The organism is Micromonospora sp. H33 (genome assembly GCF_052068455.1).
GTDB lineage: Bacteria > Actinomycetota > Actinomycetes > Mycobacteriales > Micromonosporaceae > Micromonospora.
Genome location: NZ_JBQHDE010000016.1, coordinates 1 through 115,343, shown reverse-complemented (window position 1 = coordinate 115,343; position 115,343 = coordinate 1). Strand labels below are relative to the sequence as shown.

Annotated in this window: 90 protein-coding genes and 3 pseudogenes (1 of these 93 running past the window's edge); 39 read left to right on the top strand and 54 right to left on the bottom strand. The window is 72.3% G+C overall.

Going from position 1 to position 115,343, the window contains the following annotated elements:
- A protein-coding gene (locus ACTMS0_RS26160) for a Pr6Pr family membrane protein (protein WP_441157919.1) crosses the window boundary here: on the top strand, positions 1-721 show its 3' portion. Its footprint begins 98 nt before the window's first position; 721 of the gene's 819 nt are visible here — the last part of the coding sequence; its start codon lies off the left edge, out of view; its stop codon occupies positions 719-721.
- Here ACTMS0_RS26160 and ACTMS0_RS26155 read toward each other — a convergent pair.
- Positions 602-2,668: an amylo-alpha-1,6-glucosidase gene (locus ACTMS0_RS26155; protein WP_441157918.1), complete on the bottom strand. Its 2,067-nt coding sequence runs from the start codon at positions 2,666-2,668 to the stop codon at positions 602-604. The two genes, ACTMS0_RS26160 and ACTMS0_RS26155, sit on opposite strands and share 120 nt — an antisense overlap.
- Positions 2,665-3,042 (bottom strand): SCP2 sterol-binding domain-containing protein, encoded by a 378-nt coding sequence (locus tag ACTMS0_RS26150; RefSeq protein WP_441157917.1) that lies wholly within the window; start codon positions 3,040-3,042, stop codon positions 2,665-2,667. The genes ACTMS0_RS26155 and ACTMS0_RS26150 overlap by 4 nt, the downstream gene beginning before the upstream one ends.
- 202 nt (positions 3,043-3,244) lie before the next feature.
- Here ACTMS0_RS26150 and ACTMS0_RS26145 point away from each other — a divergent pair, with 202 nt between their 5' ends.
- From ACTMS0_RS26145 to ACTMS0_RS26125, 5 genes are all read left to right on the top strand, one after another.
- Positions 3,245-3,760 (top strand): 2'-5' RNA ligase family protein, encoded by a 516-nt coding sequence (locus ACTMS0_RS26145; protein ID WP_441157916.1) that lies wholly within the window; start codon positions 3,245-3,247, stop codon positions 3,758-3,760.
- Positions 3,761-3,995: 235 nt separating this feature from the next.
- Positions 3,996-7,421: a family 16 glycoside hydrolase gene (locus ACTMS0_RS26140; protein WP_441157915.1), complete on the top strand. Its 3,426-nt coding sequence runs from the start codon at positions 3,996-3,998 to the stop codon at positions 7,419-7,421.
- 321 nt (positions 7,422-7,742) lie between these two features.
- The gene (locus ACTMS0_RS26135) at positions 7,743-8,465 is read left to right on the top strand and encodes a VOC family protein (RefSeq protein WP_441157914.1); all 723 of its coding nucleotides are present in this window, start codon (positions 7,743-7,745) and stop codon (positions 8,463-8,465) included.
- A 321-nt stretch (positions 8,466-8,786) separates the two neighbouring features.
- Entirely contained in the window at positions 8,787-9,533 is a 747-nt protein-coding gene (locus ACTMS0_RS26130; protein ID WP_441157913.1) for an N-acetyltransferase, read from the top strand.
- A gap of 171 nt (positions 9,534-9,704) precedes the next feature.
- Positions 9,705-10,703, top strand: coding sequence for an alpha/beta fold hydrolase (locus tag ACTMS0_RS26125; RefSeq protein WP_441157912.1), 999 nt, complete (start codon positions 9,705-9,707; stop codon positions 10,701-10,703).
- Positions 10,704-10,785: 82 nt separating this feature from the next.
- On the opposite strand, the gene ACTMS0_RS26120 is transcribed toward ACTMS0_RS26125, so the two are convergent.
- The 9 genes from ACTMS0_RS26120 to ACTMS0_RS26080 all read right to left on the bottom strand — a co-directional run bounded on the left by ACTMS0_RS26120 (position 10,786) and on the right by ACTMS0_RS26080 (position 39,871).
- Complete coding sequence (locus tag ACTMS0_RS26120; protein ID WP_441157911.1) at positions 10,786-11,568, bottom strand: thioesterase II family protein; 783 nt, start codon at positions 11,566-11,568, stop codon at positions 10,786-10,788.
- The gene (locus ACTMS0_RS26115) at positions 11,565-18,818 is read right to left on the bottom strand and encodes a hybrid non-ribosomal peptide synthetase/type I polyketide synthase (protein WP_441157910.1); all 7,254 of its coding nucleotides are present in this window, start codon (positions 18,816-18,818) and stop codon (positions 11,565-11,567) included. Before ACTMS0_RS26115 ends, ACTMS0_RS26120 begins: the two co-directional genes overlap by 4 nt.
- The gene (locus ACTMS0_RS26110) at positions 18,815-24,547 is read right to left on the bottom strand and encodes an amino acid adenylation domain-containing protein (protein WP_441157909.1); all 5,733 of its coding nucleotides are present in this window, start codon (positions 24,545-24,547) and stop codon (positions 18,815-18,817) included. Before ACTMS0_RS26110 ends, ACTMS0_RS26115 begins: the two co-directional genes overlap by 4 nt.
- A complete protein-coding gene (locus ACTMS0_RS26105) occupies positions 24,544-28,236 on the bottom strand; it encodes an ATP-binding cassette domain-containing protein (RefSeq protein WP_441157908.1) in 3,693 nt (1,230 codons plus the stop codon). The genes ACTMS0_RS26110 and ACTMS0_RS26105 overlap by 4 nt, the downstream gene beginning before the upstream one ends.
- Before the next feature lie 2 nt (positions 28,237-28,238).
- The gene (locus ACTMS0_RS26100; RefSeq protein ID WP_441157907.1) at positions 28,239-28,796 is read right to left on the bottom strand and encodes a DUF6817 domain-containing protein; all 558 of its coding nucleotides are present in this window, start codon (positions 28,794-28,796) and stop codon (positions 28,239-28,241) included.
- Positions 28,793-29,764: a TauD/TfdA family dioxygenase gene (locus ACTMS0_RS26095; RefSeq protein WP_441157906.1), complete on the bottom strand. Its 972-nt coding sequence runs from the start codon at positions 29,762-29,764 to the stop codon at positions 28,793-28,795. The genes ACTMS0_RS26100 and ACTMS0_RS26095 overlap by 4 nt, the downstream gene beginning before the upstream one ends.
- 41 nt (positions 29,765-29,805) lie before the next feature.
- Positions 29,806-37,848, bottom strand: coding sequence for an amino acid adenylation domain-containing protein (locus ACTMS0_RS26090; protein WP_441157905.1), 8,043 nt, complete (start codon positions 37,846-37,848; stop codon positions 29,806-29,808).
- Positions 37,845-38,072, bottom strand: a complete 228-nt coding sequence (locus ACTMS0_RS26085) for an MbtH family protein (RefSeq protein WP_441157904.1) — start codon at positions 38,070-38,072, stop codon at positions 37,845-37,847. Before ACTMS0_RS26085 ends, ACTMS0_RS26090 begins: the two co-directional genes overlap by 4 nt.
- 1,394 nt (positions 38,073-39,466) lie before the next feature.
- Entirely contained in the window at positions 39,467-39,871 is a 405-nt protein-coding gene (locus ACTMS0_RS26080; protein ID WP_441157903.1) for a hypothetical protein, read from the bottom strand.
- A gap of 331 nt (positions 39,872-40,202) precedes the next feature.
- Between ACTMS0_RS26080 and ACTMS0_RS26075 the strand changes: the two are divergent.
- A pseudogene (locus tag ACTMS0_RS26075) lies at positions 40,203-41,192 on the top strand (Gfo/Idh/MocA family protein); the annotation flags it as partial.
- Here the strand turns inward: ACTMS0_RS26075 and ACTMS0_RS26070 are convergent.
- Together ACTMS0_RS26070 and ACTMS0_RS26065 are read right to left on the bottom strand one after the other, a co-directional pair.
- Positions 41,129-42,445, bottom strand: coding sequence for an MFS transporter (locus ACTMS0_RS26070; RefSeq protein WP_441157902.1), 1,317 nt, complete (start codon positions 42,443-42,445; stop codon positions 41,129-41,131). The pseudogene ACTMS0_RS26075 and the gene ACTMS0_RS26070 sit on opposite strands and share 64 nt — an antisense overlap.
- Before the next feature lie 79 nt (positions 42,446-42,524).
- Positions 42,525-43,007 (bottom strand): hypothetical protein, encoded by a 483-nt coding sequence (locus ACTMS0_RS26065; RefSeq protein WP_441157901.1) that lies wholly within the window; start codon positions 43,005-43,007, stop codon positions 42,525-42,527.
- A 191-nt stretch (positions 43,008-43,198) separates the two neighbouring features.
- Between ACTMS0_RS26065 and ACTMS0_RS26060 the strand changes: the two genes are divergently transcribed.
- Positions 43,199-45,061, top strand: a complete 1,863-nt coding sequence (locus ACTMS0_RS26060) for an adenylyl cyclase (RefSeq protein ID WP_441157900.1) — start codon at positions 43,199-43,201, stop codon at positions 45,059-45,061.
- 82 nt (positions 45,062-45,143) lie between these two features.
- Here the strand turns inward: ACTMS0_RS26060 and ACTMS0_RS26055 are convergent, their stop codons facing one another.
- Complete coding sequence (locus ACTMS0_RS26055; RefSeq protein ID WP_441157899.1) at positions 45,144-45,770, bottom strand: CG0192-related protein; 627 nt, start codon at positions 45,768-45,770, stop codon at positions 45,144-45,146.
- A 120-nt stretch (positions 45,771-45,890) separates the two neighbouring features.
- On the opposite strand from ACTMS0_RS26055, the gene ACTMS0_RS26050 reads away from it, so the two are divergent.
- Positions 45,891-47,327 carry a nitroreductase family protein gene (locus ACTMS0_RS26050; RefSeq protein WP_441157898.1) on the top strand — a complete coding sequence of 479 codons (1,437 nt, stop codon included), beginning with the start codon at positions 45,891-45,893 and terminating at the stop codon, positions 47,325-47,327.
- Positions 47,328-47,408: 81 nt separating this feature from the next.
- Here the strand turns inward: ACTMS0_RS26050 and ACTMS0_RS26045 are convergent, their stop codons facing one another.
- Positions 47,409-48,572 carry a hypothetical protein gene (locus ACTMS0_RS26045; protein ID WP_441157897.1) on the bottom strand — a complete coding sequence of 388 codons (1,164 nt, stop codon included), beginning with the start codon at positions 48,570-48,572 and terminating at the stop codon, positions 47,409-47,411.
- Positions 48,573-48,734: 162 nt separating this feature from the next.
- On the opposite strand from ACTMS0_RS26045, the gene ACTMS0_RS26040 reads away from it, so the two are divergent.
- Positions 48,735-49,622, top strand: a complete 888-nt coding sequence (locus ACTMS0_RS26040; RefSeq protein WP_441157896.1) for a GNAT family N-acetyltransferase — start codon at positions 48,735-48,737, stop codon at positions 49,620-49,622.
- 18 nt (positions 49,623-49,640) lie between these two features.
- On the opposite strand, the gene ACTMS0_RS26035 is transcribed toward ACTMS0_RS26040, so the two are convergent.
- The 11 genes from ACTMS0_RS26035 to ACTMS0_RS25985 all read right to left on the bottom strand — a co-directional run bounded on the left by ACTMS0_RS26035 (position 49,641) and on the right by ACTMS0_RS25985 (position 61,021).
- Positions 49,641-50,036 carry a hypothetical protein gene (locus ACTMS0_RS26035; protein ID WP_441157895.1) on the bottom strand — a complete coding sequence of 132 codons (396 nt, stop codon included), beginning with the start codon at positions 50,034-50,036 and terminating at the stop codon, positions 49,641-49,643.
- A 198-nt stretch (positions 50,037-50,234) separates the two neighbouring features.
- Entirely contained in the window at positions 50,235-51,248 is a 1,014-nt protein-coding gene (locus ACTMS0_RS26030) for a 1-aminocyclopropane-1-carboxylate deaminase/D-cysteine desulfhydrase (protein WP_441157894.1), read from the bottom strand.
- A gap of 11 nt (positions 51,249-51,259) precedes the next feature.
- Positions 51,260-53,152 (bottom strand): P-loop ATPase, Sll1717 family, encoded by a 1,893-nt coding sequence (locus tag ACTMS0_RS26025; protein WP_441157893.1) that lies wholly within the window; start codon positions 53,150-53,152, stop codon positions 51,260-51,262.
- A gap of 209 nt (positions 53,153-53,361) precedes the next feature.
- Complete coding sequence (locus ACTMS0_RS26020; protein WP_441157892.1) at positions 53,362-53,904, bottom strand: gluconokinase; 543 nt, start codon at positions 53,902-53,904, stop codon at positions 53,362-53,364.
- Positions 53,894-55,123, bottom strand: coding sequence for a D-mannonate dehydratase ManD (gene manD, locus ACTMS0_RS26015; protein WP_441157891.1), 1,230 nt, complete (start codon positions 55,121-55,123; stop codon positions 53,894-53,896). The genes ACTMS0_RS26020 and manD overlap by 11 nt, the downstream gene beginning before the upstream one ends.
- 40 nt (positions 55,124-55,163) lie before the next feature.
- Positions 55,164-56,117, bottom strand: a complete 954-nt coding sequence (locus ACTMS0_RS26010; protein WP_441157890.1) for a sugar kinase — start codon at positions 56,115-56,117, stop codon at positions 55,164-55,166.
- The gene (locus ACTMS0_RS26005; RefSeq protein WP_441157889.1) at positions 56,114-56,752 is read right to left on the bottom strand and encodes a bifunctional 4-hydroxy-2-oxoglutarate aldolase/2-dehydro-3-deoxy-phosphogluconate aldolase; all 639 of its coding nucleotides are present in this window, start codon (positions 56,750-56,752) and stop codon (positions 56,114-56,116) included. The genes ACTMS0_RS26010 and ACTMS0_RS26005 overlap by 4 nt, the downstream gene beginning before the upstream one ends.
- A gap of 4 nt (positions 56,753-56,756) precedes the next feature.
- A complete protein-coding gene (dgoD, locus tag ACTMS0_RS26000; RefSeq protein ID WP_441157888.1) occupies positions 56,757-57,905 on the bottom strand; it encodes a galactonate dehydratase in 1,149 nt (382 codons plus the stop codon).
- 4 nt (positions 57,906-57,909) lie between these two features.
- On the bottom strand, positions 57,910-58,725 hold the full coding sequence (locus ACTMS0_RS25995; RefSeq protein ID WP_441157887.1) for a carbohydrate ABC transporter permease: 816 nt from the start codon (positions 58,723-58,725) through the stop codon (positions 57,910-57,912).
- Positions 58,722-59,552, bottom strand: coding sequence for a carbohydrate ABC transporter permease (locus ACTMS0_RS25990; protein ID WP_441157886.1), 831 nt, complete (start codon positions 59,550-59,552; stop codon positions 58,722-58,724). Before ACTMS0_RS25990 ends, ACTMS0_RS25995 begins: the two co-directional genes overlap by 4 nt.
- A gap of 194 nt (positions 59,553-59,746) precedes the next feature.
- Positions 59,747-61,021 (bottom strand): ABC transporter substrate-binding protein, encoded by a 1,275-nt coding sequence (locus tag ACTMS0_RS25985; protein WP_441157885.1) that lies wholly within the window; start codon positions 61,019-61,021, stop codon positions 59,747-59,749.
- Between the two features lie 148 nt (positions 61,022-61,169).
- Between ACTMS0_RS25985 and ACTMS0_RS25980 the strand changes: the two genes are divergently transcribed.
- Positions 61,170-61,928: a FadR/GntR family transcriptional regulator gene (locus ACTMS0_RS25980; protein ID WP_441157884.1), complete on the top strand. Its 759-nt coding sequence runs from the start codon at positions 61,170-61,172 to the stop codon at positions 61,926-61,928.
- A 20-nt stretch (positions 61,929-61,948) separates the two neighbouring features.
- Here the strand turns inward: ACTMS0_RS25980 and ACTMS0_RS25975 are convergent, their stop codons facing one another.
- Entirely contained in the window at positions 61,949-62,845 is an 897-nt protein-coding gene (locus ACTMS0_RS25975) for a bile acid:sodium symporter family protein (RefSeq protein WP_441157883.1), read from the bottom strand.
- 147 nt (positions 62,846-62,992) lie between these two features.
- On the opposite strand from ACTMS0_RS25975, the gene ACTMS0_RS25970 reads away from it, so the two are divergent.
- The 3 genes from ACTMS0_RS25970 (at position 62,993) to ACTMS0_RS25960 (ending at position 67,379) form a co-directional block, all read left to right on the top strand.
- Positions 62,993-64,333 (top strand): glycoside hydrolase family 18 protein, encoded by a 1,341-nt coding sequence (locus ACTMS0_RS25970; protein ID WP_441157882.1) that lies wholly within the window; start codon positions 62,993-62,995, stop codon positions 64,331-64,333.
- An 89-nt stretch (positions 64,334-64,422) separates the two neighbouring features.
- The gene (locus ACTMS0_RS25965; protein ID WP_441157881.1) at positions 64,423-65,247 is read left to right on the top strand and encodes a M15 family metallopeptidase; all 825 of its coding nucleotides are present in this window, start codon (positions 64,423-64,425) and stop codon (positions 65,245-65,247) included.
- A gap of 272 nt (positions 65,248-65,519) precedes the next feature.
- Positions 65,520-67,379: a gamma-glutamyltransferase family protein gene (locus tag ACTMS0_RS25960; protein ID WP_441157880.1), complete on the top strand. Its 1,860-nt coding sequence runs from the start codon at positions 65,520-65,522 to the stop codon at positions 67,377-67,379.
- 97 nt (positions 67,380-67,476) lie between these two features.
- Here ACTMS0_RS25960 and ACTMS0_RS25955 read toward each other — a convergent pair whose 3' ends face one another.
- From ACTMS0_RS25955 to ACTMS0_RS25935, 5 genes are all read right to left on the bottom strand, one after another.
- Complete coding sequence (locus ACTMS0_RS25955; protein ID WP_441157879.1) at positions 67,477-68,484, bottom strand: NlpC/P60 family protein; 1,008 nt, start codon at positions 68,482-68,484, stop codon at positions 67,477-67,479.
- Between the two features lie 85 nt (positions 68,485-68,569).
- Positions 68,570-69,055: a poly-gamma-glutamate biosynthesis protein PgsC/CapC gene (locus ACTMS0_RS25950; RefSeq protein ID WP_441157878.1), complete on the bottom strand. Its 486-nt coding sequence runs from the start codon at positions 69,053-69,055 to the stop codon at positions 68,570-68,572.
- Positions 69,055-70,293, bottom strand: a complete 1,239-nt coding sequence (pgsB, locus tag ACTMS0_RS25945; protein ID WP_441157877.1) for a poly-gamma-glutamate synthase PgsB — start codon at positions 70,291-70,293, stop codon at positions 69,055-69,057. Before pgsB ends, ACTMS0_RS25950 begins: the two co-directional genes overlap by 1 nt.
- Position 70,294: 1 nt before the next feature.
- Positions 70,295-72,421, bottom strand: coding sequence for a HAMP domain-containing protein (locus tag ACTMS0_RS25940; protein WP_441157876.1), 2,127 nt, complete (start codon positions 72,419-72,421; stop codon positions 70,295-70,297).
- Positions 72,422-72,835: 414 nt separating this feature from the next.
- Positions 72,836-73,489, bottom strand: coding sequence for a C39 family peptidase (locus tag ACTMS0_RS25935; protein WP_441157875.1), 654 nt, complete (start codon positions 73,487-73,489; stop codon positions 72,836-72,838).
- Positions 73,490-73,966: 477 nt separating this feature from the next.
- Here ACTMS0_RS25935 and ACTMS0_RS25930 point away from each other — a divergent pair, with 477 nt between their 5' ends.
- The 3 genes from ACTMS0_RS25930 to ACTMS0_RS25920 all read left to right on the top strand — a co-directional run bounded on the left by ACTMS0_RS25930 (position 73,967) and on the right by ACTMS0_RS25920 (position 76,019).
- The gene (locus ACTMS0_RS25930) at positions 73,967-74,614 is read left to right on the top strand and encodes a DUF6230 family protein (RefSeq protein WP_441157874.1); all 648 of its coding nucleotides are present in this window, start codon (positions 73,967-73,969) and stop codon (positions 74,612-74,614) included.
- A gap of 65 nt (positions 74,615-74,679) precedes the next feature.
- Positions 74,680-75,261, top strand: a complete 582-nt coding sequence (locus ACTMS0_RS25925; RefSeq protein WP_441157873.1) for a DUF6114 domain-containing protein — start codon at positions 74,680-74,682, stop codon at positions 75,259-75,261.
- Positions 75,262-75,290: 29 nt separating this feature from the next.
- Positions 75,291-76,019: a hypothetical protein gene (locus ACTMS0_RS25920; protein ID WP_441157872.1), complete on the top strand. Its 729-nt coding sequence runs from the start codon at positions 75,291-75,293 to the stop codon at positions 76,017-76,019.
- 90 nt (positions 76,020-76,109) lie between these two features.
- Here ACTMS0_RS25920 and ACTMS0_RS25915 read toward each other — a convergent pair whose 3' ends face one another.
- Positions 76,110-76,586: a MarR family winged helix-turn-helix transcriptional regulator gene (locus ACTMS0_RS25915; RefSeq protein WP_441157871.1), complete on the bottom strand. Its 477-nt coding sequence runs from the start codon at positions 76,584-76,586 to the stop codon at positions 76,110-76,112.
- 101 nt (positions 76,587-76,687) lie between these two features.
- Between ACTMS0_RS25915 and ACTMS0_RS25910 the strand changes: the two genes are divergently transcribed.
- The 4 genes from ACTMS0_RS25910 (at position 76,688) to ACTMS0_RS25895 (ending at position 79,897) form a co-directional block, all read left to right on the top strand.
- Positions 76,688-77,248, top strand: a complete 561-nt coding sequence (locus ACTMS0_RS25910) for an NADPH-dependent FMN reductase (protein WP_441157870.1) — start codon at positions 76,688-76,690, stop codon at positions 77,246-77,248.
- Positions 77,249-77,268: 20 nt separating this feature from the next.
- The gene (locus ACTMS0_RS25905; RefSeq protein WP_441157869.1) at positions 77,269-78,039 is read left to right on the top strand and encodes an SDR family NAD(P)-dependent oxidoreductase; all 771 of its coding nucleotides are present in this window, start codon (positions 77,269-77,271) and stop codon (positions 78,037-78,039) included.
- A gap of 140 nt (positions 78,040-78,179) precedes the next feature.
- Positions 78,180-79,286, top strand: a complete 1,107-nt coding sequence (locus tag ACTMS0_RS25900) for a CE1758 family FMN-dependent luciferase-like monooxygenase (protein ID WP_441157868.1) — start codon at positions 78,180-78,182, stop codon at positions 79,284-79,286.
- Positions 79,283-79,897, top strand: a complete 615-nt coding sequence (locus ACTMS0_RS25895; RefSeq protein WP_441157867.1) for an FMN reductase — start codon at positions 79,283-79,285, stop codon at positions 79,895-79,897. Before ACTMS0_RS25900 ends, ACTMS0_RS25895 begins: the two co-directional genes overlap by 4 nt.
- A gap of 96 nt (positions 79,898-79,993) precedes the next feature.
- Here the strand turns inward: ACTMS0_RS25895 and nhaA are convergent, their stop codons facing one another.
- The 3 genes from nhaA to ACTMS0_RS25880 form a co-directional block, all read right to left on the bottom strand.
- Positions 79,994-81,928, bottom strand: coding sequence for a Na+/H+ antiporter NhaA (gene nhaA, locus ACTMS0_RS25890; protein ID WP_441157866.1), 1,935 nt, complete (start codon positions 81,926-81,928; stop codon positions 79,994-79,996).
- Positions 81,929-82,013: 85 nt separating this feature from the next.
- The gene (locus tag ACTMS0_RS25885) at positions 82,014-83,573 is read right to left on the bottom strand and encodes an MFS transporter (RefSeq protein ID WP_441157865.1); all 1,560 of its coding nucleotides are present in this window, start codon (positions 83,571-83,573) and stop codon (positions 82,014-82,016) included.
- Between the two features lie 94 nt (positions 83,574-83,667).
- Positions 83,668-84,366 (bottom strand): SDR family oxidoreductase, encoded by a 699-nt coding sequence (locus tag ACTMS0_RS25880; protein WP_441157864.1) that lies wholly within the window; start codon positions 84,364-84,366, stop codon positions 83,668-83,670.
- A 115-nt stretch (positions 84,367-84,481) separates the two neighbouring features.
- Here ACTMS0_RS25880 and ACTMS0_RS25875 point away from each other — a divergent pair, with 115 nt between their 5' ends.
- The 3 genes from ACTMS0_RS25875 (at position 84,482) to ACTMS0_RS25865 (ending at position 86,529) form a co-directional block, all read left to right on the top strand.
- Positions 84,482-84,973, top strand: coding sequence for a winged helix-turn-helix transcriptional regulator (locus tag ACTMS0_RS25875; protein WP_441157863.1), 492 nt, complete (start codon positions 84,482-84,484; stop codon positions 84,971-84,973).
- Between the two features lie 88 nt (positions 84,974-85,061).
- Positions 85,062-85,478: a hypothetical protein gene (locus tag ACTMS0_RS25870; protein ID WP_441157862.1), complete on the top strand. Its 417-nt coding sequence runs from the start codon at positions 85,062-85,064 to the stop codon at positions 85,476-85,478.
- A gap of 7 nt (positions 85,479-85,485) precedes the next feature.
- A complete protein-coding gene (locus ACTMS0_RS25865) occupies positions 85,486-86,529 on the top strand; it encodes a polyprenyl synthetase family protein (RefSeq protein ID WP_441157861.1) in 1,044 nt (347 codons plus the stop codon).
- Positions 86,530-86,570: 41 nt separating this feature from the next.
- On the opposite strand, the gene ACTMS0_RS25860 is transcribed toward ACTMS0_RS25865, so the two are convergent.
- Positions 86,571-87,296 (bottom strand): YqjF family protein, encoded by a 726-nt coding sequence (locus tag ACTMS0_RS25860; RefSeq protein WP_441157860.1) that lies wholly within the window; start codon positions 87,294-87,296, stop codon positions 86,571-86,573.
- A gap of 283 nt (positions 87,297-87,579) precedes the next feature.
- Here ACTMS0_RS25860 and ACTMS0_RS25855 point away from each other — a divergent pair, with 283 nt between their 5' ends.
- Positions 87,580-88,740: an NAD(P)/FAD-dependent oxidoreductase gene (locus ACTMS0_RS25855; RefSeq protein ID WP_441157859.1), complete on the top strand. Its 1,161-nt coding sequence runs from the start codon at positions 87,580-87,582 to the stop codon at positions 88,738-88,740.
- A complete protein-coding gene (locus ACTMS0_RS25850) occupies positions 88,737-89,654 on the top strand; it encodes an RNA polymerase sigma-70 factor (protein WP_441157858.1) in 918 nt (305 codons plus the stop codon). The genes ACTMS0_RS25855 and ACTMS0_RS25850 overlap by 4 nt, the downstream gene beginning before the upstream one ends.
- A 270-nt stretch (positions 89,655-89,924) precedes the next feature.
- On the opposite strand, the gene ACTMS0_RS25845 is transcribed toward ACTMS0_RS25850, so the two are convergent.
- Together ACTMS0_RS25845 and ACTMS0_RS25840 are read right to left on the bottom strand one after the other, a co-directional pair.
- On the bottom strand, positions 89,925-90,398 hold the full coding sequence (locus ACTMS0_RS25845; RefSeq protein WP_441157857.1) for an ArsI/CadI family heavy metal resistance metalloenzyme: 474 nt from the start codon (positions 90,396-90,398) through the stop codon (positions 89,925-89,927).
- Positions 90,399-90,422: 24 nt separating this feature from the next.
- Positions 90,423-90,575, bottom strand: a complete 153-nt coding sequence (locus ACTMS0_RS25840) for a hypothetical protein (protein WP_441157856.1) — start codon at positions 90,573-90,575, stop codon at positions 90,423-90,425.
- Between the two features lie 78 nt (positions 90,576-90,653).
- Here ACTMS0_RS25840 and ACTMS0_RS25835 point away from each other — a divergent pair, with 78 nt between their 5' ends.
- Genes ACTMS0_RS25835 through ACTMS0_RS25825 form a run of 3 tightly spaced genes read left to right on the top strand, consistent with a single transcriptional unit; the run spans position 90,654 to position 92,151 of the window.
- Complete coding sequence (locus ACTMS0_RS25835) at positions 90,654-91,025, top strand: ArsR/SmtB family transcription factor (RefSeq protein ID WP_441157855.1); 372 nt, start codon at positions 90,654-90,656, stop codon at positions 91,023-91,025.
- Positions 91,022-91,759, top strand: a complete 738-nt coding sequence (locus tag ACTMS0_RS25830; protein ID WP_441157854.1) for an aquaporin — start codon at positions 91,022-91,024, stop codon at positions 91,757-91,759. Before ACTMS0_RS25835 ends, ACTMS0_RS25830 begins: the two co-directional genes overlap by 4 nt.
- Complete coding sequence (locus ACTMS0_RS25825; protein WP_441157853.1) at positions 91,756-92,151, top strand: arsenate reductase ArsC; 396 nt, start codon at positions 91,756-91,758, stop codon at positions 92,149-92,151. Before ACTMS0_RS25830 ends, ACTMS0_RS25825 begins: the two co-directional genes overlap by 4 nt.
- A 185-nt stretch (positions 92,152-92,336) precedes the next feature.
- Here ACTMS0_RS25825 and ACTMS0_RS25820 read toward each other — a convergent pair.
- From ACTMS0_RS25820 to ACTMS0_RS25810, 3 genes and pseudogenes are all read right to left on the bottom strand, one after another.
- Positions 92,337-93,117 (bottom strand): annotated as a pseudogene (locus ACTMS0_RS25820) (low temperature requirement protein A).
- A gap of 16 nt (positions 93,118-93,133) precedes the next feature.
- Positions 93,134-93,265, bottom strand: a pseudogene (locus tag ACTMS0_RS25815) (IS256 family transposase); the annotation flags it as partial.
- Positions 93,266-93,302: 37 nt separating this feature from the next.
- Positions 93,303-94,205 (bottom strand): LysR family transcriptional regulator, encoded by a 903-nt coding sequence (locus ACTMS0_RS25810; RefSeq protein ID WP_441157852.1) that lies wholly within the window; start codon positions 94,203-94,205, stop codon positions 93,303-93,305.
- 122 nt (positions 94,206-94,327) lie between these two features.
- On the opposite strand from ACTMS0_RS25810, the gene ACTMS0_RS25805 reads away from it, so the two are divergent.
- Both ACTMS0_RS25805 and ACTMS0_RS25800 read left to right on the top strand, forming a co-directional pair.
- A complete protein-coding gene (locus ACTMS0_RS25805; protein WP_441157851.1) occupies positions 94,328-94,948 on the top strand; it encodes an isochorismatase family protein in 621 nt (206 codons plus the stop codon).
- Positions 94,949-94,966: 18 nt separating this feature from the next.
- Positions 94,967-95,683, top strand: coding sequence for an alpha/beta fold hydrolase (locus ACTMS0_RS25800; RefSeq protein ID WP_441157850.1), 717 nt, complete (start codon positions 94,967-94,969; stop codon positions 95,681-95,683).
- A gap of 359 nt (positions 95,684-96,042) precedes the next feature.
- Here the strand turns inward: ACTMS0_RS25800 and ACTMS0_RS25795 are convergent, their stop codons facing one another.
- Positions 96,043-96,711: a TetR/AcrR family transcriptional regulator gene (locus ACTMS0_RS25795; RefSeq protein WP_441157849.1), complete on the bottom strand. Its 669-nt coding sequence runs from the start codon at positions 96,709-96,711 to the stop codon at positions 96,043-96,045.
- Positions 96,712-96,803: 92 nt separating this feature from the next.
- Here ACTMS0_RS25795 and ACTMS0_RS25790 point away from each other — a divergent pair, with 92 nt between their 5' ends.
- Positions 96,804-98,003: an FAD-dependent oxidoreductase gene (locus ACTMS0_RS25790; RefSeq protein ID WP_441157848.1), complete on the top strand. Its 1,200-nt coding sequence runs from the start codon at positions 96,804-96,806 to the stop codon at positions 98,001-98,003.
- Between the two features lie 36 nt (positions 98,004-98,039).
- Here the strand turns inward: ACTMS0_RS25790 and ACTMS0_RS25785 are convergent, their stop codons facing one another.
- The 10 genes from ACTMS0_RS25785 to coxB form a co-directional block, all read right to left on the bottom strand.
- The gene (locus ACTMS0_RS25785; RefSeq protein ID WP_441157929.1) at positions 98,040-98,450 is read right to left on the bottom strand and encodes a DUF2071 domain-containing protein; all 411 of its coding nucleotides are present in this window, start codon (positions 98,448-98,450) and stop codon (positions 98,040-98,042) included.
- Positions 98,451-98,554: 104 nt separating this feature from the next.
- Complete coding sequence (gene qcrB / locus ACTMS0_RS25780; protein WP_441157847.1) at positions 98,555-100,312, bottom strand: cytochrome bc1 complex cytochrome b subunit; 1,758 nt, start codon at positions 100,310-100,312, stop codon at positions 98,555-98,557.
- A complete protein-coding gene (locus tag ACTMS0_RS25775) occupies positions 100,309-101,172 on the bottom strand; it encodes a ubiquinol-cytochrome c reductase iron-sulfur subunit (protein WP_441157846.1) in 864 nt (287 codons plus the stop codon). The genes qcrB and ACTMS0_RS25775 overlap by 4 nt, the downstream gene beginning before the upstream one ends.
- A complete protein-coding gene (gene qcrC / locus ACTMS0_RS25770; protein WP_441157845.1) occupies positions 101,169-101,969 on the bottom strand; it encodes a cytochrome bc1 complex diheme cytochrome c subunit in 801 nt (266 codons plus the stop codon). Before qcrC ends, ACTMS0_RS25775 begins: the two co-directional genes overlap by 4 nt.
- Before the next feature lie 4 nt (positions 101,970-101,973).
- Positions 101,974-102,366, bottom strand: coding sequence for a c-type cytochrome (locus ACTMS0_RS25765; protein WP_441157844.1), 393 nt, complete (start codon positions 102,364-102,366; stop codon positions 101,974-101,976).
- Positions 102,363-103,226, bottom strand: a complete 864-nt coding sequence (locus ACTMS0_RS25760) for a cytochrome c oxidase assembly protein (protein WP_441157843.1) — start codon at positions 103,224-103,226, stop codon at positions 102,363-102,365. The genes ACTMS0_RS25765 and ACTMS0_RS25760 overlap by 4 nt, the downstream gene beginning before the upstream one ends.
- Before the next feature lie 41 nt (positions 103,227-103,267).
- Positions 103,268-103,666, bottom strand: a complete 399-nt coding sequence (locus ACTMS0_RS25755) for a hypothetical protein (RefSeq protein WP_441157842.1) — start codon at positions 103,664-103,666, stop codon at positions 103,268-103,270.
- Positions 103,663-104,292, bottom strand: coding sequence for a cytochrome c oxidase subunit 3 (locus tag ACTMS0_RS25750; RefSeq protein ID WP_441157841.1), 630 nt, complete (start codon positions 104,290-104,292; stop codon positions 103,663-103,665). Before ACTMS0_RS25750 ends, ACTMS0_RS25755 begins: the two co-directional genes overlap by 4 nt.
- On the bottom strand, positions 104,289-106,217 hold the full coding sequence (ctaD, locus tag ACTMS0_RS25745; RefSeq protein WP_441157840.1) for a cytochrome c oxidase subunit I: 1,929 nt from the start codon (positions 106,215-106,217) through the stop codon (positions 104,289-104,291). The genes ACTMS0_RS25750 and ctaD overlap by 4 nt, the downstream gene beginning before the upstream one ends.
- 9 nt (positions 106,218-106,226) lie before the next feature.
- Positions 106,227-107,270 (bottom strand): cytochrome c oxidase subunit II, encoded by a 1,044-nt coding sequence (gene coxB / locus ACTMS0_RS25740; protein ID WP_441157839.1) that lies wholly within the window; start codon positions 107,268-107,270, stop codon positions 106,227-106,229.
- Positions 107,271-107,407: 137 nt separating this feature from the next.
- Here coxB and ccsA point away from each other — a divergent pair, with 137 nt between their 5' ends.
- From ccsA to ACTMS0_RS25705, 7 genes are all read left to right on the top strand, one after another.
- Complete coding sequence (gene ccsA / locus ACTMS0_RS25735) at positions 107,408-108,166, top strand: cytochrome c biogenesis protein CcsA (RefSeq protein ID WP_441157838.1); 759 nt, start codon at positions 107,408-107,410, stop codon at positions 108,164-108,166.
- On the top strand, positions 108,163-108,573 hold the full coding sequence (locus ACTMS0_RS25730; protein ID WP_441157837.1) for a cytochrome c maturation protein CcmE: 411 nt from the start codon (positions 108,163-108,165) through the stop codon (positions 108,571-108,573). Before ccsA ends, ACTMS0_RS25730 begins: the two co-directional genes overlap by 4 nt.
- On the top strand, positions 108,563-110,494 hold the full coding sequence (locus ACTMS0_RS25725) for a heme lyase CcmF/NrfE family subunit (protein WP_441157836.1): 1,932 nt from the start codon (positions 108,563-108,565) through the stop codon (positions 110,492-110,494). Before ACTMS0_RS25730 ends, ACTMS0_RS25725 begins: the two co-directional genes overlap by 11 nt.
- On the top strand, positions 110,494-111,045 hold the full coding sequence (locus ACTMS0_RS25720; RefSeq protein WP_441157835.1) for a TlpA family protein disulfide reductase: 552 nt from the start codon (positions 110,494-110,496) through the stop codon (positions 111,043-111,045). Before ACTMS0_RS25725 ends, ACTMS0_RS25720 begins: the two co-directional genes overlap by 1 nt.
- Positions 111,042-111,938: a cytochrome c-type biogenesis protein CcmH gene (locus ACTMS0_RS25715; protein WP_441157834.1), complete on the top strand. Its 897-nt coding sequence runs from the start codon at positions 111,042-111,044 to the stop codon at positions 111,936-111,938. The genes ACTMS0_RS25720 and ACTMS0_RS25715 overlap by 4 nt, the downstream gene beginning before the upstream one ends.
- Positions 111,939-112,235: 297 nt before the next feature.
- A complete protein-coding gene (locus ACTMS0_RS25710; RefSeq protein ID WP_441157833.1) occupies positions 112,236-112,874 on the top strand; it encodes an SRPBCC family protein in 639 nt (212 codons plus the stop codon).
- A 313-nt stretch (positions 112,875-113,187) separates the two neighbouring features.
- The gene (locus tag ACTMS0_RS25705) at positions 113,188-113,952 is read left to right on the top strand and encodes a DUF427 domain-containing protein (protein WP_441157832.1); all 765 of its coding nucleotides are present in this window, start codon (positions 113,188-113,190) and stop codon (positions 113,950-113,952) included.
- An 825-nt stretch (positions 113,953-114,777) separates the two neighbouring features.
- Here the strand turns inward: ACTMS0_RS25705 and ACTMS0_RS25700 are convergent.
- Positions 114,778-115,242 carry a hypothetical protein gene (locus ACTMS0_RS25700; protein WP_441157831.1) on the bottom strand — a complete coding sequence of 155 codons (465 nt, stop codon included), beginning with the start codon at positions 115,240-115,242 and terminating at the stop codon, positions 114,778-114,780.
- Positions 115,243-115,343: the final 101 nt, after the last annotated feature.

Below are 115,343 nucleotides of genomic sequence, written 5' to 3'. Positions count from 1 at the left end.
GGTCACCGGCCTGCTGCCGTACTTCACCATCCAGAGCAACGTCGCCGTCGGGCTCTTCGCCGGGTACGCGGCCTGGCGGGCCCACCAGGACCGGCCGGAGCCGCGGCCGGCGCTCAAGGGCGCGGTGACGCTCTACATCACCATCACCGGCGTGGTCTACCACCTGGTGCTGGCCAACCCGGCCAGCCCGTTCGCGATGTCCCAGCCGGACCGGGCGTTCGGCGAGGCGCTGGGCAACCAGTTCCTGCACACGGTCGTGCCGCTGCTCGCCCTGGCGGACTGGGCGCTGTTCGACCGGCGGGGCCGCCTGCGCCCGCGGTACGCGGTGTGGTGGCTGGCGTTCCCGCTCGGCTACCTGGGATTCGCGCTGGTCCGCGGTCTGCTCGTCGAGCGGTACCCGTACCCGTTCATCGACGCCCGGGAGCTGGGCTACGACGGTGTCGGAGTCAGCGCGACCTTCTTCGCCTTCGCGTTCTGGCTGCTCGGGCTCGTGTTCGTCGGTGTGGACCGGGGGCTGGCCCGGTGGCGGCCGCCGGCCGCGGCGGTCTGGCCGACAGCTCCCGGGCCGCCGCCGGCCGGGACGGCGGGCCCGATGTCCGGGTCAACGCAGGCGGGGCCTGTACCCGGGCAGCGCGGCGGTGCGGTCCCGGCCGTAGGCGTCGGCGTGACCCCACCGGCCGGGGACGTCCAACAGCTCGATCCGCCCGAAGCCCTCCGGTAGCGCCGGGTTCACCAACAGGTTCTCGCCGCACGGGACCAGGCCGAGGACGGTGGCGAGCAGCATCAGCAACCCGCCGGAGGACCACGCCTGTGGGCGGCCGGCGGTCGGCAGCTGGACGGGGTACTTCGTCAGGGTGTGCGGGTAGCCGGCGATGACCTCGGGCACCGCCCCGCCGACGGTCTCGGCCATGTCGAACATCCCCTGCGCGATCCGCGCCGCCGCCCGGTCGCACCCGTACCGGCGCAGACCGGCGGCGATCAGGGCGTTGTCCCACGGCCACACCGCGCCCAGGTGCGAACCGACCGGGTTGTAGACGGGCTGGCCGGCCGCGAGGGTGCGCACGCCCCAGCCGGAGAAGAGGTCCGGGCCGACCAGGTGGTCGGCGAGCGTACCGGCTCGGTCCTCGGGGACGATCCCGCTCCACAGCAGGTGACCGACGTTGGAGGTGAGCGCGTCGGCCGGCTCGCCGTCGGGGCCGAGAGCCAGCGCGTAGTAGCCCCGCTCGGGCAGCCAGAAGTCCTCGTTGAACCGCCGCTTCAGCTGCGCCGCCTCCCGCTCCAGGCGGTCCGCGTACGCCGGCTCGCCCCAGAACTCGCGGGCGAGGCGGGCGCCGCGCACCTTCGCGTCGTACGCGTAGCCCTGCACCTCGCAGGTCGCGCGCGGATAGCCGGGTTGCCGCCCGTTCCGGTCGGTGATCGCCTCCGGCGAGTCCTTCCAGCACTGGTTGAGCGAACCCTGACGGTCGTTGCGGCGCTGGTAGCGGACGTACCCGTCGCCGGTCGACGCGCCGTACTCGTCGATCCAGTCCAGCGCCATCCGCGCCGGGTGGCGCAGCTCCCGCACCAGCGCGACGTCGCCGGACCAGCGCTCGTACTCGTCGAGCAGCACCACGAACAGCGGCGTGGTGTCGGCGGCGCCGTAGTAGAGGGTGGTCGGCTGGTCGCCGAACGCGGCGGCCTCCCCGTAGCGCAGCTGGGCGAGGATCTTGCCGGGTTCCTCCTCGTGGACGTCGTCCAGCCGGCCACCCTGGAGCAGGGCCAGCAGGCGCAGCGCCACCGGCGTCAACTCCGGCGCGAACGGCAGCGTCTGCAGGCAGGTCACCAGGACGTCGCGCCCGTACAGCGACATCGCCCACGGCAGCCCGCCGACCGTGACCAGCCGGGTGGACGACAGCGGCTCGTAGCGGAGGGCGGCGAGGTCGGTCAGGCACCGCTCGTACGCCGCCGCCAGCGCGTCGTTCTCGGCCACGAGCGTGGGTGCCCGGGCGAGCCAGGCACGCAGGTCGTCGCGCATGTCCCGGCGGACGTGGAGGTGGTGGGTCTGCAGGTCGGCGCGCATGTCGTGGCCACCTTCGCCGCGCACGGTCATGCAGACGTGCAGGTCGGTCTCCCACTGCCCGCGCGGCGCCACCCGGATCCGGAAGGTCATCCCCCGCTCGTCGACCTCGACGGGCGCGGTGCTGGTCACGATCACCTCGCGGTCGAACCGTTCCCGGCGGTACCGGAGCCGCAACTGCCGGTGCGCCGGTTCCGGGGTGACCTCGACCCGCCGCTCGCGCGGCCGGCGGACCTCGGCGACGTCGGAGAAGTCGCTGCCCATCTCCATCCGGACCGTCAGGTCAGCCGGGTCGGCGGAGTGGTTGAGCACGATGATCTTCTCGTTGAAGCTGTCGTCGAGGGACCGGTGCCGGATCACCGAGATGTCGGCGTCGACGTAGTGGCTGGCGGTGCCGGGGACGAGGAAGAACCGGGTCTCGAAGTACGTCATGTCGTCCCGGGACAGGGCGTGCAACCGCTCCCCGTCGACGCGGAGCACCCAGTGCGCGAGGAACCGGGTGTCGAAGGAGAACAGGCCGACCGGCGCGCGGGGATCGACCTCCATGTCCCCCTGCGCGTCGCTGATCGCGAAGGCGTTGCCCGCCATCACGTGCACCCGCTCCTGCCTCACGGGCGCCTCCGCGTACCGGCCGCCATCGCACGGGGGTGGCGGGCGCCGGGCGGGCCGGGGAAGAGCCGGCGGAGCATCATGAACAGCCGGATGTCGCCCCGCACGGTCAGGTCGTTTCGACCGAGCGCGGCGGCGGGGTGCAGCGTCCCGGCGGCGATCCGGTCGAACACCGCGCGGTCGGCGCGCACGACCAGGTCGGCCTCGTCGGCGCTGCGGGTCACCGCGACCCGCTGGTCGGCGATGGTCAGGTACCAGTGTTCCGTCCGCCTGTCCCCGCGGACGTCGAGGCGTACCGTGCCGGCGGTGGTCTCGGGCAGGTCGGGGTGGAGGTCCTCCCCCAGCCGCCGCAGCAGGTCCGCCGCGGACGTCGTCATCTCCTCCCCCTTCCTTCCCTGGCAGGCTGACACCACCCGGGGTGAGGCCGGTTCACCCGAAGCGGGTGAACCGGGGGCGTTCGCGGTCACCGCGTACCGGACGATGGCCGACGGCACGCTCGAGGGCCGTGCCGCCGTCGCGCCCGCAGCGGGTCGTCGCACGCGGCCCGGGATCGCGCGGAGCGGGCCCTACGATGATCACGTGGTCGCCGCGCTGGAGCTCTACCTGGACACCGACGCCACCCGGCGGATCCGGGTGCTCTGGGACGCGCTCGAGGCCGAGGGCGTGCAGAGCATGCGCTCGCTGCTGGAGCAGCGGCACCGCCCCCACGTCTCGCTCGCGGTGGCGCCGCGCCTGGACCCGGAGCAGGTGGCCGAGGCCCTCACCGGGTGCGTGGTGGCGGAGCCGCTGCGACTGGAGTTCCAGTACGCCGGGCAGTTCGTGGGCCGGGTGCTCTGGCTGGGCGTCACACCGACCGCCGAACTGCTGGCGCACCACCGGCGGGTGCACGACCGGCTGGCCGACGCCGGGGTCGCGCTGGCCGAGCACTACCGCCCGGGTCGCTGGGTGCCGCACTGCACCCTGTCCATGCGGGTGCCGAACATCCTGATGGCCGCCGCCGTCCGCCGTTGTCTGGAGATGCTCCCGCTCACCGCGACGGTCGTGGCCGCGGGCGTGGCCGACCACGCGCGCGGCATCACCCACCCGCTGCCCTGACCGTTTCGTCCATAAAGGACGACATCACCTTTCGCCCAGTCAGCTAGAACTTTCGCTGGTTCCATCGAAAGATATCGAAGTCCGGTCTAATGTCTCAGCTCATCACCCCGGTTTCCAGGGCCACATCGTCGGCGTCGATCACCCCCCTGGCTCCGGGTCGGCGGTCGCCGTCTCCCCCACCACCTTTCCGCGCGGTCGGCCGCCGCCTCACCCCTACTGCGTCTCAGGAGGAACGATGGGCACCTGGCTGCTGCGCCGATTCCGCAGCCCCGTCCTGGCGTCGGCCGCGCTCGTCCTCGCCGCCACCGGCCTGTCGGCCGCGCCGGCGGCGGGGGCACCACCCGCCCAGGAGCCGGGCGTCACCCTGCGCGTGTACGACGTGCAGGTACCGCTCGACGAACTCTGCACCCTCAAGCCCGGTCAGACTCCGAACATCGACAAGCTGATGCCGACGATCAACTGGACGTCCAGCGCCGACTTCGGCTTCGAGGACCGCTTCGTGACGCAGGTGCTCGGCAACCTGACGGTCACCCAGGCCGGCTCCTACGCGTTCCGGCTCAGCAGCGACGACGGCTCGAAGCTGACCATCGGCAGCACGGTCGTCGTCGACCACGACGGCCTGCACGGCCCGACGCCGAAGGAGGGGACGGTCACCCTCGCGGCCGGGCTGCATCCGTTGCGCCTCGACCACTTCGAGCGCGACGGCGGCCAGCAGATCACGCTCGAGTGGCGGACCCCCGGATCGTCGAGCTTCACACTCGTGCCCAACTCGGCGCTGAGCACCGACGCCGACGTCGTCCGGGTGACGTCGCCGGGCCGCAAGGAGTGCGAGGGAATCTTCGACTCCCCCGGCGACGGTCTGCCGCTGACCGGTGTCCATCCCGGCTACAGCCTCACCAACCTGCGGCCGAGCGGCTTCCAACCCAAGGTCACCGGCATGGACTGGCTCGCCGACGGCCGACTGGTCATCGCCACCTGGGGCGGCAACGACCAGTCCGGCACCTCCCAGGACGGCGAGGTGTACATCCTGGACAACACCGGTGGATCCACCGGACCCGGAAGCGTCACCACCAAGAAGATCGCCGACAACCTCAAGGAGCCGATGGGCCTGAAGGTGGTCGACGGTGTCGTCCACGTGTCGGAGAAGCAGCGGCTGACCCGGCTGGTGGACACCAACGGCGACGAGGTCGCCGACCAGTACCAGACCGTGGCCACCTGGCCGTACGGCGGGAACTTCCACGAGTTCGCGTTCGGCCTGCTCTACCAGGCGCCGTACTTCTACCTGAACCTCTCCGTGTCGATCAACTACGGCGGCGCCACCACCGACCCCCAGCCGGCCCCCAACCGGGGCACCACCGTCAAGGTGCACAAGGACACCGGCGCCGTCTCGTACGTCGCCGGCGGCCTGCGGACGCCGCACGGCATCGGCTGGGGGCCGGAGAACGGCATCTTCGTCACCGACAACCAGGGCGGCTGGCTGCCCTCGTCGAAACTGCTGCACGTCAAGCAGGACCGGTTCTTCAACCACTACCTGAACCCGGCCGGCCCGTTCGACACCAGGCCGGTCACCCCACCGGTGCTGTGGATGCCGCAGAACGAGATCGCCAACTCCCCCAGCGCCCCGGTGCTGCTGCCCAGCGGCACCTTCGCCGGCCAACTGCTGATCGGTGACGTCACGTACGGCGGGCTCCAGCGCGCGTACCTGGAGAAGGTCAACGGCGAGTACCAGGGCGCGCTGTTCCGGATGACCCAGGGTCTGGAGGCCGGCGTGTCGGAGGTGCACCTCGGGCCGGACGGCGCCATCTACGTCGGCGGGCTCGGCGCCGGTGGCAACTGGGGTCAGACCGGCAAGCTGACGTACGGTCTGCAGAAACTCACCCCGAACGGCACCAGCACCTTCGACATCCTCGCCATGCGCGCCACGACGGGCGGCTTCGAGCTGGAGTACACGCAGCCGCTGTCCACCGAGACCGCGACCGACCTCGCGGCGCGTTACCGGGTCAAGCAGTGGCGGTACCAGCCCACCGCCGCCTACGGCGGCCCGAAGATCGGCGAGGAGACGTTGACGGTCTCGTCGGCCACCCTGTCGGCCGACCGCCGGAAGGTCACGCTGACCATCCCGGGCCGCAAGGCCGGACACGTCGTGTACGTCCGCTCACCCCGCCCGTTCACCTCGTCCACCGGCCAGTCGCTGTGGAGCACCGAGGCGTGGTACACCCTGAACGCCATCCCCGGCAGCACCCCGCCGCCCACCGGCGGCACCAACCTGGCGCTCAACCGGCCGGCCACGGCGGACAGTTCCTGCGCGGCGACCGAGGGCCCGGAGAAGGCGGTCAACGGCAGCGTCTCCGGCGGCAACGGTGACAAGTGGTGCTCGAAGGGCGGCACCCGGTTCCTCCAGGTCGACCTCGGCGCCGGCCGTGACGTGAGCCGGTTCGTCGTGAAGCACGCCGGCGCGGGTGGCGAGAACACCGCCTGGAACACGAGGGACTTCACGATCGCCACCAGCACCGACGGGACGACCTGGACCACCCGGGCGACCGTCACGGGCAACACCGCGAGCACCACGACACACGACGTGGCGGCGGTGTCGGCCCGCTACGTCCGGCTGAACGTCACCGCGCCGACCAGCACCACGGACCCCGCCGCGCGCGTCTACGAGTTCGAGGCGTACGGCCCGGCCGGCGGCGGCTCCGGAACGATCACCGGCGTCGGCGGCAAGTGTCTGGACGTCAGCAACTCCGGCACCGCCGACGGCACCAAGATCCAGCTCTGGACGTGCAACGGCACCAACGCCCAGAAGTGGACCCGCGTCGGGGACACCTTCCAGGCACTCGGCAAGTGCCTGGCCGTCGACAACGGCGCCACCGCCGACGGCACCAAGGTGCAGTTGTGGACCTGCAACGGCACCGGCTCCCAGAAGTGGCAGCCGCAGGCGAACGGCTCGATCCTCAACCCGCCGTCCGGCAAGGTGCTCGACGCCGCGGGCGGCGCCACCGCCGACGGCACCCAGATCCTGATCTGGACGTACGTGGGCGGCGCCAACCAGCACTGGGTCGTCAACGGCGGAGGCGGACGGATCCAACTCTTCGACGGTGATGACCTGGACGCCTGGCAGGCCACCGGCGGCGGCGCCGCCACCTGGCCGCTCGCCAACGGCTCGGCGGAGGTGCTGGGCGGCGACATCCGGACCAGGCAGACCTTCGGCGACTTCACGCTGCACGTGGAGTGGTGGCAGCCCACGTACCCGTCGACGGTCACCGGGCAGGCGCGCGGCAACAGCGGCGTCTACCTCCAGGACCGGTACGAAATCCAGGTGCTCGACTCGTACGGCGACACGTCGCTGGACGACACCGAGGCCGGCTCGATCTACGACCGGAAGGCGCCCGACAGCAACGCGGCCACCGCACCGGAGACCTGGCAGACGTACGACATCACCTTCCGGGCGGCGCGCTTCGACGGGTCTGGGAACAAGACCGCCAACGCCCGCGTGACGGTCCGCTGGAACGGTGTCCTGGTCCACGACGACGTGGAGATCACCGGCCCGACCGGCGGCGGCGCCGCGGAGACCGCGGCCGGCGGCCCGATCCGGCTCCAGGACCACGGCGACCCCGGGGCCAACGTCCGCTACCGCAACATCTGGCTCGAACCGTTACCCTGACCCACCCCGTTACCTTTTTGATCGTCCCCAGCCGGGGACTCCTCGGTCGCCCGGCCCGGTATGACTTACTGCCCCTGTCGTACGGATGATCCGGGGGGTGTTGTCGCCGGGCTGGGTGGCGTCCACGGCCCGCTGATAGGGACACGGCCACCCGCGGTGTTGGGGTTGGTCTCTTCGTAACGTGGCTGCCGGCAGTCGACGCCAGATCGGCGACCGGGCCGGCCGACGACGGCGCGGGGAGGCGATGCGGTGCACGGCGATTACCAGGTGTGTCGTACCGGTGGGCAATCATGTGTTGACGCCCACGGAGGGGGAGAAACGATGATCGGCACCTTGCGGACGGTCGTCCTGGACGCCCGTGACATCGCCGGCCTGGCCAGGTTCTACCAGGAGCTGGCCGGGTGGACGCAGAGCTATGCCGACGACGAGTGGATCACGATGACCACCGACGACGGCTGGCGGGTGGCGGCCCAGCTCGCACCGGACCACGTGGCACCCCGGTGGCCGGATCCCGCCCATCCCCAGCAGGCCCATCTCGACCTGCGGGTGCCCGACCTGGCGGCGGCCACCGCCCGGGCGCAGGAGCTGGGCGCGACGCTGTTGCGTCGCACCGAGCGGTGGCACACCCTGGCCGACCCGGCCGGGCACCCGTTCGACCTGTGCCTCAACGCCGACGACCCGCGCACCACGCTGATGGGCGTGATGCTGGACTGCCCCGACGCCAAGGCGCTGAGCGTGTTCTACGCGGAGCTGCTCGGCAAGCCGGTGACCTATGAGGGCGACGGCATGGCGATGATCGGCGAGGACGGCGCCCAGCCGCTCATGTTCCAGCAGGTGGCCGAGTATTCGCCGCCGCGCTGGCCCGATCCGGCCCACCCGCAGCAGTTCCACCTCGACGTGCGGGTCGACGACGTGGCGGCGGCCGAGCCGGCGGCGCTCGCGCTCGGCGCCACCCGTCTGCCCGGCGAGGGGGACAACTGGCGGGTGTACGCCGATCCCGCCGGCAAGCCCTTCTGCCTGGTGTGGGACCTCGATCAGGGGTGACGGGTGCCCTTCAGGTCCTGACGTTCAACGTGTGCGGCCTGCCGTCGCGGCTGCGGCCGCTCGGCAGCGGCACGGCCGCGGGACACGGGGCGGGGGCGGGATCGGACACGCGTTCCTCCTTCAGGGGAGGGGTGACCACGGTGGCCGACCTCATCGTTCTCGCCATTGCGCAGCGTGAGCAGTCCGATCACGGACACGCTCGCTGTCGGGTGCAAGGAAGGGCCCCTTCTTAACGCCTGCGGTGGTAAAAGGGTCCCTTCCAATCACCAGGGCCCGGAAACCCGGATGCGCGGCCGGCGGGATGCCGCTACCGTGCGCTACGTGGATCTTGAAATTGTCACCCTCGCCGAGCGACCGGACCTCGCCCCGCTGCTGGACGACTTCGACGGCGCGTGGCCGGAGTTCATGAGCTGGGACCCGATGGCGGCGCTGTACTACGCGGTCGCCGACGAGCTGTACCCGGAGTACGTCCTGCTCGCCCTCGACCCGGCCGAGCCCGCGCGGGCCGTCGCCCGGGCGTACAGCGTGCCGCTGTCCTGGACCGCCGACGAGTTGCCGCCCGGCGGGTGGGACCGGATCGTGCAACGGGCCTCGATCAACCGCCTGGTCGGCACCACGCCGAACCTGGTGTCGGCGCTGGAGATCTGCGTCCGGCCGGAGGCGCGGGGAACGGGCCTCTCGGCGCGGATGGTCGCCGCGATGCGCGACAACGCCGCCCGCCTCGGCTTCGCCGAGCTGGTCGCACCGGTACGCCCCAGCGGCAAGCACACCGTCCCGGACGAACCGATGAGCGAGTACGCGTACCGCGTCCGCGACGACGGCCTGCCGGTCGACCCGTGGCTGCGGGTGCACGTCCGGGCCGGCGGCCGGATCGACTCGGTGGCACCCCGCTCGATGACGATCCCGGGCACCCTCGCCGAGTGGCGCGCCTGGACCGGCCTGCCGTTCGACCGCACCGGCCCGGTGCACGTGCCGCACGCCCTGGTGCCGGTGTGGTGCGACGTGGCGCAGGACCACGCCGTCTACGTCGAGCCGAACGTCTGGGTCCGCCACCGCCTGGCCAGCTAGCGCGGCGAGGCAGAACCCCCGAACCATCGGCTGATTCCCACCGCAGCCGGCCCTCGGCTACCCGGTCACGGAGCCGGCGGAAAGTGGACGGGCGTGGGCGCCGAACGGCTGCGCGGGTGCGTGCGGCGCGATTAGCGTGGACGGCACCAGGTGGCCGGTGGGCGGAGTGACATGAGTGGACGGGCGGCGGTGGGCGCGCTGGCGGTGAGCGCGGCCGGGCTGGTCGGCGCGGTGGGCGCGGCGGCGACCTGGGTGGCCCGGACTCCGGAGCTGGACGGCACCCCCACCGTGGACCTGACCCGGCACGGCTTCGCCCGGCGGGACGTGGACACCCCCGCCGGCCGCGTCGCGGTGTACGAGGCCGGCACCGGCGACCCCGTACTGCTGCTGCACGGGGTGGGCGGCGGCGCGTCGTCGTACTACTGGCACCGGATCGGGCCCGAGTTGGCTCGCACGCACCGGCTGCTGGCGCCCGACTGGGTCGGCTTCGGCTGCTCGGCGCACCCGGACCGGCCGCTGCTCTTCGACGACTACGTCGCCCAGGTGCGCGCTCTCACCGCCCTCGCCGACACGGCGCCGGCGGTGGTGGCGCAGTCGCTCGCGGCCGGGTTCACCATCGCCGCGATTCACGCGGGCGCGCCGGTACGCCGGCTCGCGATGCTCGCCCCGAGCGGCGGGCGCGACTTCGGCGAGGACGGGTTCGGCCTGGTCGCCCGCCGGACGCTGACCCCGTTGGCCCGGTCGCCCCGGCTCGGCCCGGCCGCGTACCGGGTGCTGTTCCACCGGCGCTCGGCGATCGAGGCGTGGTTCCGCCGGCAGGGCTTCCGCGACCCGGCGGCGGTACCGGCCGACGTCATCGACGCGGGTGTGTTCTCGGCCCGTCAGCCGAACGCCGCGTACGCCGCGTTGCCCTTCCTCTCCGGCGACCTCCGCTACGACCTCGCGCCCCTGCTGGCGGAGCTGCCGGTGCCCGGCCTGATGCTGTGGGGCAGCGACGAGACGCAGATCCGCCCGGCGGTGCGGGAACGGCTGGAACGGGTCAACCTCGCGGTGCCGGTGGTCCGGATCCCGGACGCCCGCTCGAACCTGGAACTCGAACAGCCGTGGGCCACCCTCGCCGCGCTGGAGCCGTTCCTCACCGTCGGGGCGTCGACGCCACCCGGCGGATAGCACCTTCGCGCCGGGGCGGCCCCGGCACTCCCGGCCGCCAGGACTGCCCGCTCGCCGAACCGGGTGGACCAGGCACCGGTGCTCACCGCGGGGTCACGGCCGTCAGGGTCGCCGCGACCGTGTCCAGCAGCGCCGCCCGGGCGGTGCGGGGGAAGAAGTGGCCGCCGGGCAGGACGTGCAGGCTGAACGCCGCCGACGTGTGCTCGCGCCACGGCGCGACCCGCTCCGGCGGCACCTCGTCGTCCTCGTCGCCGGCGAAGGCCACGACCGGGCAGGGCAGCGGTGGCTCCGGGCGGTACTCGTAGGTCTCGCAGATCGAGAAGTCGGCCCGGATGGTCGGGAGCAGGAGTTCGAGGAGCTCGGGCTCGGCCACGATCTCCTCGTCGAGGCCGCCGAGCCGGCGCAGCCGCTCGACCACGAGCCGGTCCGGCTGGTCGTGGATGTCCGGCGCCTCGCGCCGCAACTGCGGGGCGAGGCCACCGGCGACGAAGAGCGCACGCGGCAGACCGGCACCGCGCCGGCGCAGCTCGCGGGCCAGCTCGAACGCGACGAGCGCGCCCATGCTGTGCCCGAACAGGGCGTACGGCACGGCCAGCTCGCCGGCCAGCGCCGACGCGAGCGCCTCGACCAGCGGCCGCACCCGCGTGTACGCGGAATCGCGCCACCGGGTCTGCCGGCCGGGCAGCTCGACGGGGCAGACGTCGACGCCGGGGCCGAGGACGTCCTGCCAGCCGGCGTACGCCGAGGAGCCGCCCCCGGCGTACGGCAGGCAGAGCAGCCGGATCGGGGACGTGCCGCCGCGGCGCGACGCGCCCACGACCCAGTCGTGGGCGCGCCGGGCGCGGGGTGTGGCGGTGGGGTTCACGGGTGGTTCTCCAGCGCGGGCTCGGTGGACAGGAGGGAACGGGCCTCCTCGTCGGACATCTCCTCCAGCTCGGCGAGGAGCTGGTCCTCGATGGCCAGCGCGGCGGCCTCCAGCGTGGGGCTGTCGAAGAGCACCCGGATGGGCACCTGCACGTCGAGCGCCTTGCGCAGGTGCACGACCGCCCGCATGGCCAGCAGCGAGTCCCCGCCGAGGGCGAAGAAGTTGTCGTGTACGCCCACCCGGTCGACCCCGAGGATGCCCGCCCAGACCTCGGCGACCGTCTCCTCGAGGGCGGTACGCGGTGCCACGTACGGCACCTCGTCCGCGTCGACCGCCTCGGCCGGCACCACCAGCGCCTTCCGGTCGACCTTGCCGTTGGCGGTCAGCGGCAGCTCGTCGATCTCGTAGAACGCGCCGGGCACCATGTAGCCGGGCAGCTTGCCGGCGAGGAACTCCCGCACGTCCGCCGGCAGCCCGCCGGCCTCCTGCGGCACGACGAAGGCGACCAGGCGCCGGGCGCCGCGCGGCTCGCCCTGCACGACGACGACCGACGCCCGCACGGCCGGGTGCTGGGCGAGCGCGGCCTCGATCTCGCCCAGCTCGATGCGGTACCCCTGGACCTTGACCTGGAAGTCCTCCCGGCCGAGGAACTCGATCTCCCCGCTCGGCAGGAAGCGGCCGAGGTCGCCGGTGCGGTACAGCCGCTCCCCCGTCTCGGGGTGCACGATGAAGCTCGCCGCCGTCTTCGCCTCGTCGCGCAGGTAACCGCGGGCGAGGCCGACGCCGCCGATGTAGAGCTGCCCGGGCACGCCGGTCGGCCGGGGCCGCAGCGCGTCGTCGAGGACGTGGAACGTCTGGTTCCGCATGGGCTGCCCGTACGGGATGCTCGTCCAGTCCTCCGGCACCTCGCCGATCGGGTGGAGGATCGACCAGATGGACGCCTCGGTCGCGCCGCCGAGGCTGACCACCTCCGGTCCGCCGAGCACCCGGCGGATCCGGTCGGGCAGGGTGACCGGGATCCAGTCACCGCTCAGCATCACCAGCCGCAGCCGGTCGGTGGCCTCCCGGACGGTGAGGTGCTCGACGAACAGCTCCATGAGCGCCGGCACGGAGTTCCAGATCGTCACGTCCGCCTTGGCCACCAGGTCGAGCCAGGCCGCCGGATCGCGGTGCGCCGACGCCTCCGGCAGCACCACCGCGCCACCGACCGCGAGGGGCCCGAAGATGTCGTAGACGGACAGGTCGAAGCTGAGCGACGACAGCGCCAGGACGCGGTCGTCCTCGCCGACCCGGAACCGCTCGTTGACGTCGACGACGGTGTTCAGGGCGCCGCGGTGGTCGATCATCACACCCTTGGGCAGGCCGGTCGACCCGGACGTGAAGATGACGTATGCCAGGTCGTCGGGGGTCGTGGCGATCGCGGGCGGCGCGGCGTCGGGGTCGGCCGGCAGCTCGTCCACCCGCAGCACGTCGGCCACGTCGGCGAACCGCTCCGCCCCGGCGTCGGCGAGGTGCCCCTCGGTGAGCACCGCGCGGACCTGGCCGTGCGCCAGCAGGAGACGCACCCGCTCGTCGGGCAGCTCCGGGTCGACCGGCAGGTACGCCGGCCCGGCGGCGAGGACGCCGAGCACGGCGGCCACCTGCTCCCAGCCCTTCTCCATCACCACCGCGACAAGGTCGTCGGGGCGTACGTCCAGGCCGGCGAGGCGGGCGGCGATCGTCCGCGCGCGGGCCGCCAGCTCGCCGTACGTGAGCGTGCGGGTCGGCGTGATCACGGCCGGGCGCTCGGGCACCCGGGCAGCGGTGGCGAAGAACGGCTCGTGCAGCAGGCCCGCCGGCAGGTGCCCGTCGGTGCGGTTGTACGCCGCCCGGGCGGCCACCTCCGCGCGGGGCACCAGCGACGGCACCGCGTCGGCCCAGTGCGCCTCGTCGGCCGCGAGCCAGCGCAGCACGTCCAGGGTGGCCGCGTGCATGTCGGCGACCAGCCCGTCGGGGAACAGGTCCTCGACCGCGTCGATGTCCAGCACCAGCGCGCCGTCCCGCTCGTACACCTGGGCGTCGATCCAGATCTGCGGCGTCTGGGAGATGCTGTAGACGACCTCGCCGATCTGCGGGTGCCCGCCGATGCCCTGGAAGAGGCTGGTGAACACCACCGGCAGCACCGCGGCGGCGTCACCGCGTACCCGCTTCAGCTCCCGCGCCACCCGCACGCCGCTGAACAGCCCGTGGTCGAGGTCGGAGAGGAGCTGGTCGCGGACGGCGCGCGCCCGGTCCTCGAACGCCGCCGCGCCGGCCGCGTCGATCTCCAGCAGCGTCACCGACGTGAAGTCGCCGAGGATCGCGTCGACCTGCGGGTGCAGCGGCAGCCGGTTGGCCATCGGCAGGTTGAGGGTGAACCGCCGGGTCTTCGACCAGGTGGCGACCACCTCACCGTACGCGGCCAGCAGCAGCGCGGTCGGGGTGACGCCGCGCCGGGACGCGGCCGCCTTCACCCGGGTCCACGCGTCGGCCGGCAGGTCCCCGGTCAGCCGGGCGAAGCGCGGCGCGGAGATGGTGTGCGGGTCACGCGCCAGCGGCAGCTCGGGCGCCAGCGCCAGCGCCGGGACGCGCTCCTGCCAGTACGCCTCGGCTCGCCGGTACCGGTCGGTCGACTCGACGGCCGTCGCGGCGAGCACGTAGTCGCGGAAGGTCAGCTCCAGCTCGGGCAGCGTCACGTCCGGCTCGTAGTAGAGCCGGGTCAGCTCGCGCATCACGATGTTCGACGCCCACGCGTCGGTGATCAGGCCGTCGATGCTGTAGTGCACCCGGCCCCGGCCGCCGTCGAGGAGGGTAGCCCGCAGTTCGAACAGCGGCCACCGGTCCGGGGCGAAGACCTGGTGCGACATGGCGGCCCGGGTGCGCTCCAGGACGGCGGCGACCTCGCCCTCCGGCCGACCGCGGACGTCCTCGGTGACTATCACGTAGTCCGGCACCTCGTCGAGGATCTGCTGCTCGCCGTGGGGCAGGACGATCGCGCGGAGCATTCCGTGCCGCCGGATCAGCCGGCGCAGCGCCCGCTCCAGCCGGGGCACGTCGAGGTCGGGGACGTCGAACTCCTCGTACCCGTGCATGCCGACGTTGCCCAGCTCGAACACGCCGGTGCGGCCGATCCAGTACGCCTGCTGCACGTCGGTCAGCGGGAACGGCCGGTGCGCCGCCGCCGGGTCCGGAACGACGGCCGGCAGTGCCTCCGGCGTGGCGTCGCCGGCGGCCGCCCGGGCGGCGCGGACGGCGGCGGCGAGGCCACGGACCGTCGGCTCGGCGACGAAGACGCGCAGCGGGATCTCCACCCCGCAGGTCCGGCGCACCTGGGCGACGAGCTGCGCCGCGAGCAGGGAGTGCCCGCCCAGCTCGAAGAAGCCGGCGGTGGGCGCGACGTCCGGCTCGCCGAGCAGGTCGGCGAAGATGCCGGCGACCTCCCGCTCGGTCGGGTCCGCGTACCGGGGGGCGTCGCCGACCGGCTCCGCCGTGCCCTCCACGGGCTCGTCGAGGGCGGTGACCAGGACGTGGCCGGCGCCGGGGGCGGCGGTCACCACCCGGGTGACGCTCGCCTCGACCGCCGGCCCGGCACCCGCCGGCCACACGTAGGTCGTCCACGGCACGTCGGACTCCCGCCGGATCGCCGCGACGTGCCCGGCCACCCGGTCCGCCAGCGGCGCGTCCGGCGTACCGCCGAGGACGTGCACCTCGGCGGCGGCCACCACGTCGGGGCCGGCGGCCCGCGAGCTCGCGAGGGCGCCGGCCAGCGCGGCGAGGGCCGCGTCGGTGGGCGCGCCGGCGTCGATCACGACCAGCGCGGTCCCGGCCGGTCCGGTCCCGCCTGCGGCGTCGACGGTCACGGCGGTGGCGCCGACGGCCGCACCGCCGCCGGCGGAGACGGTCGCGGAGTCGAGGTCGGCGACGGTGGCGCCCGCGGTGGTGAGGGCGCGGCGGAACGCGGCGGCGGCTTCCGGGTCCCCGGCGAGCAGGTAGCGCGCGCCGGTGTGCCGGGCTGCCGCGGCGGCCGGCACCGGCTCGACGTCCGGCACGAACCGGTGCGGCCCGCGCAGGGCCACCATCGGCTCGGGACGGCTGGTCCGGACCTCGGCGGCCACGGCGGCGGCCAGCCGGCGGGCGGCGTCCGGCGTCGCCGGCGGGGCCACGTCGAGCAGCGTCCGGGTGCCCGGCACGCCGCCGGTCGCCCAGCCGGCGAGGACGCTCCGCACCGGCACCAGGGTCTCCGCGCCGGTGACGTCGAGGACTCCGTCGGCGACGACGACGATCCGGGGGTACGCGTCGCCGCGCGCCGCGAGGGCGCGGTCCAGCGCGGCGAGGGTGGGCAGCGGGTCGTCCGCCCCGGCCGCGAGCAGCACACCCGCCACCCGCTCGTCCGGCGCGAGCGGCGCGGCGAGCCGGCCGGCGGCGTGGTCGAGGTCGGCGGCGACCACCCGCGTGCCCGCCGCGCGCAGGTGCCCCGCGACCTGGTCGAGGGCACCCGACCCGACGACGAGCCAGGTGCCGGCCGCCGTGGCCGCGGGCACGACCGGTCCGGTCCGGCGGAAGCTGCGCACCGCCAGCCCGTCGACGCCGCCCGTCCGGGCCGCGCCCGCGCCGCGCGGCGGGTCGACCCAGCAGCGCTCGCGCTCGAACGGGTACGTGGGAAGGACGGTGCGGCGCGGCGTCGCCTCGCCGTGCAGCGCCTCCCAGGCGACCGGCGCGCCCTGCCGCCACAGCTCCCCGGCGGCGGTGAGCAGCTCGGTCTCCGCGTCGGCGTCCCGGCCGGCCGAGGGCAGCGAGGCGACCGCCCGGGGACCACCGGCAAGGCGGGTCAGCACCCGGCCCGGGCCGACCTCCAGCAGCGCCGCGTCCGGGCGGCGCAGCGTCGCGAGGCCGTCGGCGAAGCGGACCGTGGAGCGCAGCTGCCGGGCCCAGTACGCGGGGTCGGTCGCCTCCTCCGCCGTGATCCAGGTGCCCGTCACGTTGGACACGAACGGGACATCCGGTGCGGCCCGGGGCACCCGCGCGACCTCCGCCTCGAACGCCGCGGCGGCGTCGTCCATGGACCGGGAGTGGAACGCGTGCGAGGTGACGAGGCGCCTCGAGGCCGTTCCCCGCTCGGTGAGCCGCGCGGCGAACGTGTCGATGTCGTCGGGCGCCCCGGAGACCGTGCACTGCCGTGGCCCGTTGACGGCGGCGAGGTCCAGCCCGTCGCCGAGCAGCGGCAGCAGCTCGGCCTCGGGCAGCGGCACCGCGAGCATCGCCCCGGGCGGCGCGGCCTGCATGAGCCGGCCGCGCGCCGCGACGAGGCGCAGCGCGTCGGGCAGCGTGAACACCCCGGCGAGGCACGCGGCCACCAGTTCGCCGACGCTGTGCCCGAGCATTGCCGCCGGCCGGACGCCCCACGCTTCCCAGAGCTTCGCGAGGGCGTGCTCGACGACGAACAGGGCCGGCTGGGCGTACCGGGTCTGGTTGACGCTCTCCTCGGCGGCGGTCCGCTCGTCGTCGTCCGGGTACAGCAGGCGGCGAATGTCCTCGCCGAGCAGCGGCGCCAGCAGCTCCGCCGCGCGGTCCACCTCGGCGCGGAAGACCGGCTCCTGCGCGTAAAGGGCGTGCGCCATGCCGCTGCGCTGGGCGCCTTGACCGGGGAAGGTGAACAGCACCGCGCGGTCGGTGGCGGTCTCCTCCGCCAGTCCCGGGCCCGGCCGGTCCAGGGCCTCGGCGACCTCGTCGAGGCGTCCGCCGACGACGGTCCGGCGGTACGGCAGGGTCCAGCGGCCCCGTTGCAGCGTGTACGCCACGTCGGCCAGGTGCGCGTCCGGGTTCGCGCGCAGGTACGCGGCGAGCCGGGCGGCGGCCGCGTCGAGCGCGGTGGGCGTGGCGGCCGACAGCGGCAGCACGTGCCGGCGCCGGCCCTCGACCGACGGGACCGGCGGAGGCGCCTCCTCCAGGACGACGTGCGCGTTGGTCCCGCCGATGCCGAACGAGCTGACGCCGGCGCGGCGCACGCCGTCGGGCCACGGGGTGCGGGCCGCGACGACCCGGAACGGGCTCCCGTCCAGCCCCAGCTCGGGGTTGGCGGTGCGGAAGTGCAGCGACGGCGGGATCTCCCGCTCCTTCAGCGCGAGCACCGCCTTGATGAGGCCGACCACGCCGGCGGCGGTGTCGAGGTGCCCGACGTTCGTCTTGACGGACCCGAGGGCGACCCGACCGGCCGGCACGTCGTGGAACGCACTCCTCAGGGCGGTCACCTCGATCGGGTCACCGAGCGGGGTGCCGGTGCCGTGCGCCTCGACGTAGCCGATGGTGTCGGGGTCGACGTCGGCGACGCCGAGCGCCTCGGCGATGACGTCCGCCTGCCCGTCCACGCTCGGCGCGGTGAAGCCGACCTTGCGGGCGCCGTCGTTGTTCACCGCCGATCCGCGGATCACGGCGTGGATCACGTCCCGGTCGGCCACGGCGTCGGCGATCCGCTTGAGGACCACGACCGCCGCGCCACTGCCCGGGACCGCGCCGGTGGCGTCGGCGTCGAAGGCCCGGCAGTGGCCGTCGGCGGAGAGGATGCCGCCCGGTTCATGCCGGTGGCCGCACCGCCGGGGAATGATGGTGGCGCCGCCGGCCAGCGCGACGTCGCACTCCCCGGCGAGCAGGGCCTGGGCGGCCATGTGCACCGCCACCAGCGACGTGGAGCAGCCGGTCTGCACGCTGACGCTGGGACCGTGCAGGTCGAGCTTGTACGACACGCGCGTCGGCACGAAGTCCTTGTCGTTGCCGATCGACGTCTGGAACGCGCCGACCCGGGCCACCAGGTCGGCGTTGGGCAGCAGGTTGTGCAGCAGGTATGCGCTCTCTCCCACTCCCGCCCAGACGCCGGTGACCGCGTCGGTCGCGTCCGACGGGTGCCCGGCGTGCTCCAGCGCCTCCCAGGCGCATTCGAGGAGGAGCCGGTGCTGCGGGTCGAGCAGCTGCGCCTCGCGGGCCGAGAAGCCGAAGAAGCGCGCGTCGAAGCCCGCCGGGTCGTCGAGGACGCCGAGCGCACGAACGTAGTCGGGGTGGGTGAACTCCTCCGGCGGCACACCGTCGGCGAGCAGGTCGGCGTCGCTCAGGGTGGTGATGGACTCCACCCCGTCCCGCAGGTTGCGCCAGAAGCCGTCCGGCGTGTCGGCTCCGGGAACCCGGAGCGCCATCCCGACGATGGCGACGGCGGTGTCGGGCAGCGAACGGCCCTCGGTCATGTTTCGTCTCCCGCGTTCCGGGGGCCGGTCGGCCGGCGTCGCGGCGTCCGTCCCCTCTGGATGGTTTTGCGTGTTTCGGCCCGACGGTGCCCGGCGGTCGGTGCCGGCGGGCTCCCGCCGGACGCCAGGTGCCGGGCGAGGGCGCGCACGGTGGGGTGGCGGAACAGGTCCACCACCGGCACCGTGCGGCCGAGCCGCTCGGCCAGGCGCGCCTGCACCCGCACCATGAGCAGCGAGTGCCCGCCGATGTCGAAGAAGTTGTCGTCGGCGCCGACGACCTGGACCGCCAGCACCTCCCGCCAGATCGCCGCCACCGCCTCCTCCAGTTCGCCGGTGGGCGCGCCGCGCCCGGCCGGGGCGGGGAGCCGCGGTGGCGGCAGGGCGGCGCGGTCGACCTTGCCGCTCTCGCCGCGCGGCAACCGGTCCAGCGGCACGATCGCCGCGGGCACCATGTAGCCGGGAAGGCGGTCGGCGAGGTGCGCGCGGAGGCCCGCGACGTCCAGGCCGGCCGGCGTCACGTAGCCGACCAGCGCGGCCCGGCCCGGGGTGTCCTCGCGCAGCAGCGCTGCCGCCTCGGCGACCGGGGGGTACGCGGTGAGCGCCGCCTCCACCTCGCCCAGCTCGATCCGGAATCCGCGCAGCTTGACCTGGTCGTCGTCGCGGCCGAGGAACTCGAGCACGCCGCCGGCGCCGAGGCGTACCCGGTCCCGGGTGCCGTACATCCGCGCGCCGGGCGGCCCCCACGGGTCGGGCAGGAAGCTGGTGGCGGTGCGGGCCGGGTCGCCGAGGTAGCCCGGGGCGACACCGGGACCGCCGAGCCAGAGGTCACCGGGGACGCCGCGCGGGACCGGGCGCAGCCCGTCGTCGAGCACGTACGCCCGCACGCCGGGCAGCGGCCGCCCGACGGGGACGGTGCCGGTGGCCGGGTCCCGGTCGGCCGGCTCGTGCACGGTGGCGGTGATGGTGGCCTCCGTCGGGCCGTACGCGTTGAGCCACCGCACGTCCGGCGCGGCGGCCCGCCACCGGGCGAGCCGGCCCGCGTCGACCCGCTCGCTGCCGACGACGACGAGCCGCAGCGCCGGGCAGGACGACGGCGGGTGCCGGTCCAGCGTGGCGACCCATTCGTGCCAGTACGACGCCGGCAGGTTGAGCACGGTGAGCCGTTCCCGCCGGGCGAGGGCGGTCAGCTCGTCGATGCCGGGGACCGGGCCGGCGGGGGGCAGGACGACGGCGCCGCCCCGGATCAGGGTGGCGAACAGCTCCTCCGCCGCCACGTCGAAGGTGAGCGCGGCGAACTGCAGCACCCGGTCGGCGGGGCCGAGCGCGTAGTGCGCGGCGACCGCGGTCAGGGTGTGCACGAGGTTGGCGTGGCTCACGCACACGCCCTTCGGCCGCCCGGTGGTGCCGGAGGTGTACAGCACGTACGCCGGTGCCGACGGGTGACCCGGGTCGGCCGTGTCCCCGGTGGGCGGGTTGCCTGCGGCGGCCTCTTCCACGGCGACGAACGGCACCTCGGCGGCCGGCGGCCCGGCGGTCCGCGACCCGAGCACCACCACGGCCGACGAGTCGGCGAGGACGTACGCGAGCCGCTCCGGCGGCGTGGCCGGGTCCAGCGGTACGTACGCGGCGCCGCAGCGCAGGACGCCGAGCAGCGCGGCCGGCCAGTCCGGCGTCCGGTCCAGCATGACCGCGACGGTGTCGCCGGGGCGGACGCCCCGGGCAGCCAGGGCGGCGGCGACGTCGGCGGCGCGGGTGGCCAGCTCGGCGTGGGTGACCGTCCGGTCGCCCTGGACGAGGGCGGGCCGGTCGGGCCAGCGGGCCGCGGCGGCGGCCACCACGCCGTGCAGCGTCGCGGCGGCCGGCCCGGCGCCGTCGGGCGGGACCGGCGGCCCGCCGGCCGGGGCGATCTCCTCGGGCCCGGCCAGCAGGTCCAGGGTGGCCAGCGGGACGTCCGGGGCGGCGCAGGCCGACTCCAGCAGGGTCCGGTAGCTCTCCGCCATCCGTTCGGCCGTGTCGCGGTCGAACAGCTCCACGTCGTACTCGACGGTGCCGCGCAGCTCGCCCGAGGCGAGCGGGGTCTCGTCCCAGGCCACGGTCAGGTCGAACTTCGCGACCCGGCCGGGCTGCTCGGCCACCGTGACCGACAGCCCGGGCAGCGCGGTCGTCCGCTCCGGCACGGTCTGCGCCGACAGCATGACCTGGAACAGCGGGGAGCGGCTGGGGTCGCGGGGCGGGCGCACCGCCTCGACGACCTGCTCGAACGGCACGTCCTGGTGCTCGTACGCGCCGAGCACCGCCTCGCGGGCACGGGCCAGCAGGTCGGCGAACGTGTCGGTGTCCCGCCAGCGGGTCCGCAGGACGACCGTGTTGACGAAGAAGCCGACCAGGTCGTCGAACTCCGGCCGGGTGCGGCCCGAGACCGGGCTGCCGACGCTGACGTCGCGCACGCCCGCGTACCGGCCGAGCAGCAGTTGGAACGCCGCGAGCAGCACCATGAACCGGGTGGCGCCGTGCCGCCGGCCCACCTCGTCGAGCCGCCGGACGAGCGCCGCGGGCAGCCGTACGCCGAACGTCTCGCCGGCGTGCGAGGGCGCGGCCGGGCGGGGCCGGTCCGTCGGCAGGTCCAGCGTGGCGGGCGCGCCGGCGAGCCGGTCCGTCCAGTACGCGAGCTGCGCCGCCCGGCTCTCCCCGGCGAGCAGCCGGCGCTGCCAGACGGTGTGGTCGGCGTACTGCACGGTCAGCGGCGCCGGGGCGGGTGTGCCGGTGGTCCGGGCCGCGTAGAGCGCCCCGAGGTCGCGGATCAGCACGCCGACCGACCAGCCGTCGCAGATCGCGTGGTGCAGGGTGACCAGCAGCAGACAGCGGTCGTCGGCCAGCCGCATCAGCCGCCACCGCGCGAGCGGCCCGGCGGCGAGGTCGAAGGGCTCATCCGCGGCGCGGCGCACGAACACGTCGGCCCGTTCGTCCCGGTCCGGCAGCCCGCGCAGGTCGTCGACGGCGAGGATGACGACCGGCTCCTCGTCGACCACCTGCTGCGGCTCGCCGTCGACGGTGACCAGCCGGGTCCGCAGCGCCGCGTGCCGCGCCACCAGGGCGCGGAGGCTCCCGTCGAGGGCGGCGACGTCGAGCGGCCCGTCGATGGTGAACAGCAGCGGCACCGAGTACACGGACTGCCCGGGGGTGAGCCGGTCGAGGAACCACAGGCGCTGCTGCGCATACGACAGCGGGTGCGGGCCGTCCCCGGCGGCCGGGACCGGCGGGCGGGCGGTGCCGCGCCGGGCCACGGCGACCCGGGCGGCCAGCGCGGCGACCGTCGGCGCCTCGAAGGCGGCGCGGACCCCGAGGTCCACGCCGGCGCGGGCGGCGACCCGCGCCACCATCTGCGCGGCGAGCAGCGAGTGGCCGCCGAGGGCGAAGAAGTCGTCGGCGGCGGACACGACCGGTACGCCCAGCAGGTCCCGCCAGACGTCGGCGACGAGTTCCTCGACCGGTCCGCGGGGCGGCACGTGGGTGGTCGCCCGTACGCGGTGCTGCGCGGCCGGTTCGGGCAGCGCCCGCCGGTCCACCTTGCCGTTCGGGGTGACCGGCAGCGCCGGGAGCGGCACGTACCAGGCGGGCACCATCGCCTCGGGCAGCCGCGCGGCCAGGTGGGCGCGCAGGTCACCGGCCGGGACCGGATCGGCGTCGGGCACCACGTACGCGACCAGCCGGCGCGCGTCGCCGTCTCCGCGTACGTCGACGGCGGCGGCCCGGACACCCGGACAGGTGGTGAGGACGCTGGCGATCTCGTCCGGCTCGATCCGGACACCCCGGATCTTCAGCTGGTCGTCGGCGCGGCCCAGGTACTCCAGGTGGCCGTCCTCCCGCCAGCGCACCACGTCTCCGGTGCGGTAGAGGCGCTCGCCGACGCCGAACGGGCTCGGCACGAAGCGCTCGGCGGTCAGGTCGGGCCGCCCCAGATAGCCGCGCGCCAGGCCGGCGCCGCCGAGGTGCAGCTCGCCGGGGACGCTGACGCCGGTCTCCCGACCGTGGTCGTCGAGCACGTGCAGCCGGGTGCCGCCGATCGGGCGGCCGACCGGGGTCCGGGCCGCGTCGCCGGGCAGCTCCGCCACGTCCCAGGTGCTGGCGATCGTGGTGCCCTCGGTCGGGCCGTACGCGTTGACCAGCCGCAACCCGGGCAGGGCCGCGCGCAGCGCCGCGACCCGACGGGCGTCGGCGGCCTCCCCGCCGAAGAAGAGGGTCCGCAGCGGCGCGAACATGGTCGGGTCCTCGTCCACGCACCGGTGGAACAGGGCGGTGGTGAGCAGCATGCTGGTGACGCCGTGGGACGCCAGGCGTTCGCGCAGCCGGGCGGGGGTGAGCGCGTCGTCCTTGGCGACACCGACCAACCGGGCGCCGTTGAGCAGCGCCCCCCAGATCTCCCAGGTGGCCGCGTCGAACGACACGTTCGCCACCTGGGCCATCACGTCGGCCGGGCCGACGCGGAGGTACCCGGCGTCGCGGACCAGCCGGACGATCCCGCCGTGGGTGATCTCGACGCCCTTCGGCCGCCCGGTCGAGCCCGAGGTGTAGAGGACGCAGGCCCGCTGCGCGGGATGGACCGGCGGCCAGGCGAGCGTTCGTCCCCCGCCGGTCGGCAGCGGCCGGTCGAGCCGCAGCACCGGCAGGCCCCCCGCGAAGGCCACCGCACCGTCGGCGAGCAGCAGCCGGGCGCCGCTGTCGCGCAGCATGTACTGCCGTCGCGCGTCCGGGTGGGCCGGGTCCAGCGGCAGGTACGCCGCACCGGCGGCGAGGACGGCGAGCATCGCGACGACGAGTTGCGCGGAACGCTCCAGCGCCAGGCCGACGACGCTCTCCGGCGGGACGCCGTGCCCGGCCAGCGCCGCCGCCAGGGCGCCGGCCCGCTCGCGCAGCTCGGCGTACGTGAGGGTCGCTCCGTCGTACTCCAGCGCCACCGCGTCCGGTGTCGCGTCGGCCTGCGCGAGGAACGCCGCCAGCACGGTCGACGGCTCGGCGGCATCGTCCCCGATGCCCCACCCGGCGAGCAGTTCCGCCTCCTCGGCGGTGGTGTGCGCGAGCGCGGAGACCGGGGCGTCCGGTGTGGCCAGGGCGTTGGCGAGCAGCGTCCGGTAGTGGTCGACCAGCCGCCGCACGGACGCCCGGTCGAACAGGTCCGGGTCGTACGCGACGTCGCCCCGCAATCCGTCCGGAGTCGGCTCGTCCCACCGAACGACCAGGTCGGGCGGCACGTCACCGGCCTCCGGGGCGGCACCGACGGCGAGCACCACCGGGCAGAGCGCGGCGCGGCTCGGGTCGCGGGGCAGGCCCAGCGCCTCCGCCAGCCGGTCGAGGGAGAGGTCGGCGTGCCGCGACGCCTCCCGCACCGCCTCCCCCACCCGGGTCAGCAACCCGCCGACGGTCGGGTCGTCCGTCCAGGCGCTGCGCACCGCCACCAGGGTGCCGGCGGCGGGCGTGCCGACGGTGACGTCCCGCGTGCCGGCGTGCCGGCCCAGCACCACCTGCCCGACCGCGAGGAGCGTGACGAGCGGCGGGACGCCGTACGCCCCGCTCACCTCGACCAGCCGGCGTGCGGTGACCGGGTCGACCGTGAGGGCGACCCGCTCGGTGCGGTGGCGCCGGACCGCCGGGCGGACCCGGTCGGTGAACAGGTCCAGAGTGGACATGCCGGTCAGCCGCCCCCGCCAGTACGCGAGACCCTCCCCGGTCACGGCACCGGCTCCCCGAGGTCGGCCCGGCCGGACCGCGGGCCCACCGGCTCCGCCACCGCACCCAGCAGCGCCTCCGGCCGGTCGGGTCCGGTCACCCGGACCACCCGGCCGCCATCCAGCGTCACCACGAGATCGGCGCCCACGAGGGTCTCCCGCCGGTGGGCGATGGTGAGCACGGTGGCCCCGGCCAGGTCCACCGAGAGCAGCCGCTGGATCCGGGCGTCGCTCTCGGCGTCCAGGTTGGACGTCGCCTCGTCGATGAGCACGACCTTCGCGTCGCGTAGCAGCGCCCGGGCCAGGCAGAGCAGTTGGCGCTCGCCGGCGCTGAGCTGGCCGCCGCCGGCCGACACCGTCCGGTCGAGGCCGCCGTCCGGGCCGAGCAGCCGGTCGGCCAGACCCACCTTGGTGAGTACGGCGTTGATCGCCGCGTCCGGGTACGCCCCGGCCGGGTCCAGGTTGTCCCGCAGCGTGCCGGGCAGCAGAACCGGGTCCTGCGGGACCACCTCGACCGCGGTCCGCAGGTCCGCGAGCCGCAACGTCGCGGTGTCGACGCCGTCGACGACGACGCGGCCGCGCTCCGGTTCGACGAACCGCAGCAGCGCGGTGAACAGGCTCGACTTCCCGCTGCCGGTCCGCCCGACGATGCCGACCTTGCTTCCGGCCGTCGCGTGGAACGACACACCGTCCAGGGCGGGCGGGGCGCCGTCGGAGTAGCGCAGGGTCACGTCCGCGAACCGGATGTCGCCGGCGGTCGGCCAGCCGGCCGGTGCCGGCCGCCCGTCGGTGCGCTCGACCGGCAGTTTCGTGTAGTCGTCGACCCGCTCGAAACTGGCCAGGGCGAGGTCCATCATCTGCACGGTCATCAGGCTCATCGCCAGCGCCTCCATCAGCGCGTACACGAAGCTGATCCCGACACCGGCCAGGCCGGCGCCGATGCCGCCCTGCACGACGATCAGCACGCCGTACGCGAGCAGGACGGTCGCGCCGAGCAGGTCGAGCCGCAGGTTGAAGTGCCGGGACAGCGAGTTGACCGTGTAGTCCGCGTGGTGCGCGGTGCGGACCCGGCCGCGGAACGCGGCCTGGTAGCCGCGCACCCGCGCGTCCCGCCCCTCGATCGAGGTGACACCCTCGACCGCCTCGGTGAGCAGGGCGAGCAGCGGTTCGTTCGCCTGCTTCGACAACCGCGACGCCTGCACCGTGCTGGCCCGGGTGAGCCGCTGCCAGCGCAGGAACAGCACCAGCAGGAGCGGGGCGGCCAGCAGGATCAGCGGGCTGGTGAGGGCGAGCGCGGCCAGCGGGACCACCAGGCCGACGGCCACCCGGAGGGTGTCCATCGTGGTCTCGGGCAGCTCCAGGTCGATGGTCTCCATGTCGCTGGAGAACCGGGCCAGGACCCGGCCCGAGGGGTTCCGGTCGAAGAACGACAGGGGGGCCCGGAAGACCCGGTGCAGCATCGAGTTGTGCAGGGACTGGCCGGCCGTCACGCCGCGGGCGAAGGCGAAGCTGAACAGCCCCCGGTCGAGCACCAGCGCCAGCAGGCCGATGGCGGCGAACACGCCCGCGTAGAACAGGGTGTCCTCCCCCGCGCTCTCGGTCCACCAACCGAGCCAGAACGACGACCCGCCGAGCACGGCCTGCCCACCGACCGCCAGCCCCAGCAGGACGACGACCAGCGCGCCCGGCGTCAGCACCCGCAGGTACCGGCGGTACGTCCGGGTGCCGACCCGCCCGGTGCGCACCGCCTCGGCCGGTTCCTCGGCGACCTCCTCGGCCACCTCGTCGAGCGGGGCGCCGTCGACCTCGGGCTGCGGCGCGGCCTCGGCGGCGACGGCCGGCAGCAGCTCCGGCATCCGGGCGGCGACCTCGTCGAACGGGCCGGCGGCGACCACCCGACCGCCGTCGAGGACGACCACCCGGTCGGCCCGCCGGGCCACGTCGAGGCGGTGGGTCGCCACGATCCGGGTACGGCCGGCCAGCACGTCCTCCAGCAGGGACTCCAGGATCGTGCCGGCGACCGCGTCGTCGACGGCGCTGGTCGGGTCGTCGAAGAGGTAGACGTCGGCGTCCTCGTACGCGGCCCGGGCCAGCGCGACGCGCTGCCGTTGCCCGCCGGAGAGGTTCGCGCCCCGCTCCCCGATCACCGTCGCGTCCCGGGCGGGCATGGCGGCCAGGTCCGCGCCCAGGGCGGTGGCGCGGACCACCGCCGCGTACCGGTCGGGATCCTCGGGTGCGAAGCAGCGGATGTTCTCCGCGACGCTGCCCTGCATGATCCAGGGCTTCTGCGGCAGGTGGACCACGCTGCCACCGACCCGCGCGGTGCCGTCGACCGTGCGCATCGTCCCGGCGAGCGCGGCGAGCAGCGCCGACTTGCCGCTGCCCACCCGTCCCAGCACGCAGACCAGCTCACCGGACGTGATCCGCAGGTCGACGCCGGACAGGACCGGCGCCGTCCCCGGCTCCGCGCCCGGCCAGGCGAACGACGCGCCGTCGAGGTCGACGGTGCCGGCCGGAGCGGTGTCACCGCCCGACGGCGCCGTGACGTCCGGCGCCTCCAGGAACGCGGTCACCTTGCCGAACGCGACCCGCCACTCGTTGCGCATGTCCAGGTAGCGCACGAGTTCCGGGAGCTGCGACCGGAGCACGGTCAGCACGGCGATCGCGGCGAACACGTCCGCCGCCCGCAGCTCGTTGCCGAGCGCCGCGTACGTGACCAGCGTGGCCATCACCATGAGCACCGGCGCGGCGGCGTTGACCAGGTACAGCGTGGCGAGACGCTGCTGCCGGCGTACCAGCAGCTCGTTGAGCACGGCACGCTCGCGACCCACCGCCCGCTCCGCCACGTCCTCCCAGCCGTGCGAGCGCAGCGTCCGCATGGCCGCGAGGTACTCGTTGACGAGTCCGATGCGGACGCCGTTCGCGTCCCGGATCGGCGGCACCAGCGCGAAGACCCGCTCGTTGGCCACGTGCGACAGCCAGAGGCCGGCGATCAGGATCGCGATGCCGACGAGCGCGGCCCAGCCCAGCAGCACCCACAGGATCAGGCAGGAACCCGCGATGCCGAGCGGCACCGCCCACGCCATGTGGGTGAACGCGACCCGCCCGACGCGCCGCGCGTCCGACGAGGCGAGGGTGATCACCTCGCCGGTGGGGTGGGCCAGCCGGGCGCCCCGGTCCATCCGCAGGTACTTGTGCAGGATCTCGGTCCGCAGCAATGCCGTGATCGAGTGTGCGGTCTTCCACACCTCGGACCACTGGTGCTTGTGCGTCAGCGAGTCGAGGACGTAGAACCCGGCCAGGCCGGCGGCGATGAGCAGGCCCTCGACCACCGGCCCCCGGCCGTCACCCTCGAACCAGGCGATCAGCTCCCGCACCAGCAGCGGCCCGAGCGTCGCGCAGGCCTGGTAGGCCAGGAAGATCAGCGCCGCGAGCCAGAACCGCCGCCGGTACGTCTGGTACAGGGCGCGGCGCAGCCCGTCCGGCCGGCCGCGCCGGGCCGCCCAGGCGCGGGCGAAGACCGGTGTGACCCGCTCCAGGTGGTCGTAGCGCGGTGGCGTCAGGCTGTCGGAGAGGTCCAGGGGCCGCCGCAGCGCGGTCCGCACGAGGACCGACGGCCAGTGGATGAAGACCCGGGAGACGATCCCCGCGTCCCCCTCGGCGCTCGGGCGTACCGGCGTGTCGATGTTCGCCACGTCTACTCGTTTCCGGCGGTGACGAGTTGAGCGAAGCCGTAGGCCTGCTCCAGGGCGTGCCGCACCGGGTCGGACAGGTAGGGACGCATGGCGTCGAACTCGCGGGCCCGGTTGAACCGGCTCGCCTCCGGGAACCGGGGCCGCTGCTCCAGCCAATTGGCGACGGTCAGCGCGGCGAGATCGGCGTACTGGCCGGGCGTCACGGCGACGCACCCGCCGGAGCGGTCCTCCAGCAGGAACGGTGGACCGTCGAACGCGGCGTCGAACAGGGCGGAGCGGGTGACGGTCCCGAACAGGTACGCGAGCGTCTCCGCCTCCGCGCCGATCAGGTCGCGGACGGCCGGCCGCAGCTCGTGCGGGATCGCGCCGGTCGGGAAGATCTCCGTGCCGTACACCGAGTGGAACAGCCCGGCGTCGCACAGGGCCGGTCGCGATCCCCACTCGGCGAGCAGGTCGTGGACGCCGCGAAGGTGCGCCAGCAGATTGGCCTCGGAATGCGCCAGCTCGGCGACCCCGTGCGACTCCAGGAAGGCGAGCTTCTCCGCGTACCCGGTGGTCATGCCGCCTCCCGACTGCCGTACGAGCCGGTCATCGCGACGAGGGTCTTGCGCGGCCCGGTGAAGCTGGACCGGCCGTGGGCCATGGCCATGTTGTCCACCATCAGCAGGTCGCCCTCCTGCCACGGGAAGGCGAGGGCCTCGGCGTCGAACGCGGCGCGGATGGCGGCCAGGTCGGCGTCGGTGATCCGGCTGCCGTCCCCGAGGTACGCGTTGCGCGGCAGGTCCTCCTCGGCCATGAGTTCCAGCAGCGCCTCGCGGGTCGCCTCCGGCAGGTTCGAGACGTGGAACAGGTGGGCCTGGTTCATCCACCCGGTCCGCCCGGTCACCGGGTGCACGGCGACCGCCTGGCAGGTCTCGATGGTCCGCAGGTCACCGCCGTCGAGCCACTCGTAGGTGATGCCGCGTTCCCGGCAGAACTCCTCCACGCCCGCCCGGTCCATGCCGGGGAACGTCTCCTGCCAGGAGACGCCGAGGCCGGTCCGGTAGTTGCGGACGTAGCGCACGCCGTGCCGCTCGAACCGTTCCCGGACCTCGGCCGGGATGCGTCGCCAGACGGCGTGGCTGTCGGCGAGCGGCGTCTCCCCGCCCGTCTGCGCCGCGACGTGCGAATAGAAGAAGAGCCGCCGGGGCCAGACGCTGGTGTAGGCCATCTCGTTGTGCAGCGGGATGACCTCGCTGGCCGGGTACTCGGTGGAGGTGTAGACGTCGCCGACCTTGCTGCGCGGCGTGGAGCGGTAGGTGTACTCGGCCATCTCCTCGCCGAAGACGCGGACGAAGGCCGAGAAGACCGACGCGTCCGGGGCGTCGAAGCCGCGCAGCAGGACCGCCCCGTGGGCGTCCAGCCGCTCGTTCAGCAGGGCCAGGTGGTCCGTCGCCCAGGCGACGGGGGAGATCCCGGGTGAGGTGGCCTCGAAGCAGGCCACCCGGTCACGCTCGGGGAAGAGACACGATTCCTTCACGTCGTCCATGTCGCAAGGTCCGTTCTGCGGTCGTCGGGTCGGGGTGGGGGTCAGTCGCCGTCCGGCCGGACGAACGACCGGAGGGCGTCCTGCACCAGGGCCGCGAGACGCGCGATGCTCTCGCGGTCGTTGAGGTTGCGGCTGTACTTGAAGTGGAGTTGCAACTCGCCGTCGGCGAACCGGCCGAAGACCTGGAGCTGGTGCATCCGCTGCAGTCGCGGCGCCGGCCAGACGTCCTCGATGGGCGGCCCGAGCAGCGGCGACTCCTCCGGCTCGTGGGTGAACTCGCCCCAGTTGTTGAGCAGGATGTGCGGCTTGCCGAGCGGAGCCAGCGCCTCCGCCACGCCCGGGTGCGCGCCGATGTGGCGCAGCAGGCCGAAGCCGAGCCCACGCCGGGGCACCAGGCTGATCTGCTCGCGGACCGACTCCAGCAGCGCGCGCGGCCCGGGCTTCTCCGGCCGGTGCACCAGGCGGGGCGAGGTCATCGAGAACCGGCCGATGGCGCGGGACAGGTCCAGGTCGTCCCCGCCCATCTCGCGGCCGCGGGCGACCAGGTCCACCAGCATGGACGACTGGCCGGACCAGTCGGTGAAGCCCTGGAGCGTGGCGGCGAGCAGGCCGTCGTTGAGGCTCAACCCGTACTCGCGCGGCAGCAGCCGACGCAGCGCGGCCGTCTCCTCGACGTCCAGGCCGGCGACCACGACCTCCTCCGACGACATGCAGTCGTCGCCGCCCTCGTGGTCCAGCGGCCAGGAGGGGACCGGCTCCTTGGCGAGCGCCGTCCAGTACGCGATGTCCTCCGCCAGCTCCGGCGACCGGGCGAGCCGGTCGAGGTTGCGCGCCCACGCGGCGAACGACGCGGTCGGCGGTGGCAGCGCCGGCTCGCGGCCGGCTTCCAGAGCCGCGTACGCGGTCCGCACGTCCTCCATCAGCACGTCCCACGAGCTGTTGTCCATGAGCTGGTGGTGGACGATCACGACGAGCGTGTCCGGCCGGTGGGGCCCGAACCGCACCAGTGCCACGTGCAGCAGCGGCCCGCGCGCCAGGTCGAGCTTGCGGTGCAGCGAACGGTCGAGCCGCCGGAAGGCGACCTCCTGGTCCGCCGGGTCGAGGGCGGACAGGTCCACGCTGGTGAACGGCGTCGGCTGGTACGCCTCGTTGACCCGGACCACCGGCCGGCCGCCCTCGGTCGGGAAGGTGATCCGCAGCGGGTCGTGGTGCGCCACCACGCTGGCCAGGGCCCGCTCGACGAGGGCCGGGTCCAGCGGCCGGGCCGCCTCGAACATGAAGATGTGCGTGTAGAGGTGCGGGTCGGCGAAGTTGCGCTCGTGGAACGCGAGGTGCGAGGGCACGAGCGGCACCACGCCCGGGTCGTCGCGGCGGTCCCCGCCGGTGGCCGCCTCGGTGGCGACCGAGGCCAGGCCGGTGATGGTCGGGTGCGCGATGAACTGCGCGGGCGTCACGACCACACCCGCCTTGCGCGCCCGGTCCACCACCCGGATCACGTGCAGCGAATCCCCACCCAGGGCGAAGAAGTCGTCGTCGACACCCACCGACGGCAGCCGCAGCACCTCCCGCCAGATCCCGGCCAGGATCTCCTCGACCCGGCTGCGCGGCGTCTCCAGGTCGGTGGCGACCGACGCCAGGCCGGCGATGGTCGGATGGGCGATGAACTGCGCGGGCGTCACGACCACACCCGCCTTGCGCGCCCGGTCCACCACCCGGATCACGTGCAGCGAATCCCCACCCAGGGCGAAGAAGTCGTCGTCGACACCCACCGACGGCAGCCGCAGCACCTCCTGCCAGATCCCGGTGAGCACCTCCGCCACCCGGCCCAGTGGGCCGTCGCCCCCGGTCCCGGCACCGGTCGTGACGGTCGTGCCGGCCACCAGCGCGGCCCGGTCGACCTTGCCGTTGGGCAGCCGCGGCAGCGCGTCGACCACCGTCACGGTCGGCACCATGTAGTCCGGCAGCTTCTCCCGCAGGGCGGCGCGCAGGCCGTCCGCCGAGAGACCCGCGCCGGCCCGCGGCGCCGCGTACGCGAGGAGGCGCCGGTCGTCCGCGCCGTCGTCGTCGCACAGCACCACGCACTCCCCGACGCCGATCACGCCGGACAGCACCGACGCGACCTCGTCCGGCTCGACGCGGTGACCGCGGATCTTGACCTGGTCGCCGATGCGACCGAGGAACTCGACCGTGCCGCCGGGCAGGAAGCGTCCCCGGTCGCCGGTGCGGTAGAGCCGGCCGCCGGGCGGCCCGAACGGGTCGGCCACGAACCGTTCGGCGGTCAGGGCCGGGTCGCCGAGGTAGCCCCGGGCGAGGCCGGTGCCGCCGACGACGATCTCGCCGGGCAGACCGGTCGGGACCGGGCGCAGCTCCTCGTCCACGACGTACAACCGCGCTCCTGGGATCGGCCGGCCGAGCGGCACGACCGCCCGGCGCCCCTCCCGGCCGGCGGCGACCTCGGCGGCGGCGACGATGCCGGTGGTCTCGGTCTGGCCGTACATGTTGACCAGCCGGGGCGTCTCCCCGGGCGCGCTGCGGATCGCCTCCGGCAGGTCGTAGCGCAGCGGCTCGCTGGCGGTGAGCACGACCCGCGGCCGCCAACCGTCCTGTCGGGCCAGGGCCGGCTGCACCACCCGCAGGTACGACGGGACGAGGTCCAGCACCTGGACGCCGTGCGCGGCGGCGTACCCGAGCAGCGCGGCCGGGTCGGCGAGGTGCTCCGGGCCGGCGACGACCACGTGACCGCCGAGGGCGAGCGGCACGGCGTACTGCCGCACCGACGAGGAGAACGCGAACGACGCGGTGTGCAGCACGACCGGTTCTGCGGGCAGGGCCAGCGCCGCCGGCAGCGCGTCCAGGTACGCGGCCAGCGCGCCGTGGGTGACGACGACGCCCTTCGGCAGCCCCTTGGTGCCGGAGGTGAAGACGACGTACGCGGGGTGGTCGGGACGCACCGCCGGCGTCGGCCGGTCCCCGGGGAGCGTGGGCACGTCCTCGAGCGCCAGCAGTTCCCCCGCGCCCTCCGGGGTGGAGCCGGCCAGGGGCCGCGTGGTGAGGGTGAGCGCGGGCCGCGCGTCGGCCACGATGGCGGCCAGCCGCTCCGCCGGGTACGCCGGGTCGAGCGGAACGTACGCCCCACCCGCCTCCAGCACGGCGAGCGCGGCGACGACCACGTCGACGCCCCGGTCCAGGTGCAGGGCGACCATGGTCTCCGGGCCGACGCCCCGGGCGGCCAGCACCCGGGCGAGGTCGCCGGCGCGCTCGTGCAGTTCCCCGTACGTCAGGGTGGCCCCGCCGCCGGTGACAGCCGGTGCGTCGGGCCGCCGCGCCGCCTGCTCCGCGACGCGCCGGGTCAGCGTCCGCTCGACCGCGCCGGCGGGCAGCGCCGGGCCGTGGGCGAGGGCGTCCAGGCGCTCCCGCTCGCCGGGCAGGAGGACGTCGACGTCGAAGACGCGCTGGTCCGGGTCCCGGACCAGGCGCTCCAGGAGCGCCTCCAGGCGGCTCATCATCGCCTCGACCGTGCCGGCGTCGAACAGGTCGGTGCTGTACTCGGCGTGCCCCTCGATGCCGCCGCCGGTCTCCCACAGGTCGACTAGCAGGTCGAAGCGGGCGGTGCACTGCTCGTTGTCGATCGACGTGAGAGTCAGGCCGGGGCCCGGGTCGGGCAGGCCGCCGGGCGCGTTCTGCAGCGCGAAGCGCACCTGGAACAGCGGCGAGTGGCTCAGGCTGCGGGTGGGCGCCACCGCGTCGACCACCATCTCGAAGGGGACGTCCTGGTGCGCGTACGCGCCGTGCGCGGCCTCCCGGACCCGCCGCAGCACCTCGGTGAAGGTGGGGTCGCCGGACAGGTCGACGCGCAGCGCCAGGGTGTTGGCGAAGAAGCCGACCAGGTTCTCCAGCTCGGTGCTGGTGCGGTTGGCGATCGGCGTGCCGACGGTGACGTCCCGGTGGCCACTGAGCCGCGCCATGAGCACGTCGAACCCGGCGAGCAGCGCCATGAACAGGGAGACGCCCTCGCGGCGGGCCAGCTCGCCCACCGCCCGGGACAGGTCGGCGGACCAGCGGACGTCGTGCCGCGCGCCCCGGAAGCTCTGCACCGGCGGCCGGGGCCGGTCCGTCGGCAGGTCCAGCGTCGGCACGTCGGCGAGCTGCCGCTTCCAGTAGTCGAGCTGCGCGTCCAGCTCGGCCCCGGTCAACCAGGAGCGCTGCCAGAGCGTGTAGTCCACGTAGGTGTACGGCAGCTCCGGCAGCGGCGACGACTGTCCCTGCGCGCACGCCCGGTAGAGCGTCACCAGGTCGTCCAGCACGATGCCCAGCGACCAGCCGTCGGAGACGGTGTGGTGCAGCGTCATCAGCAGGACGTGCGAGTCGGGGCGCAGCCGCACCAGCGTGCCGCGCAGCAGCGGCCCGCGGGCCAGGTCGAACGGGGTCCGTGCCTCGGCCGCGAACAGCGCGTCGAGCCGCCGCTCCGGGTCCGGGTCGCCGGAGACGTCCGCCTCGGCGTACGCCACGGCCTCGACGGACAGGATCTCCTGCACCGGCTCCCCGTCGACCGAGGGGAAGACGGTCCGCAGCCCCTCGTGCCGGGCCCACAGGCCGGCGAAGGCGTCGCGGAGTGCGTCCGCCCGCAGCTCGCCGTCGAAGCGCAGCGCGAGCGGCACGTTGTAGAAGGCGCTGTCCTCGGCGAGCCGGTTGAGGAAGTACAGTCGCCCCTGCGCGTACGACAGCGGCACCGGCCCGGTGCGCGGGACGGAGACCAGGCCCCGCCGGGGCGCCCGGCCGCCGAGCGCCTCGATCCGGGCGGCCAGGTCGGCCAGCGACGTGGCCTCCAGGAACACCGGCAGTGGCAGTTCGATGTCGAGCGTCTTGCGCAGCCGCGCCATGGCCTGCACGGCGAGCAGGGAGTGGCCGCCGAGGTCGAGGAAGTTCGAGTCGCGGCCGATCGACTCGACCGGCACGCCGAGCACGTCGGCCCAGACCTGCGCGATGACCGTCTCCAGCGGAGTCGCCGGCGCGGCCCGGGTCGGCGACGCCTCCTGCGGGGTCGGCGCGGGCAGGGCGCGCCGGTCCACCTTGCCGTTGGCGGCCAGCGGCAGCGCGTCCAGCGGGACGACGACGTCCGGCACCATGTACTCGGGCAGTTCCCCGCGGAGGGCGTCGCGCATCGCGTCCGCCCCGGCCGGTCCCTCCCCGGTGACGTACGCGACGAGCCGGTCCTCGCCGGGCCGGTCGGTCCGCAGCAGCACGACCGCCTCCCGGACCTGCGGGAGCCGGGTCAGCGCGGCCTCGATCTCCTCCAGCTCGACCCGGTACCCCCGGATCTTGACCTGGGAGTCGACCCGGCCGAGGCAGTTCAGCTCGCCGTCCGGGCGCAGCCGGACCAGGTCGCCGGTGCGGTACATGCGCGCGCCCGGCATCGCCGCGAACGGGTCGGGCAGGAAGCGCTCGGCGGTCAGGTCGGGGCGGCCGTGGTAGCCCCGGGCGACGCCGGCGCCGGCCACGTACAGCTCCCCGACGGTGCCGGGCGGCACCGGCGCCAGGTTTGCGTCGAGCACGTAGAGGCGGGTGTTGGCGATCGGCCGGCCGATCGGCACCACACCGGACAGGTCGGTGCGGTCGTCGACCTCGTGCACGCAGCAGCCGACGACCGTCTCGGTCGGGCCGTACTCGTTGACCACCCGCAGCCCGGGCGCGCGGCGACGCCAGGCGGCGACGGTGGCACCGTGCAGCGACTCGCCGCCGACGACGAGGTAGCCGTCCGCCGCGACCGTGGCCGGCGGGATCGCCCGGTCCAGCGCCTCCAGGTGCGCCGGGGTGAGCTTCACCAGCCCGAGGTCGAGGTCGGCACCGAGGAGCGTCGTCAGCGTCTCCAGCTCCGCGCCGTCGGCGACGAGCACCACCGGCCGGCCGGCCAGCAGCGGACAGAACAGCGTCGTCACCGACAGGTCGAACCGCAGCGGCGACACCAGGGGCGCGCCCCCGCCGTCGGCGACCCGGTACGCGCGCAGGCTCCAGGCCAGGTAGTTGGTCAGCCCGCGGTGGGTGACCACGACGCCCTTGGGCCGCCCGGTCGAGCCCGAGGTGTAGATGATGTAGCAGGCGCTCTCCGGATGGGGGCGCACCGCCGGCGGCAGGTCGCCGGGGTCGACGTCGGCGTCGGCGTCGGCGTCAGCGTCGTCGGCGGCCAGCACCCGGGCGTCGGTCGCCGGCAGTGCGCCGGCCCGCGCTCCGCTGGTCACGACCACGCGCACGTCCGCGTCGGCCAGCATGAAGCCCACCCGCTGCGCGGGCTCGGCCACGTCCAGCGGCACGTACGCGCCGCCCGCCTTCAGCGTGGCGAGCACGGCGGTGACGAGGTCGACGCCCCGGTCCAGGAAGAGGCCGACCCGGGTTTCCGGGCCCACGCCGTGCCGGCGCAGCCGCGCGGCGAGGGCGTCGGACCGCCGGTCCAGCTCGGCGAAGGTCACCGTCCGCTCGCCGGCCACCAGCGCCGGCGCGTCCGGCGTACGGGAGGCCTGGCGGGTGAACAGCTCGTGCGCCCGGACGTCGCCGAGAAGCGGATCGTCGGTGCGGTTCCACTCGACGACGGCGGCGTGCAGCTCGTCGTCGGAGAGCAGGCGGGCGAGGGCCGCCGGCGCGTCCGGCGCGGCGGTCAGGCTGGTGAGCAGCGTGCCCAGGTGGGTGGCGGTCCGCGCCACGGTGGACCCGTCGAGGATGTCGGTGGCGTACTCCACCACGCCCTGCAACCGGCCGTCGGCGTCCGGCCACACCTCGACGGTCAGGTCGTACTTGCTGATCGGCAGGTGGTGGTCGAGGGCGGTGACCCGCACGCCCGCCACGTCGGTCTCCAGCGTCGGGTCGTCCACGAGCGCGAACATCACCTGTGCCAGCGGCGTGTGGGCGAGGCTGCGCTCCGGGTCGACCGCCTCCACCACGCTGTCGAAGGGCGCCTCACCGTGCGCCATGCCCTCCTGCGCGAGGTCCCGGACCCGCCCGACCAGCTCCCGGAAGGTGGGGGCGCCGGACGTGTCGACCCGCAGGACGATCGAGTTGACGAAGAAGCCGACCATCGTCTCCAGCTCGACCCGGGGCCGGTTCGCCACGGGCGTGACCACGGAGACCTCATCCTGGGCCGCGTACCGCGACATCAGCGCCGCGAAGCCGGCGAGCAGCACCATGAACGGGGTGGCCCGCTCCTCCCGCGCGATACGCGTCACGGCGGGCCAGACGCCGTCGGGCAGGGCGAACCGGTGTCGCGCGCCGCGGAAGGTCTGCACGGCCGGGCGCGGGCGGTCCAGCGGCAGGTCGATGACCGGGACGGCCCCGCCGAGGGTGCGCTTCCAGTAGTCGAGGCTCGCGGCGAGGTCGGCCGCGCGCTCGGGCCGGGCCTCCCAGGCGGCGTAGTCGGCGTACTGGAGGGTGAGCGGCGCGAGGTCGGGCGCCCGACCCTCGACGCCGGCGCGGTAGAACTCCAGCAGCTCGTCCAGGAGGATGCTGACCGACCAGCCGTCGCACACGCTGTGGTGCAGGGTCAGCAGGAGCACGTGCTCCTCGGGCGCCCGGCGGAACAGGGCCGCGCGCGCGAGCGGGCCCTCGGCGAGCGAGAACGGGCGGGTCGCCTCGGCGTGCAGGGCGGCGGTCAGGGCGGTGTCGTCGCCGGCGTCCAGCGCTCGGGGCGTGAGGTCGACCTCGGTGTCGGACCGGATCCGCTGCACCGGCGTGCCCTCGTGCGAGGCGAGGAACGTGCGGAGTGCCTCGTGCCGGCCGAACAGGGACCGTACGGCGTCGGTGAGCACGTCGAGCCGTACCGGCCCGGAGAGGCGGAGCGCGGTGGGCACGTTGAACATCACCGTGCCGGGGGTGAGCTGGTCCATGAACCACAGGCGTCGCTGCGCCGGGGAGACGGCCAGGTCGCCCCCGCGCGGAACCGGGACGATCCCGTCGACGGACCGGGCCCGCAGGCCGCCGAGCCGCTTCTCGAACAGGGCCCGCTTCGCGGGTGACATCGACTCCAGGCGGGACCGGGCGGCCGGCACGTTCGCCGCGCCCGGCGCCGCCGGCCGGTCGGCACCCACCCCGGAGGTCATCGGCCCGTCTCCCGGCCGGCGCTCTCCAGGTACGCGACGAGGCTCGCCGGCCGCATGTCGGTCCAGTTGGCGGTGACGTGGTCCAGACAGGACGCACGGTCGGCGGGGCCGTGGGTGACCGTCCAGCCGGCGGGAACGGTCAGTGACTCCGGCCACAACGAGTGCTGGCCCTCGTCGTTCACCACCACGAAGAAGCGGCCGTCGGGGTTATCGAGAATGTTCACGTCTTCCTCACTCTTCGCCTCGTCCCAGCGCCGACCGAGGACCGCTCAACGGCACGGCAACCGGGCAGGTGCCACCGAATCGGCGGACCTGCCGGAACCGGAAACCGGGACGCGCGTCCCCCAGGTCGGGCGTCGTGAACTGTCGTTCGCGGAAACTTTCCAAACGTTTGACGGGGGGGCCGGGCGCGGTTGCGGTCGCCGCCTTCCCCCTCGTGGCCATCGTAGGATGCGCACGCGGCGCGGACAGTCGAGGATCGGCTATCCGACGCAGCGCCGCAACGCTTTACCAGCGCACACTGGTCGATGTCCAGGTCGTTTCCATCCGCCTGGCGCAGCGCGCACTGCGACCCATGTCATACCCCCCGAAAAACTGGCGACCTCGCCATCGCCCGAGAATGTGAACGCGAGCGAGGCACAGAAAATCACCCGACACGGAACGTGTCAAGGCCCGTCCGCGCCGTCACGACGGGCCGACTCACACCGGGAGCTCCCCGCACGACGGGCGGGGGCATTCCATTCGTTTTCGCAGCTAAAAGGCCGGTCGCCACCGCTCCGCCCGCGACCCCGGTGCCAGCCGCGCAGGTCGGCGACCTGCCCCTTCCCGCCCGGCAACGGGCAGCTCAGCACCCCCGACTGCCGGGATCGGCCAGGACGGGTGTCGATCAGTTAATGCGCCCGGCGCGGATGCCGACCCGCCGGGAGGCCACCAGTCGTGAATTGGACCGATCTTGCAGGTGAGACGCTGTACAGAAGCTGAACATTTGCGTGCGCAACATTAACCGGATGTGTCGCCGCTCCGACAACGCGCCCGATTCGGCACGACTTGCCAGTCAATGACGGGATATCACGATCAATCACCCGCTGTGACAGTCATGCCAGAAAGGCGAATGGGAACGAGCGGCACCCGGAAGCAATTCAACGCGAACTGGACCGCATTTCGTCGACAGTTCCGTCAACCATTCTCCGGGCCAATACCGGAGGCGCCCGGCACACGATTGTCAATCAGCCCTCCAGTCGCGCCCGGAAAACGCACCGAAGAACGAGTTGGCCACCGGCCGGCCCGACCGGACGCGGGAAGGCCAACAGGCCGTCGACCGCCCCCGTGGGTCGTGCCCGCGCCCCCGAGGACGACCGGGGACGCGCCCCGGCACGGCCGTGACCGGCCACCGCGGGCCGACCGGCAACCCGGCATCTCCGACCGGGTAGATCGGATTCCCGTCCGAGGACATGCGGTGATCCACTATTGGTGAACCAGGAGTCCATCGTGGCCCCCGCCGGTTCGGGACCAAATACCGGGACGCCCACATCTGATCTCCGTAAGGGTCCTGGAAACGACGGTCGTGCCTTTGTCGACCCCGCCACCGGCCACCCCGGTCCAGCGGCTGCCGGGCCGGTCACTCGATGGTGCCCGGCCCAGTGAGCCGGATCTCCTCGATGTCCAGGGCGGCCTGGAGGTCGCGCAGGACGATGTCGTCGATCTCGTTGCGGTCCCGCAGGCGGGTGACCTCGCGCCGCTTGTGCTCCAGGACGGCCAGCCGCAGCCGGCGTTCCAGGTCCCGCATCGGATGCCGGCCCTCCTCCGCACCGCGGACATCCTCGAGATGGGACTCGTACTCGGCCCGGATTCGCTCGATCAGGTCCTCGTCGGCGCCCAACCGCTCGGCGATGTCCGGAAGCGCCGCCAGGCCGACCTCCGTCGCACGGAGCCGGGCCCGCCGCACCTCGTCCTCCCGCTCCCGGTCGCCGGTGAGACCGGCCCAACGGACGACCAGCGGCAGAGTGCTGCCCTGGACGAGCATGACGAGCAGAATCGTCAGCGCCGTGCAGATCGAGCATCACGTGCGAGAAGGGTGGGAGGAGCGCGAGCAGCGCACCCATGCAGATCAGCAGGACGGGCGGCGCCACCCGGTAACGGCCGCCGAGCGTGGTGCCGACGAGCACGGTGACAGCCAGCACCACGGGCAGCACCAGGACGTCCATGCCACTCCGTTCCGTCGTCCGGTGTCCGGTCGCACCCATGGTCGTACGCACCGCCGCCGTCGGACCGGCGAACGCCGGAGCCCGCGGATGGGCACCGGTGCCGCCGCGTAGATTCGGTACGGCCGGGGCGAACGGAAAGCGGGGGACGGCGTGGTGGACAGGACACCCTTGCGGGTCGGGCTGCTGGGGTACGGGGTGGCCGGCCAGGTGTTCCACGCACCGCTGATCGCCGCGACCCCCGGGCTGCGCCTGCACGCGGTGGTGACCCGCGATCCGCAGCGGCGCGAGCAGGTCCGCCACGACCACCCGGACGCGCGCCTCGTCGACGACTCCGAGCTGCTGTGGCGGCAGGCGGACGCGCTGGACCTGGTGGTGGTGGCGACGCCGAACCGCCAGCACGTTCCGATGGCCCGGGCGGCGGTTGCCGCCGGTCTGCCGGTGGTGGTCGACAAGCCGCTCGCCGGGACCGCCACCGAGGGCCGCGAGCTGGTGGCGGAGGCGCAGCGGCGGGGCGTGCCGCTGACGGTGTTCCAGAACCGCCGGTGGGACGGCGACTTCCTGACCGCCCGGCGACTGGTGACCGGGGGCGCGCTCGGCGCGGTCACCCGGTTCGAGTCCCGCTTCGAACGCTGGCGGCCGGCGATCAAGCCGGGATGGCGGGAACGCGGCACCGCCGACGAGGCCGGGGGTGTCCTCTACGACCTCGGCGCCCACCTGATCGACCAGGCCGTGCAGTTGTTCGGGCCGGTCCGCAGCGTGTACGCGGAGGTGGACCGCCGCCGGCCGGGCGCCCAGGTCGACGACGACGCGTTCGTGGCGCTCACCCACACCGGGGGCGTGCGTTCGCACCTCTGGATGACCGCGCTCGCCGCGCAGCTCGGCCCGCGCCTGCGGATCCTCGGCGACCGTGCCGCGTACACCACGTGGGGCCTCGACGTGCAGGAGGCCGCGCTGCGCGACGGCGCCCGGCCCGGTACGGCCGGGTGGGGCACGGTGCCACCGGAACGGTACGGGCGGCTCGGCGTCGACGGCGACCTGCGTCCGGTGCCGACCGAGCCCGGCCGCTACCAGAGCTTCTACGCCGAGGTGGCGGCGTCGCTGCGCGACGGCACGCCGATGCCGGTCGACCCGCTCGACGCGGTCGGGACCGTCGAGCTGATCGAGCTGGCCCACCGGTCGGCCGCGGAGGGCGCGGTGCTGACCGTTCCGTCCTGATCCACCGCCGGCCCCGATGCGGCGGGGTGCCGACGGGACGGCCGGTGGGTGCCGACCGCGGCGGCCGCGAGGCACAGCGCGGCGGCGAGGACGAACGGCGGACGGGCTCCGAGCACCACGGCGGCCGAGCCGAGCGGGGTGGCCAGCGCGACCGGGCCGAACATGGCGGTGGTGGCCGTGGCGGCGACCCGGCCGAGCTGTGGCGGCGGAGCGTGGAGCTGGACCGCGGTGACGGCCGCGACCAGGGCCCAGGGCAGGGCGAGCCCGGCGAGGACGGACGCCGCGACGGCCGCCGGCCACCACGGCAGGCACCGGGCCAGGCACACGACGGCGAAGAGGACCGTCCCGACGGCGGCGACGGTGACCGGCCCGAGCCGGTCGACGAGGCGGCCGGCGACCAGGCCGGCCACGATCGATCCGGCGCCCTGGGCGCTGAGCAGCACACCGAGGAACGTCGACGGCATCCCCAGATCGGTGGTGACGACCTGGTAGAACGCCGCGGTGGTGAACCCCGACATCCCGATGGCGACGCCGGCGAGGCCGACGCTGCGGTGGATCACCGGCTGCTGGCGGATCACGGCGAGCCCCGCCCGGAGGCCGGGGCGGCGGTCCGGGGCGGGCGGCCGGGCGCGGGTCAGGCGTACGGCGGTGTAGAGGACGGCGGCCAGGACCGGCATGACGGCGCTGACCGCCGCGACGGCGTGACCGCCCTGCCACGCGTAGAGCGCGGCGCCGGCGAGCGGAGCGACCAGCTTGACGCCCTCCTGGGCGCTGGTCCGCCAGCCGTTGACGTGGCCGAGGTGCTCGGCGGAGAGCGCCTCGGGGAGGAGCGCCGACTCGCCGGCGTCGATCAGCACGTAGCTGACCCCGTACGCGAGGGAGACGGTGAGGATCAGCCAGGTGTCGCCCGCGTCCCGCACGGCGAGCATGGTGAGCAGCGTGGCCGCGAGCAGCAGGTGCACGGCGATGAGGGTCGGGCGCCGGGGCAGCCGGTCGACCACGCCACCCAGCCACGGCCCCGCGAGCACCGGGGCGAAGACGCAGACGCCGGCCAGTGCCGCAAGGCCGCCCGACCCGGTGAGGTCGAGGATCCAGATGCCGGCGACCAGCGACATCGTGGTGCTCCCGAAGCCGGACAGCAGGGAGATGGCCACGAAGAGCACGGCGTTGCGACGCATTGACACCCCCGACGTGTGAGCCGCGACAGCTCAGATCCTCCGAGCTTGAGTCGCATCGCCGCAAGAGCTGAAAGAAGTGTCAATGATCTGTTGACAGAGCCGCCTCGATCGCCACGGCCACCGCCCGCGCCCGGGCCGGCAACCGGCCCTGGCCGGCGTCGGCCAGGTCGGCGACGACGTGCCGGGCCAGTGAGTGCAGCGGGCCGGGCGGCGCGTCCAGGGCGGTCGCGACGGTTCGCCGCACCAGCGGGGCGCGGGGGAACCGCTCGTCCCACCGGCGGTCCGCCGCGATCCACCGGTCCAGCTCCGCCATCGCGGCGCGGAGGGCGGCCACTTGCGGCCCGAAGGGACGGTCGGCGGCGACCCGGCGGGCCCGGGCGGCCGTCGCGAGGCGCTGGCGCCGCTGCTCCGCCGCCTGCCGGCTGGCCAGCCCCAGCACTGCGGCGATCTGCGCCCAGGTCGCGCCCGCCTGGCGGGCCCGGTCGATGAGGGTCAGCTCCTGCTCGCCCAGTCGCGCGCGGGCGGCGGTCACCTCGGCGAGCCGATCCAGCTCGGACGTCATGTGTCAACGATACGTTGACACTCCGATCGGGCATTCCCGGGCCTGTCCACCGGGGACGTTCCGGGCGGCCTCTTCCACCGGGCCGGTTCACGGGGTAGAAACATTTCCATCCCTTCCGCCACGCCGCCGACCACCCACGACCCGTCGGGAGAGCGCTCTCTCCCATCGACGCCTCCCGAGAGGACCACCGCATGACCACCCACGGCACACGACGGCGCGGGCGCCGAGCCCTGGTGCTCGGCCTCGTGCTGGCGACCGCCGTCACCGCCACCGGCCCGTCCGCCATCGCCGGTCCCCCGCGACCGCCGGATCTCGGGCCCAACGTGACGATCTTCGGGCCGGACACGCCGCTCAGCGAGATCCAGGCCACCATGGACGCCCGGCACACCGCGCAGGTCGACGCCGAGATGGGCACCGCGCGGCACGCGTACCTCTTCCTGCCCGGCAGCTACGGCACCGCGGAGCAGCCGTTGCAGGTGAAGGTCGGCTACTACACCGAGGTCTCCGGCCTCGGTGCCTCCCCCACCGACGTCCGGATCAACGGCAAGGTCGAGGTCTACAACCGCTGCCTCGCCGACGGCGGCGCCGGCAACTGCATCGCCCTGGTCAACTTCTGGCGTACGCTGTCCAACCTCTCGCTCGCCATGGACGCCGCCGGCCAGGACGGCTGCCGCTCCTCGGCGAACTTCTGGGCCGTCTCCCAGGCCGTGTCGATGCGCCGCCTCGACGTCAGCGGCGGCACGCTGTCGCTGATGGACTACTGCACCGCCGGGCCGCAGTACGCCAGCGGCGGCTTCATCGCCGACTCGCGGCTGCCCAACGTCGTCAACGGCTCCCAGCAGCAGTGGCTCACCCGCAACAGCGAGGTCGGCGGCTGGTCCAACGCCGTGTGGAACCAGGTCTTCTCCGGCGTCGTCGGCGCCCCGGACGACGCCGGCTTCCCCAGCCCGCCGTACACGACGCTCGACACCACGCCGCTCAGCCGCGAGAAGCCGTACCTGTTCGTCGACGACCGGGGCCGCTACCAGGTCCGGGTCCCGGCCGCGCGGCGGGACACCCGCGGCATCTCCTGGGGCACCGGCCTGACCCCGGGCCGCACCATCCCCATCCGCGACTTCTTCATCGCCCGGCCGGGCGACCCGGTGCACGTCATCAACCGGGAACTGGCCCGCGGCCGGCACCTGCTGCTCACCCCCGGCGTGTACGACATCGCCCGCAGCATCGAGGTCCGGCGGCCCGACACGGTCGTCCTCGGCCTGGGCCACGCCACGCTCACCGCCGTCAACGGCGCCGTCCCGCTCGACGTCGCCGGCGTCCCCGGCGTGGTGGTGGCCGGAGTGACGGTCGACGCCGGGCTCCGCGAGTCGCCCGTGCTGCTCCGGGTGGGCAGCCGGCACGGGCGCAACCACAGCACCCCGGACAACCCGATCACCCTGTCCGACGTGTACTTCCGCGTCGGCGGCCCACACATCGGCCGGACGCACACCGCACTCGAGGTCAACAGCGACCACGTCCTCGTCGACCACACCTGGGTGTGGCGCGGTGACCACGGCGTCGAGGGCTTCACCGAGGGCGTCAACGGCGACACCGACCGCTGGCGCACCAACACCGGCCGCTACGGGGCCGTCGTCAACGGCGACCACGTGACGGCGACCGGCCTGTTCGTCGAGCACTTCCAGCGGTACAACACCGTGTGGAACGGCGAGCACGGCACGACGATCCTCTACCAGAACGAGCTGCCGTACGACCCGCCGACACAGGCCGACTGGATGAACGGTGACGTCGAGGGCTGGGCCGGCTACAAGGTCGGTGACCGGGTACGGCACCACACACTGCACGGCGGCGGGGTGTACGTGTTCAACCAGAACAACCCGTCGATCCACACCGAGAACGGCTTCGAGGTGCCGGAGCGGCCCGGCGTGCGGCTGCACCACGTCATGACCGTGAACCTCAGCGCCGGCACGATCGACCACGTGGTCAACGGCGTCGGCGAGGCGGCCGACACCACCCGCATCGGCGCGCCGGTCTACGTCACCGAGTACCCGCTGCCATGACTCGTCCGGCGCGGGCCGGAGCAGGTGCTCCGGCCCGCGTCCGGCCGACGGTCCTCCCCTGCGTCGCCCCGCCGTAGAGCCGTCAGCGGGGTACGGCGTACGCGAGCGCGACGTGGCCCGGTCCCCCGGGCCACGCCCCGGTGAGGGTGCCGGCGCCGCCGCCGGTGCCGGTGCCGACCGTGCGCAGGACGGCCAACTCGACGGTGTCGGTGACGATGACCGTCGGATCGGCGTCCTCGACACGGCGGATCGCGCCGGCGGCCGGGATGTCACGGTCCGGTTCCGCGGTGACGGTCATGAGCGGCTCGCGGACCTCGCGGACGCCGTCGACCTCGAAGTACTCCTCGGCCTGGCCGGCGTCGCCACGCAGGACGCTCGCCAGCACGGCGGCGTGGACGGGGTCGCCGCACCCGTCGTACACCCAGCGCCGGCCGAGCACCGAGTGCTCGGTCGTGCCGACCAGCCACTCGTCGCCGCCGTCGAGCGGCGCCGCGCGGTAGGTCAGCGGCACGTGGAGGACCGGCCCGGCGCCGGCCCGCACGAGCAGGGTCTCGACGCCCACCTCGCCGGCCGGGTCGTCGAAGCGGCAGGCGGCGACGCGGGTGACCTCCGCGCCCGCCTCCCCGACGAACCAGGGACGGCCGGGCAGCCATGCCGCGAGCAGTTCGAGCTTGCCGGGTTTCAGGTCCGCACGGTGCAGCAACGCCATGATCGGCATCGTAGCGGCGGCTCCCGCCGGTGCGACCGTCGACCATGACGATCTCGCGTCGTCGACGAGCTGCGTGACGGGTGAGGCCCGCGCCGCGCGGCGTGCTGGCAGGATGGCCGCGTGGATCTCGACTCGGGCGCCGGCCTGCTGCACCGGCTCACCTCGTACGTGCCGACCCGCGAGTGGGACGCGCCCGCCGACGACCCGCGCGTCCGGCACGACCTCGTCCCGAACGACCCGGCGACGCTGCCGTCGCCGATGAAGGCGTACCCCGAGGACCTGCCCGTCGTGGACCTGCCGCGTGACCTGCCCGATCCCGGCGTGGCGGCGACGGACGTCCTCGCCGGTGTCGCGGCCCCGGCTCGTCCGCTCGACGCGGCGCAGCTCGGCCGCGTGCTGTTCCTCGGCGCCGGCGTCGTGCGCACCGCCGAGCGCAACGGGCGCCCGGGCCTCTTCCGCGCCTCCGGTTCCGCGGGTGCCCGCTTCCCCCTGGAGGTGTACGCGAGCACGCGCGGCGTCGCCGGGGTGCCCGACGGCGTGCACTGGTACGACGGGCGCCGGCACGCCCTCGTCCAGGTCGCGCCCGCCGCCACCGGGGCGGCCACCACGCTCGTCGTGACCGGAGTGCCGTGGCGGACCGGCTGGCGGTACGCGGAACGCGGCTGGCGGCACCTCTACTGGGACGCCGGCACGCTCCTGTCCCAGCTGACGGCCGCGGCCGCGAGCGCCGGTCTCGGGCCGCGCCTGCGCTCGCTCTTCCCCGACGCCCAGGTACGTGAACTCGTCGGCGCGGACGGCGTCCACGAGTACCCGCTCGCCCTGCTCTCCCTCGGCGACGGCGACCCGGCCGTCGGCCCCACCGGGCCCGCGACGCCGGGCGACCTGCCGCCCGTCGAGCTGCCGCTGGCCACGGCCGCGCAGCGGGCCGGCGAGCGGGACGTGCTCGGCGACCCCTGGCCCGCCGGCGACGCCCTGCCCGACGCCCCACCGTCGACCACCCTGGACGAGGTCGTCCGGCGGCGCGGCTCGCAGCGCCGCATGGACCGTTCCGGGACACTGCCCCGAACCGCCCTGGAATGGTCGATGAGCGCGGCCCTGCGCGGCGTGGCCGTACCGCACTGGGTCGCCGTGCACGGCGTCGACGGGGTGACGCCCGGCCTCTACCGGTGGCCGGACCTGTCGACGCCGCTGCGGACCGGCGACCTCCGCGACGAACTGCTCCGCGTCTGCCTCGACCAGTCGCTCGCGGCCGACGCCGCGTACGTGGTCGTCGCCGCCACCCGGGCGTCCGACCTGGACGACCGCTCCTACCGGGACGCGCAGCTCGCCGCCGGGCTCGTCGAGGGCCGGCTCCACCTCGCCGCGTACGCCCTGGGCGCCGGCGCCTCCGGCATGACCTTCAACGACTCGGAGGTGCCGGGCCTGCTCGGCGAACCCGCCGACCTTGCCGCCCTGCTCTTCACCTGCGTGGGCGTTCCCGAGTACGTGTCCCGCCCGGGCGGCCAACCGGGCGCACCGGTGACGGTCCGCCCGGTCATGCCCCGCATGGGCGCCTGACGGCGCTCCTCCCCACTGGTGGCGCGGTCCGGGCCTGTCCCGGGGACGGCCCGCATCCGCTGACCGGCGAGAGGTCGTTTCTCAGCCGGTCGGCTGTCGGGCGCTGTACCACGCGGCGAGGGCTTCCTCCGTGTACGGCAGGTTGCACTCGCCGACCGCCCGGGGCATCGGCCCGCCCTGCGCGAGGATGCGGCGGTCGAGGATCAGGCGCACGACCTCCCGCTGGGCGGTCGTGAGGTCGGCGACGGTGGCGCCCTCCGGCAGCGGCCCGTCGGGGAAGGTCAGGCCGAGCAGCAGGTGCAGTGGAAGATATTCGTGCCGGTCCGGGCGTGCCGCACGCAGCCGCTCGACCAGGAGCGCGGCCAGGTCCGGCGGTTGAGGACCCATCCGTCCACCGAGGACGGCGGCTGCCGTGTTGTCCAGCGCACCGTCGTGGACCGGCCACTCCGGTGCCGGCGGCTCGAAGAGACAGTCGCAGCATTCCGACAGGGTTGCGTGGTCCGGCGCGACGCGGAGCCGTGCCAGCCCCATCGCCGCGGCCCGGCGGACGATGGGATCGTTGCTCTCCCGCCACCGCGCGACCGCCTCCACCACCGGGCCGTCGGTGGGCTGGCCGGCGAGGCCCGCGACAAGACACAGCGCCGCCGCCACGGTCAGGTCGGTCTCCACACGGAGCTGCTCGGCGAGCACCGGCGCGATCGCCTCCCAGGCGGCCGGGAAGCGGGCGAGCAGCTGCGCCATCCCGAGACGCAGGTCACGGTCGGCGTCCCGCAGCGTCGCCAGATACACGGGTACGCCGGCCTGCACCGCCTGGTAGGCGGCCAGGTGCCAGGGATCGGTGGTGGGCCGCTGGTATCCGCCGTGCCTGCGCCACTCCGGCGACCGCGCCAACCACCAGTCCGAGCGCAGCTGCCCCAGGTCGTCCAGGCTCGGGACTTCCGTCGGGCACGGCGACTCGTACAGCTCCACGCAGTCGACGATCGTCGTGAGGAGCCGCCAGGCCGCCAGCCGGTCCGGCGCGTCCACGTCGGCGAGCAGGTCGATGAGGAACGGCGCCGCAGACGCGGCCGCCTCGTACACCAGGCCCTGGTGCTGGAGGTGGTCGTCCTCCAGTTCCTCCTCAGCGCCGGCCCGCACGGCCGCGTCCGGTGACCGGAGCGCTCGTAGCAGGTCCGGCACCTCGGTGGCCGGCCCGTACGGTCCCTCGACCGAGTCCCAGTCGACGTGGCGCAGATGATCGACCATGGCCCGGCACGGTAGCACCACCGACCGTCGCCGTGAGCGTGCCGTGGACGCGCATCGGCACCGGCGGTGGTGGACGAAACCCGGGTGTTCGCTGCGCGCGGCGAGTCTGGGCGGCACCCCCGCCCTGGCGAACGTCGGGGATACCTGACTAAAGTCAGGCTTATGGACGCGGAACTCGTTGCCGCCGTGCGGCGGTTCAACCGGACGGTCACCCAGCGGGTGGGCGCGCTCGATGAGGAGTACATGGCCCGGGGCCGGCCCCTCGCGCAGGCCCGGCTGCTGTGGGAGATCGGCCCCGGCGGCGCCGAGGTCGCGGCGCTACGGGCACGGCTCGGCCTGGATTCGGGACACCTCAGCCGGCTCCTGCGCACACTGGAGAGCGATGGGCTCGTGACGGTCGGCCCGGCCGACGGCGACGGACGGGTCCGGATCGCCACCCTCACCGAGGCCGGCCGGGCGGAGTGGACCGAGCTGGACAAGCGCTCCGACGACCTGGCCTGGTCGATCCTCGAACCGCTCAGTGAGCGCCGGCGCGGGCGGCTCGTCGCGGCGATGGCCGAGGTGGAGCGACTGCTCGTCGGGTCGATGGTGGTCATCGAGCCGTGCCCGCCCGGCGACCCCCGGGCCCGTGCCTGCGTGCGGGCGTACGCCCGTGACGTCGCGCGCCGGTTCGACGAGGGTTTCGACCCGGCGCTGAGCAGCCCCGTCCGCGACGAGGAGCTCGTTCCGCCCGGCGGTGTGTTCCTCCTCGCCACCCTCAACGCCGAACCCGTCGGCTGCGGCGCCGTCAAGCTGCATCGCGACGCACCCGCCGAGATCAAGCGGGTGTGGGTGGCGGACAGCGTACGGGGCCTCGGGATCGGGCGGCGGCTGCTGGACGAGCTGGAACGGTACGCCGCCGACCGGGGCTGGACGGCCGTACGGCTGGACACCAACCGGAACCTGACCGAGGCGATCGCGATGTACCGCGCCGCCGGGTACCGGGAGATCGAGCCGTACAACAGCGAGCGCTACGCCCACCACTGGTTCGAGAAGCGCCTATCGCCGTGACGGACCGTACGGCCCCGGTCAGCTGGCGCGGTTCAGGCCCCGCCGGCCGGTACGGACACGCTGGTTGTCCGCGCGATGGCCGCTCGTCTCCAGCATTCGGCCGGCCGCCTCCAGCCCGGTCAGCGCGGCGCCGTAGGCGGTGACCTCCCGCTGGAAGTGCTCCACCTTGGAGTACCAGAACTTCAGTTCCGGGTTCATCGCCTTCGCGTTGATGTAGTTGACGATGTCGGCCTCGGGCGTGATGCCCTGGCGCGCGTAGCAGCGGTCGAACCGGGCCTTGGTCCGCTCGTACCTCTCGCTCATCGCGGTCAGGCCGGCCTCGGCCTCCAGCAGCCGGTTCCGTAGATACCGCACGTACGTGCTGGGGACCGGCGGCGCGGCGGGCGCCGGGCGGGACGCGGGGATCGGCGACATGGCAGTCACCCGTCCCTACGCACGACGACCGACCCGGGGGTGACCATCCATCGGCGACCTTGTCTACTGTGGAACGACATGATCGGCCTCCTTCTCCGGCTGTCCGGTCCCCGATCCCTCCGGCAGCGGCGCGGGGTCGCATCACTGACGCCGGTCGGGGCGACGCTGCCCCGTCGATCGGGGTGCAGTGATGTTCTTCTACCCAGGAGCAGCGCGGCCATACCCACCGGCACCGCCCACTTCTGCGGGAGCGGTGTGCCAGTAGAGCACCGGCCCGGGCCCGGAGGCGGCGATGTCCCGCAGCGCCGCGACCGCCTTCGCCGTGTACACGGGCTCCGCGACCAATGCCGTCCGCTCGGCCAGCCAGGCCGCCGCGTCGGTGGCCTGGGCCGTCGGCACGCCGTAGCCCGGGCCCAGCCAGTCCCGGCGTACCACCAGCGGGGCCAGGGGAACGCGGGGCGTGAGGGGCGCGCCGCGACGGCGCAGCAGGCGCGCGGACGCGGCGGCCTGCCGGCGGACCTGGCGCTCCCCCGCCGGTGTCCGGTCGTTGACGCAGACGCCGATCACCTCGCTGCGCAGACCGGCCAGGGCGAGACCCAGCGCCAGGCCGGCGGCCGTGCCGCCGGAGCCCACCGCCACGACGATCCGCCGGGGGGCCGGCAGCACACCGGCGTCGACCTGCTCGGCGAGTTCGAGGGCGGCCTCGACGTATCCCAGGCAACCGTGCGGGCTGGAGCCGCCGATCGGCAACAGCGCCGGCCGTCGGCCGGTCAGCAGCGCCCCGGCCAGCAGCCCCGCGGCGGCGAGGTACGCGCCGGGCACGCCGCCCACCGGGCGCACCCGCGCCCCCGCCGCGCGGACCGCCGCCGCCTGGGCCGCCACGTGCGCGTCGTACGGCTGCGGCACCGTCACCACGGCGACCCGCAGGCCGGCGGCGGCACCGTAGCGGGCCACGGCCACGGCGTGGTGGCTGCCGGTGCCGCCGGCCGTCACCACCGTGCGCCGGCCGCGCCGGAGCAGCTCGGGAAGGCTCCACTCCAGCTTGCGGACCTTGTTGCCGCCGTACCCGGCGCCGTAGCCGCTGTCGTCCTTGACCCATACCGCGCCGTCGCCGGTCAGCCGCCGCACCGGTGTCGGCCCGTCGCCGAGGCGCAGGTACGGCAGCCGCGGCGCGGTAGCCGGGAACCGGGTGTGCAACCGCGGTCGGGCCACCGCCGGCTCCGTCACTGGCCGCCGGAGCGGGAGACCGTCCGGCGCACCCGGGTCGCCTCGTCCCGCAGCGTCCGCACGAGGGCGGCGCCGGTCGCGCTGTCGGCCAGACCGTTGGCGGACAGCGTACGGGCGATCTGCTCGAAGAAGTCGGTGACCTCGTTGGCCGTCCCGAGCGCCTGGCCGACGTTGCTGGGCGCCGGCGCGAACTCGACGGCGGCCAGCCGCTCCGAGACCTCCCGGCGGGCGCTCTCCGGCAACTCCGCCTCGCCGAGCGCCTCCCGGACCCGCTCGCAGGCGCGGCGGATCTCGCCGACGACGGCGAACTCCCGACTCGGCCGGGCCCCCACCACGGTGCCGATGACCCCGACGTTGTAGCTCACGTTCCCGTCGACCGCCCGGCTGCGCTGCGCCGGCACGGCGAACGGGTCGATGTTGACCGCCGCCCGGGCGTTGAGACCGGCCCGGAAACAGGGGTGGACGTGGAACTCGTTCTCGTGCGGTTCCAGCACCTCGCGGCGCGCGCCGCCGTAGACGATGTCGCCACCTCGCCGTACGCCGAGAAAGCCGAGCCCGAACAGAACATCGATCACCACGTCGGGTTCCAGCACGTGCGCGTACTCGGGGAACTGTTCCACCAGGCTGTCACGCACCTCGGCGAACCGCGCGTGCAGCGCCTTGCGGGTGACCAGGTAGCCGGTGTTCTGGAACAGCGCGTAGAGCCGGGTCAGGAAGGGGTAGCTGACGAGGTACTCGTTGCCGAGATCCTGCAGCTTCCACCGGGAGAAGTCCCGGGCGGCCGCCCGTACGTCGGACGAGTGGATGGTCGGGTGACCGTGTCGCAGCGCGGTGTCCCGGCACAGGGTCACGAACTGGATGACGTCGCGGGGCCGCAGCAGCGTCCGTGAGGTCAGGTAGTCCCGGATCGGTTCCCCGTCGACCGATTCCGGAAGCACCCGTCCCCAGAGTTCGTCAGCCGGCACCGGCCGGCCCAGCGAGGCGGAGGCGCGGCGCAACAGCACCTCCCCGAGCAGCTCGGGTGTCCAGTCGATGCGTTCCTCTTCGCCGCGGAACTTGTCGCTCTCCGCGAACTGCAACGAGTCGTAGATGTCGCTGCGCAGGAAGAGCGCGCACCGGACCGCACCGCCGAACAGGCTCCGGACGTGCTTGCTGGCCAGCAGCAGCCCGACCACCATGGCGTCGGAGGACGGGTCGTTCGACCAGATCTGCTCCACCTGGTCGACCGCCAGCAGGAACGTCGGGTGGTCGGCGGGGCAGTCCAGTTCCACGACGGCCCGCCCGATCACCTCCTCCAGCACGTCGAGCTGCCGCGCCGCCCGGGCGCCCTCGGACGCCTGCTGCACCTCCACGTTGCCGTTGAAGCCCAGCGCGCCGACGCCGATCGACGACGCCCGCAGCCGCCCCATGCCGGACAGGACCCGGTCGTACAGCTTCTGGTCTCCGCTCTCGTGGTGGCTCTTGAGGAAGCGCCGTAGCCGGCGGATGTTCGCCGGTGCGCGGCGCAGCCGGCGCCGGTGCCGCTGCCGCTGGTGCGCGACGAGGTGTCGGCTGATCTGCACGGCGAAGACGTACCGCCACACCAGGGACTTGGCCGTCTCCGGGTTCAGCCCCTGCAACTCGAAGCGGCGCAGTTCCTCACCCGTCGCGTCGTCCGGGGTGATCAGGCTGGTTACGACGCCGCCGTCGGGGCCACCGTCGAGCAGCCGGCAGATGGCGCTCTTGCCGGCGCCCTTGCGACCGATGACCAGGCTCTTGCGTCCGCTCACCGCGGCCTCGTACGCGGCGGTCGGGACGAAACCCTGCCGGAGCAGGCCGCCGGCGAGGTCCGACTCGGCATCGTCGCGGCCGAACGTCAGCCGCGCCAGGTCGATCGCCGGGTGGTCCACGTCGGTCCCTCCCTCGCCACGACCACGATGCGTGCGGTACCGCACACGGTAGGCAGGCGGTGCCCGGAGCGCCAGACGGTCGACCGGGTGACATGTGACGGGAGCCCGACACCGCCCGGACCGGATCACCTCAGCCCCGGCACAGGGGCACGTCCGGCTCGACGACGGTCCGGTTCACGATGCGACGGGGTGCTCCGACCCGCCTTCGCTCAGCGCGGCGACGTGTCCACGGCAGGCAGGCCCAGGCGGTCGGCCGCCATGGCGGCGAGCACGTCCGCGGGCAGCCGGAGGTCGAGCACCACACCGTGCTCCTCGGGCGACAGCGGCTCCAGGATCGCCGCCTGGGAGTCGAGCAGGCTCGCCGGCATGTAGGGGTGGGTTCGGGTCGCCATCCGCTCGCGGATCACCTCGGTCGGCCCGTCCAGGTGCACGAACTCCACGTTCGGCGGTCCCTGCCGGAGGACGTCGCGGTAGGCGCGCTTGAGTGCGGAGCACGTCAGCACCGTCGACACCCCCTCCCGATGGCGGGCGGTCATCCAGCCGGCGAGGTCGCGCAGCCAGGGCCAGCGGGCGGCGTCGTCCAGCGGTACGCCGGAGCGCATCCTCGCCACGTTGGCCTCGGAGTGGAACTCGTCGGCCTCCGCGAACGTCAGTCCCGTCAGCTCGCTGAGCCGCTTCGCCACCGTCGTCTTGCCGCAGCCGGACACACCCATCACCACGATGTGCCGGGTCGGCCGGCGGTCACCAGTCATGGACGGTGCCGTCCTTGAGGCGGTTGAACGGCAGGTACGCCGGCTGGTACGGGAACCGCGCCGCGGCCTCCTCGTCGAGCTCGACCCCGATGCCGGGCAGCTCGCCGGGGTGCAGGTAACCGTCGACGAAGGTGAACGACTGCCGGAACACCTCGTTGGTGAGCGACCCGTGCTGCATGTACTCCTGGATGCCGAAGTTGTGGATGGCCAGGTCCAGGTGGAGTGCGGCGGCCATGCCGACCGGTGAGATGTCGGTCGGCCCGTGGATGCCGGACTTGATCTGGTACTGGGCGGCGAAGTCGAGCAGCTTGCGCATGGCGGTGATGCCGCCGGTGTGGGTGACGGCGGACCGGACGTAGTCGATCAGCTGTTCCCGGATGAGCGTCTGGTAGTCCCACACGGTGTTGAAGACCTCGCCGATGGCCAGCGGCGTGGTGGTGTGCTGGCGGACCAGCCGCAGCGCCTCCTGGTTCTCCGCCGGCGTGCAGTCCTCCAGCCAGAACAGGTCGTACGGTTCCAGGTCCTTGCCGAGCCGGGCGGCCTGGATGGGGGTCATCCGGTGGTGGCCGTCGTGCAGCAGCGGCAGCTCCGGGCCGAACTCGTTGCGGACCGCCTCGAACACCCCGGGCAGGTGCCGCATGTACGAGCGGGTGTCCCAGTCCTCCTCGGCCGGCAGCGGGGTGCGCTGGGCCGGTTCGTAGTCGTACCGCTTGCCGTCGGCGCTGGGCTGCGCGGCGACCCCGTAGACGGCGTTGATGCCGGGCACCGAGGTCTGCACGCGGATCGACCGGAAGCCGAGGTCGAGGTGCCGGCGGATCGAGTCGAACAGCTCCGGCAGGTCACGGCCGGACGCGTGCCCGTACGCCATGATGCCGGTGCGCGACGCACCGCCGAGCAGCTGGTACAGGGGCATGCCGGCCGCCTTGGCCTTGATGTCCCACAGGGCGACGTCGACCGCGGCGATCGCGGCCATGGTCACCGGCCCGCGCCGCCAGTACGCCGAGCGGTACAGGAACTGCCAGGTGTCCTCGATGCGGTGCGGGTCCCGCCCGATCAGCAACGGCACGACGTGGTCGCGCAGGTACGACGCGACGGAGAGTTCCCGCCCGTTGAGGGTGCCGTCACCCAGGCCGATGATGCCCTCGTCGGTGGTGATCTTCAGGGTGACGAAGTTGCGGTCCGGACTGGTGACGATGACGTCGGCAGCGGTGATCTTCACGGGTGGTGCCTTTCCCTTTCTTCACGGATGTGACGGCGGGCTAACGGAGGACGCTTCCGGTCTCGTGGCCCTCGAGAAGGGACAGTTCGGCACGGCGGGGCAGCCCTTCGCAGTCGCCCCGGCTGGAGACCGCGAAGGCACCGAGGGTCGCCGCACGACGCAGGCGACCGGCCAGGTCGAGCCCGTCGAACCAGCCGGACAGGTATCCCGCCGTGAACGCGTCCCCGGCGCCGACGGTGTCGACGGCGGTCACGGCCAGCGCCGCGGCGTGCTGGGTCCCGTCCGGGGTGTGCGCCCGGGCGCCGTCCGAGCCCAACTTGACCAGGACCGTCCGCACGCCCCGCCCGAACAGGTCCGCCACCACGGTGGACTCGTCGGCCCCTGGGTCGCCGACGAGGTCCAGCTCGTCGGCGGAGGCGATGACGATGGAGGCGTACCCCGCCAGTGGGGTGAGCACCGCGCGGGCGCTGTCCCGGGACCAGAGCCGGGCACGGTAGTTGACGTCGAGGCACACCGGGATGCCCGCCGCCACGGCGGCCTCGGCCGCCCACCGGGTGGCCTCCCGGGCGGTGCCGGACAGCGCCGGGGTGATCCCGGTCAGGTGCAGCATCCGCGCGCCGGCGGCCATCGGCGCCCGCAGGTCGTCGACGCGCAGCGCCGACCCGGCCGACCCGGACCGGTGGTACTGCACCCGGGTCAGATCGGCGGTGCGCTGCTCCAGGAACATCAGACCGGTCGGCCGCTCGGGGTCCCGGGTCACGCCGTCGACGCCGATGCCCTCCGCGCGCAGCTGCCGCAGCGTGTACTCGCCGAACTCGTCGGTGCTCACCCGGCCGACCCAGGCGGCCCGGTGGCCCAGCCGGGCCACCCCCACGGCCACGTTGGACTCGGCGCCGGCCAGGTGCATGGTCAGCGGCCCCCCGGCGGCGAGCGGGCCGGCCGAGCGCAGCGACACCATGGTCTCGCCGAAGGTGAGCAGGTCCGGTGCGGTCATCGGCGCGCCGACTCCCCGACCGCGGCGAGGTAGGTGCGGGCCCGGGCCCGCAGGGCGGCGAGGTCGCCGCCGGAGGCGGCGTCACCGACCAACGGCCCGCCGACGCCGACCGCGATCGCACCGGCCCTGAGGTAGCCCGGCACGTCGTCCAGACCCACGCCGCCGACCGCGACGAACGGGATGTCCGGGAAGGGGTCGCGCACCGCCTTCAGGTACGCCGGACCCCCGACCGACACCGGGAACAACTTGATCGCCGACGCCCCCATCCGCATCGCGGTGTACGCCTCGGTCGGGGTGAAGGCCCCGGCGGCGACCGGGATGCCCCGGCGCGCCGCTTCGGGGATCGACTCGACCACCGCCGGCGTCACCACGAACTGCGCGCCCGCGGCGACCACGTCGGCCACGTCGGCGGTGGTGAGCACCGTGCCGGCGCCGACGAGGGACCCGGCGGGTGCCACCGCACGCAGCGCCTCGACGGCCCGCAGGGCGTCCGGCGTGGTGAGGGCCACCTCGACGATGCGTACGCCCTCTTCCAGCAGGGCGGTGCCGGCGGCGATCGCGCCGGCGGTGTCGGTGCCGCGGATGACCGCCAGGATGCGGGCGTCGGCGAGTTCGGCGGTGAGGTTGACAGTCATGAGATCACCATTCCGCGTAGGAGCCGTCGCGGTGTCGCCAGGTGGGGCTGCGCCAGGCGTGGCCGCGCTTGTCCGCCGTCCGCACCGCGTGTTCGTCGATCTCGATGCCCAGGCCGGGTGCGGTGAGCCGCTCGACGTACCCGTCGACGAAGGTCAGCGGGGTCTTGTCGAGGCAGTAGTCGAGCACCTCGGCGCCGAGGTTGTAGTGGATGCCGATGCTCTGTTCCTGGATCAGGTAGTTCGGCGTGGCGAAGCCGACCTGCAGGCAGGCCGCGAGAGCGATCGGCCCGAGCGGGCAGTGCGGGGCGAGTTGCACGTCGTACACCTCGGCCAGCGCGGCGATCTTGCGCACCTCGGTGATGCCGCCGGCGTGGGAGAGGTCCGGCTGGGCGACCGCGATGCCGGCCTGGAGGACGGGCAGGAACTCCTGCCGGTTGTAGAGCCGCTCCCCGGTCGACACCGGTGTGGTGGTCGAGCGGACGAACTCGCCGATCAGGTGCGAGTTCTCCGGGACCACCGGCTCCTCCAGGAAGAACGGCCGGAACGGTTCGAGCAGCGGGGCGACCCGACGGGCGGTGGCGAGGGTGAACCGCCCGTGGAAGTCGACCGCCACGTCCCGCTCGTCGCCGAGCACCTCACGGGCGGCGGCCACCCGCTCGACCACACCGTCGAGTTCGCGGACCGAGGCGACCGGGCTCATCCGCCCGGAGGCGTTCATCTTCACCGCGGTCAGGCCCGACGCGACGGCGGCGCTGATCTGGTCGCGTACCTCGGCCGGCTCGTCGCCGCCGACCCAGCCGTAGACCCGGATCCGATCCCGGACCGGGCCGCCGAGCAGCTGGTGCACCGGCGCACCGAAGTGCTTGCCGGCGATGTCCCACAGCGCCTGGTCGAGCCCGGCGACGGCGCTGGCCAGGATCGGCCCGCCCCGGTAGAACGAGCCCTTCGTCATCACCTGCCAGTGGTCCTCGATGCGCAGCGCGTCCCGGCCGATCAGCAGCTCGCTGAGCTGCTCGACGGCGGTGCGGACCGTCTCCGAGCGGCCCTCGCAGGTCGCCTCGCCCCAGCCGACGATCCCGGAGGTGGTCTCGACCCGGACGAACAGCCAGCGTGGTGCGACGAGGAAGGTCTCCACCCGCGCGATCGTCGTCATGTCCTCAGCCCTTCGTGGCGCCGGCGGTGAGACCGGAGACGATGTACTTCTGCACGAACAGGGCGATGAGCATGATCGGGAGGGTGACCACGGTGGCCGCCGCCATCAGGCCGCCCCAGTCGATGCTGGCGTAGCCGACGAAGTCGAAGATCGCCACGGGCAGCGTCTTGGTGTCGGCACCGGAGAGCACCAGGGCGAACATGAAGTTGTTCCAGGAGAAGATGAAGGACAGGATGCCGGCCGTGGCCACGCCGGGCACCGACAGCGGCAGGGTGATCCGCCGGAACGCGCCGATGTGGGTCAGGCCGTCGACCAGTGCCGCCTCTTCGAGTTCGGTGGGCAGGCCGTCGAAGTAGCCCATCATGATGTAGACGATCAGCGGCAGCGACACGAACATGTGGCTGAGGATCAGGACGGTGTACCCGCCGACCATCTGCAGGTTCGAGAAGACGTAGTACCAGGGCACCAGCAGCGAGACGCCGGGGATCACCCGGGCCATGAGCACGACGAGCGCGGACTTCTTCATGTTGAAGCGGCTCATCGAGTACGCGGCGGGCACCCCGAGGATCAGCGAGAGCACGGTGGCCGCGAGCGCCACCCAGAGGCTGTTGCCGATGAACTGGACGTAGTTCGCCCGCTGGAGGACGGTGTCGTAGTTGTCCAGGGTGGGCGAGAAGACGAACGCCTTCGCCGTGTCGTAGATGTCGACGTTGGTCTTGAACGACGCGGCGACCATCCAGAGCAGCGGCGCGATCAGCGAGAACACCACGACGACGAGGGCCACCGCCCGGAACACCTTGAACGGCCTGCTCGGCTTCATCGCTCCAGCCCCTTCTTGCGGTAGGTCAGGGCCCACATCACCCCGATGATGATCAGGAAGAAGATGATGAGGACGGTCGACGAGACGCCGTAGTCGTTGTAGTCGAAGCTGAGGCCGTAGGCGTAGACGTTGAGGGTTTCCACCTCGTGGAAGGACCCGCCGCCGCGACCCTTGGTGGCGTAGAGGATGTCGAACGTCTTCAGGGCGTCGATGCCGCGCAGCAGGATCGCGACGATCACGGTGGGCATCAGCAGCGGCAGGGTGACGTGCCGGAACCGCTGCCAGGTGCTGGCGCCGTCGATCAGCGCCGCCTCCTGGGGCTCGTCGGACAGCGAGGTCAGGCCGGCGAGCAGGATCAGCACGACCATCGGAGTCCACTGCCAGACGTCGATGAACATCGTCGTCGGCAGGGCCGAACTCTGCCCGGACAGCCAGGGCTGCGGGCCGATGCCGACCCAGCTGAGCACCTGGTTCGCCATGCCGATGTTGGGGTCGAAGATCAGCCGCCACATCATGCCGACCGCCACCGGAGTGGCCACCAGCGGCAGCAGGATGGCGACCCGGACCCACTTCTCGCCACGGAAGGGTCGCCACAGCAGCAGGGCGATCGCCATGCCGAGCACGACCTCGACGAGGAGCACGACTCCGGTGAAGAGGGCCGTACGCCACACCGCCGGCCAGAACCGCTCGGTGTCGGAGAGCACGTCCAGGTAGTTCTGGAACCCGATGAACTCGCTCTCGGCGCGTACCGAACCCTCGGCGTCGGTCAGGCTGAGGTACCCGGTCCAGGCCACCGGAAAGATGATCAGCACGGCGACGAATGCCATGGCGGGTGCCGCGAAGAGCCATTTGCGGTGCGTGTTGGCCCAGCGCGACCAGGCCGATTCCGCTGGAGCCGTACGGGCCTCGGGCGATCTGGTGACTGGTGTGGTGACGGCTGACATGGGGTCTCCGGGTTCGGGGGGCCAGGGGTCCCGGCGCGGGGTGGCGGAGCCGGTCGGTCCGCCACCCCGCGGTCGGGCTACTTCGCCTCGTCGTCGAGGAACTTCTGGAACGCCTCGTTCGCCGCGTCCGCCGAGGCGGCCGCGTCCTTGCCGGTGATCGCGTCGACGATCGGCTGGCCGACGATCTCCCGGGCCTGGGCGACCTTCTCGACCAGCGGGCGGTCGTGGCCGATGCCGTTGGCGGTGCTGACCTTGGTGGCCTCGGCGAGGTCCTTCGGGTAGGTCGCGGTGCCCTCCGGGTTCGCCCAGACGGAGGCGCGGGCGCCGGGGACGCCGGCCTTCTGCTGCGCCAGCGACTGCTCCTTGCCGGCCGCCCACTGGATGAACTTCCAGGCGTTGTCCTTGTTCTCGGACGCGTCGTTCACGCCGAGGGCCCAGGACGGGATGTTGTACGGCTTCGAGCCGGCCGGGCCGGCCGGGAAGGTGGCGAAGCCGACGGTGTCGGAGACCTTCGACTTGGCCGGGTCGGTGGCGTTCTTGTAGAGCGAGTTGGCCTCGGTGTAGAAGGCCGCCTTGCCCTGGGTGAAGATCGCCATCGCCTCGGACCAGCTCATGTCGGTGCTGATGTTCTCCGGGCCGTGGTCGCGCAGCAGGCCGCCGTAGTAGGCGTACGCCTGCTTGGCCTGCTCGGTGTTGACGGAGGCCTTGCCGCTGGCGTCGACGAAGTCACCGCCGAAGCTGTACAGGAAGCTGGAGAACTGGGTGACGGCGGCGGCCTTGCCGGTACGGGCCACGAAGCCGGCGACACCCGCGTTGTCCGCCTCGACCTTCGCCGCCTGCGCCTTGAGCTCGTCGAGGGTCTTCGGCGGAGCGGTGAAGCCGGACTTCTCCAGCAGGTCCTTGCGGTAGTAGAGGACCTCCTGCTCGGTGATGATCGGCACGCCGACCAGCTTGTCCTCGTACGTGGTCGCCTGCACCGGTCCGGCCTGGAAGTCACCGAACTCAAACGCGCTGTCCGACTTGGCCTTGTCGGTCAGGTCGGCGAGGTACTTGTTCTTGGCGAACAGCTTCCCCTCCTGCAGCGGCCGGTACATCATCACGTCCAGGTCGCTGGACCCGGCGTTCAGCTTGACGTTGTACTGGTCCGACAGCTGGTCCTCACCGAGCTGCGTGACCTCGACCTTGAGCCCGCTCTGCTTCTCGAACTCCGGCAGGGCCTTCTTGATGTTCTCCGTCCAGACGTGGTTGACCAGCGTCACGCGGAGGGTGTTCGACCCGCTGCCGCCGTCGTCACCCCCGCCGCATGCGGACAGGCCCATGGCGGCGACCACGGCCAGAGAAGTGCCGATCATTGCTCGACGTCGCACGCTTGTCTCTCCTTCTGTCCTGGTCGCTGCCCGGTAGGGCGCTACCTCGGTGTTTACATCCGCTTAACGTCCGGATGCTAGGCCGAAAAAGCAGACTTATTCAAGGGGTTGATCTAACTGATACGATCCAGGCGTGGAACGGTACTCCTCCAGGGGCGCAGCCGCCCAGAACGCCCCTGCTGAGGCCGGGCTGCACGCACGCGTCCTCGAAGACCTCGGCACGGCCATCTGCGGTGGCGACCTGCCGCCCGGCTCGATCCTCAACATCGACGACCTGGTCGACCGGTACGCGGTGTCCCGCTCCGTCGTCCGCGAGGTGCTGCGGGTGCTCGCCTCGATGGGGTTCATCGAGACCCGCCGCCGGGTCGGGGTCATGATCCGCACGCCGGACGCCTGGAACGTCTTCGACCCGCAGGTGATCCGCTGGCGGCTCGCCTCGGCCGGCCGCATCGCCCAGATCCGCTCGATCACCGAGCTACGGACGGCGGTGGAGCCGCACGCCGCCTGGCTCGCCGCCGCCCGCGTCGGTCACGACGAGGCGAGTGAGCTCGTCGGCCTGGCCGCGAAGATGTGGGCCGCCGGCAAGGCCGGCGACGAGGAGCGGTTCCTCCGCCTCGACATCGAGTTCCACCGGCGGGTGCTGGCCGCCTCCGGCAACGAGATGTTCATCAAGCTCCAGGACCTGGTGGCCGAGGTGCTGAGCGGCCGGCACCACTACCACCTCATGCCGCACCATCCCCACGAGCAGGCGCTCCAACTGCACGCCGACGTGGCCCAGGCGATCCAGCGCCGCGACGGCGACCGGGCCCGCAGCGCCATGGTGCAGATCATGGAGCAGGCCTTCGACGAGATGACGGCGATCTGGGAGCAGGCCGCCACCCCCGCCCCCTGACGGTGGCCTCGTGCCGGGCCTCAGGTCGTGGCGGACCGGCCTCGGGCCGTGGCGGGCCGGGTGCCGACGCGGGTCACCAGGTAGCCGAAGGCCGCCGCCGTGAAGAACATGACGATGCCGTAGACGGCCGCCGGGACCGCCATCCGGGTGTTGTCGAGCAGCGCCGGGCTGAGCGCGACCGTGATGGCCAGGGTGCTGTTGTGGATGCCGATCTCGAACCCGGCCGCCGTCGCGGCTCTCCGGTCGACCCCGGCCAGCCGGGGCACCCCGTAACCGACCGCGAGACTCAGCAGGTTGAACGCGAGCACGGCCAGGCCGACCGAGACGAAGTAGTCGGCGATGTTGTCGCGCTCGTTGAGCACGGCACCGGCGATCACCGCGACGAGCACGACGACGGACAGGGCCCGGACCGGGCGGTCCAGGCGTTCGGCGACGCGGGGCACCCGGGCCCGGATCAGCATGCCGATCGCGACCGGGACGAGCACGATGGCGAACACCTGCAGCACCTTGTCGAACTGCAGGCCGATGCTCCTTCCCTCGGCCAGGAAGTACGCCGCCGACAGGTTGACCACGATCGGCAGCGTGAACACGGCGAGCACCGAGTTGATGGCGGTCAGGGTGACGTTCAGGGCGACGTGCCCGCCGAACAGGTGGCTGTAGAGGTTGGCCGTGGTGCCGCCGGGGGACGCGGCCAGCAGCATCATCCCGACGGCCAGTTCCGGCGGCAGGTCGAAGGCGAGAACCAGGCCGAAGCAGAGCGCGGGCAGCGCCAGCACCTGGCACACCAGGGCGATGACGGCGGCTTTCGGGTGCCGGGCCACCCGGCGGAAGTCCTCGGTGGTCAGTCCGAGACCGAGGCCGAGCATGATGATGCCGAGGGCGACCGGGAGTCCGACCAGGGTCAGGGCTGAGTCCATGGCACGACATCGTCATCACCTGGCAACGCCCCCGCAATCCCCCATGCGGACGGGTACGCCTCTTGACCGGCGGATGCGGTCGGCTTAGCTTCATCAATCAGAAAGGTCTCTTTACTATTATCGCTCCATCCCTCGATGGGAGTGCCGATGCGACCATTCCGTCACCGCCTCACCGCCCTCGTCGCCCTAGCGACCGTGCTGGTCACCGCCGCCCCGCCGACCGCCGCGAGCGCGGGCGACAGCCCGACCCGCGGTGCCGGCTACCACCGGGTCGGCTACTTCGCCCAGTGGGGCATCTACGGCCGGGCCTTCCCGGTCAGGAAGCTCGACACCTCCGGAGCGGCGAGCCGCCTCACCCACGTCAACTACGCCTTCGGCAACGTGAGCGAGGACGGGCGCTGCTATGTGGACGGTGGCCCGGGCGAGGGTGACGCCTGGGCCGACTACCAGCGCCCGGTCCCGGCCGAGGAGAGCATCGACGGCGTCGCCGACGCTTGGGGCGAGCCGCTCAACGGCAACTTCGGCCAACTGGCCAAGCTCAAGGCCAAGCACCCCGACCTCAAGGTGATGATCTCGCTGGGCGGCTGGAGCTGGTCGACGTACTTCTCGAACGCCGCCCGCACCGACGCCTCCCGCAAGGCCTTCGTCGCCTCCTGCATCGACCTCTACCTCAAGGGCAACCTCCCGATTCTCGACGGCGGCAGCGGCGGCCCGGGTGCCGCCGCCGGCGTCTTCGACGGCATCGACCTGGACTGGGAGTGGCCGAACTGGCCGGGTGAGCCGGGCAACGTGATCCGGCCGGAGGACCGGCAGAACTTCACCGAACTGCTCGCCGAGTTCCGCCGGCAACTCGACGCGTACGGTCGGCAGACCCGCCGGCACTACGCGCTGACCGCCTTCCTGCCGGCCAACCCGGCGGCCATGGACGCCGGGTACGAGGGTCGCAAGATCTTCAAGTACCTGGACTTCGCCACGGTGCAGGGGTACGACTTCCACGGCAGCTGGGAATCGGTGACCAACCAGCAGTCGGCGCTGCGCGTACCGGCGGGAGCCCCGGACAGCCCCGACTTCTCCGTCGAGGTCGCGATCGACGGCTGGATCGCCCGGGGCGCGCCGCGCCACAAGCTCGTCCTCGGCATCCCGTACTACGGTCAGGGCTGGACCGGTGTCACCGGGGGTGAGGACGGCCTGTTCCAGCCGGCGGCCGGACCCGCGCCGGGCACCTTCGCCGCCGGGTCCGAGGACTACCGGCAGCTCAAGACCCTGCCGGGCAAGGGCTTCGCCGTCCACCGCGATCTCCGCGCCGGGCACGCCTGGCTGTTCGACGGCACGACCTTCTGGACGTACGACGACCCGGCGGTGGTGCTCCAGAAGACGCTCTACATCCGACGGGCGGGCCTGGGCGGCGCGATGGTCTGGTCGTTGGACGGCGATGACGACAACGCCACGTTGACCAGGACGATCAGCCTCGGGCTGGCGACGCGGTAACCGGGCCGGCAGCCGGGTGGCACCGGGGCCACCCGGTGCCCGGCCGCGAACGCCGTCCGGAAGGTCCCGGTAAGTGATAGACAGGGTCGGTGTGGGGACGACGGGCGGCGCGTACCTGTGGCGTACTGCTCGCGGTCGCGGTGCTGACCGCCGCCTGCCGCACGCCCTCGCCCCCGTCTCCCGCGCCGCCTCCCGCGCCGTCTCCCGCCGCCGCGCCGCCCCTGCCGGGGTTCGTGGTCCTCACCGACGTCGACGCCCGCATCCGCACCGACATCCGGTACGCCACCGCACACAACTTCGTCGGCCGCCCGCTGGCCGGCTACCCCAAGCCGCTCTGCCTGCTCACCCGGCCGGCGGCTGAGGCGCTGCGCCGGGTGCAGGACGCCGCGCTGGCCAGGGGCCGCACCCTCAAGGTGTACGACTGCTACCGCCCGCAACCCGCCGTCGACGACATCGTGGCGTGGGCCCGCCAGCCCGGGCAGGAGCAGACGAAGGCCGAGTTCTACCCCCGGGTGGCGAAGTCGGACCTGTTCGACAAGGGATACGTGGGCGCACCGACCGCGCACAGCCGGGGCAGCACCGTCGACCTGACGCTGGCGGAGGTGGACGCACCGAGCCAGGCGCCCTACACGCCGGGGCAGCGACTGGTCCCCTGCACCGCCCCGGCGGGCCAGCGGTTCGCCGACGACAGCGTGGACATGGGGACGGGTTTCGACTGTTTCGACGCGCTCGCCCACACCGACAGCACCCGGCTCGGCCGGGAGGCGCGAGCCAACCGGATGCTGCTGCGCGAGCTGATGACGCGGGAAGGGTTCGTGGGCTACGACCACGAGTGGTGGCACTACCGCTACCGCGGCGAGCCGTACCCGGACACGTACTTCAGCGCGCCGGTGGCTCGCTCCTCGGTCGGCTGAGAACGGGCGCTCCGTCACCTCATCGGCCTTGTGCACGTCCAGCCCCTCGGTGCGAAGAACAAGCTGCTGTGCCGCCGCAAGGACGAATTGCGGGGCGTCACGACCAGCGCTTTTCTTCACACCGGCCACGACTTCCTCCGATGCCCTGCGCGGCCGCTCGATCGGCGACCATGATGCCGATGTCGACGCCGTCCGCCGTCAGGGGAGACGGCCACTACCGCACGGGCGATTCGAATACTCCGTTTGCAGGGCATCCGGAAAGGTCTGGTCGCATGTCCGCACGCAAGCTGCGCTACGTGTTTGCCGCACTGGTGCTGACACTCACCACGGCAGCCGTGGCGCCCGCAGAAGACGACGACGTCTGCATCAATCCCCGAAGCGGCCGGGAGGACGATGCGCACGGGACGAGCTTCATGGTCGCGTCCGCCCACCCACTCGCCACGGAGGCCGGCTGCAAGCTCCTCGCCAGGGGTGGCCGGGCGGCGGATGCGGCGGTAGCGGTGCAAGCCGTGCTCGCCGTCGTGGAACCACACGCCTCCGGTCTCGCCGGCGGCACGCTCATCAACTATTGGAACGCCGACAAGCACGACGTCCGCTTCTTCGACGGCATGGCCAGGGCTCCGCAGAACGTCACCGAGAACCTCCGGACGCCCACCGAGCAGGAGAAGAAGGATCTCAACACGGAGCGCTTCCCGAATGCCGCATCCGCTACCGGGCGGTCCTTCGGCGTACCGGGGACGCTGCGAGTGCTCGCGAGTGTGCACGGTGAGTTCGGCAAGCTTCCCTGGAATGAACTCTTCGAGGACGCCATCCGGCTCGCCGCCGACGGTTTTCCGATGTCCGCGAATCTGCACGATGGTTTCGAGGAGCGCTTCAACGGACGGAAACGCTGCAACTATCCGGATCTGCGCCCCCGATACTGCAACGGTGACGACCCGAAACCGGTAGGCACGACGATTCGTAACCCGGAGATCGCGGAGGTGCTGCGGGAGGTCCGGGACAAGGGCGCGCAGGCGTTCTACGACCCGAACGGGAACATCGCGCCGGCCATCGTGCAGCATGCGGCGAAGGGCCCGATCAAGCTGAAGGGCAACACCGCCGGCCCGGTGGTGATCCCGAGCCTGATGACGCCGCAGGATTTCGCCGACTACACCGCCATCGAGCGCACCGAGGTGTGCCGGAAGATGTTCAGCGTCAACATCTGCACCTCGCCGCCGCCGGCCTTCGGAGGGGTGGCGGTCCTGGAGATGCTCGGGTTGCTCGAGCGTGGCGAGGTGGGGAGGACCAGACCGGACTCGACGGACCGCACCCACCTCTCGATCGAGGCCAGCCGCCTGGTGAACTTCGACCGCCGGGCCTACATCGGCGACCCGGATTTCCACGGTGTGCCGGTCGAGGGGTTGCTCCAGGGCCCCTACCTCGACAAGCGCTTCTCGCTCTACTCACCCGACCGGGCCGTCCAGCCGATCGAACCAGGGGACCCGCAAGGCGTTCCTCCGCCGGCGCCGTCGATCACCGACGAGCCCGCCACCGTCGACGTCGGCGACCCGACCAGCAACGTGAGCATCGTCGACGCCGAGAAGAACGCGGTGTCCATGACCACGACGAACAACGGCCACTTCGGGTCACATCTGGAAGCGCGGGGGATCATCCTGAACAACGCGATGAACAACTTCACCGACACGGAATCGGTCTCGCCGGGCAAGCCGGTGAACGTCATGCAGCCGAAGAAGCGGCCGACCGCGTCGATGGCGCCGACTCTCGTGCTCGACACCGAAGGGCGGGAACTACGGCTCGTGATCGGCGCTGCCGGCGGCTCCCACATCCCTGACTACGTGGTCCAAGCGCTGGTAGGGATCGTCGTGGACGGCATGAGCCCGGCTCAGTCGCTCGACCAGGGCCACTACAGCGGCCAGGACATCACCCGCCGGTGCGACGGGGAACGCGGCGCACCGTCCGAGGTCGAAGCGGGCAGGCGGATCGCCACCCAGGTGGCCGCCCTGGTAGCCCGCGAACATCCGTGCCCGCGGGTCATCGCGCTGGACAGCGGCCTCACCGCGATCGAGGTCCGGGGGGACCGGATGCGCGGCGCGGCGGACACCCGCCGGGACGGCGCCGCTGTGGGGCGATGAGCCTCGGCCGTCGCCACGGCAGACGGAACCCCGGCTGGGCATCAACCCAGCCGGGGCTCGTCGTGCCCGTCCTTCCCGGAAGGCTCCGCCGTCGGCCTCAGATGCGGCGGGCGGTACGCCAGCGCTCCGCCCAGTAGCCGGCGCCGTCCAGGATGGATTCGCCGCCGAAGTCGCCCATGGTCGGGCCGTCCGCCACCGCTCGACTGGAGATGAAGCGGTGGTGGCCGCTGTCGTCGATGCCGAGGTAGATGCCCGAGTGTTCGATGTGGCCGTCGACGATCGGCCCCGCGTTGAAGAACAGCAGATCGCCCGGGAGCAGGCGGTCGAGGCCGCGGGCCCGGTGGCCGGAGTTGGGCATCAACTGGACCCCGGGGCCGACCTCGGCCATCGCGTAGGCTCGCCGTGGAAGTCCCTCACCCGGTGTGTTCGTGCCGCGCAGCGGATAGCCGAGCCGATGACCGTAGACCATCCGCAGGTATCCCGAGCAGTCCAGTGCCAGCAGGCGCGCCGGCTCCGGCAGCACGCTCTTTCCGTCCAGGAAGGTCCAGCTCATCCCCAGGTAGTCGTAGAAGTCAGATTTCTCCGCTCGGCCGTCCGGGTCCAGCGGGTCCAGCGGCCCGAACGAGGCGTCACCCGAGTACTGCTGTCCCTGGTTGTCCTTCTTGACCGGGGCGCCCTCGATGTACTCCATGGCGATCGCCAACACGTCTGGAGAGCGGTCGTGGCGGGCGGCCGAGAGCCAGTCGGTGAACCACTTCTCCTTCTCCGCGCCGGCATAGTAGGGCCGCGGCGCCAACCGCACCCAGAACTCCGACTCGATCTTGGAGGCGGTGTTCTCGGACTCCTCGAAGGTCCGCGACGGCCCATACATCTGCACCGTCCGCGCACCGTCGGTCATGATCGCGACCGGCTGTCCGGAGGAGTCGATGATCTCCGTACGATCCGGTGAGCTCGCGCGCTGGTAGGTGTAGCCCGAGGCGCCGAGTGCCGTGTTGTCGGCCGCCTTCGCTCCGCCCAGGGTCAGCACCGGTTGGTCCCCCGGAGACGGTCGGAGCACGACGTACGCGACCGTGCTCGCCACGATCAGCAGCACGAACCCCACCATGGTCATAAGGACGGTCGGTCGGCGAAGGTACGTCCGGTTGATCATGCCCGCAATCTCCTTTCGCGACTCGGTTCGGGCGGGTCGGTCAGGTGACCGGCACGAAACCGGCGACGACGCCGCTGTACGCGACCCCGAAGGTGATTCCGGTGACGACGATGGTCGCCAGGATCGTGGCCTTCGGCGGCTGACGCACCAGCTGGTACGCGATCAGACCGGGGATGACGAACCCCAGGGTCTGGTGGGCGAACAGCAGCGGAAGGTCCCGCTGGACGATCACGAAAAGGGTCAACTGGAGCAGCACGCTGAGCAGCACGATCGCCGCGAACAGCCGTTTGCCGTAGAGGATGACCACCCGTTGCATCAGCCGGGTGAGCACGTACGTCAGTAGCGTCATCCCCGCGATGATCAGCGCCTGGAGCTGGTCCTCGATCAGCGTCAGGGCGATCCAGCCGGGCGTGATCATTCCGCCGGGTGAGAGGTTCGTGGTCAGGTAGCACAGCAGCGCGAACACCAGCCCGATGCCGAGGCTCGCCGTCGCCAGCTGTGCGCTGAGTTCCCCGCCGAATGTCATCATCGGATCCTTTCTCCGGTCGGCGTACGAAGCATCGAGCCGCCCTCGGACCCGTCCTCGCAGGTCCAACTCGGCAGTGTCGCCAGCTCGTGGAGCAGCACCTCGCCCTGCCCGTGGATGTTCCCGACCGCGACGATCGACGAGTCGTCGGGCGCCGCCGCCGTCACGCCTTCCAGCAGTTGTTCCGAGGGAAGCTTGCCGCCCAGGTCGACGACCCGGTCCTGAAGGTCCGCCGGCACGGTCGACCGGGCGCTCTTGGTCGGCTCGCCGATCAGGACGAGACTCTCCGGTTGCACCCGTGCGGTCAGCTCGCCCATCTGGCCGTTGCGCTCGATCCGGTCCGGCCGACAGTTGATCACCATTGTCAGCGGACGGGTGATCAGGCGCTGGTCCTCCAACTGCTTGATGTTCATCAAGGTGGACTCCGGGTCGTTGGCGGCGAAGATGTTGGCGAACCGGAGCCGCTTGTCGCCCTGCACCACCCGCGCCACCGACAGCGCACCAGGGTCCGGGGGCGCCTCCCACATGCCCTTGAGCGCGCTGTGCCGGTCGACGCCCAGCTGCTCGGCGACCGCCAGGGCGATGGCCACGTTCTCCTTGAAGGTGATCCAGCCGAAGCCGTCCATCTCCTTGTCGGTGACCGACTCCGGATCCACCGGGATGAGCCGGCAGTTTCGCCGGTCCGCCTCTTCCTGCAGGATCGCCAGCCGGTCCCGTTCGGCGGTGATGCAGACGCCACCCTCCGGCATCGACCGGCTCAGGGATCGGGCCACGTCGTCCAGGGTGGGACCCATCTCGGCGAGATGGTCCTCACGTACGTTGCAGAGCACCCCGATGTTCGACTGGATCAGCTTGCTCTGGTTGCACTCCTGCAGTGCCGGCATCACTGCCATGCACTCCATGACCAGGGCGTCCGGATGGTACGCAGCACCTCGCCGCACGATGCCGATCTGCTCCACCACGTTCGGGATGCCGAACTTGCGGTAGACCGGCTCCTCGCTGGCGTCCGGGAAGATGAACCGGGCGGCGGTGCCGGTGGTCTTGGCCACCACCACCCGGCCACCTCCGCGCAGCGCGCCGGCGCAGAGCCGGGTGATCGAGCTCTTCCCCCGGATGCCGTTGACGAGCACCCGGTCCGGGATCTTGCGCAGGTTGCGGAAGTGGTTGCGCTGTTCTCGCACGCCGGCGACCAGCAGAGCGGCGCAGCAGAGGACGTAGACGATGTAGAGGTATCCCACGTCAACCCCTTTCATCTCGGTCGGCGCCGGAGTGGTAGATCCGGCCGCCGCGCTTCGCCGCGGCCTGATCGGCGGCGACTCCGCCCGCTGCCGTGGGCAGCACGACGGTCGGGTTCTCCTCGCTGCCGCGCAGTCGACTCGCACCACCCAGTCGGCTGGACCCCGCATGCTTGGCCTGACGGCAGACCTCCAGGCACATGGCAAGGGCTCCGACGTCGTCGTGCCGCTGGGGCGGAATCGGCACGTCGACCGCGCCACTGCTGATCTTGTCGGCCTCCCCGGCCAGCCGCCGCAGCGGTCGCGCGAAGACGTAGTACTGCCACACCGCAGTGAGCAGCACCGCGCCCGCCGTCAGGCTGGCGACCAGCAGCGTCCACCGTCGACCGTCGCTCGCCGGCAGGCGGAGACCGTTGAGGTCCTGTTCCACCACCAGGGACCACTTCAGGGGGGTGACGGTGTGGGGCTTGCTCAGACCGGCAGCCGCGATCAGGGTCGGAGTGCCGTCGCGCGCCGTCGCGCGTCCGACCGTGCCGCCCTGGAGAGCCTCGGCCGCGGCTCCACGTGCGCTCCCCTGCAGTTCCTCGAAGGCGCGGAAGCCCTCCGAGTCGAACACCGTCCGCAGGTTCTCGTCGACGATCCGGGCCTGCCCGTCCACCGCGCGGAGCATCTCCAGCAGGTAGTCGATGCTGTACTCGCCGACGGCGGCGACGCCGTTGGCGCCCACCCGGAAGGCGTACACCACCGGGATGCGGGAGGTGTCGTCGTCCAGGTCGATGCCCGATTCACCCCGCAGCGGCTCGTTCCGGAGCGGCTCGCGTCCGGCCGAGCTCACCACCGAGCCGTTGGGGTCGACCAGGTACAGGCTGCGGAACCGCTGCTTGTCGGCCAGTTCCTGCTTGAGCAGAGGAGTCATCTGGGCGGGGTCGCCCGCCTCGGCCGCCTGGGAGATGCGCAGCACCGTCTGCAGGCCGTTGTTCAGCGCCTTGCCCATCAGGTTGCTCGCCGCCTCGGCCCGGCTCTCCTCGTCCCGGACGAGCTGATCCGGGATCGACGCCTCGGGAGCGCGGAGCGTGGCGGCCACGGCCGCCGCGGGCCAGAGCAGCGCCAGCACGGTCGCGACGGCCAGGCCCTGGGTCACTGTCGGGCGCCACCGCCACCGCCACCACCTCCGGTCGGCGATGGGAGTCGAGGGGTCGGCGGAGGTCGAGGCCAGCGCCCGCGCGATCCGGTGCGCCTCCGCCACGCGCAGCGGTCGACGCTTGGTGCAGGCCTCCCCGCAGGCGTTGGCCTTGGCCTGCTTGAGCAGCGATCGGACGGGGCGGACCAGAGAGGTCCGCATCAACAGGAAGCTGGGCACGGCCGCCGCCAGCAGCGTCAGGCCGATGAGGATGCCACGGGGGACGGACGTGCCGCCCGTCTCATCTGCGACGATCAGGGTTGCCAGGGTCACCCCGGTGTTGCCCACCGGAGCCGAGGAGACGACCAACTGCCGGCCCGTCCATTCGGTCACCCGGATCGGATGGCCTTCGCTTGAGTCCGTACCGGCGAGCCCCTGGAAGACCGTCGGGAAGTGCCGGGCGTCAACCGCGCTGACCCCCTGTACGAGGGTGCTCTTTCCGTCCGGCGTGATGGCGAAGACCCCCTGTCGGGCCTCCGGATTGAGTCGCAGCTCGTCCACGGTCAGCTGTTGGATCGCCAGCAGTGTCCGGGCGCTGTCCAGCGCGATGGCGCGGACCAGCACGGGACCGTCCGGCGTGCTGATCGGGAAGACGTTCGCGGGCATCGTCGGCGGCAGCAGCTCCATGGGCAGTTCCGGGCCCTGCTTCGCCAGTGGACGGCGGGTGGCGTTCTCCATGATCACCGCACCGTTCCAGGTCGCCCCGTCGCCTACGACCTGTTTGAGCAGCTCGGCGTCGGGCGTCCCCGGGGCCCGCCCGGCGACCCGCTGGTCCAGGTCCTCCACGGAGTGCTGAATGGTCATGCGTGTGCTGGTGGCGACCTTCGACACGTTGTCCCGCTGTGAGTCGACGATTGCCGGTGGCACGCCGCGCTCGTGGTTGATCGCGAATCCGAGGACGATGGCGGCCGCCAGGAACATGGTCGCCCACAGGTACACGAGCGACGGCACACCGGACCCCGCCGGAAATCCGGCGGACGGCAGCTGTTGGGTCAGCGCCCGTCGCCGCCATTCGACGACATGGTCCTGCCGCGTCGCGCCCGCGTCCCGCGCCGCTACCGGAGCGCGTCCCTGAAACCCCTTCCGATCGGTGGGACGGTTGGGCCCAGCGTCGTCCCCCCGGCCTGCTCGCTTCATGGCCACCCAATCCCTTCCGAGCGCATGGGAATGTGCACGGTTATCTCGATCTTGGAACGCGGCCGGGTGATCCGACGTCACCCCGCCCGGATGAATCCGGCGCAGCGCGCCTCGCCTTCCGGACCGCTCACCCACCGGCTTCGGCACCGGCACGCTCGCCTCGGGCCCGAGAGACCGCTGGCTGGCGCCCGTCCCCGGAACCAGCCAGCGGCCTCTGGTGGGTCAGCGTCAGCTGGAGTAACCGCGCTGGGCGATCCAGTCGGCCACCTTCTCGCTGCGCATCCAGTAGTGCTTCTCGGGGTCGTACGGGTCTGCGATCTTCAGGGTCTGTCCACCGTCGCGATACCCGACGATGCTCACGTAGTGCCCACCCGGGAAAACATGTCGTTCACCCTCGGTGTCCACCGCCGTGCCCAGCGTGTTGGCTACCACGCCGCGCTGGGTATCGATCGCCTGGACGACGTCGGTACGAAACTTGTCAGTCTGCTGGGGATTGGCGGTCGTGGTGCTGATCTCGGTGGTCTCGTAGCCGCCACCGGTCAGCTCGTTGAGGACCCGGGTCGTATCATCGGCCGAGTCGGTGCCGGCCCTGGTGGTGCCTAGTTTCTGGGCCACTTCCTTCTGCGTGACGTCCTTGTCCTGCGTGGACAGGGCGATGCGGGTCGCGGCCGGGGCACAGTAGTAGGAGGTTCGTTGGGTCTGGTAGTCGTACTCCAGGACCCGCTCGCCCTCGGGCGGCGCCGGGGGTGCCGGCTGCACCGCGGACACCTGCCCGCTGTCTGCCGGTTCTGCCTGGGCAGCGGTCGCCGGACCAGCGATGGCGCCACCGGCGATGACGAGACCAGCAAGGGACAGAAACCTCGTACGGCGCATTGAGTTCATCGTGAAGCTCCCATCGGTTGGCACCTCCTCGAAGGACCGGAGGCGCAAGCACGGCGGGGAAGAGATCGCCCAGTTCACGCGGATGAACCGGCGTCTCCGAGCTCCGGCTTCCCGGGCTCTCAATCGCCTTCGCGGCTGTCGCGTCGCGGTTACCCGCGGGCCGACCCCGAAAACCGGGGAACCTACTCCGCGAGCGGCAGAATCGGGGCCGCTTTCACGGAATCCACCCCCAGGTGACACACGATGTGTCCGAACCGCCGACCAGGTGTCACCGCGCGGTAGGGCCCGCTTTCAAGCGAAGACCGGCGCTGGCCAGCCTCCCGCACTCTCCGTGACGGGAAGCTCACGCAGAGTTTGCCCCCGTGTTAGCGTGGGGCAGCCAGGGTTTCATGACCTGCGCCCGACCGGTGCGCCGTCACCGAGCGCACATCATTCGCCGTAACACGCGACGAGGCCGGGTGCGGGCTATCGCATCCATTGGTCGCCCGCGCGACCGGGGGCGGAGGGGGAACCGTGCAGGAAGAATCCCAAGGCCGAGGTCATATCCGCTGGTCGCGCTTCGCCGCCCTGCTGCTGCCCGCGGCCGCCCTCGCCGGCGCGATCCTCGTCGGTATGGCCAACGGCGCTCTCGCTGCCTCCTTCGCGGTCTCCGGCCAGACGTTCAAGGTCTCCGCCTCGGAGTTGCGGGGCGAGGGATTCGTCCAGTACCCCGGCGTCGCCGAGGAAATCGACGGTACGAGGCATCCGGTCGCCGTCACTGGTATCCGCAGGGCTGAGCTGTTCGACCTCTGCCAGTCGGTCAAGACGCCGGGCGCGCCTGTCGTCCTGACCATCACCGCCGGTCGCGGCGGCCGGCCCGCCACCGCGACCGATCTGTTGATCGACGTGGAGTCGCTGGAGGGCGATGCCCGGTTCACGAACATCAACATCGGACAGGATGCGTCGACCCTCGACCGCGGGCCGGAGGGCGCCCGGGGCGCTCCGGGGGCGTTCGGCCAGCAGGCGGACGCCGTGACGATCACGAACCTCCGCCAGGTGGCCCGCTCCACCCAGGCCGGGAGATTCAACCTGACCGGGCTCAGGCTGAAGGTCAACGTCGGCGCCGCCGCCAAGGAATGCTTCTGAGCTGACCATCGCCGGGGAAGCAGCCGTACGCCCATCCCTTCGGACCGCACCGGCAGGAGCCACGTATGAGAAGGGCAGAACCGCAACACGACGTCCGCCCGAATCGACTCCCCGAGGCGTGGCACGGTTTCCGCCGGTGGCGGGGGACACGCCCGTTCTGGGGCGGCCTGCTCACCGCGCTCGCCGGGCTGGCGATCTTCGGCACCACCCAGATGTCACTGTCCGGCCTGACCTTCCAGATGGGGCCGACCGGCTTCCTCTCCTGGTTGATACCCGCCATCCTGGTGACAGCTGGCCTGCTGATGTGGTTCAGCCCCCAGCACCGCATCTTCTACGCCGTGGTCGCCGCCGTCACCGCGCTCTTCGCGCTGATCGGGGTCAATCTGGGTGGCTTCCTGGTCGGCACCGTCATCGGCGTCGTCGGCAGCTCCCTTGCCGTCGGGTGGGTCCCGGGGCGATCCCGCACCCCCCAGGGCGAGGCGGCCGACGAGGCGTCGGCGGAGGACGAGGGTGCCGCGGAGCCCGACGACTCCGCCGCCGACCGGACGGTGCAAACCTCGCCGTCCCCGAGCAACCCTGATCAGCCCGCCACCGACATCTCCCACGAGGCGCCCTCGGCGAGCAGGCAGCCCTGGTCGACGAACTGATGTGGGGCGGGGACGAGGCCCGACCTCCCGTGACCAGGTCTGGCACTCTCCCGGGAGACGCGCGGCGGGAGGCGACGCGACTGCCTGGGCTGCATCGACCGCGGCTCTTCGCGGCCCTGCTCGGGCTGCTCGGCTCCGCCGGTCTGCTGGCCGCGCCCCACCCCACGGCCGCCTGCGCCCCGGCCACCCCGACGCTGACCGAGCAGACCGCGGTCGGCCCCAGCCCTCTGCCCGCGGCTCCCGACTCCGCCTGCACCAGCGCGCCGCCCGGCAGGCCGGGTACACGTCCGGGCGACGCGCAGCTGCCGTCAGTTGCCGCCGACCCCGACCAGCCAGCAGTGGCAGCGACAGCCTCGACACTCACCGGGTCGACGGTGACCATGACCGGCCTGCGGATCGAGGGCACCGTCCAGCTTCCGACGGCCGCCGGCCCCCTCACGGCGCTGAAGTTCAGCATGGACGAAGCCGTCGCGGACGACGTACTGCTGCGCTCCCCCGGCCCGCGGGGCCGCACCATGCGCCTCACCGCCGACCGCATGGCGTTGGAGGGCCACGTCGCTCTGTACGCCACCCGCTTCGTCGGCCGGCTGTCCGGCGCCACGATCACGCTCGGTCCGGGCCTGCCCTTCCCGGACGGAATCCCCACCTCCGCGCCCGGCCCGGTCACGTTCACCGAACCGGCCGTCGAGCTGGTCTACCTTCGCACCGACACACTGACCGCCCACCCGAGGCTCAAGCTCAGCCTGGCCCGATCCTGAGGATGTGAGCGTCGCGAACGACCGGACCGCCTGTTGCCGGTTCGCGTAGTCACGCGACAGCGGCAGAGGCCGCACGGGCGCACGGCCCTCTCACCTCGCGATGTTCTGCATGGCCGCCGCGAGTTTCTTGAGGTCGATGCCCGTGAGGTGGTCGAGGAAGTGCCGCCGCACGGCGGCCAGGTTGGCCGGCCAGGCCTCCTCGAGGCGGGTGAGGCCGGCGTCGGTGAGGACGGCGTTCCAACCGCGCGCATCCTCTTCACACCTGACCCGCTCGACGAACCCCTGCCGCTCCAGCTTCTGCACGACGCGGCTCATGCCGCTGAGGGACATCTCGCAGGCGGTGGCGAGCTCGCTCATTCGCAGTCGCCGCTCGGGAGCCTCGGAGAGATTCATCAGGGTGAGGTACTCGACGAGGGGAAGCCCCTGCTCGCGGACCAGGTCGGCGTCGATTGCGCGGGGCAGGGCGTAGATGACGCGATTGAGGGACCGGACCAGGGCCTCTTCGTCTGGACTGAGCGGTTTCGGCCCTCCGGGGCCCGGTGTCGCCTGCGGTGTGACGGTGGACATGACCACAGCTTACTTGCTTGACGAAGGAACTGTTCGACATATAGTTGCTCCGCGAAGCAAGGACATCCGTCCGGGTGTCCGCCACCAGGGAGGAACCACAGATGACCAGGATCGGAATCATCATCGGCAGCACCCGGCCGGGACGGAACGGCGCGGCCGTGGCGCAGTGGGTCCACGACGTCGCCCGGGAGCGCTCGGAGGCCGAGTTCGAACTCGTAGACCTCATCGACTACAAGCTGCCGCACCTGGACGAGATCTACCCGCCGTCGATGGGCCAGTACCAGCAGCCGCACACGCTGGAGTGGGCCAACAAGATCGCGTCGTTCGACGGGTTCGTGATGGTGACGCCGGAGTACAACCACTCGACCTCGGGCGCGCTAAAGAACGCGATCGACTTCCTCTACAACGAGTGGAACAACAAGGCCGTCGGGTTCGTCAGCTACGGCTCGGTGGGCGGCGCCCGCGCGGTGGAGCACCTGCGGCTGATCGCCGGCGAGCTGCAGATGGCCGACGTGCGGTCCCAGGTGGCGCTCTCGCTCTTCACCGACTTCGAGAACTTCAGCGTCTTCAAGCCCAACGACTTCCAGCGGGACGCCCTCAACGCGACCCTCGACCAGGTCGTGGCCTGGAGCCGGGCCCTCGCACCGCTGCGCGGCAAGTGAGCACCTGAAGGGAGAGGACAATGCGCGGACTCAACGGCAAGGTCGCCGTCGTCGCCGGTGCGGCGCCGGGCAACATCGGCGGTGCGACAGCTGTCCGCCTGGCCGAGGAGGGCATGCTGGTCGTCGCGGCGGATCTGAGGGAGGCGACCGCTCAGGCCGTGGCCGACGAGATCACCGCCTCCGGCGGGACGGCCGTGGGCCGGGGCTTCGACATCAGCGACGAGCAGTCCTACCAGGCACTCATCGAGTTCACCGTCGAGCGGTTCGGCGGCCTGCACGGCCTGTTCAACGTGGCCGCGGATCTCTCACCGCAGACCATCGGGCGGGACACCGACGTCATCTCGGAGCCGGTGGAGGTCTGGCAGCGCACCATCGACGTCACCCTCACCGGCTACATGTATGGGATCCGGCACGCCCTGCCGATCATGATCAAGCAGGGTTCCGGCTCCATCGTCAACACCATGTCGAGTTCGGTGTGGATGGGCGAGCCCGAGCACGTCGCCTACCAGGCCGCCAAGAGCGGTCTGGTCGGGCTCACCCGGCACACCGCGACGCTCGGCGGTAAGCACGGGGTCCGTACCAACCTCCTGTCGCCCGGCGTGATCCTCACCGAGACCGCGATCAGGTCCACCACCGAGGAGTTCCGGGAGCAGATCATGGCGTCGGTACGCGCGCCACGGCTGGGCAGGCCGGAGGACATCGCCGCCATGGTGGCGTTCCTCTTCTCCGACGACGGCGCCTACGTCAACGGCCAGTCGCTGCTGGTCGACGGTGGTGCCAACTTCACCTGATCCGCCAAGGGCGCGTGTTCGGTTCGGGCACGCGCCCCGGCGTACCCGGCGCCCAGCACGGTCGCCGGCAGAGCGTTCAGATCCCACCACCAGCTGCTTGCGGAGACGAGCAACGGCTACTACAGGCAGGCGGAACAGCGATGCAATTCGGGATCTTCGGCGTAGGGGACGTGGCCCGCGACCCGGCGACCGGGCGAACGCCGTCGGAGCACGACCGGATCAGGGCGGTGGTGGAGTACGCGAAGCTCGCCGAGGACGTGGGTCTGGACGTCTTCGCGATCGGCGAACACCACAACCCGCCCTTCATCCCGTCCTCACCCACCACGTTGCTCGGGTACGTCGCGGCACGGACCAGCCGGATCCTGCTGTCGACGTCGACCACACTGATCACCACGAACGACCCGGTGAAGATCGCCGAGGACTACGCCATGCTGCAACACCTCGCGGACGGCCGGGTCGACCTGATGATGGGACGGGGCAACACCGGCCCGGTCTACCCCTGGTTCGGGCAGGACATCCGCAACGGGATCCCGCTGGCGGTCGAGAACTACGCACTGCTGCGCCGCCTGTGGCGCGAGGACGTCGTCGACTGGGAGGGCAAGTTCCGTACCCCGTTGCAGTCGTTCACCTCGACCCCCCGCCCGCTGGACGGCGTCCCGCCCTTCGTCTGGCACGCCTCGATCCGCAGCCCGGAGATCGCCGAACAGACCGCGTACTACGGCGACGGCTTCTTCCACAACAACCTCTTCTGGCCCAAGGAGCACGTGCAGCGCCTGGTCGGGCTCTACCGGCGCCGCTTCGAGCACTACGGGCACGGCTCGGCCGAGCAGGCGATCGTGGGGCTGGCCGCGCACCTGTTCACGCGAAAGAACTCGCAGGAGGCGATCCGCGAGTTCCAGCCCTACTTCGACAACTCGCCGGCGTACGGGCACGGGCCGTCGCTGGAGGAGACGATGGCGCAGACCGCGGTTCTGGTCGGGAGCCCGCAACAGGTGATCGACCGGTTGCTGACGTACCGCGAATACGCCGTGGGCGACTACCAGCGCCAACTGTTCAACGTGGACGGCATCGGCGTGCCGCGCCGGACCGTGCTCCAGCAGATCGAGATGCTGGGCGAGATCGTGCCGGTGCTGCGCAAGGAGTTCGCCAACAGTCGCCCCGCCCACGTTCCGGACGCCCCGACCCACGCCACGCTGAAAGCGGCGGCGAGGGCGGGGAATGCGCGCCCGGAGGAGGCCGCACGATGAAGCGCACCCTCGCGGTCGTCTCCGCCGGCCTGCGGCTGCCGTCGTCCACCCGGCTGCTGACCGACCGGCTTGCCGAGGCGGCCGGTCACGAGTTGAAGCAGCTCGGCGCGGAGGCCGACGTCAGCTTCGTCGAGGTACGGGACCACGGGCACGACCTGGTCAACCACCTGCTGGCCGGCTACCCGTCGCCGGAGCTCCGGGCGGTGCTCGACACCGTCGCACACGCAGACGGCCTGATCGCGGTGACACCGACGTTCACCGCCTCGTACAACGGGCTGTTCAAGATGTTCTTCGACAGCCTCGACGACACGGCGCTGGTGGACAAGCCGGTGCTGATCGCCGCCACCGGTGGCACCGGCCGGCACTCGCTGATCCTGGAACAAGCACTGCGACCGATGTTCACCTACCTGCACGCCGCGGTCGTGACCACCGCCGTGTTCGCCGCGCCCGAGGACTGGGGCGCCGGTGAGACGGCCCAGGGGTCGCTGGCGGCCCGGATCGGGCGAGCGGCCCGCGAACTGGCCCGCGAGGTGGACCGGTGGAACGGGCCGAGCATCGAGGACCCGTACGACAACCCGACGCCGTTCGATCGGCTGCTCGCCGGCGAGTGAAACCGGCCCCCGTAACGGCAGGCCCGGGGTCGTGCGGACCGCAGCGCGGCTACCAGATCGGCACAGCGTGCCGGGCGTCGTGGCGAAGGCGGGTCTTCAGCCCTGCGGTCCGTCCTCGTGGCGGTGGCCGGGCTCCCGGCGGTACTCGGGGCGAAGCTTCGCGCTCGCGAAGGCCGCCTTCACCGCCGCGGAGAGCGCTTCGATGTCGTACGCGCCGTGGTGGCGGCGGCCGTTGATGAAGAAGGTCGGCGTTCCGGAGACATCGCTCAGGTCGGCGGAGTCGACGTCCTCGGCGATCCGATCCCTGCCCTTGCGCGTGGCGAGGTGTTCCCGGAACCGGTCGAGGTCCAGGCCGAGCTGGCCGGCGTAGCCGAGTACATCGGCGGGATCGAGCGAGTCCTGGTGATCGAGGAGCAGGTCGTGCATCTCCCAGAACGCGTGCTGCTCCCCCGCTGCCTCGGCAGCCTCGGCGGCGAGCTGGGCGTGCGGGTGGACGTCGGTGAGCGGCAGGTGCCGCCAGACGTACCGGATGTTGGCGAAGTCGGTCAGCAGTTCCCGGACCACCGGCTCCGCCTGCCCGCAGTACGGGCACTCGAAGTCGCCGTACTCGACGACCGTCACCGGCGCTTCGTGGGGCCCGCGTACGTGGTCGCGCTCCGGGTCGACCGGGACCATCAGGTCGACGATCCCCTCGGCGGCGCCGAGCAGCGCCCGGGCACGCCGTGCCGGTGGGAGCAGGGCGGCGACGCGGAACACCAGCCAGGTGACGACGGACGCACCGATCGTCGCGACGATGATGCCGAGCTTCGCCTGGTCCAGGGCGGGGCCGTCCAGCGCATGGGTCGCGATCAGGAGGGCGATGGTGAACCCGATGCCGGAGATCGTGCCCACCCCGATGACGGCGGCCCAGCCCACCGGCGGCCGGAACCGGTCTCGGCTGAGCCGGGTCAGCAGGTACGAGGCGACGGCGATCCCGGCCGGCTTGCCGACGACGTACGCCATCACGACGCCGAGCGTGACCGGGGACGTGGCCGCCCTGGCCAGGAGTTCGCCGTCGATCACGATCCCGACGTTCGCCAGCGCGAAGAGCGGCACGACCAGATAGCTCGCCCACGGGTGGTAGATGTGCTGCAACCGCTCGTTCGGCGACAGCGCCGAGGCGAGCCCGCTCCGGGCCGACCGGGCGAGCTGCGGGGTGGGCTGTTCCCGGAAGAGGCGGAACATCTCACTGGCTCGCTGCAGTTCGCTACGGCCCGGGGCGTAGGCGTAGGTGAGCAGCCCCATCACCAGGCCCACCACGACCGGGTCGACACCGGATTCCGAGACCGCGAGCCAGGCCGCCACTCCCAGCAGCGCGTACACGGGTCCCCATCGCACGCCCGACGCCCGAACGAGCAGGACGACGCCGAAGATTCCCGCCGCGACGAGCAACGCCGTCGGCGACGGATGCTCCGGGTAGGCGATCGCCAGCACCGCGATCACGATCAGGTCGTCGACGACGGAGACCGTCAGCAGGAAGCCCCGCAACCGGTCCGAGAAGCGCGGCCCGAGGACAGCGAGCATGCCCAGCGCGAGCGCCGTGTCCGTGGCCATCACGACGCCCCAACCCGCGGCGGTGGGTTCCCCGGCGTTGAACCCGAGGTAGATCGCGATCGGCAGGAGAATGCCACCGATCCCGGCCAGCAGCGGCAAGGTCACCCGGCGCCGCTCCCGCAGCTCCCCGAGGTCGAAGTCGCGGCGCAGCTCCAACCCGATCACCAGGAAGAAGAACGTCATCAGACCGCTGTTGACCCAGGTACGCAGATCGTGTGACACGCGCCAGTCGCCGAGCTGGACCGAGAACGGGGTACCCCACATCGACTCGTACGACGAGACGTGGAGGTTGGCCCAGGCAAGCGCGGCCACCGCCGCGACCAGCACCACCCGCGCGCTGCCAGTCTCGGTCTGCACGAACGTGCGCAGCGGTGTGTTGAGCCGGCCGACCCAGTCGGTCCGGCCGTACCACCTGCCACGCGGAGTCTCGCCGGTCACGCAGAGATCCTCCCCCACCGACACGCCACCGGGATCGGATTCCGGCAGCCACCACGCCAGCCGGCCAGGGACTCTGACACCGGTCCTAGTGCTGGTGCGGCCGGTTTCGGACGAGGAGGAGGGCGATCAGGGCGGTAGCGAAGAAGACGACGGCGTTGATCTGCAACCCCGCCTGCACGCCCGCGGTCAGCGCCTCGGCGAGCGCCGCCCGGACCGGATCGGGCAGCGCCTCCGTGCCGCTGCTGCCGGCGGCCACCGACGACTGCACCGCGGTGCGGGCCGGCTCCGCGACCTGGTGCGCGGCGAGCCGCTCCGGCAGCTCGGCGAGCAGCCGGGTGGTGAGCAGGGTGCCCAGCAGGGACGCGCCGAGTACCGAACCCACCTGGCGGGCCGCGTTGACCGCCCCGGAGGCCATGCCGGCCTGAGCGGGCGCGACGCTGGCGAGCGCGGCGGCGGTCGCGGGGGCGACCACCAGACCGCTGGCGGCACCGAAGAGCGCCAGCAGCGGCCAGCGGTGACCGAACGTGGTGGCCGGGCCCTGCGCGGCCAGGCCGAGGCTGGCCAGACCGCCGAGGAGGAGACCGGCGGTGAGCGGCGCCTTGAAGCCGGTGCGGCGGATGGCCCGTCCGGCGCCGAACGCGGCGAGCGCGTAGACACCGAAGAGCACCAGCATCCGCCAGCCGGTGTCCAGCGGGTTGAGGCCCTGCGCGCGTTCGTGGAACAGGACGAGGAGGATCGCCACGCCGGTGAAGCCGAACAGCGACACCGCGGCGACGACCATGACGGCGCTGAACGACGCCGACCGGAACAGTCGTACGTCGAGCATCGGCGCGGCGGCGCGCAGCTCGACCAGGACGAACCCGACCAGCGCGGCGGCGGAGCCGAGCCACGCGGTGACCACCGGTGGGCTGGTCCAGCCGTCGCGTCCGGCCTGGATCACGGCGTAGACGAACGCGGCGATGGTGACGGTGCCCAGCAGCAGTCCCGGCAGGTCCAGCCGGCCGCTGCCCTGCCGGGACTCGGCCACCCCGACCGCGGCGACGACGAGGGTGACCACGCCCAGCACGATGGTCGAGAGGAAGACGGTGTGCCAGTGATACTGCCTCAGCAGCGCTCCGGCGATGAGCGGGCCCACTGCCAGGCCGATGCCGGAGGCGGCCGACCAGGCGGTGATGACCTCGGTGCGGCGGTGCGGATCGGTGAAGGTCACACCGAGGATGGCCAGGCTGTTCGGCAGGATCAGCGCGCCGCCGACGCCGGCCAGGAGCTGCCCGGCGATCACCCAGGCGGGGGTTCCGGCCTGCGCCGTCACGGCGCCGCCGAGGATCATCGCGATGACGCCGGCGGCGAAGAGCCGCTTGCGTCCGTAGCGGTTGCCCAGCGTCGCGGCGGACAGGACCAGGCTCGCCACCGCCAGGGTGTAGGCGCTCGGGATCCAGATCAGGGTGGTCGGCTCGACGCGCAGGTCCCGCTGGATGGTGGTCAGGGCGGAGACGGTCGCGGTGATCTGCAGAAAGGTGATCGCCGCGCCCAGGCACATGGCGACGAGGGTCGCCACCTGGGAACTGCGGGCCGGTGACTGCGGCGCCCGCCCGGGCGGCGTGGCAGCCGACCCGGTCGGGTCCAGGGTTCGCTGGTCGGTCACAGGGGCTCCGGGAGAGGTGGGTTCGCGGTGGCGCCGGCGGCGAAGGTGCTGCTCGCCGCGCCGGCGACGGGCGGCGAGGGGTGGGTGGCGGGGGTCACGGCAGCTGCGGGTAGAGCGCGGCCACGCCGCCGGAGAGCTTGCTGCGCACGTCACGGCTCAGGTCGTCGGCGACGATCTCGTACGCGTCGGCCGCGAGCTGGTCGACCGCGTACCGGGCGACGTCAGCGGGGGCGTGCTTGGCGGCGGTGACCGCCCGAACCATGTCGGTGTCCATGAAGCCGACGTGCAGACCCGCGACCCGGATTCGCGCCGGGGCGAGCCTGACCCGCAGGCTGTTGGTCAGCCCCCACTGGGCGGTCTTCGCGCCGCTGTACGCGCCGAGGCTGGGCAGGGCCAGCCAGGAGAGCACGGACAGCACGTTGAGGATCATGCCGCCCCCGTTTCCCTCGATAACCGGGGCGAATGCCCGGACCGTGGAGAGGGTGCCGAAGTAGTGGGTCTCCATGTCCAGCCGGATCTGCTCCACGTCGCCGGTGAGCAGGTCCGCTCCGGTGGCCGAGCCAGCGTTGTTGATCAGCAGGGTGACGTCGCCGGCTTCCGCTGCGGCGGCCGCCACGGACGCGGGGTCGGTGATGTCCAGTTGCAGCGGGCGAGCACCGGGAAGGTCGATCTGCCCACGGTCACGGGCGGCGGCCCAGACGGTGGCACCGCGAGCGAGGAGTTCGCTGGCGATGGCGCGCCCGAAGCCACGGTTGGCCCCGGTGACGAGGGCGGTTGCGGCCGAGATGTCCATGTCGTCCCTGTCTGTGGGTGGAAACCCGCCTCTGGCTTATGCGAGGGCAAGTCAGGCGCAGCCCAGTGAACCACCTGACTAGCGTCACCGCAAGCCAGCCCGTACCCTTGTCCGCATGACGGATCTGCGGGAGGACCGGGACGCCTGGTCGTCGGCCAACTGCTCGATCGCCCGGGCGATGGACATCGTCGGCAGCAGGTCGGCGATGCTCGTCATGCGCGAGGCCCTGCTCGGCACACGCCGCTTCGACGAGTTCGTCCGCCGGGTCGGCATCGGCGAGCCCGCCATGGCGGCCCGACTCAAGGAGATGGTCGCCGCCGGTCTGCTCGAACGGATCCCCTACCGGGAGCCGGGGCAGCGCACCCGCCACGAGTACCAGCTCACCCGAAAGGGCCGCGAACTCCTCCCCGTCATCACCGCCCTGCGCGACTGGGGCGACACCTGGGCCGCCGACGACGCCGGCCCGCCCGTGCGCGCCACCCACCGCGGCTGCGGCCACCCCATTCGGGCGGCGCTCCGCTGCGCGCAGGGCCACGACGTCGAGGAGGGAAACATCGAGATCCTCGCCGGCCCCGGCCTGGTCAGGAAGAGTGACGAGGGACGGTGAGCCACCGGGCGGCGGTGGGTCGCGGCCACGAGTCACCATCTCGACACACCTCTATCCCATCGCCTGCCGTGCCACGAACACTTCTCCCATGGAGAACAGCGAGCGTGAGCGCAGGGACGAGCGTTTCGAGAAGGTAGCCGAGGAGACCTCCGAGACCGTGACACATGCGGCCACGGTGCTGGAAGAGGAACTCGCGGCGGGCATGGCCAGTGCCCGGCGGCTCGAGGAGAGGCTCAGCGCCGACCGTAGAGTGGATCCGGAGGCGTTCGACGAACTGGTGGCGCGGGTCCGCACCGACGGGCACGCACTGATCGACACCGTGGTCGCGCAGTTGAAGACAACAGACGACCAGCGCGGTGAGGTCGTCCGCCGGTACACCTCGGACGCGCACGACGCGCTGGACACCGTCCTCAACCTCGCGCGGCTGGTACCGGACGTGGCCAACGGGCTTGCCGACCGGCTCACGCCGCCGGCCCCACAGAACCCGGCGCCGTCGGACAGGTAGGCCGGCGATGGCGGCAACCACCGGCGTGGCCGGTGGCCACGTCGAGCACATGCTGGAGCGCTACCGCACGCTCGCGATCGGCGCGCTACTCGACGACGTGCCCTCGGGCGGGCCGCGTTACCTCTACCACCTGGTGGCCGAGTACCCACAGCGCTGGGGCAAGGGGCTGCGCGCCGCACTGTGCCTCGCGACCTGCCGGACGTTCGGCGGCGCGACGTCCGTGGGGCTCAACGCCGCGGTGACCGTGGAGCTGTTCCACAACGCGTTCCTCATCCACGACGACATTCAAGACGAGAGCGAGCAGCGGCGCGGGGCACAGACCCTGCACGCCGAGTACGGGGTCGGCGTCGCCCTCAACGTCGGCAACATGACCAACCTGCTCGCGTTGCAGCGGCTTGCCGCCAACCGCACGGCGCTCGGCTCGGGGATCGCGTGGCGGCTGTTCGAGGAGACCGAGCTCATGCTGCGCCAATCGTTGGAGGGGCAGGCAATCGAGATCGGCTGGATCCGCGACAACGTGTGCGACCTGGACGCCGACGCCTACTACCGCATGTGCCTGAAGAAGACCTCCTGGTACACCTGCATCTACCCGTGCCGCACCGGAATCCTCGTCGCCACCGGCCGGCACGACGCGGTGGACGTCCTGGACCGTTACGGCTGGTACCTCGGCGCCGCGTTCCAGATCCAGGACGACGCGCTCAACCTGACCGGCGACTATGCCCGGTACGGCAAGGAGATCGCGGGCGACCTCTGGGAGGGCAAGCGAACGCTGATTCTCATCGACTTCATGCAGAGGTGCACCGGGGACGAACGCGAGCGGCTGGTCGAGTTCCTGAGCCGTACGCGGGCGGAGCGCACGGCGGCGGAGGTGCGCTGGCTGCACGGGCGCCTCCTCGCCTACGACTGCGTCGAGGCCGCGCGCCGCAGCGCGCGGGAACTGGCCGCGGCCGCACTGCGCGAAGGACAGCGAGCGCTGGGCCCGGCCGCCGAGACCGAGGACGGCCGGTTCCTGCTGGACCTGACCGAGTACGTCGTGGAGCGCAGCCGGTAGGGGCCCGCCACGCCGTCAGCCACCCCGAGGAACGGCTGCGTTCACGGCCCGTCCAGCCAGTGCCACATACCCACCCGCACGGGCACACCGGCAGACGCGTGGAGCAGGGGATCACCGGAGGGCGCCGGCAGTCCCGCCCCCGTCAGCAGATCCTGGTCCAGCCGGAGCAACTCGGCCCGGCGCAGCGGCCACTCGGGGTGTTCCACCTCCGCTGTGGCGAGCCGGCCGGCGACGACCGTGAACAGGCGGTACCTGGCGGTGAGGAAGTGGGCCAGTTCGTCGCGTTCACTCTCGTCCAGAGAGGGGCCGAACCTCACCTCGGCGTCACATCGCCGCCGAGGACCGGGCCAGCGGCGCCCACAGCGATAGGTGACCCGCTCGCCGGTGACCCGTACCGCCATGTCCGACCAGAAGTAGGGCAACCGGTAGCCGGCTCGGGCAGCCAGAACCGCGGGCAGGCGCGCCGCGTCCAGCGACAGGAACCAGATCCCGCCACGACCTCGCCGGTCGCGGACGTACGTCCGTACGTTGGTCTCGGGAAAGCTCGACAACCACGGTACGGCCGGTAGCACCGGTGCCCGGACCCCCTGCATGAGAAACGGCGTCAACCCGACCCAGGCGGATCCGTCGAACGTCTCCACCACCAGCCCGGACGGCAGCATCGACTGCAGCACCGGGGGCGGAAAGCGCCAGTGGATGAACGCGATCCAGTTCCAGCGGTGATACATGACCGGTCGCGCCACCCTCGGCGACGGCGGAGCCTTCATCGACCCGTTCCTCCACGCGCTGCACCTGCGGGCGCGGTTGTCGTTATCCACACACCGGAGTTCGCGCTCGAGCAGGAAATCGACCCCGTCCAGCAGGCGGTGGCAGTGCGAGGGATCGACTGCCCTCGGGCGGGTGTCGGAGACCAGCCTGTCGCAGTTTCGTTCGCTTGTCCTGCGTCTGCCACGAGCTTGTCGGCCGGCTGTGACCCACGTCACCCCACCTCACGGCTGACGTGTGCCGCCCCGTCTCGTGGTTGTCATCAACCTGAGAAGGGACGGGGACATGAACAGGATCATGGTTCTCGGCGCGGGATACGCGGGACTGGCTGCGGCAGTGAGCCTGGCCGGGCGCACCACGCGCCGCGACGACGTGCAGATCACCGTCGTCAACGCGGAAGAACGGTTCACCGAACGGCTTCGGTTGCACCAGGCCGCTTCCGGGCAGCGACTGGCGGACCTACGCATCCCGGAGTTGCTGGACGGTACCCGGGTGGAGTTCGTGCGTGGCTGGGTCACCGGCGTCGATCCGGCCGCGCGTAGCGTTCGTATCGACGACGAGCGGGTGTTGGAGTACGACCGGCTGGTCTACGCGCTGGGCTCCGTGGCCGACACCGCCGCGGTTCCCGGTGTGGACGACCACGCCTACACGCTGAACAGCGCCCACGACGCTCAACTGCTGGCACGACGGCTGGCCAGTCTGGGGAGCGGCACCGTGGCCGTATGCGGCAGCGGGTTGACCGGTGTGGAAGCGGCGGCCGAGATCGCCGAGCAGCACCCGGCCCTCGACGTCGTACTGATCGGTCGGCAGGAACCAGGCTCGACGCTGGGGCCGAAGGCGAAGGCGTACCTGCACGGCGCGCTCGCCCGGCTCGGGGTACGGGTGGTCGGCGGAGTCGAGATCGTCAAGGTGCTGTCCGAGTCCGTGGAGCTGGCCGGAGGGGACAGCGTCGCGGCGGACGTCGTGCTGTGGACGAGTGGGGTACGGGTGCCACCGCTGGCGGCCGCAGCGGGATTTGAGGTCGACGAGCGCGGCCGTATCGTCACCGACGCGGCGCTGCGGTCGGTGTCGCACCCGGAGGTCTACGCGATCGGTGACGCGGCCGCGATCCGGCAGGGCTACGGGGTCATGCACGGCACCTGCCAGAGCGGCATGCCGACCGGCGTGCACGCCGCGGTGTCGATTGTGCGGGAGTTCAGCGGCAAGCAGCCCAAGCGGTTCCGGTTCGGATACCTCCACGCCCCGATCAGCCTGGGCCGCCACGACGCGGTCATCCAGTTCACCCGTCCCGACGACAGTCCCAAGAAGCTTCACCTGACCGGCCGCCGGGCCGTCTGGTACAAGGAGACCGTGAGCTCCTCGCCGTGGCCGTCGTTCGTACGCCTGAAGAAGTTCCCCTCCGCGGGGTCGTTCGCCTGGCGCCGCGGCGGCCGGTTCACCCGGTGAGGCCCTCCGACCAGACGGTCCGGGTGTTCGACGAGCACCGGAGCCTGCTGTTCTCCGTGGCCTACCGCATCCTCGGCGCCGCAGCCGATGCCGAGGATGCGGTGCAGGACGCCTGGCTGAAATGGTCTGCCGCCGACCGGTCGCAGGTGGCCGACCCCAAGGCATACCTGGTGCGGATCGTGTCGAACCTGGCGATGGACCGGCTGCGATCGGCCCGGGCCCAGCGGGAGACGTACGTCGGCCCGTGGCTTCCCGAGCCGATTCTCACCAGCACCGACACCGCCGACGAGGTGGCCGCCGCGGACTCCGTGTCGATGGCGCTGCTGGTGGTACTGGAGACGTTGACCCCGCTGGAGCGGGCGGTGTTCGTGCTCAGGGAATCCTTCGGGTTCAGCTACGCCGAGATCGCCGACGCCGTCGAGCGGTCCGAGGAGGCCGTACGCCAGGCCGCGCACCGCGCCCGCGGGCACGTCCAGGCCCGACGGCCGCGCTTCCACGCCGATCGCATACGGCAGCGGCAGGTCACCGAGCACTTCCTCGCCGCCGCCGTCGGTGGCGACATCAACACGCTGATGCAGCTGCTCGCACCAGACGTCACACTGTGGACCGACGGTGGCGGCAAGGTCCGCCAGGCGATGCGGCCGATCACCGGCGCGGATCGGGTGGCCACCTGGTTCGCGGGCATAGCTGCCCGCCCGTATCAGGGCGTCGCGCCCGCCGAGATGGCCATCGAGCTGGTCGAGCTCAACGGCCGGCCGGGCGTCGTGTTCAGCGGCGCGGGCCGCGTCATCGCCACGCTCACCCTCGATGTTGACCAGGATGGCCACATCGCCGCGATCCACAACGTCGCCAACCCCGACAAGCTCCGGGCCGTCGCCGCCCGGACCATCCACCACATCCAGGCCGACCACTAGCCATCGCCCCGATATTGCGAGGGCAACAACGCGAAAGCCCGTTTACCGATGGTTCCGGTGACGGGCTCGCTACCTGTCGATACTTATGGCTTGTAAGAACTGGCGCCTCGTCCGGGCCTGTCCGTGCGCGTCTGCGACCTCGACGGCTGATCCGTCGCCGGCCCGCGTCGTCCGCCGAAGTTCCGCGCCGTTGCTGTCTGACACCGTTGCTGTCGACAGCGATGGAATGCGCGCCTGACGGTGACCCGCCGCCAGGCGCGCACACCCCCTTCAGCAGCAGCGCGATGCGGGCCCGCTGGCCGCCGGCTCCTTCTCCGCCTCGGCCTCGCTCGGTTCGCCGCAGCGGCACTCGCCCTCGGTCGCCTTCGTGAGGGTGCCGGCGTCTGCCTTGACGGTGTAGACCTCCCAAGGCTCGTTGCCGGGGCCGCGCACCCAGACCTTGTCCTGGAGGGCGTAGCAGCACTCGGTGTTGTTCTCCTCCAGAGTGATGAGGCCGGAGTCGGTGAGCCGCTTCGTGGCGGCGTTGACGTCGTCGGTGCTGAACACCTCGACGCCCAGGTGGTCCATGACGGTGGGCTGGTCGGCCTCACCCTCGATGAGCACGAGCTTCAGGGGCGGGTTCTCGACGGCGAAGTTGGCGTAGCCGGGGCGACGCTTGGCCGGCTCGACGCCGAACAGCTTCGAGTAGAAGGCGACCGAGCCTTCGAGGTCGGACACGCGCAGGGCGAGCTGGACACGGGACATGAGTTACCTCCTGCTAGGTACGGATCAACGGACGTAGGAATCGCGCAGTACGGCGGTGCGGCTGCGCTCGTAGCGGGCGTCAGCGCGGCAGGCTGCGGTGCACACCTGGCCGCACGACTCGCACAGCGTCACGCCCTCGACGTTGGTGGCGTGACGCCAGCGGAACAGCTTGATCATCGCTTCGTTCCCTGTCTAGATGATTTTCGAAGCAGCCCCACTGTTGCACCCTGTTTTGATGTCTGTCAAGCTAGACCCATGTCGAAACAAACTCTGCCGGTCGTGGACCTTCAAGCGGTGGCCTGCTGCGCCCCGCTGGCGGTCCGCCCGATGGACGCCGAGCAGGCGGCGGTGGTCGCGCCGATGTTCAAGGCCCTCGGCGACCCGGTCCGGCTGCGACTGATGTCGATGATCGCCTCGGTGCCGGAGATGTGCGTGTGCGACCTGACCCCGGCGTTCGACCTGTCCGGGCCGACCATCTCCCACCACCTCAAGGTGCTGCGCGATGCCGGCCTGGTCGACTCCGAGCGTCGGGGCACGTGGGTGTGGTACCGGGTCAAGCCGGAAGCGTTCCGCCAGCTCGGCGCGCTGCTCGACCTGCCCGCCACGACCGCCTCCGCGACCGCGTGAGCCTCACCCTGGCCCGCCGCGCCTCCGCCGAGTTCGCCGGCACCGCCCTGCTGGTCGCCGCTGTCGTCGGGTCCGGGATCGCTGCCGCCCGGCTCTCCCCCGGCGACGTCGGGCTCCAACTGCTGGAAAACGCGATCGCCACCGCGTTCGCGCTGGGCGCGCTGATCCTGACGTTCGGGCCGGTGTCCGGCGCGCACTTCAACCCCGTCGTGTCCGCCGTCGACTGGTGGCTCGGTCGCCGTGCCGGAACCGGCCTGACCGGCTCGGACCTCGCCGCCTACACCGCCGCACAGGTCGCGGGGGCGATTGCCGGGTCGGTGCTGGCGAACCTGATGTTCGACCTCCCGGCAGTGGCCTGGTCACACACCGACCGCACGGGCGGAAACCTGTGGCTGGCCGAGATCGTCGCCACCGCCGGCCTGGTCGTCCTGGTCTTCGCCCTCGCCCGCAGCGGCCGGACCTCCGCTGCGCCTGCTGCCGTGGGCGCCTACATCGGGGCCGCCTACTGGTTCACCTCGTCCACCTCGTTCGCCAACCCCGCCGTCACCGTCGGCCGGGCCTTCACCGACACGTTCGCCGGCATCTCCCCCACCTCGTTACCCGGCTTCGTGGCCGCCCAACTCGTCGGCGGCGTGGTCGCCGTCGCCGCCCTCGCCGCCTGGTACCCCCACGCCGGGCACGCGGCTGACGCCGTGGTCGTACCCCACCTCACCCAGGAGACCGAAACTCGATGAGCGAGAAGCCCTCCGTCCTGTTCGTCTGCGTCCACAACGCAGGCCGCTCCCAGATGGCCGCCGCCTGGCTGCGGCACCTCGCCGGAGACACCGTCGAGGTCCGCTCGGCCGGGAGCGAACCCGCCGACCAGATCAACCCCGTCGCCGTCCAAGCCATGCACGAAGTCGGCATCGACATCACCAACCAAACCCCCGTCCGGCTCACCTGGGACACCGCCGAAGCCAGCGACATCATCGTCACCATGGGCTGCGGCGACACCTGCCCCGTCTTCCCCGGCAAACGCTACGAAGACTGGAAACTCACCGACCCCGCCGGACAACCCATCGACGTCGTCCGCCAGGTCCGCGACGACATCAAGAGGAGAGTCACAGCGCTGCTTGCCGAATTGTGACCCTGACGCAGAACGACTGTCAGACGTTGCAGCGGAACTACGAGCCGCTATCCCACGACCAGCGGGAACGCGCGCCGGACCAGCAGACTTAAGAGGCATATCCATAGTCACGGTCCGACGAGCGTGCCTTGGTCGTGGTGGGAGCCAGTGTCGGATGCGATCCGAAATCGCTGCCTCGGTTGCGGTCAGCGTTGCTGTTGGGTTGACCCGGGCGGCGAGGGTGCCTCACCTGGGTGCTTCCACTCGCGTATCGTGTCCCACGCCGCGATCCCGGCCAGGACGGTGGCTGCGGTGCTGGTGGCGATCAGCGGCGGCAGGCGGACCATCACCGGCGCCAAAGCGGCAAGCGCGAGAAGTCCGATGACCCGGGACGCCGACACCCGGGCGAACACCTCGTACTCGAGGCGGGACCGCCCGGCCAGGAACAGCGCGGGCCCACCCAGGATGACCGCGAGCCACAGCGGATCCTCGTGTAGGACCGGATGGTGGATGACCAGTGCGTGGCCGACGCCGGTGGCGAGGATGCCGGTCACGATGATCAGGTGGGCGGTGGAACGCAGACCGACCGAGGCGGGCCGGGCTGGGGATAGCCTCGATGGCGGCGGGCAACACCGCCCCGGCGCGGTGGAAGTAGATTCGCCACATCAGTATCGTGGTGGCGAAGGACACGACGCTCGGCACCACCCGATCGGGGGTGAACTGCTCGGCGAACGTCAGTCCCGTGAGCAGGATCGTCTCGCCGAGCGCGATGACGGTGACCTGCTGATAACGCTCGGCGATGTGCTCGCCGGCGAGCTTCCAGTCGTCGATACGGGTGCGGCCAAGTCCCGGAACGGGCCAGCCGAGGACGAGTCCCGTGTAGTCCAGCGCCAATGCCAGCGTCCACAGGACACCGCGCGCGGGACTCTGCGGGAAGAGAACCGCCCCGGCGATCCAGGGATGAACTCGGCCCAGGCGTTGTCCCACAACCGGATCACCGCCGGATACCGCCCGCCCCACGCAGCGACAAGCCCTGTTCCTTGGCCAGCCGGACAAGTTCGGCGGCGGCCTGCTCCTCCGCCGACGCCTCAGGCCTCTTCTTCCGTGGAGTCACATCGTTCAGTGTCACGGTCATCACGGCACCCTCCTCGCCAGGCACCACGCCCGGCGGGTCAGGCCGGAAACACCGTTAGATCCACAGTCCCGGCGGCGAGGGCGGCGAAGGTGCGGATCCTGGCGTTCTCTCGCGTGGTCTTCCAGACGAGCCCGTAGGCGGCCTCCGGGGCGTCCGCGATTGGGATGTAGGCGATGTCGGGCCGCGCGTAGTAGCGGGTGGCCTGGCAGGTGAGCGGGACCATCACCTTGCCGGCCGCCACCAGGGCGAGCGCGGCCTGGAACGTGGTCACCGACGGTCCGCGGTGGATGGGCGCCCCCGTGCTGGTGCGCGGCGGGATGTGCTGGTCGAGCCAGTAGGCGGGGGCGCCGTCGACCGACAGCATGGTCTCCTGGGCCAGGTCGTCCAGGACGACCGTGGCGCGCCGTGCGAAGGGGTGGCGGGAGGAGACGGCCAGCACGTAGGTCTCCCGCAGCAGCACCGGGCCGACGGTGAGGTCCGGCTCGGCCACGGGCAGGAGGGTGGCCAGCAGGTCGACGCTGTCGTTGCGCAGCGGCGCCAGGTGGTCGTCGATCTGCGTCTCCAGGGTGAGATGGGCCTCGCAGTCCGGGTGGCGGTCGTGGAAGTCGTCGATGACGCGGCTGAGGATTTCGGCGGTCGCCGGGCCGAAGAAGCCCAGGCGCAGGGTCCCGCTGATGCCGCGCCCGGCTGCCGAGGCTCTGGCGATCTCCCGCTGGATCTGCCGGTAGGCCGGCTCGATGCCCTCGCGGAGCCGGCGGCCGATCGGAGTGAGGCTGACCCGGCGGCTGGTGCGCTCGAACAGGGCGGTGCCGATGCGGCGTTCCAGCTTCCTGATGATCTGGCTGGTGCGGCCCTGCGATAGGCCCAGCCGTTCGGCCGTACGGCGGAAATGCAGCTCTTCGGCCAGGGTCAGGAAGGTCTTGATCTCGTGCTCGTCCACACCCGCCCGCCCGATTGGTGAACACTACTCATCAATAGTGTGCCAGATCGCGGTTGTTCCGGCAGGTCAGCGCCTCGAAGCTGGATGCGCATCATCCACGGAGACAGCCAAGGAGAAACGCCATGCAGGACCGCTTCCACACGCCCTTGACCGCGGACAACGCTGCCGTCCTGCTGGTGGACCACCAGATCGGACTGTTCACCGGCGTACGCGACCTCGCCGTGAGCGAGCTGAAGCACAACGTCACCAGCCTGGCCAGGGCCGCGCTCAGCCTGGACCTGCCGCTCGTCGTCACCACCACGGCGGCCGACAACATGTGGGGACCCCTGATCCCCGAGCTGCAGGCCGTCCTGCCGCAGGACCTGAAGGTCATCGACCGCAGCTCGGTGAACGCCTGGCAGGATGACCGGGTGCGCGCCGCCGTCGAGGCGACCGAGCGAAGCAAGCTCATCATCGCGGGCATCTCGCTCGAGGTCTGCGCCGCCTTCCCCGCGATCTCCGCGACCGCGACGGGGTATGACGCCTACGTCGCCGTGGACGCCTGCGGCACCTTCTCGCAGACCAAGCGGGAGACTGGACTGCTCCGCCTGCTGCAGGCGGGCGTAATCGTAAGTGACTACGCCTCGCTCGCCGTCGAGATCCTCGCCGACAACGCCGACCCGGCCGCCGGCGAGGTGTACGGCGCCCTCGACATGCCGTTCGCCACACTCGTCGGCCAGCTCGCCGCCGCCTACACCCGCTGAAGCCCGGAGGGTCGGGACATGTCAGTGATCGTTCTGTTGCACGCGTTCGGCTCCAGCGGACGCGTCTGGCACCCGCAGGTCGCCCGGCTGGGCGAACGGCATCGGGTGCTGGCTCCTGACCTACCCGGCCACGGTTCCGCGGCCGGACCGTTCTCGCTGGAGCGGGCCGTCACGTCGGTCCGCGAGGTGACGCGGGCCGAGTCGGAGCCCGTCCACCTGGTGGCCATCTCCGGCTCGGTCAGCGTAGCTTTGCTGGTCGCGCTGGCCGAACCGGCTCGGGTGGCGGGCTTGGTCCTGTCGGGCGGTACGGCCCGCGGCAGGAGCGGCGACGCCGTCCAACGCGTGATGATGCGCCTGATGCCGGAGTCCATGATCGTGGGCATCCTCAAGGGCATGTACGCCGGCGGCAGGCCCGAGCACCTGGACCACGCCACCCAGGACCTGCGCCGGGCCGGGAAGGCGGCCATCCTCACCGGCCTGGCGGACCTGGCCCGGCTCGACCTGCGCGCCCGGCTCGGCGAGATCAGCGTCCCGACCCTTGTCCTCAACGGCGCCGAGGACAAGGCCAACCTGCCGCCCGCCGAGGAACTCGCCGCCGCCATCCCCGGCGCCGAGCTGCGGGTGATCCCGGCGGCCGGCCACATCTGGAACCTCCAGCAACCCGGCCTGTTCACCGACACGATCAGCGAGTTCATCGACGAGGCACGCCGGTCCGGGCCGGGAACCCGGAACTGACCTGCGTGGTTGGCCGCGCGTCCGCCATGGTCGCGCAGGCCAATGTCCCGGCCCCTCGTACTGCTGCGCGTACCTGGCCGCCGCCGTGAACACCGCCTGCTCTCAGCCCTCGCCGGTGGCCACCGCCATGCCGGTGGCCACCGGCATCCACGGCGTGCACCCCGCCGGCCCCGCCTGGACCCTCGCGCCGACCCGGGCCTGCGCCGCTGGCTGCACGAGCTGCCCAGCGACCACGGCCCGGACAACCCGGCGACCAACCCGCACCGCTTCCCCCACGACGGTCCCGCCGACCTCGAGCCGTTGCGAATACCAGCGCATGAACGGGGCTTTCGCGTCGCGGTTCGACGCGGGTATCGATGTCACCGCCCGGGATCGGGCCGCCAGCCGGGGCGGCTGGCGGAAGCCACTGCACCGGTGCCCATGGCGGGACGAGGTTCTCGCGCCGGACTGAAGACGCCGGCGCGCAGGGCTGCGGCGGCCGCGGCGGCGGTACGTCGGGCGAACTCCTCGTCGATGGGTTCGTCGACGACGAGCAGCCGCAGGAAGAAGGGCGCGCCCAGGACCTCGATCGCGGCCCGCGCATCGGTACCCTCAGCCAGTTCGCCGCGGGCGACGGCGTGGTCGACGACGGCCTCGGCCAGGCCGAACCGTTCGGCGAAGAAGCCGCGGACAACCTGCGCGGCGCGCGGGTTGCGGGGCGCGGCCGCGGCCAGGGCCGTGATCAGCTCGCCAGGTTCGCCGGTCATGCCGCGCCGGATCAGCAACGCCAGTTCTTCGAGGTCCGTGTCGAGGTCGCCGGTGTCCGGGATCGGGACGACCTCACTGGCGTACTCGCTGAGCAGATCGCCGAGGACGCCTTCCAGGTCGGTCCACCGGCGGTAGACCGACGTCTTGTTGACGCCGGCCGCCTGGGCGATCCGTTCGACGGTCAGCTCGGCGTACCCGTCGGCGAGGAGGCCACGGGCGGCCGTGAGGACCGCGGCCCGGACACGGGCGCTGCGCCCGCCCGGTCGCTGGCCGGCAGACATCGGACACCTCCTCTAACGCACCGACTGTTGCGTTACATCCTCCCATCATGGCAGACTAGAAAAGCAACACGAGTTGCGATTGGGGAGTTGCAATGAAGACCACTGTCTGCGTCGTCGGCGGCGGGCCCGCGGGGCTCGTCCTGGGGCTGCTGCTCGCCCGGCAGGGAGTGGAGGTCACCGTGCTGGAGAAGCACGCCGACTTCCTCCGGGACTTCCGCGGCGACACGGTGCATCCCTCCACGCTGGACATGCTCGACGAAATCGGGCTCGGCGAACGGGTGGCGGTGCTGCCGGGGCGCAAGGCCGGCGCGTTGCGCGTCACCTTCGACGACGGCACCTACACCGTCGCCGACTTCACGCGCCTGCCGACGCCGCACAACTACCTGTACTTCGTTCCCCAGTGGGACTTCCTGGAAATGCTCGCAACCGAGGCGGCGAGGTTCCCCACCTTCACGCTGCTTCGCTCTACCACCGTGACGGGCCTGCTCCGCGACGCGTCCGGCGCCGTCACCGGCGTGCGCGCCGTGAGCCCGGAGGGCGAACTGGAGATCGCGGCGTCGCTCACCGTCGCCTGCGACGGCCGCGATTCGGTGGTACGCCGCGAGCTCGGCCTGCGGCCGGTCGACTACGGCGCGCCCATGGACGTGCTGTGGTTCCGGATCTCGCGCCGCGCAGGCGACGGCGACGGCCTGGCGATGCGGGTCGGCGCCGGCGGGCTGATGCTCGCCATCGACCGCGGCGACTACTACCAGTGCGCGTACGTCATCGCCAAGGGCGGCTACGAGACGATCCGCGCGGCCGGGCTGGAGGTGCTGCGGGAACAGGTGACGCGGCGGCACCCCGTCCTCGCCGACCGGGTCGGCGAGCTCGCCACCTGGGACGACGTCAAGCTGCTGACGGTGAAGGTCAACCGGCTGCAGCGCTGGCACGCGCCCGGCGTGCTGCTCATCGGCGACGCCGCACACGCCATGTCCCCGATCGGCGGCGTCGGCATCAACCTGGCGGTGCAGGACGCCGCGGCCACCGCCCGGATGCTGGGCCCGAACCTCGCCGCCGGGCAGCCGGTCACCGAAGCCGACCTCGCCGCGGTGCAGAAACGCCGGCACTTCCCGACGGTGCTGACGCAGAACATCCAGCGCGCCGCGCAGCGGCGCGTCGTCGACCCGCTGCTGCACGCCACCGGCCGGATCGACGCCCCGGCGCCGATGCGCCTGGCGAGGAGGTTCCCGGCGCTACAGGCCCTCCCCGCCCGGCTGGTCGGCATCGGCGTACGCCCCGAACACGTGCGCTGACTAATCGTCCCGACAGCCGGATGGAGACGGAATCGGCTACGACGGCGACGGATTATGGCGTTGCCAGTAGCACCGCCACCTGAAGTGTCGGGCTCTTTCGGCATCCGGATCTGCCGCTGGCCGCGCGCCCGACGGTCCTGGGTCGCCAACTCGCTCGCCCGCATCGTCGCAGGTCAGGGCCTTCTCCCGCGTCCAGCGACAGGAACCAAATTCCCGTACGGCCTCGCAGGTCGTGGGTACGTCCGAACGTTGGTCTCGGGAAAGCTCGACAACCACGGTGCGGCCGGTAGCGCTGGCACACGGACCCTGCATGTGCAACGGCGTGAGCCCGACCCAGGCTGATCCGTCGAATGTCTCCACCGCCAGCCGGGACGGCAGCATCGACTGCAGCAGAGAGGGCGGAGAGTGCCAGTGGATGAACGCTATCCAGCTCCATCGGTGATACATCACCGGTCGCGCCACCCTCGGCGACGGCGGAGCCTTCATCGGCCCTTTCCCTCCATACGCTGATCATTTGCCGGTCACCGCACCCGTCGCCATTCGGTGACACGTCATGTCCGCCCATCCCTGGTCGACTCCTCATGCGCCGGCTCCGGCAGCGTCGGGCCGTCCGCCCGCTCCCGGCGGTCCCGCCGCTTTTCCAGGAGGGCGGCGAGCAGCAGCGACCCGACGGCCGCCGCCCGGCCCCAGCGGCGCAAGGCAACCCGGACCGGCCCGGGCGGCGGAGCCGGCGGCGGTCCGGGCACCACCACCCGGTCGACCCCCGGGTACGCGAGCCGGGAGGCCGCAGCGGCTTCCTCCTGCGAGTGCAGGGCCCGGTTCCCAGTGATGACGACGTACCGGGCCTCGTCGCGGTAACGCCAACGCCACAGGCCTCCTTCCGGCCACAACTCGATCCGCTCACCCGGCCTGTCCCGTGCTGGGGTCTCCGGTTCACCCTCGCCCTTGGGCGGGCGTGGCGAGCGGTGGGCGGCCCGCCGCAGGTCCGCGCGGGTGAGGTCGCCGATGCCAGCTGCGCCGCCGCGGCTCAGCGCCCGCGCGGTCAGGTAGGCGAGCGCCCCGGCTAGGACCGGCAGCACGAACACCAGCACCTGGAACACCGACCGCAGGTCGTAGATCGGCACCCGCAGCAGGCGGGCGATGATGTCGTCGCCGGCCGCCACCGTGAGGAGCGCGTAGAAGGCCAGCGCGGCCACACCGATGCCCATCCGGACCGGATGGTCGCGGGGCCGGTCGAGCAGGTGGTGCGGCCGGCGATCTGCGGTACGCAGCCGTTCGACGAACGGCCACGCGTAGAGGGCGAGGAAGGTCAGCCCGCCCAGCACGACACCGGGAAGGAACGGCGCGGGCACCAGATGCCCGGCGACGCGGAACTCCAGCGGCGGGAACAGCCGCAGGGCGCCGTCACCCCAGGCGACGTACCAGTCGGGCTGGGCCGGCGCGGTCGACTGGGCGGGTTCGAACGGCCCGTAGAGCCAGACGGGGTTGATCTGGATCAGGCCGCCGAGGGCGAACAGTACCGCCAGTACCCAGGCGAACAGGGCGAGTGTGCGCAGGGTGTAGCCCGGCCACAGCCGCGAGCCGACCACGTTGTGCTCGGTCCGTCCCGGGCCGGGGAACTGGCTGTGCTGCTGCCGCACCAGGATGCCCAGGTGCAGCGACACGAGGGCGACGAGGACGGCCGGCACCAGCAGCACGTGGGCGACGAACATCCGAGGAATCATCTCGTCGGAGGGGAACTCCCCGCCCAGCGCCAGGGAGACCAGCCACGCCCCGACCAGCGGAATCGACTCCACCACCGAGGTGATGATCCGCAGGCCCAGCCCGGAGAGCAGGTCGTCCGGCAGGGAGTAGCCGGTGAAGCCGTTGGCCAGGGCGAGGGAGAGCATGGTCACGCCGATCAGCCAGTTCAGCTCGCGGGGTCTGCGGAACGCCCCGGTGAAGAAGATGCGCGACAGGTGAAGCACGATGGCCGCGACGAAGACCAGCGCCGCCCAGTGGTGGGTCTGCCGGATCAGCAGGCCGGCTCGGACATCCCAGCTGAGCCGCACCGTCGAGGCGTACGCCGCGGAGGTGGTGGCGCCGTCCAGCGGCGCGTACGCACCGCGGTAGACCCGGTCGGCGGAGCTGGGGTCGAAGAAGAACGTCAGGTAGACGCCGGTGAGGATCAGCGCGATGAACGAGTAGAGCGCGATCTCGCCGAGCATGAACGACCAGTGGTCGGGGAACACCTTCAGCAGCCCCCGACGGGTGATCGGCGAGAGCCGTAGCCGGTCGTCCAGGGCTCGGGCCAGCCGGTCGGTGATCATGGTGAGTCCCAGAAGCCGGCGCCGGGCGGCACGGTGAAGTCGCCGGTCGCGCGGAGGAAGCCGTCCGGTCCGACCTCGATCGGCAGCCCTGCCAGCGCCCGGGCCGCCGGACCTGCCACCGGCCGGGCATCCGCCAGCAGGTCGAAGGAGGACTGGTGGCAGGGGCAGAGCACCTGCCCGGTGCCCTGGAGGTAGACCCGGACCGGACACCCGGCGTGCGTGCAGAGCAGCGAGTAGACGACCAGCCCGTCCAGGTGACCGCCGGAGGGCGGACGGGAGAAACGCTCCGGATCGAGGCGGACCGCGAAGGCGGGGCCGTCCCCGGTGTCGACGTGGCCCTCGGGGAAGATCCCGACCGCGGTGCCGGCGGGCAGGTCCTGCGGCCGCAGTGGCCGTCCGTCCGCGGTGACCAGCCGCACGCCGGGTCCCCAGTGGGTGTCCTTGAGTGCCTGGACCGGATGGGCCCGTCCGGACGGCAGCAGGGAGCGCAGCGGGAACAGTGCGGCGGCGCCGAGCGCGCTCAGCGCCAACCCGAGCGCGGCGAGCAGCCCCCGCCGCCGCACCGGGCGGTCCGGCGCGGCAAGCACCGCGGCGATCATCGCCTGATCGGCCGGCGGCGGCGCGAAGCCCTCGTGCTCTTCGACATACCCGCCGACCGGCACCAGCCGCCGGCCCCAGACGGCGAGGCCCACGGCCAGCCCGGCGAAGGCCACCGCGAGACAGACGCCCTCCCAGCGGGTGTCGCCGCCCAGCCCGTACGTCACCGCGAAGCTCACCGCCCCGGCGGCGCTGACCAGAAACGCGGCGACGATCCGGCGGCTGGTCGCCCGCTCGCTCGCCGAGGGACGCGGCGCGCTCACTCCTCCGCCCTCCTGCCCAGCCACCTCGCGGCAGCCACCAGCAGGCCCAGGACGGCCACCCAGGCGACCAGCCCCTCGGCCAGCGGACCGAGCCGGCCGAGGGGGTTGCCGCCCCGGTCCAGCCGCTCGCCGCGGAGCCGCTGCACGTACGCGGTGACGTCGTTGACCTGCTGGTCGTCGAGCACCTGGCTGGGGAAGACCGGCATCAGCCCGGGGCCGACCCGGACCGCCTCGGCGACCTGCGTCGCCGTCGCGTCGTACAGCGGCGGGGCGGTCCAGCCGTCGGTCAGCGCGGCGCCCGCGCCGGTCGCCCCATGGCACGGTGCGCAGTTGGCGGCGAAGATCTCCTGACCGGAGACGAGGTTCCCCGGGGCGGCCCGGGGTATCTGCGGACCGCCCCCGCCGAGACTGGCGACGTGGCCCACGAGTGCGGCGATGTCGTCGGCCGAGAACACCGGTTCCCGGCGCCGGGCCTGCGGCACCTCCCGCGACAGCGGCATCCGTCCGGTGGAGACCTGAAAGTCGACCGAGGCGGGGCCGACGCCGATCAACGACGGGCCCCGCTGGGTGCCGCGCCCCTGCTCGCCGTGGCAGCTCGCGCACTGCTGCAGGTAGAGCTGGGTGCCCCGGTCCGCCGGATCAGATGACGGCGCGGACGCGGCCGGGGCCGCCGGCCCGTGGGTCGGCTGGGTGGCGAGCCCCACCGGGCCGGCGGCGAGCACCAGTACGGATCCGACCGCGAGGGTCCTGCGGGGATGCAGGGTGAGCCGCCGGGTCGCCGCTGGTGAGTGCCGCATCGGGTCAGTCCAGGGTGTAGAGGTAGGCAGCGATGTCCTGCGCGTCGATGGCGCCGACACCGAGATTCGGCATGGCGGTCCCCGGCTCGACCCCCTGGGGGTCGGAGATCCAACGCTGGAGGTTGTCGGCGTTGTTGGGCAGCTGGCCGGCGATGTAGGAGCGGGCCCCGAAACGGGTCAGGGGCGGGCCGACCAGGCCATCGGCACGGTTGACGCCGGGAATGCTGTGGCACGACCCGCAGCCGTACTGGGCGATCAGCTCCGCGCCCCGGTCAGGCCGCCCGTTGCGCGACTCCGCCGGTGGCGGTGGGGGCGTCGAGGAGCAGCCGGTGACCACGGCGACGGGCAGGACCGCAACGGCCACACCGAGCGCCCAGATCCGAGGGGGCAGTCTCATTGCAGCATCCCTTCCGTTCCGGCTCCGGCCGCCACCGTTGCCTGGTCCCGGCGCCGGCCGCCGCGCAGGCCGTCGGGCCGATCATGGTCGATCAGCAGCAGCCAGCGCATGAAGACGGTCAGAGCCGCGACCAGCACGACCAGGTCCATCGGCGCCCACATCAGCAGTCCGGCCAGCTGCTGGTCGGCCAGCGGATCGGCGTGGAACACCCGGACGGGGTAGATCGGCTCCGGGGCGAAGGTAAGCACCGCGCCGAGCGCCGAGGCGGGCAGCATGGTGCCGACCAGCAGCAGCACCGCGACCGGGGCGGGCGTCCGGTGCCGTGACGCGCCGACCACCGGCGCCCAGAACAGCCAGGCCGTCGCCACGAAGCACAGGTGCTCGACGGCGTGCACGGCGGGACGGTCCACCGCGGCGGTGTACGGCCCCGGCAGGTGCCAGAACCAGAGCACGGCGGCCTGCCCGCCGCCGGCCAGCAGGGCGTACGCGGTCGACCGGCGCAGCCGGCGCACCGGCGGTACCGCCCGGCAGCGCGCCAGCAGCCGGCGCACCGGCAGCGGTGTGGCCAGACTCAGCGGCAGCCCCGCCGCACCGGCCGCGAGCAGTGGCCCCGCTACCAGCAGGAGCAGCATGTGCTGGGCCATGTGCCCGGCCAACGAGGACTCCGCCAACTGGTGGGCCGGCCCTTGGTCCGCCGCGAGCGTCATCAGGACCCCCATGCCGAACGCGGCCACCCGCCAGCCCGGCACGACCCGACCGGGGCCGCGCCGGGCCCACAACTCCTGCACGCCCCGCCCGTAGCCGGCGAGCAGCAGGCAGATTGTCACGACGGCGAGCATGGTCACCAGCCCGTCGGCCACCGAACCGTGGCCAGGCCCGTGAGCCTGGTAGCCGCTCAGCCCTAACATGGCGGCAGCACCAGCACGGCGATCCCGCCGAGCACGATGATGGTCAGGAACAACAGGTTGGACCAGACGCCCACCACGGCGAGCATCCGGGACCGACCGTACGCCCGGTCCTCGGCACCGGTTGCCTGCGCCCGCGCGGTCCGCTGCCACACCAGCGCGGCGACGCCCAGAGACCCCACGGTGACCAGAGCCGGAATCACCACCGCAAGGCCGACGGCCTGCCACAGCGGTACGGCGAAGACGTGCTCGGTGCCGGCAGCGCAGACGAGTTCGTCTAGGCCCCAGGCGGCGAACACGTGCACCGTCCACGCGGCGGCGCCGCCGAACACGCCGTACCAGAGCAGCAGCCCACCGCTCAGCCGCGTCTGGGGACCGGGCCCGGTGTCCATCACGACCGCGGGGAGAGGTAGATGGTGAACAGGATGGCCACCCACACCAGACCGACGAAGTGCCAGTAGATCGCGACGTTGCGGACTCGTTCGTGCAGGTGGGCGCCGAAGCTACCGTCGCGCAGGGCGACGGCGAGCAGCCAGCCGAGCATCGTCAGTCCGACCAGGACATGCAGGCCGTGGAAGCCGGTGATCAGGTAGAACAGCGAGCCGTAAACGTCGGTAGTCATGGTGAAGTGCCCGAGTTTTTCCGCGTACTCCCCGGCCAGCATGGCCAGGAAGATCACCCCGAGCACCATGGTGGCGGCCAGCCCGGCGCGCAGCCGCCACCCCTGGCCGCGGCGGATGCCGTGTTCCGCCCACACCACGGGCAGGCTGCTCGGCACCAGCACCGCGGTCATCACCAACGGCGTCAGCAGCTCGGGGCTACCGATGCCCTCCGGCGGCCACTGCGGGCCGTACTGGAAGCGGAGGTAGAAGTAGCTGCCGAGCAGATAGGCGAAGAGGGTGGCCTCGGTGGCCACGAACATCACCATGCCCCACCAGCTGGCCGAGCGGCCGACCGGCAGTTCCGTGCTCAGCGCCTCGGCCCCGGTGGCCGCCGCCACGATCCCACCCCGGCCCGTCATGCCGCCGCCCCGAGTTCCTCGTCCGAGCGGCGGTGCGGCCAGAGCCAGACCGCGATCGTGGCCACCACCGCCACCACGGTGACGGCCGCCAGCGGGTACCAGGCCAGAAGCATGGCGGTGAAGAAGACCAGCAGCGCGCCGGCGAGCACGAGCGGCTTCAGCGTCGACTCGGGCATCTCCACCACCCGTTCCCGGTTCGCGTCCAGCTCGCTGGTCACCAGGGTGCGACGCCCGTCGCTGAGGACGCGGTCCTCAGTCGCCCCCACGCCGGTCGACTCGGCCGTCCGCTCGTCCCAGACCGGGTGCAGGCTGTGTACCCGGGGCAGGACCGGAAAGTTGTACGGCTCGGGCGGCGACGCAGTCGCCCACTCCAGACTGTCGCCGTCCCACGGGTTGGCCGGGGCCGGTCGACCGCGGCGCAGCGCGTGCACCACCCCGATGAGCACGAGCAGCAGCCCGACAGCCAGCACGTACGACCCGAGGGTGCTGACCAGGTTCCAGCCGTCCCAGCCGGGCAGGCTGGGGTAGGTGTAGACCCGCCGGGGCATGCCGAACAGGCCGTAGAGGTGCATCGGGAAGAAGGTGCCGTGCATGCCGGCGAAGACCAGCCAGAACGCCCACCGGCCCAACCGCTCGTGGTACATCCGCCCGGTGATCTTCGGCAGCCAGTAGTAGACCCCGGCGAGGATCGGGAAGACCGCGCCGCCGACCAGCACGTAGTGGAAGTGCGCCACCACGAAGTAGGAGTCGGTGACCTGCTGGTCGAAGGCGGTCAGCGCGAACATCGCGCCGGTGAAGCCGCCGAGCACGAAGGTGACGATGAACCCGATGACGTACAGTAGCGGCACCCGGATCACCAGCCGGCCGAGCAGCATGGTGGCCAGCCAGGCGAAGATCTGGATTCCGGAGGGAATCGTGATGATCGAGCTGGCCGCGCTGAAGAAGCTGTAGGACAGCTGCGGCAGCCCGGTGGCGAACATGTGGTGCACCCAGACCCCGAACGAGATGATGGCGATTGCCACGATGCTCAGCACGACCAGCGCGTAGCCGACCACGCCCCGGCGGGTGAACGCGGGCAGCACCGCGGAGACGATGCCCAGGGCGGGTAGCACGATGATGTAGACGTCGGGGTGTCCGAAGATCCAGAACAGGTGCTGCCAGAGCAGCACGTTCCCGCCGGCCGACGGGTCGAAGAAGTGGGTGCCGAACCGGCGGTCGAGGAAGAGCATGGCGTTGTCCAGGTTCAGCGCCGGCAAGGCGAAGATCACCATGAATGCGGTGGCCACGATCGCCCAGACGAAGATCGGTACGCGGTTGAGGGACATCCCCGGGGCGCGCAGCTTGAGCGAGGTGGCGATGAAGTTGATCGACGCGGAAGTGGTGGAGATGCCGAGGAACAGCAACCCGAGCGCGTAGACGTCGATGTGCAGGCCGGGTGTGTGCTGCTCATCCGCGAGCGGCACGTAGGCGAACCAACCGTCGTTGGGTGCGGCGCCGAACGGCAGGCTCGCCCACATGAACAGCCCGGCGAACAGGAACACCCAGTAGCCGAACGCGTTCAACCTCGGGAACGCCATGTCCCGCGAGCCGATCATCAGCGGCACGAGGAAGTTGCCGAAGCCGAAGAGCATCGGCGTGGCGAACAGGAAGATCATCGCCGTGCCGTGCATGGTGAACAGCTGGTTGTAATCCTCCGGCGAGACGACCCCCGCCTCGGGGCGGGCCAACTGGGTACGCATCACCAGGGCGCTGAGTCCGGCGAGGACGAAGAAGAACGCGGCGGTGACCAGGTAGCGACAGCCGATCCTCTTGTGGTCGACGGTGCTGAACCAGGCCCGCAGCGAAGCGCGCTCCCCCCAGTGCTCGGTCAGCCGCGCCAGGTCGGCCCGGCTGGCGCCGGCCGGCGGTGTGGTGGTCGTCGACAAGTTCCCCACCTACTCGAGCGACCGGAGGTACGCGATGAGATCGGGCAGCTGGGCGGCGTCGACCGGCTGCGGGGGCATGGCGTTGCCGGGCTTGTAGGTCTGGGCGTTGGCGATCCAGCCGCCGAGGTGTCCGGCGTTGTTGGGCGCGGCCCCGGCGCCGAGGCTCCACCGAGAGCCCACGTTCGACAGGTCGGGGCCCGCCGTGCCATGCGCGCCGGTGCCCCGGATGGCGTGGCAGGCGGCGCAGCTGCCCTGGAGGAACGCCTGCTGGCCGCGACGCTCGGCCTCGGTCGTGGGCGGACGCGCCGGAGCGTTCAGCCGGGCCAGCCATGTGTCGAAGTCGGCGCGGGGTTGCGCCACGACCAGGAAGGCCATGTGGGCGTGCTGGGTGCCGCAGTACTCGGCGCACTGGCCGCGGTAGCTGCCGGCCCGCTCCGCCCGCAGCCAGGTCTCCCGGGTTTCGCCGGCGATCAGGTCCATCTTCGGCATCAGCTGCGGCACCCAGAAGCTGTGCAGCACATCGTCGGTGCGCAGGCGCACGCTCACCCGCTCCCCCACCGGGATGTGGATCTCGTTCGCGGTGACCCCGGACGTGCCGGGGTAGCGCACCTCCCACCACCACTTGTGCCCGGTCACCTCGACGGTCAGGGCTTCCGGGCCCGGGCCGTCGCCGAGCGCGGCGAGATCCCGCAGGCCCACCCCGTAGACGGCGACGAGGATGACGAAGGGCAGCCCGGCGCCGGCGATCGTGACGAAGCGCAGCGGCTGCCCGTGGCGTACCCGCACGGTACCCCGGCGGAACACGAGCGCCCAGACCAGCAGCGCCATCACCTCGATGAACACCGCCATGGAGATCCAGAACAGCAGCCACCACAGGCCGGCGACACGGGCTGCCCCGGTGCCGGCGGGGTTGAGGGCCGAGGGTGCGTCGCCGGCGCATCCGGCGAGCAGCACAACGGCGTACAGCGCCGTCAGTACCGGCAGCGGACGGCGTTGCCGGCGCCGCCCAGCGGGCCGCGCCGCACGCATGGCCGTCTCGACTGTCGTCTCCACCGGAAGCGACACTAGACGCGTTTGTTCCACTCATGTCCGTAATACGCGATTAGCCGGCGACTGGGAAGAATTGCCCTTATTGTGGACGCGTCAGTCCCGCAATCCGCCAAGCGCTCACGGGCGTGGACAGGGAGATCATGCGATCCGCCATGGTGGACCTTGCCAGCGACACCGCCAGCGGCGCAGCCGCACGTCGGACCATGGCCTGGCTCGCCGGTGGGCTCGCCACGGCGGCGGCGGTCACCTGCGGCTGGCTCGCGCCCCCCGACCATGTTCAGGGTCACGCGCAGCGGCTGATGTACCTGCATGTCCCCGCCGCTTGGGTGGCCTACGCCGCGTTCGCGGTCGTGATGGCGGCCAGCGGGGCGTACCTGATCGGCGGCGACCTGCGCTGGGACCGGTTCGCCCGGGCCGGCGCGGAGATGGGAGTGGCCCTGACCGCGGTCACCATCGCCACCGGTTCGCTCTGGGGACACCTGGTCTGGGGCACCTGGTGGGCGTGGGACCCTCGGCTGGTCAGCACCGCCCTGCTGCTGCTCGCGTACGCGGGCTATCTGGCCCTTCGCTGGGCGGTGGGCGAACGGACCGGGGCGCGCGACGGCGGTGACCACCGGGTGGCACGGCCGGCAGCCCTGGTCGGCCTGGCCGGCTTCCTGCTCGTCCCGGTGGTGCACTTCTCCGTCGTCTGGTGGCGGTCACTGCACCAGCAGGCGACCGTGCTGGCTCCACAGCGTCCGCCGATCGATCCGCGGATGGGTGCTGCCCTGCTGCTCGCCGTGGCCGCCGCGACCCTTGCCGCGCTCTGTGTCCTGCTGCACCGGGTGCTCCGGCTGGAGCGGCAGCTGACCTACGACGCGGCCCCCGTGCCCGAACGCGTTCCGGTGCGGGTCGGATGATCCGTCGCCGGCTGGGCCGCACCGCCCTCGTCGCCGTGCTGCTCGCCGCCTGCGCGCTGCTGGTCACCGGCGCGCTGCGGGACACCCTTACCTACTACCGCACTCCAGGCGAGGTGCTCGACGATCCGGACGCGACCCGCGAACGGGTACGCCTCGGCGGCGACGTGGTGCCGGGGTCGCTGCGCCACAGCGGAGACCTCGTGGTGTTCCGCCTCGCTGAGGGCGGCCGCGAGGTCACCGTCGAGCAGCGGGGCACGCCGCCGCAGACGTTCCGGGAGGGCGAGGGTGCGGTCGTCGAGGGCATCCTCTCGGCGGACGGAGTGTTCCGCTCGGACCACGTCGTGGTCCGGCACGGCAACGAGTACCGCCCGTCCACCTCGCCGGCAGGGCCGGTCGATGCTCGGTGACCTCGGCACCGCCAGCCTTACGGTCGGCCTGCTCTGCGCCACCCTGACCGCCCTGCTCTGGCTGCGGGTGGCGCTGTTCGCCACGCCCACCCGATGGGCCCGCCTCGGCACCGTCGCGACCCTGGCAACCGCCGCCGTTGCCTGCGCACTGCTGGAGACGGCCCTGCTCCGGCACGACTTCAGCGTCCGGTTCGTGGCCGAGAACGGCGGACGTCAGGTGCCGTTGTACTACACGGTCACCAGTCTCTGGGCGGGTCTGGAGGGCTCTCTGCTGCTCTGGCTGCTGGTCCTCGGCGGGTACGCGGCACTGCTGTCCCGCCGCCGGTACCCGGCCCGACTGCACGCATTCACCATGGTGGTCGTCAGCACGGTGAGCATGTTCTTCTTCGCGCTGTCCGCCTTCGCCGCGAACCCGTTCGGAGGGGTCAGCCCCGTGCCCATGGACGGCCCGGGGCCGAACCCGCTGCTGCAGCAGCACCCGGCGATGGGCGTGCACCCGCCCCTGCTCTACGCCGGCTACATCGGCCTGGTGGTGCCGTTCGCCTTCGCGCTCGCCGCGCCGCTGGCCGGGCGGGAGGGGCGTGGCTGGTTACGGGCCGCGCGCCCCTGGGCGCTGGTCGCCTGGGCGGCGCTGACCGCCGGCATCGGGCTGGGCGCCTGGTGGTCGTACGCGGTGCTGGGCTGGGGTGGCTACTGGGCCTGGGACCCGGTGGAGAACGCGTCCCTGCTGCCCTGGCTGACCGCCACCGCGCTCCTGCACACCGCAGCGGGCCGCAGCGCGGACCGGGCCGCGTGGAACGTGGTGCTGGCCTGTGCGAGCTTCCTGCTGGTGCTGCTGGGCACCTTCCTCACCCGCTCCGGCGCCGTGTCCAGTGTGCACGCCTTCACCGACTCACCGCTAGGCCCGGTGCTGTTCGGCTTCGTGGTGCTGGCGGTCGTCGTGTCGACCCTCCTGACCGGATGGCGCGTCCCCGAACGGGCCCGCCACGCCGGCACACCGTTGCTGTCCCGGAACACGGCCGTGCTGGCCAACGGCGTGCTGCTGGTGACGATCGCGGCGGTGGTGCTGATCGGCACGATCTTCCCGCTGCTCTCCGGCCCGCTCGGCGGCGTGCGCACCTCGGTGGGTCCGGCCTACTACCAGCGCACCGCAGTGCCGCTGGCGGTCACGGTGCTGCTGGTGATGGGCGTGACGCCGGCGCTGTGGGTCCGCGACCGGACGTCGGCGCTGCGGCGACTCGTGGTGCCCGCCGGCATGGCGCTGGCCACCGTCGCCGTGGTGGGGCTGCTCGGCCGGCCCGGTCTGCCCGCACTCACCGCGTTCGGCGCGGCGGCGTTCGTGCTCACCGGCGTGGCCGGAGAGCTGGCCGACCGGCTACCGCGCTCCGGCGGGAACCGGAGACCCGGCAGGGCTGCCGGACTGGTCGCGCACGCCGGGATCGCCCTGGTCGCGGTGGGCGTCGCGGGATCCTCCGCGTACGGCCGCGACGCCGAACGAACCATCCGCACCGGGGAGGCGCTACGGGTGGCCGACGTGTCCGTACGCCTGGTCGGCGTGGACCGCAGCGCGGGCAGCGGCGGCATGACAGTACGGGCGCGGCTCCGGCTCACCGAAGCGGGCGGCGGGGAACGAGTCGTCGGGCCGGCACTGCGCTACCACGCCGCCCGGGACACCGCTATCACCGCGCCGGTGATCCGCACCGGACTGCTGCGGGACACGTACGTCACCCTGATCGCGGTCGCCCCGGACAGCGGCAGCGCGACCGTACGGCTCGCCGTGAACCCGCTCGTCGGGCTGCTCTGGGCCGGCGGCACACTGACCGCCGCGGGCGGACTCCTGGCGGCGGTCCGCACCGCCCGCCCGCGACGCCGGGACGTCGTCGCCGCGCCGCCTGACCCGATCGCCGCCGGGGCCCGGTGATGACTCGCCGCCGCCTGCTACGCCCCGGCCCGGCGCTGATGCTGGTGCTCACCGTCGCCGTCGGCACCGTGGTCGCTCTCGGCCTGCGGTCACCCTCGACGCCGCTGGACGCCGGGGCCCCCAGCGGCCTCACCCCCGTGCCGGCCCCGGCGCTCACGGGCACCACCCTGGATGGTGGCCGGTTCGACCTGACCGACGCCCGTGGCCACGTGCTGCTGGTCAACGTGTTCGCCTCCTGGTGCGGCCCGTGCCGGGACGAGCTGCCGCTGCTGGTCGAGACGCAACGGCAGTGGTCGCCCCGCGGGCTGCGGCTGGTGGGACTGAACATCCGGGACGGCGCAGAGGCGGTCCGGGCACTGCTGGACGATACCGGCGCACGGGAGTTCACCGTGCTGCCAGACCCGGACGGCGCCCGGGCGATCGACTGGGGCGTCCGGGGAGTGCCGGAGACGTTTCTGGTGGACCGCGACGGCCGGATCGTCGACCGGCAACACGGCGTGGTCACCCGGCAGTGGCTTGAGCAGCGGGTCGCGCCGTTGCTGTCCGGATGAGATGGCGGGCGGCCGTCGGGGCACTCGTCCTCACGGCGCTGATCGCCGCCGCAGGAGCGGGGCTGATCCGGTCGGCCGGAGGCACCGGTCGGGACGACCCGGTGCGCGCCGTGGCCGGCGGTCTGCGCTGCCCGGCCTGCCAGGGTGAGTCGGTGGCGGACTCCCGTTCGCCGATCGCGGCGGCCATGCGGCAGGTGGTGGCGGACCAGCTGGCCCAGGGGCGGAACCGCGACGAGATCCGCCAGTGGTTCGTCCAGCGCTACGGCCCGGAGGTGCTGACCGACCCGCCGACCCGCCGGGCGGAGCTGCTGCTCTGGGCCGTACCCGCGCTGACCCTGCTGGCCGGCGGCTACGCGGCGTTGCGCACGCCGCGTTCCCGCCCGACCCCGTCCGCGCGGGGCACTGCGGCGCGGGCGGCGCCCACCGGTCGGGCCGCGCGCTGGGCATGGCGGGCGGTGTCGGTGGGAATGGTGAGCCTCGTCGTGTCGGTCGCGGTGGCCGCCAGCCGCCTGGACCGGCCGGGCCAGGATCCGGAACCGGCCGATCCCGTGACGGTCACCGTGCAGCTCGCCCGCGACCTCGAGGAGCAGGCCCGCTACGACGCCGCGGCGCGGATGTACCGGGAGGCGCTGCGAGACCGCCCCGACGATGCGATCCAGCTGCGGCTCGCCTTCGCCCTGCTGCGGGCCGGCGACAGCTCCGGCGCGAAGCAATCGGCACGCGAGGTGCTGGCCCGCTCCCCAGACTCCCCGGACGGCCTGCTCGTGCTCGGGCTGGCGCAGCGCGACAGCCGGTCCGCCGAGGCGGCGCGGACCCTGCGACGCTTCCTGACCATCGCTCCGGAGCACCCAGCCGCCGGAGAGATCAGCCGACTGTTGGCCACCGGCCCGTGACTCGTGACTCCCCGCCCCCGGTGGCCCGCTGGCCGCATGAACGGGCGCAGCGGTCGGGCGGTCCGTTGGCCTGGGCGGTGAGGAGATAGTTGTCAGCTGCAGGGCTCCACCGCAGGTCGACGGCTCCGCTGGTGGCGGCCGGGTTGCAGAACTGGAGGAAGCTGCGGTAGCCGAGCTTCTTCTCACTGGAGTCGGGCCGCGCCAGGAGAAGCTGATTCTTCGCCCTCCTGACCGCCAGGAAACCATGCTGACGGACAAGCGGCTGTTCCGGCGCCGCCCAGAAGAATGGAGACAACCATGGAAGGACCGCTGCGAACGGCCGCGACCCTGGCAGTCACGGCGGCGGCCGGCGGCGTGCTCGGCTATCTGGGACTGGTCACCGGCCGGCTCACCCTCGACCTCGGCGTCGGCCGGCGGGTACGCCCACTCGGGCCGCAGGTACTCGATATCGCCGCGCCCCGGGACCTGGTCTTCGACATGATCGCCCAGCCCTACCTCGGCCGGGCAACCAGGGCACAGCAGGAGAAGATCCAGGTGCTTGAACGCGGCGCCGGGATGGTCCTCGCCGCCCACCGAACACCGATCGGCCGTGGCCTGGTCACCCAGACAGTCGAGACGGTCGCCTTCGCCCGCCCCGCCACCGTCGACTTCCGCCTCGTACGCGGCCCGGTGCCACACGTAAGGGAACGCTTCACCCTCACCGGCGACGGCGACCACACCCGGCTGGAATACACCGGCGAAATGGGAACGGACGGCTGGGCGCTGGGAAACCGCTGGGCTGCAGTCGTGGCACAGCGCTGGGAGGCAACCGTCGCCGACTCACTCGCCACTGTGAAGTCCGAGGCCGAACGCCGGCACGGAGCCCACCGCAAAGCGTCCTTCGACCGCCGCCCGGACACCGCCGCCGAGCACCCCGGCTCCGGCCGGACCCAGTGACATCCCGGCCGCATCCTCAAGCCGGTGCCGCCACCACCGAACCGCACAGCAGCACGGTTTCGGCAACCTCGACGCTCAGGTCCGCCAGGTCCTGAAGTGCGAATGCAGGTGCCCCAGGCCCGACTCGCCCCCACCAACACCGTCGAGACCCCACACCGAAGGCACCACGGAAACGCCACGGCCACCGTCCGCGCCGGATGTCATCGAACGCCACGAGCTTGCCGCGTGCGACAAGCAGGTGAGGCGACGGACAAGCCCTCCTGATCGTTGAGCAAGTACGCCCGAGCCAGGCCGTGCGTCGTTGGAGGACAAGGTGCCGGATTATCCGAAGGCGATCGCCCCGGTCGACCGCGTTGAGCCGGTCCCCCGCCGGATCCGCGCCTACCTCGCCGGCGAGCCGGTGCTGGACACCACGCGGGCGCGGTACGTGTGGGAGTGGCCGTTCTACCCCCAGTACTACATCCCGCTCGCCGACGTGGACCGCAGCCTCCTGATCGATGAGCAGCGCACGGAACGGTCCCAGCGCGGAACGGCACGGCTGCACGGGCTGAGGGCAGGCGAGACCTCACGTCGTTCGTGCGGGCGGTTGTACGGAGACGACGCCCAACCCGGGTTGACGGACACCGTCCGGTTCGACTGGGCCGCCATGGACGCCTGGTTCGAGGAGGACGAGGAGGTTTTCGTGCACCCCCGAAACCCCTACGCACGCGTGGACGCGCTGCGGTCCACCCGCACCATACGGGTGGAACTCGACGGCGTCGTCCTGGCCGAGTCCGTATCGCCGGTGCTGGTCTTCGAGACCGGCCTGCCAACCCGCTACTACCTCAACCGGACCGACGTGAACTTCAGGCACCTCATCGCGTCAGCGACGACGACCTCCTGCCCGTACAAGGGCCGAACCAGCGGCTACTGGTCGGTCTGTGTCAACGACACGGTCCACTCTGACCTGGCCTGGTCGTACGACTTCCCCACCCGGCAGGTCCTGCCCATCGCCGGGCTGATCGCCTTTTACAACGAAAAGGTCGATCTGGTCGTCGACGGGGAACGACTCGCCCGACCGGCGACGCACTTCTCCTGAAGGAGAAGTGCGAACCGCCACGAGGCAGAGGGATACGCCGCGGCGACCCCTAGCAGCCGGAAAGCATCCGCGGGTCGAACAGGAACGGACCCCTTCGCAGCCGCCGAAGAGCTCGCCGTGCCAGAGGACCAGGTCACAGCGTTGCACGTGAGATCGGTGTCCCGGCCAGTGAGACATGCGCCGACGGTTGGACCGCGAGGCGTAGCGATGAGCGCCAATCGAGCTGTACCGACGCCGACGCAACGATGCGAGTCGGTACCGCCAGTGATGCTCGTCCGCCCCAGAGCGCCGGCGGCGTGACCACTTCGGACTTCTCTGGGAGCTCACGCCGACCCGCAAGCCTGCATAACCACAGGTCAGGGTTCCGACCTCCGCTCAACATCGGTGAGCACTTCGGACGCTGTGACCACTTCGCCAAGCTGCACCCAATCTGCACCCAGATGCAAGGCCGGGCCCTCCAACGGCTCCTTACCGCTCTGACCTGCGCATACTCCCCTGCCAGGCGACATAGAGCATCGTTGACTGCTGCTCAATGCGGCTGAGCACTCCGTGTGAAGCAGGACGCTGCATCCACTTTGACCTGCGGAAACGCACTACCGCAGGTGGGCGCGGTGCCGTTGAGTGCTTTTCGGTGCCGTTGGGTGCAGTCGACTGCCGTTTAGAGCACACGTCTGCTCCCATCCTGCTCCCCGATCCTCCTGCCCGGACTGGTGGGACGTGAAACGCGCTGTCGCGGCACATGAGCGCGGTCGCGCCGACGGGCGCGGCCTTGGGGAACCCGGCCAAGTCGTGGACGACCCGCAGCCGGTATGTCGATACACCCGGTCAGCGTCTGATCGTGCTCGGAGGTAGCGACTCTCGCCATTGGGCCAGTTGTTCGAAGGCATCGCTCAGTTGGCGGGCTACGTCGGGATCGGCGGTCGCGGAAACTTCGGCGGCGAGCACATCGGCGGGTAGCTGGCCGGACAGCCAGTCGGCGACCTCGCGCCAGAAGTCATTGTCCTGCCACGGTGAGACAAGAAGATCGCTGACGAGCACGGCGAGTTGCCGGGCCGCGGGTTCCCCACCGTGCACTGGCCACGCGGTGAGATAGGGCGAAACGCGCTGTCCGCATTCGGCTAGCGTGTCCAGCACCTCCCGCGGCTCACAGACGCTGGGCCACGTTGAGATGGTCTGCCGCCACCAGGCCCACGCGAAGTCGCTGATCACACGTCGTTCATCGTCCGCGCCCGACCGCCACAAGGGCGCCAGCCGAGCGGGCAGGAAGACGTGGTAACTCCAGTCGTTCATGTCCCCGGCAGCCACCAGCTCTAGTACTCCAGCCGGGGATGTTGACCTTGGCTGAGCTGCGGCGTGAGGCGGCGGGAGAACGAGAGCAGCCACCGTCGATC

Excerpts from the sequence above, each read along its gene's own strand:
- ACTMS0_RS26150 (WP_441157917.1), bottom strand. The coding sequence starts at position 3,042 with ATGACGACGTCCGCGGCGGACCTGCTGCGGCGGCTGGGGGAGGACCTC.
- ACTMS0_RS26140 (WP_441157915.1), top strand. The coding sequence starts at position 3,996 with ATGGGCACCTGGCTGCTGCGCCGATTCCGCAGCCCCGTCCTGGCGTCG.
- ACTMS0_RS26135 (WP_441157914.1), top strand. The coding sequence starts at position 7,743 with ATGATCGGCACCTTGCGGACGGTCGTCCTGGACGCCCGTGACATCGCC.
- ACTMS0_RS26125 (WP_441157912.1), top strand. The coding sequence starts at position 9,705 with ATGAGTGGACGGGCGGCGGTGGGCGCGCTGGCGGTGAGCGCGGCCGGG.
- ACTMS0_RS26115 (WP_441157910.1), bottom strand. The coding sequence starts at position 18,818 with ATGACCGAGGGCCGTTCGCTGCCCGACACCGCCGTCGCCATCGTCGGG.
- ACTMS0_RS26100 (WP_441157907.1), bottom strand. The coding sequence starts at position 28,796 with ATGACCACCGGGTACGCGGAGAAGCTCGCCTTCCTGGAGTCGCACGGG.
- ACTMS0_RS26095 (WP_441157906.1), bottom strand. The coding sequence starts at position 29,764 with ATGGACGACGTGAAGGAATCGTGTCTCTTCCCCGAGCGTGACCGGGTG.
- ACTMS0_RS26090 (WP_441157905.1), bottom strand. The coding sequence starts at position 37,848 with ATGACCTCCGGGGTGGGTGCCGACCGGCCGGCGGCGCCGGGCGCGGCG.
- ACTMS0_RS26080 (WP_441157903.1), bottom strand. The coding sequence starts at position 39,871 with ATGCTCGTCCAGGGCAGCACTCTGCCGCTGGTCGTCCGTTGGGCCGGT.
- ACTMS0_RS26070 (WP_441157902.1), bottom strand. The coding sequence starts at position 42,445 with ATGCGTCGCAACGCCGTGCTCTTCGTGGCCATCTCCCTGCTGTCCGGC.
- ACTMS0_RS26065 (WP_441157901.1), bottom strand. The coding sequence starts at position 43,007 with ATGACGTCCGAGCTGGATCGGCTCGCCGAGGTGACCGCCGCCCGCGCG.
- ACTMS0_RS26060 (WP_441157900.1), top strand. The coding sequence starts at position 43,199 with ATGACCACCCACGGCACACGACGGCGCGGGCGCCGAGCCCTGGTGCTC.
- ACTMS0_RS26055 (WP_441157899.1), bottom strand. The coding sequence starts at position 45,770 with ATGGCGTTGCTGCACCGTGCGGACCTGAAACCCGGCAAGCTCGAACTG.
- ACTMS0_RS26045 (WP_441157897.1), bottom strand. The coding sequence starts at position 48,572 with ATGGTCGATCATCTGCGCCACGTCGACTGGGACTCGGTCGAGGGACCG.
- ACTMS0_RS26040 (WP_441157896.1), top strand. The coding sequence starts at position 48,735 with ATGGACGCGGAACTCGTTGCCGCCGTGCGGCGGTTCAACCGGACGGTC.
- ACTMS0_RS26035 (WP_441157895.1), bottom strand. The coding sequence starts at position 50,036 with ATGTCGCCGATCCCCGCGTCCCGCCCGGCGCCCGCCGCGCCGCCGGTC.
- ACTMS0_RS26020 (WP_441157892.1), bottom strand. The coding sequence starts at position 53,904 with ATGACTGGTGACCGCCGGCCGACCCGGCACATCGTGGTGATGGGTGTG.
- ACTMS0_RS26010 (WP_441157890.1), bottom strand. The coding sequence starts at position 56,117 with ATGACCGCACCGGACCTGCTCACCTTCGGCGAGACCATGGTGTCGCTG.
- ACTMS0_RS26005 (WP_441157889.1), bottom strand. The coding sequence starts at position 56,752 with ATGACTGTCAACCTCACCGCCGAACTCGCCGACGCCCGCATCCTGGCG.
- dgoD (WP_441157888.1), bottom strand. The coding sequence starts at position 57,905 with ATGACGACGATCGCGCGGGTGGAGACCTTCCTCGTCGCACCACGCTGG.
- ACTMS0_RS25995 (WP_441157887.1), bottom strand. The coding sequence starts at position 58,725 with ATGAAGCCGAGCAGGCCGTTCAAGGTGTTCCGGGCGGTGGCCCTCGTC.
- ACTMS0_RS25990 (WP_441157886.1), bottom strand. The coding sequence starts at position 59,552 with ATGGCATTCGTCGCCGTGCTGATCATCTTTCCGGTGGCCTGGACCGGG.
- ACTMS0_RS25985 (WP_441157885.1), bottom strand. The coding sequence starts at position 61,021 with ATGATCGGCACTTCTCTGGCCGTGGTCGCCGCCATGGGCCTGTCCGCA.
- ACTMS0_RS25975 (WP_441157883.1), bottom strand. The coding sequence starts at position 62,845 with ATGGACTCAGCCCTGACCCTGGTCGGACTCCCGGTCGCCCTCGGCATC.
- ACTMS0_RS25970 (WP_441157882.1), top strand. The coding sequence starts at position 62,993 with ATGCGACCATTCCGTCACCGCCTCACCGCCCTCGTCGCCCTAGCGACC.
- ACTMS0_RS25960 (WP_441157880.1), top strand. The coding sequence starts at position 65,520 with ATGTCCGCACGCAAGCTGCGCTACGTGTTTGCCGCACTGGTGCTGACA.
- ACTMS0_RS25955 (WP_441157879.1), bottom strand. The coding sequence starts at position 68,484 with ATGGTGGGGTTCGTGCTGCTGATCGTGGCGAGCACGGTCGCGTACGTC.
- ACTMS0_RS25950 (WP_441157878.1), bottom strand. The coding sequence starts at position 69,055 with ATGACATTCGGCGGGGAACTCAGCGCACAGCTGGCGACGGCGAGCCTC.
- ACTMS0_RS25935 (WP_441157875.1), bottom strand. The coding sequence starts at position 73,489 with ATGAACTCAATGCGCCGTACGAGGTTTCTGTCCCTTGCTGGTCTCGTC.
- ACTMS0_RS25925 (WP_441157873.1), top strand. The coding sequence starts at position 74,680 with ATGAGAAGGGCAGAACCGCAACACGACGTCCGCCCGAATCGACTCCCC.
- ACTMS0_RS25915 (WP_441157871.1), bottom strand. The coding sequence starts at position 76,586 with ATGTCCACCGTCACACCGCAGGCGACACCGGGCCCCGGAGGGCCGAAA.
- ACTMS0_RS25910 (WP_441157870.1), top strand. The coding sequence starts at position 76,688 with ATGACCAGGATCGGAATCATCATCGGCAGCACCCGGCCGGGACGGAAC.
- ACTMS0_RS25905 (WP_441157869.1), top strand. The coding sequence starts at position 77,269 with ATGCGCGGACTCAACGGCAAGGTCGCCGTCGTCGCCGGTGCGGCGCCG.
- ACTMS0_RS25900 (WP_441157868.1), top strand. The coding sequence starts at position 78,180 with ATGCAATTCGGGATCTTCGGCGTAGGGGACGTGGCCCGCGACCCGGCG.
- ACTMS0_RS25895 (WP_441157867.1), top strand. The coding sequence starts at position 79,283 with ATGAAGCGCACCCTCGCGGTCGTCTCCGCCGGCCTGCGGCTGCCGTCG.
- ACTMS0_RS25880 (WP_441157864.1), bottom strand. The coding sequence starts at position 84,366 with ATGGACATCTCGGCCGCAACCGCCCTCGTCACCGGGGCCAACCGTGGC.
- ACTMS0_RS25875 (WP_441157863.1), top strand. The coding sequence starts at position 84,482 with ATGACGGATCTGCGGGAGGACCGGGACGCCTGGTCGTCGGCCAACTGC.
- ACTMS0_RS25870 (WP_441157862.1), top strand. The coding sequence starts at position 85,062 with ATGGAGAACAGCGAGCGTGAGCGCAGGGACGAGCGTTTCGAGAAGGTA.
- ACTMS0_RS25865 (WP_441157861.1), top strand. The coding sequence starts at position 85,486 with ATGGCGGCAACCACCGGCGTGGCCGGTGGCCACGTCGAGCACATGCTG.
- ACTMS0_RS25860 (WP_441157860.1), bottom strand. The coding sequence starts at position 87,296 with ATGAAGGCTCCGCCGTCGCCGAGGGTGGCGCGACCGGTCATGTATCAC.
- ACTMS0_RS25855 (WP_441157859.1), top strand. The coding sequence starts at position 87,580 with ATGAACAGGATCATGGTTCTCGGCGCGGGATACGCGGGACTGGCTGCG.
- ACTMS0_RS25845 (WP_441157857.1), bottom strand. The coding sequence starts at position 90,398 with ATGTCCCGTGTCCAGCTCGCCCTGCGCGTGTCCGACCTCGAAGGCTCG.
- ACTMS0_RS25840 (WP_441157856.1), bottom strand. The coding sequence starts at position 90,575 with ATGATCAAGCTGTTCCGCTGGCGTCACGCCACCAACGTCGAGGGCGTG.
- ACTMS0_RS25835 (WP_441157855.1), top strand. The coding sequence starts at position 90,654 with ATGTCGAAACAAACTCTGCCGGTCGTGGACCTTCAAGCGGTGGCCTGC.
- ACTMS0_RS25825 (WP_441157853.1), top strand. The coding sequence starts at position 91,756 with ATGAGCGAGAAGCCCTCCGTCCTGTTCGTCTGCGTCCACAACGCAGGC.
- ACTMS0_RS25805 (WP_441157851.1), top strand. The coding sequence starts at position 94,328 with ATGCAGGACCGCTTCCACACGCCCTTGACCGCGGACAACGCTGCCGTC.
- ACTMS0_RS25800 (WP_441157850.1), top strand. The coding sequence starts at position 94,967 with ATGTCAGTGATCGTTCTGTTGCACGCGTTCGGCTCCAGCGGACGCGTC.
- ACTMS0_RS25795 (WP_441157849.1), bottom strand. The coding sequence starts at position 96,711 with ATGTCTGCCGGCCAGCGACCGGGCGGGCGCAGCGCCCGTGTCCGGGCC.
- ACTMS0_RS25790 (WP_441157848.1), top strand. The coding sequence starts at position 96,804 with ATGAAGACCACTGTCTGCGTCGTCGGCGGCGGGCCCGCGGGGCTCGTC.
- ACTMS0_RS25785 (WP_441157929.1), bottom strand. The coding sequence starts at position 98,450 with ATGTATCACCGATGGAGCTGGATAGCGTTCATCCACTGGCACTCTCCG.
- qcrB (WP_441157847.1), bottom strand. The coding sequence starts at position 100,312 with ATGATCACCGACCGGCTGGCCCGAGCCCTGGACGACCGGCTACGGCTC.
- qcrC (WP_441157845.1), bottom strand. The coding sequence starts at position 101,969 with ATGCGGCACTCACCAGCGGCGACCCGGCGGCTCACCCTGCATCCCCGC.
- ACTMS0_RS25765 (WP_441157844.1), bottom strand. The coding sequence starts at position 102,366 with ATGAGACTGCCCCCTCGGATCTGGGCGCTCGGTGTGGCCGTTGCGGTC.
- ACTMS0_RS25750 (WP_441157841.1), bottom strand. The coding sequence starts at position 104,292 with ATGACGGGCCGGGGTGGGATCGTGGCGGCGGCCACCGGGGCCGAGGCG.
- ccsA (WP_441157838.1), top strand. The coding sequence starts at position 107,408 with ATGCGATCCGCCATGGTGGACCTTGCCAGCGACACCGCCAGCGGCGCA.
- ACTMS0_RS25730 (WP_441157837.1), top strand. The coding sequence starts at position 108,163 with ATGATCCGTCGCCGGCTGGGCCGCACCGCCCTCGTCGCCGTGCTGCTC.
- ACTMS0_RS25725 (WP_441157836.1), top strand. The coding sequence starts at position 108,563 with ATGCTCGGTGACCTCGGCACCGCCAGCCTTACGGTCGGCCTGCTCTGC.
- ACTMS0_RS25720 (WP_441157835.1), top strand. The coding sequence starts at position 110,494 with ATGACTCGCCGCCGCCTGCTACGCCCCGGCCCGGCGCTGATGCTGGTG.
- ACTMS0_RS25715 (WP_441157834.1), top strand. The coding sequence starts at position 111,042 with ATGAGATGGCGGGCGGCCGTCGGGGCACTCGTCCTCACGGCGCTGATC.
- ACTMS0_RS25710 (WP_441157833.1), top strand. The coding sequence starts at position 112,236 with ATGGAAGGACCGCTGCGAACGGCCGCGACCCTGGCAGTCACGGCGGCG.
- ACTMS0_RS25700 (WP_441157831.1), bottom strand. The coding sequence starts at position 115,242 with ATGAACGACTGGAGTTACCACGTCTTCCTGCCCGCTCGGCTGGCGCCC.